Origin of the sequence: Pseudomonas sp. So3.2b, from assembly GCF_019464415.1 — a bacterium.
Taxonomy (GTDB): domain Bacteria; phylum Pseudomonadota; class Gammaproteobacteria; order Pseudomonadales; family Pseudomonadaceae; genus Aquipseudomonas; species Aquipseudomonas shahriarae.
This window is the reverse complement of the sequence record NZ_CP080494.1, coordinates 2,941,941-3,053,931: the sequence shown is the minus strand read 5'-3', so window position 1 is coordinate 3,053,931 and position 111,991 is coordinate 2,941,941. Positions and strand designations below refer to the sequence as shown.

114 protein-coding genes (2 of these 114 only partly in view) are annotated in these 111,991 nt (G+C 61.1%); 62 read left to right on the top strand and 52 right to left on the bottom strand.

Features of this window, described 5'->3' with window-relative positions; all coding sequences use genetic code 11:
* A protein-coding gene (gene pssA, locus K1X80_RS13650; protein ID WP_120732954.1) for a CDP-diacylglycerol--serine O-phosphatidyltransferase crosses the window boundary here: on the bottom strand, window positions 1–947 show its 5' portion. It extends 397 nt beyond the left edge of the window; only the first 947 of its 1,344 coding nucleotides appear in the window; the start codon lies at window positions 945–947; the stop codon falls past the left edge of the window.
* Between the two features lie 124 nt (window positions 948–1,071).
* Between pssA and K1X80_RS13645 the strand changes: the two genes are divergently transcribed.
* Entirely contained in the window at window positions 1,072–1,635 is a 564-nt protein-coding gene (locus K1X80_RS13645; RefSeq protein WP_057959740.1) for a TetR/AcrR family transcriptional regulator, read from the top strand.
* 44 nt (window positions 1,636–1,679) lie between these two features.
* A complete protein-coding gene (locus K1X80_RS13640) occupies window positions 1,680–2,159 on the top strand; it encodes a nuclear transport factor 2 family protein (protein WP_057440109.1) in 480 nt (159 codons plus the stop codon).
* A gap of 51 nt (window positions 2,160–2,210) precedes the next feature.
* Here the strand turns inward: K1X80_RS13640 and K1X80_RS13635 are convergent, their stop codons facing one another.
* Entirely contained in the window at window positions 2,211–3,368 is a 1,158-nt protein-coding gene (locus K1X80_RS13635) for a PQQ-dependent sugar dehydrogenase (protein WP_169990090.1), read from the bottom strand.
* Window positions 3,369–3,386: 18 nt separating this feature from the next.
* Window positions 3,387–3,704, bottom strand: coding sequence for a hypothetical protein (locus K1X80_RS13630; RefSeq protein WP_120732947.1), 318 nt, complete (start codon window positions 3,702–3,704; stop codon window positions 3,387–3,389).
* Between the two features lie 197 nt (window positions 3,705–3,901).
* Between K1X80_RS13630 and K1X80_RS13625 the strand changes: the two genes are divergently transcribed.
* Both K1X80_RS13625 and ligD read left to right on the top strand, forming a co-directional pair.
* Complete coding sequence (locus K1X80_RS13625; protein ID WP_128593703.1) at window positions 3,902–4,738, top strand: Ku protein; 837 nt, start codon at window positions 3,902–3,904, stop codon at window positions 4,736–4,738.
* A 24-nt stretch (window positions 4,739–4,762) separates the two neighbouring features.
* A complete protein-coding gene (gene ligD / locus K1X80_RS13620) occupies window positions 4,763–7,186 on the top strand; it encodes a DNA ligase D (RefSeq protein WP_169990089.1) in 2,424 nt (807 codons plus the stop codon).
* Between the two features lie 31 nt (window positions 7,187–7,217).
* Here ligD and lpxO read toward each other — a convergent pair whose 3' ends face one another.
* Together lpxO and K1X80_RS13610 are read right to left on the bottom strand one after the other, a co-directional pair.
* A complete protein-coding gene (gene lpxO, locus K1X80_RS13615) occupies window positions 7,218–8,117 on the bottom strand; it encodes a lipid A hydroxylase LpxO (RefSeq protein WP_169990088.1) in 900 nt (299 codons plus the stop codon).
* Window positions 8,118–8,401: 284 nt separating this feature from the next.
* Window positions 8,402–9,745 (bottom strand): LPS O-antigen chain length determinant protein WzzB, encoded by a 1,344-nt coding sequence (locus K1X80_RS13610; protein ID WP_169990087.1) that lies wholly within the window; start codon window positions 9,743–9,745, stop codon window positions 8,402–8,404.
* 402 nt (window positions 9,746–10,147) lie between these two features.
* On the opposite strand from K1X80_RS13610, the gene K1X80_RS13605 reads away from it, so the two are divergent.
* Entirely contained in the window at window positions 10,148–10,558 is a 411-nt protein-coding gene (locus tag K1X80_RS13605) for a TIGR03067 domain-containing protein (protein WP_169990086.1), read from the top strand.
* Window positions 10,559–10,685: 127 nt separating this feature from the next.
* On the opposite strand, the gene K1X80_RS13600 is transcribed toward K1X80_RS13605, so the two are convergent.
* Window positions 10,686–11,498 carry a bifunctional 2-polyprenyl-6-hydroxyphenol methylase/3-demethylubiquinol 3-O-methyltransferase UbiG gene (locus K1X80_RS13600; RefSeq protein WP_057959744.1) on the bottom strand — a complete coding sequence of 271 codons (813 nt, stop codon included), beginning with the start codon at window positions 11,496–11,498 and terminating at the stop codon, window positions 10,686–10,688.
* Between the two features lie 470 nt (window positions 11,499–11,968).
* On the opposite strand from K1X80_RS13600, the gene K1X80_RS13595 reads away from it, so the two are divergent.
* Together K1X80_RS13595 and K1X80_RS13590 are read left to right on the top strand one after the other, a co-directional pair.
* Window positions 11,969–13,555, top strand: a complete 1,587-nt coding sequence (locus K1X80_RS13595; RefSeq protein ID WP_071610063.1) for an ABC-F family ATPase — start codon at window positions 11,969–11,971, stop codon at window positions 13,553–13,555.
* Window positions 13,556–13,733: 178 nt separating this feature from the next.
* On the top strand, window positions 13,734–14,906 hold the full coding sequence (locus K1X80_RS13590) for an MFS transporter (protein WP_115128153.1): 1,173 nt from the start codon (window positions 13,734–13,736) through the stop codon (window positions 14,904–14,906).
* Here the strand turns inward: K1X80_RS13590 and K1X80_RS13585 are convergent.
* Together K1X80_RS13585 and K1X80_RS13580 are read right to left on the bottom strand one after the other, a co-directional pair.
* Window positions 14,900–15,937 carry a dienelactone hydrolase gene (locus K1X80_RS13585; protein ID WP_186625936.1) on the bottom strand — a complete coding sequence of 346 codons (1,038 nt, stop codon included), beginning with the start codon at window positions 15,935–15,937 and terminating at the stop codon, window positions 14,900–14,902. The genes K1X80_RS13590 and K1X80_RS13585 overlap by 7 nt on opposite strands.
* Window positions 15,938–16,121: 184 nt before the next feature.
* Window positions 16,122–16,733: an FMN-dependent NADH-azoreductase gene (locus K1X80_RS13580; protein WP_057440100.1), complete on the bottom strand. Its 612-nt coding sequence runs from the start codon at window positions 16,731–16,733 to the stop codon at window positions 16,122–16,124.
* Between the two features lie 125 nt (window positions 16,734–16,858).
* On the opposite strand from K1X80_RS13580, the gene K1X80_RS13575 reads away from it, so the two are divergent.
* On the top strand, window positions 16,859–17,767 hold the full coding sequence (locus K1X80_RS13575; protein WP_057440099.1) for a LysR substrate-binding domain-containing protein: 909 nt from the start codon (window positions 16,859–16,861) through the stop codon (window positions 17,765–17,767).
* Between the two features lie 11 nt (window positions 17,768–17,778).
* A complete protein-coding gene (locus tag K1X80_RS13570; RefSeq protein ID WP_057959745.1) occupies window positions 17,779–18,129 on the top strand; it encodes an MmcQ/YjbR family DNA-binding protein in 351 nt (116 codons plus the stop codon).
* An 88-nt stretch (window positions 18,130–18,217) separates the two neighbouring features.
* On the opposite strand, the gene K1X80_RS13565 is transcribed toward K1X80_RS13570, so the two are convergent.
* Both K1X80_RS13565 and K1X80_RS13560 read right to left on the bottom strand, forming a co-directional pair.
* A complete protein-coding gene (locus K1X80_RS13565; protein ID WP_057959746.1) occupies window positions 18,218–18,601 on the bottom strand; it encodes a DUF1294 domain-containing protein in 384 nt (127 codons plus the stop codon).
* Window positions 18,601–19,431 (bottom strand): undecaprenyl-diphosphate phosphatase, encoded by an 831-nt coding sequence (locus K1X80_RS13560; protein ID WP_057959747.1) that lies wholly within the window; start codon window positions 19,429–19,431, stop codon window positions 18,601–18,603. Before K1X80_RS13560 ends, K1X80_RS13565 begins: the two co-directional genes overlap by 1 nt.
* A gap of 249 nt (window positions 19,432–19,680) precedes the next feature.
* On the opposite strand from K1X80_RS13560, the gene K1X80_RS13555 reads away from it, so the two are divergent.
* From K1X80_RS13555 to K1X80_RS13545, 3 genes are all read left to right on the top strand, one after another.
* Window positions 19,681–21,315: a methyl-accepting chemotaxis protein gene (locus K1X80_RS13555; RefSeq protein WP_057959748.1), complete on the top strand. Its 1,635-nt coding sequence runs from the start codon at window positions 19,681–19,683 to the stop codon at window positions 21,313–21,315.
* 147 nt (window positions 21,316–21,462) lie between these two features.
* On the top strand, window positions 21,463–22,026 hold the full coding sequence (pnuC, locus tag K1X80_RS13550; protein ID WP_057440095.1) for a nicotinamide riboside transporter PnuC: 564 nt from the start codon (window positions 21,463–21,465) through the stop codon (window positions 22,024–22,026).
* Window positions 22,023–22,547 carry an AAA family ATPase gene (locus K1X80_RS13545; RefSeq protein WP_057959749.1) on the top strand — a complete coding sequence of 175 codons (525 nt, stop codon included), beginning with the start codon at window positions 22,023–22,025 and terminating at the stop codon, window positions 22,545–22,547. The genes pnuC and K1X80_RS13545 overlap by 4 nt, the downstream gene beginning before the upstream one ends.
* Window positions 22,548–22,552: 5 nt before the next feature.
* On the opposite strand, the gene K1X80_RS13540 is transcribed toward K1X80_RS13545, so the two are convergent.
* Window positions 22,553–24,841: an acylase gene (locus K1X80_RS13540; protein ID WP_220172940.1), complete on the bottom strand. Its 2,289-nt coding sequence runs from the start codon at window positions 24,839–24,841 to the stop codon at window positions 22,553–22,555.
* Between the two features lie 253 nt (window positions 24,842–25,094).
* On the opposite strand from K1X80_RS13540, the gene K1X80_RS13535 reads away from it, so the two are divergent.
* On the top strand, window positions 25,095–25,475 hold the full coding sequence (locus K1X80_RS13535; protein WP_120732930.1) for a fe2+ zn2+ uptake regulation protein: 381 nt from the start codon (window positions 25,095–25,097) through the stop codon (window positions 25,473–25,475).
* A 1-nt stretch (window position 25,476) separates the two neighbouring features.
* Here K1X80_RS13535 and K1X80_RS13530 read toward each other — a convergent pair whose 3' ends face one another.
* The 6 genes from K1X80_RS13530 to K1X80_RS13505 form a co-directional block, all read right to left on the bottom strand.
* The gene (locus K1X80_RS13530) at window positions 25,477–25,671 is read right to left on the bottom strand and encodes a hypothetical protein (RefSeq protein ID WP_057440092.1); all 195 of its coding nucleotides are present in this window, start codon (window positions 25,669–25,671) and stop codon (window positions 25,477–25,479) included.
* A 258-nt stretch (window positions 25,672–25,929) separates the two neighbouring features.
* Complete coding sequence (locus tag K1X80_RS13525) at window positions 25,930–26,703, bottom strand: enoyl-CoA hydratase (protein WP_057959752.1); 774 nt, start codon at window positions 26,701–26,703, stop codon at window positions 25,930–25,932.
* 14 nt (window positions 26,704–26,717) lie between these two features.
* The gene (locus K1X80_RS13520; protein WP_115128144.1) at window positions 26,718–27,845 is read right to left on the bottom strand and encodes an acyl-CoA dehydrogenase; all 1,128 of its coding nucleotides are present in this window, start codon (window positions 27,843–27,845) and stop codon (window positions 26,718–26,720) included.
* Window positions 27,846–27,854: 9 nt separating this feature from the next.
* Window positions 27,855–29,048: an acetyl-CoA C-acyltransferase gene (locus K1X80_RS13515; protein WP_057959754.1), complete on the bottom strand. Its 1,194-nt coding sequence runs from the start codon at window positions 29,046–29,048 to the stop codon at window positions 27,855–27,857.
* A 12-nt stretch (window positions 29,049–29,060) separates the two neighbouring features.
* Window positions 29,061–29,828: an SDR family NAD(P)-dependent oxidoreductase gene (locus K1X80_RS13510; protein WP_057959755.1), complete on the bottom strand. Its 768-nt coding sequence runs from the start codon at window positions 29,826–29,828 to the stop codon at window positions 29,061–29,063.
* Between the two features lie 21 nt (window positions 29,829–29,849).
* Window positions 29,850–31,502, bottom strand: coding sequence for an AMP-binding protein (locus K1X80_RS13505; protein WP_057959756.1), 1,653 nt, complete (start codon window positions 31,500–31,502; stop codon window positions 29,850–29,852).
* 254 nt (window positions 31,503–31,756) lie between these two features.
* Between K1X80_RS13505 and K1X80_RS13500 the strand changes: the two genes are divergently transcribed.
* The 4 genes from K1X80_RS13500 (at window position 31,757) to K1X80_RS13485 (ending at window position 37,096) form a co-directional block, all read left to right on the top strand.
* Window positions 31,757–32,650: a bestrophin family protein gene (locus K1X80_RS13500; RefSeq protein WP_120732926.1), complete on the top strand. Its 894-nt coding sequence runs from the start codon at window positions 31,757–31,759 to the stop codon at window positions 32,648–32,650.
* Between the two features lie 75 nt (window positions 32,651–32,725).
* Window positions 32,726–33,784 (top strand): HEAT repeat domain-containing protein, encoded by a 1,059-nt coding sequence (locus K1X80_RS13495; protein ID WP_120732924.1) that lies wholly within the window; start codon window positions 32,726–32,728, stop codon window positions 33,782–33,784.
* 142 nt (window positions 33,785–33,926) lie between these two features.
* Window positions 33,927–35,429, top strand: a complete 1,503-nt coding sequence (locus K1X80_RS13490) for an ATPase domain-containing protein (protein ID WP_057959759.1) — start codon at window positions 33,927–33,929, stop codon at window positions 35,427–35,429.
* Window positions 35,426–37,096 (top strand): response regulator, encoded by a 1,671-nt coding sequence (locus K1X80_RS13485; RefSeq protein ID WP_057959760.1) that lies wholly within the window; start codon window positions 35,426–35,428, stop codon window positions 37,094–37,096. The genes K1X80_RS13490 and K1X80_RS13485 overlap by 4 nt, the downstream gene beginning before the upstream one ends.
* Window positions 37,097–37,226: 130 nt before the next feature.
* Here the strand turns inward: K1X80_RS13485 and K1X80_RS13480 are convergent, their stop codons facing one another.
* The 5 genes from K1X80_RS13480 to K1X80_RS13460 form a co-directional block, all read right to left on the bottom strand.
* Entirely contained in the window at window positions 37,227–37,604 is a 378-nt protein-coding gene (locus K1X80_RS13480; RefSeq protein WP_057440084.1) for a response regulator, read from the bottom strand.
* Window positions 37,605–37,682: 78 nt separating this feature from the next.
* Window positions 37,683–38,876 carry a hybrid sensor histidine kinase/response regulator gene (locus tag K1X80_RS13475; protein WP_057959761.1) on the bottom strand — a complete coding sequence of 398 codons (1,194 nt, stop codon included), beginning with the start codon at window positions 38,874–38,876 and terminating at the stop codon, window positions 37,683–37,685.
* Window positions 38,870–39,475 (bottom strand): chemotaxis protein CheB, encoded by a 606-nt coding sequence (locus tag K1X80_RS13470; protein ID WP_057959762.1) that lies wholly within the window; start codon window positions 39,473–39,475, stop codon window positions 38,870–38,872. Before K1X80_RS13470 ends, K1X80_RS13475 begins: the two co-directional genes overlap by 7 nt.
* A complete protein-coding gene (locus tag K1X80_RS13465; RefSeq protein ID WP_057440081.1) occupies window positions 39,472–40,287 on the bottom strand; it encodes a protein-glutamate O-methyltransferase CheR in 816 nt (271 codons plus the stop codon). Before K1X80_RS13465 ends, K1X80_RS13470 begins: the two co-directional genes overlap by 4 nt.
* Before the next feature lie 15 nt (window positions 40,288–40,302).
* Window positions 40,303–43,803: a response regulator gene (locus tag K1X80_RS13460; RefSeq protein ID WP_057959763.1), complete on the bottom strand. Its 3,501-nt coding sequence runs from the start codon at window positions 43,801–43,803 to the stop codon at window positions 40,303–40,305.
* Between the two features lie 223 nt (window positions 43,804–44,026).
* Between K1X80_RS13460 and K1X80_RS13455 the strand changes: the two genes are divergently transcribed.
* Window positions 44,027–44,389 carry a response regulator gene (locus tag K1X80_RS13455; RefSeq protein WP_057959764.1) on the top strand — a complete coding sequence of 121 codons (363 nt, stop codon included), beginning with the start codon at window positions 44,027–44,029 and terminating at the stop codon, window positions 44,387–44,389.
* A 123-nt stretch (window positions 44,390–44,512) separates the two neighbouring features.
* On the opposite strand, the gene K1X80_RS13450 is transcribed toward K1X80_RS13455, so the two are convergent.
* From K1X80_RS13450 to K1X80_RS13440, 3 genes are all read right to left on the bottom strand, one after another.
* A complete protein-coding gene (locus K1X80_RS13450) occupies window positions 44,513–45,184 on the bottom strand; it encodes a DUF3313 domain-containing protein (RefSeq protein WP_057959765.1) in 672 nt (223 codons plus the stop codon).
* A 141-nt stretch (window positions 45,185–45,325) separates the two neighbouring features.
* Entirely contained in the window at window positions 45,326–45,820 is a 495-nt protein-coding gene (locus K1X80_RS13445; RefSeq protein ID WP_057440077.1) for a DUF934 domain-containing protein, read from the bottom strand.
* On the bottom strand, window positions 45,817–47,487 hold the full coding sequence (locus tag K1X80_RS13440; RefSeq protein ID WP_186625942.1) for a nitrite/sulfite reductase: 1,671 nt from the start codon (window positions 47,485–47,487) through the stop codon (window positions 45,817–45,819). The genes K1X80_RS13445 and K1X80_RS13440 overlap by 4 nt, the downstream gene beginning before the upstream one ends.
* A 239-nt stretch (window positions 47,488–47,726) precedes the next feature.
* Here K1X80_RS13440 and ccoN point away from each other — a divergent pair, with 239 nt between their 5' ends.
* Both ccoN and K1X80_RS13430 read left to right on the top strand, forming a co-directional pair.
* Window positions 47,727–49,154 (top strand): cytochrome-c oxidase, cbb3-type subunit I, encoded by a 1,428-nt coding sequence (gene ccoN, locus K1X80_RS13435; RefSeq protein WP_169961003.1) that lies wholly within the window; start codon window positions 47,727–47,729, stop codon window positions 49,152–49,154.
* Window positions 49,154–49,375 (top strand): cbb3-type cytochrome c oxidase subunit 3, encoded by a 222-nt coding sequence (locus K1X80_RS13430; RefSeq protein ID WP_120732912.1) that lies wholly within the window; start codon window positions 49,154–49,156, stop codon window positions 49,373–49,375. Before ccoN ends, K1X80_RS13430 begins: the two co-directional genes overlap by 1 nt.
* Window positions 49,376–50,235: 860 nt before the next feature.
* Here K1X80_RS13430 and K1X80_RS13425 read toward each other — a convergent pair.
* Both K1X80_RS13425 and K1X80_RS13420 read right to left on the bottom strand, forming a co-directional pair.
* Window positions 50,236–51,599, bottom strand: a protein-coding gene (locus K1X80_RS13425; RefSeq protein ID WP_090412738.1) for an IS3 family transposase whose coding sequence is annotated in 2 segments (ribosomal slippage) — window positions 50,236–51,134 and window positions 51,134–51,599 — 1,365 coding nt in all. Because the reading frame shifts where the segments join, the coding sequence is not laid out codon by codon here.
* 273 nt (window positions 51,600–51,872) lie between these two features.
* Window positions 51,873–52,367: a hypothetical protein gene (locus tag K1X80_RS13420; RefSeq protein ID WP_057440074.1), complete on the bottom strand. Its 495-nt coding sequence runs from the start codon at window positions 52,365–52,367 to the stop codon at window positions 51,873–51,875.
* Window positions 52,368–52,486: 119 nt separating this feature from the next.
* On the opposite strand from K1X80_RS13420, the gene K1X80_RS13415 reads away from it, so the two are divergent.
* Window positions 52,487–53,188, top strand: a complete 702-nt coding sequence (locus tag K1X80_RS13415; protein WP_128593739.1) for an aspartate/glutamate racemase family protein — start codon at window positions 52,487–52,489, stop codon at window positions 53,186–53,188.
* Here the strand turns inward: K1X80_RS13415 and K1X80_RS13410 are convergent.
* The 3 genes from K1X80_RS13410 to K1X80_RS13400 form a co-directional block, all read right to left on the bottom strand.
* The gene (locus K1X80_RS13410) at window positions 53,176–53,688 is read right to left on the bottom strand and encodes a GNAT family N-acetyltransferase (RefSeq protein ID WP_115128132.1); all 513 of its coding nucleotides are present in this window, start codon (window positions 53,686–53,688) and stop codon (window positions 53,176–53,178) included. The two genes, K1X80_RS13415 and K1X80_RS13410, sit on opposite strands and share 13 nt — an antisense overlap.
* A 60-nt stretch (window positions 53,689–53,748) precedes the next feature.
* Window positions 53,749–54,897, bottom strand: coding sequence for a glycerate kinase (locus K1X80_RS13405; RefSeq protein ID WP_169990273.1), 1,149 nt, complete (start codon window positions 54,895–54,897; stop codon window positions 53,749–53,751).
* A gap of 112 nt (window positions 54,898–55,009) precedes the next feature.
* A complete protein-coding gene (locus K1X80_RS13400) occupies window positions 55,010–56,110 on the bottom strand; it encodes a sugar diacid recognition domain-containing protein (protein ID WP_057959635.1) in 1,101 nt (366 codons plus the stop codon).
* Window positions 56,111–56,280: 170 nt separating this feature from the next.
* On the opposite strand from K1X80_RS13400, the gene K1X80_RS13395 reads away from it, so the two are divergent.
* Complete coding sequence (locus K1X80_RS13395) at window positions 56,281–57,591, top strand: MFS transporter (protein ID WP_128593741.1); 1,311 nt, start codon at window positions 56,281–56,283, stop codon at window positions 57,589–57,591.
* Between the two features lie 114 nt (window positions 57,592–57,705).
* Here K1X80_RS13395 and K1X80_RS13390 read toward each other — a convergent pair whose 3' ends face one another.
* Window positions 57,706–58,410 (bottom strand): SDR family oxidoreductase, encoded by a 705-nt coding sequence (locus K1X80_RS13390; RefSeq protein ID WP_186626288.1) that lies wholly within the window; start codon window positions 58,408–58,410, stop codon window positions 57,706–57,708.
* Between the two features lie 101 nt (window positions 58,411–58,511).
* On the opposite strand from K1X80_RS13390, the gene K1X80_RS13385 reads away from it, so the two are divergent.
* Window positions 58,512–59,414 (top strand): LysR family transcriptional regulator, encoded by a 903-nt coding sequence (locus K1X80_RS13385; protein ID WP_057959621.1) that lies wholly within the window; start codon window positions 58,512–58,514, stop codon window positions 59,412–59,414.
* A 128-nt stretch (window positions 59,415–59,542) separates the two neighbouring features.
* Window positions 59,543–60,553: an aldo/keto reductase gene (locus tag K1X80_RS13380; protein ID WP_115128127.1), complete on the top strand. Its 1,011-nt coding sequence runs from the start codon at window positions 59,543–59,545 to the stop codon at window positions 60,551–60,553.
* Window positions 60,554–60,586: 33 nt separating this feature from the next.
* On the opposite strand, the gene K1X80_RS13375 is transcribed toward K1X80_RS13380, so the two are convergent.
* Complete coding sequence (locus K1X80_RS13375) at window positions 60,587–61,063, bottom strand: Lrp/AsnC family transcriptional regulator (RefSeq protein ID WP_120732899.1); 477 nt, start codon at window positions 61,061–61,063, stop codon at window positions 60,587–60,589.
* Window positions 61,064–61,196: 133 nt separating this feature from the next.
* Here K1X80_RS13375 and rarD point away from each other — a divergent pair, with 133 nt between their 5' ends.
* Window positions 61,197–62,078 (top strand): EamA family transporter RarD, encoded by an 882-nt coding sequence (rarD, locus tag K1X80_RS13370; protein WP_170060418.1) that lies wholly within the window; start codon window positions 61,197–61,199, stop codon window positions 62,076–62,078.
* A gap of 49 nt (window positions 62,079–62,127) precedes the next feature.
* Here rarD and hppD read toward each other — a convergent pair whose 3' ends face one another.
* The 3 genes from hppD to K1X80_RS13355 form a co-directional block, all read right to left on the bottom strand.
* Window positions 62,128–63,204 carry a 4-hydroxyphenylpyruvate dioxygenase gene (hppD, locus tag K1X80_RS13365; protein WP_057440066.1) on the bottom strand — a complete coding sequence of 359 codons (1,077 nt, stop codon included), beginning with the start codon at window positions 63,202–63,204 and terminating at the stop codon, window positions 62,128–62,130.
* Window positions 63,205–63,499: 295 nt separating this feature from the next.
* Window positions 63,500–64,207 (bottom strand): molecular chaperone, encoded by a 708-nt coding sequence (locus tag K1X80_RS13360; protein ID WP_169990258.1) that lies wholly within the window; start codon window positions 64,205–64,207, stop codon window positions 63,500–63,502.
* A 27-nt stretch (window positions 64,208–64,234) separates the two neighbouring features.
* Window positions 64,235–64,798 carry a fimbrial protein gene (locus tag K1X80_RS13355; RefSeq protein ID WP_198817431.1) on the bottom strand — a complete coding sequence of 188 codons (564 nt, stop codon included), beginning with the start codon at window positions 64,796–64,798 and terminating at the stop codon, window positions 64,235–64,237.
* Window positions 64,799–65,151: 353 nt separating this feature from the next.
* Between K1X80_RS13355 and K1X80_RS13350 the strand changes: the two genes are divergently transcribed.
* Both K1X80_RS13350 and K1X80_RS13345 read left to right on the top strand, forming a co-directional pair.
* Entirely contained in the window at window positions 65,152–66,693 is a 1,542-nt protein-coding gene (locus tag K1X80_RS13350) for an EAL domain-containing protein (protein WP_220172939.1), read from the top strand.
* 197 nt (window positions 66,694–66,890) lie between these two features.
* Complete coding sequence (locus K1X80_RS13345; RefSeq protein WP_029294664.1) at window positions 66,891–67,256, top strand: histone-like nucleoid-structuring protein, MvaT/MvaU family; 366 nt, start codon at window positions 66,891–66,893, stop codon at window positions 67,254–67,256.
* Window positions 67,257–67,459: 203 nt separating this feature from the next.
* Here K1X80_RS13345 and K1X80_RS13340 read toward each other — a convergent pair whose 3' ends face one another.
* The gene (locus K1X80_RS13340) at window positions 67,460–67,996 is read right to left on the bottom strand and encodes a DUF4946 domain-containing protein (RefSeq protein WP_120732894.1); all 537 of its coding nucleotides are present in this window, start codon (window positions 67,994–67,996) and stop codon (window positions 67,460–67,462) included.
* Between the two features lie 192 nt (window positions 67,997–68,188).
* Between K1X80_RS13340 and gloA the strand changes: the two genes are divergently transcribed.
* On the top strand, window positions 68,189–68,710 hold the full coding sequence (gloA, locus tag K1X80_RS13335) for a lactoylglutathione lyase (protein ID WP_057440061.1): 522 nt from the start codon (window positions 68,189–68,191) through the stop codon (window positions 68,708–68,710).
* 138 nt (window positions 68,711–68,848) lie between these two features.
* Here gloA and ahpF read toward each other — a convergent pair whose 3' ends face one another.
* The 3 genes from ahpF to K1X80_RS13320 all read right to left on the bottom strand — a co-directional run bounded on the left by ahpF (window position 68,849) and on the right by K1X80_RS13320 (window position 72,157).
* Window positions 68,849–70,402, bottom strand: coding sequence for an alkyl hydroperoxide reductase subunit F (gene ahpF / locus K1X80_RS13330; RefSeq protein WP_057959615.1), 1,554 nt, complete (start codon window positions 70,400–70,402; stop codon window positions 68,849–68,851).
* Window positions 70,403–70,528: 126 nt separating this feature from the next.
* The gene (gene ahpC, locus K1X80_RS13325; RefSeq protein ID WP_010210361.1) at window positions 70,529–71,092 is read right to left on the bottom strand and encodes an alkyl hydroperoxide reductase subunit C; all 564 of its coding nucleotides are present in this window, start codon (window positions 71,090–71,092) and stop codon (window positions 70,529–70,531) included.
* Window positions 71,093–71,224: 132 nt separating this feature from the next.
* A complete protein-coding gene (locus K1X80_RS13320) occupies window positions 71,225–72,157 on the bottom strand; it encodes a site-specific integrase (protein WP_057959614.1) in 933 nt (310 codons plus the stop codon).
* Between the two features lie 181 nt (window positions 72,158–72,338).
* Between K1X80_RS13320 and K1X80_RS13315 the strand changes: the two genes are divergently transcribed.
* Window positions 72,339–73,346: a DNA-binding protein gene (locus K1X80_RS13315; protein WP_057959613.1), complete on the top strand. Its 1,008-nt coding sequence runs from the start codon at window positions 72,339–72,341 to the stop codon at window positions 73,344–73,346.
* On the opposite strand, the gene gorA is transcribed toward K1X80_RS13315, so the two are convergent.
* Together gorA and galU are read right to left on the bottom strand one after the other, a co-directional pair.
* Window positions 73,347–74,705 carry a glutathione-disulfide reductase gene (gene gorA, locus K1X80_RS13310; protein ID WP_057959612.1) on the bottom strand — a complete coding sequence of 453 codons (1,359 nt, stop codon included), beginning with the start codon at window positions 74,703–74,705 and terminating at the stop codon, window positions 73,347–73,349.
* Window positions 74,706–74,805: 100 nt separating this feature from the next.
* The gene (gene galU, locus K1X80_RS13305) at window positions 74,806–75,645 is read right to left on the bottom strand and encodes a UTP--glucose-1-phosphate uridylyltransferase GalU (protein WP_057440057.1); all 840 of its coding nucleotides are present in this window, start codon (window positions 75,643–75,645) and stop codon (window positions 74,806–74,808) included.
* A 309-nt stretch (window positions 75,646–75,954) separates the two neighbouring features.
* Between galU and K1X80_RS13300 the strand changes: the two genes are divergently transcribed.
* From K1X80_RS13300 to K1X80_RS13250, 11 genes are all read left to right on the top strand, one after another.
* Window positions 75,955–76,140, top strand: a complete 186-nt coding sequence (locus tag K1X80_RS13300) for a hypothetical protein (RefSeq protein ID WP_029294643.1) — start codon at window positions 75,955–75,957, stop codon at window positions 76,138–76,140.
* A 672-nt stretch (window positions 76,141–76,812) separates the two neighbouring features.
* Window positions 76,813–77,334 (top strand): fimbrial protein, encoded by a 522-nt coding sequence (locus tag K1X80_RS13295; protein WP_057959611.1) that lies wholly within the window; start codon window positions 76,813–76,815, stop codon window positions 77,332–77,334.
* A 50-nt stretch (window positions 77,335–77,384) separates the two neighbouring features.
* The gene (locus K1X80_RS13290) at window positions 77,385–77,945 is read left to right on the top strand and encodes a fimbrial protein (protein WP_057959610.1); all 561 of its coding nucleotides are present in this window, start codon (window positions 77,385–77,387) and stop codon (window positions 77,943–77,945) included.
* 21 nt (window positions 77,946–77,966) lie between these two features.
* Entirely contained in the window at window positions 77,967–80,576 is a 2,610-nt protein-coding gene (locus tag K1X80_RS13285; protein WP_152987941.1) for an outer membrane usher protein, read from the top strand.
* Entirely contained in the window at window positions 80,573–81,331 is a 759-nt protein-coding gene (locus K1X80_RS13280) for a fimbria/pilus periplasmic chaperone (RefSeq protein WP_169990253.1), read from the top strand. Before K1X80_RS13285 ends, K1X80_RS13280 begins: the two co-directional genes overlap by 4 nt.
* Window positions 81,332–81,356: 25 nt before the next feature.
* Window positions 81,357–81,938 (top strand): fimbrial protein, encoded by a 582-nt coding sequence (locus K1X80_RS13275; RefSeq protein ID WP_057959607.1) that lies wholly within the window; start codon window positions 81,357–81,359, stop codon window positions 81,936–81,938.
* Window positions 81,939–81,948: 10 nt separating this feature from the next.
* A complete protein-coding gene (locus K1X80_RS13270) occupies window positions 81,949–82,440 on the top strand; it encodes a fimbrial protein (RefSeq protein WP_186626199.1) in 492 nt (163 codons plus the stop codon).
* A 13-nt stretch (window positions 82,441–82,453) separates the two neighbouring features.
* Window positions 82,454–82,933, top strand: coding sequence for a fimbrial protein (locus tag K1X80_RS13265; protein WP_057959605.1), 480 nt, complete (start codon window positions 82,454–82,456; stop codon window positions 82,931–82,933).
* An 11-nt stretch (window positions 82,934–82,944) separates the two neighbouring features.
* Window positions 82,945–83,493 (top strand): fimbrial protein, encoded by a 549-nt coding sequence (locus K1X80_RS13260; RefSeq protein ID WP_057959604.1) that lies wholly within the window; start codon window positions 82,945–82,947, stop codon window positions 83,491–83,493.
* A gap of 112 nt (window positions 83,494–83,605) precedes the next feature.
* Window positions 83,606–84,559 carry a fimbrial protein gene (locus tag K1X80_RS13255; RefSeq protein ID WP_057959603.1) on the top strand — a complete coding sequence of 318 codons (954 nt, stop codon included), beginning with the start codon at window positions 83,606–83,608 and terminating at the stop codon, window positions 84,557–84,559.
* Between the two features lie 155 nt (window positions 84,560–84,714).
* Window positions 84,715–84,996: a hypothetical protein gene (locus K1X80_RS13250; protein WP_057440049.1), complete on the top strand. Its 282-nt coding sequence runs from the start codon at window positions 84,715–84,717 to the stop codon at window positions 84,994–84,996.
* 9 nt (window positions 84,997–85,005) lie between these two features.
* On the opposite strand, the gene K1X80_RS13245 is transcribed toward K1X80_RS13250, so the two are convergent.
* From K1X80_RS13245 to K1X80_RS13230, 4 genes are all read right to left on the bottom strand, one after another.
* Entirely contained in the window at window positions 85,006–85,236 is a 231-nt protein-coding gene (locus K1X80_RS13245; RefSeq protein WP_120732886.1) for a hypothetical protein, read from the bottom strand.
* Between the two features lie 73 nt (window positions 85,237–85,309).
* Window positions 85,310–86,233: a c-type cytochrome gene (locus K1X80_RS13240; RefSeq protein ID WP_057959602.1), complete on the bottom strand. Its 924-nt coding sequence runs from the start codon at window positions 86,231–86,233 to the stop codon at window positions 85,310–85,312.
* The gene (locus tag K1X80_RS13235) at window positions 86,230–86,880 is read right to left on the bottom strand and encodes a cytochrome c (RefSeq protein ID WP_169960849.1); all 651 of its coding nucleotides are present in this window, start codon (window positions 86,878–86,880) and stop codon (window positions 86,230–86,232) included. The genes K1X80_RS13240 and K1X80_RS13235 overlap by 4 nt, the downstream gene beginning before the upstream one ends.
* A gap of 182 nt (window positions 86,881–87,062) precedes the next feature.
* Complete coding sequence (locus K1X80_RS13230; protein WP_057440046.1) at window positions 87,063–87,413, bottom strand: hypothetical protein; 351 nt, start codon at window positions 87,411–87,413, stop codon at window positions 87,063–87,065.
* Between the two features lie 213 nt (window positions 87,414–87,626).
* Between K1X80_RS13230 and K1X80_RS13225 the strand changes: the two genes are divergently transcribed.
* The 11 genes from K1X80_RS13225 (at window position 87,627) to K1X80_RS13175 (ending at window position 97,436) form a co-directional block, all read left to right on the top strand.
* Complete coding sequence (locus K1X80_RS13225) at window positions 87,627–87,929, top strand: DUF1883 domain-containing protein (protein WP_003173824.1); 303 nt, start codon at window positions 87,627–87,629, stop codon at window positions 87,927–87,929.
* A 29-nt stretch (window positions 87,930–87,958) separates the two neighbouring features.
* Window positions 87,959–88,126, top strand: a complete 168-nt coding sequence (locus K1X80_RS13220) for a hypothetical protein (RefSeq protein WP_220172982.1) — start codon at window positions 87,959–87,961, stop codon at window positions 88,124–88,126.
* Between the two features lie 31 nt (window positions 88,127–88,157).
* A complete protein-coding gene (gene alkB, locus K1X80_RS13215) occupies window positions 88,158–88,826 on the top strand; it encodes a DNA oxidative demethylase AlkB (protein WP_057440045.1) in 669 nt (222 codons plus the stop codon).
* Between the two features lie 87 nt (window positions 88,827–88,913).
* On the top strand, window positions 88,914–89,990 hold the full coding sequence (ada, locus tag K1X80_RS13210) for a bifunctional DNA-binding transcriptional regulator/O6-methylguanine-DNA methyltransferase Ada (protein ID WP_057959599.1): 1,077 nt from the start codon (window positions 88,914–88,916) through the stop codon (window positions 89,988–89,990).
* An 83-nt stretch (window positions 89,991–90,073) separates the two neighbouring features.
* Window positions 90,074–91,138 carry a nitronate monooxygenase family protein gene (locus tag K1X80_RS13205; RefSeq protein WP_057959598.1) on the top strand — a complete coding sequence of 355 codons (1,065 nt, stop codon included), beginning with the start codon at window positions 90,074–90,076 and terminating at the stop codon, window positions 91,136–91,138.
* A 110-nt stretch (window positions 91,139–91,248) separates the two neighbouring features.
* On the top strand, window positions 91,249–92,001 hold the full coding sequence (gene modA, locus K1X80_RS13200; RefSeq protein WP_128593752.1) for a molybdate ABC transporter substrate-binding protein: 753 nt from the start codon (window positions 91,249–91,251) through the stop codon (window positions 91,999–92,001).
* Window positions 92,002–92,682, top strand: coding sequence for a molybdate ABC transporter permease subunit (gene modB, locus K1X80_RS13195; protein ID WP_057440041.1), 681 nt, complete (start codon window positions 92,002–92,004; stop codon window positions 92,680–92,682).
* Window positions 92,683–92,687: 5 nt separating this feature from the next.
* A complete protein-coding gene (gene modC, locus K1X80_RS13190; RefSeq protein WP_128593753.1) occupies window positions 92,688–93,767 on the top strand; it encodes a molybdenum ABC transporter ATP-binding protein in 1,080 nt (359 codons plus the stop codon).
* Window positions 93,768–93,833: 66 nt separating this feature from the next.
* Complete coding sequence (locus K1X80_RS13185) at window positions 93,834–94,871, top strand: DNA topoisomerase IB (protein ID WP_169990247.1); 1,038 nt, start codon at window positions 93,834–93,836, stop codon at window positions 94,869–94,871.
* 146 nt (window positions 94,872–95,017) lie between these two features.
* Complete coding sequence (locus tag K1X80_RS13180) at window positions 95,018–96,652, top strand: ABC-F family ATP-binding cassette domain-containing protein (RefSeq protein ID WP_220172938.1); 1,635 nt, start codon at window positions 95,018–95,020, stop codon at window positions 96,650–96,652.
* A gap of 79 nt (window positions 96,653–96,731) precedes the next feature.
* Window positions 96,732–97,436 carry a YoaK family protein gene (locus K1X80_RS13175; protein WP_057440038.1) on the top strand — a complete coding sequence of 235 codons (705 nt, stop codon included), beginning with the start codon at window positions 96,732–96,734 and terminating at the stop codon, window positions 97,434–97,436.
* 136 nt (window positions 97,437–97,572) lie between these two features.
* Here the strand turns inward: K1X80_RS13175 and K1X80_RS13170 are convergent, their stop codons facing one another.
* From K1X80_RS13170 to K1X80_RS13155, 4 genes are all read right to left on the bottom strand, one after another.
* Entirely contained in the window at window positions 97,573–97,926 is a 354-nt protein-coding gene (locus K1X80_RS13170; RefSeq protein WP_115128105.1) for a hypothetical protein, read from the bottom strand.
* 39 nt (window positions 97,927–97,965) lie between these two features.
* On the bottom strand, window positions 97,966–98,277 hold the full coding sequence (locus K1X80_RS13165) for an AzlD domain-containing protein (protein WP_057440036.1): 312 nt from the start codon (window positions 98,275–98,277) through the stop codon (window positions 97,966–97,968).
* Window positions 98,274–98,969, bottom strand: coding sequence for an AzlC family ABC transporter permease (locus tag K1X80_RS13160; protein WP_057440118.1), 696 nt, complete (start codon window positions 98,967–98,969; stop codon window positions 98,274–98,276). The genes K1X80_RS13165 and K1X80_RS13160 overlap by 4 nt, the downstream gene beginning before the upstream one ends.
* A gap of 91 nt (window positions 98,970–99,060) precedes the next feature.
* A complete protein-coding gene (locus K1X80_RS13155; RefSeq protein WP_003212603.1) occupies window positions 99,061–99,276 on the bottom strand; it encodes a hypothetical protein in 216 nt (71 codons plus the stop codon).
* A gap of 175 nt (window positions 99,277–99,451) precedes the next feature.
* On the opposite strand from K1X80_RS13155, the gene K1X80_RS13150 reads away from it, so the two are divergent.
* The 9 genes from K1X80_RS13150 (at window position 99,452) to K1X80_RS13110 (ending at window position 108,179) form a co-directional block, all read left to right on the top strand.
* Window positions 99,452–99,808 (top strand): metalloregulator ArsR/SmtB family transcription factor, encoded by a 357-nt coding sequence (locus K1X80_RS13150; protein ID WP_057444819.1) that lies wholly within the window; start codon window positions 99,452–99,454, stop codon window positions 99,806–99,808.
* A gap of 18 nt (window positions 99,809–99,826) precedes the next feature.
* A complete protein-coding gene (locus tag K1X80_RS13145) occupies window positions 99,827–101,110 on the top strand; it encodes an arsenic transporter (protein WP_057959593.1) in 1,284 nt (427 codons plus the stop codon).
* Window positions 101,111–101,122: 12 nt separating this feature from the next.
* Complete coding sequence (locus tag K1X80_RS13140; RefSeq protein WP_057440034.1) at window positions 101,123–101,593, top strand: arsenate reductase ArsC; 471 nt, start codon at window positions 101,123–101,125, stop codon at window positions 101,591–101,593.
* 12 nt (window positions 101,594–101,605) lie between these two features.
* Window positions 101,606–102,292, top strand: coding sequence for an arsenical resistance protein ArsH (gene arsH / locus K1X80_RS13135; RefSeq protein WP_198792546.1), 687 nt, complete (start codon window positions 101,606–101,608; stop codon window positions 102,290–102,292).
* 52 nt (window positions 102,293–102,344) lie between these two features.
* Complete coding sequence (locus K1X80_RS13130; RefSeq protein ID WP_057959591.1) at window positions 102,345–103,172, top strand: AraC family transcriptional regulator; 828 nt, start codon at window positions 102,345–102,347, stop codon at window positions 103,170–103,172.
* Between the two features lie 45 nt (window positions 103,173–103,217).
* Window positions 103,218–103,829, top strand: a complete 612-nt coding sequence (locus tag K1X80_RS13125; RefSeq protein ID WP_128593754.1) for a LysE family transporter — start codon at window positions 103,218–103,220, stop codon at window positions 103,827–103,829.
* 305 nt (window positions 103,830–104,134) lie between these two features.
* Window positions 104,135–104,419 carry a hypothetical protein gene (locus tag K1X80_RS13120; protein ID WP_081044239.1) on the top strand — a complete coding sequence of 95 codons (285 nt, stop codon included), beginning with the start codon at window positions 104,135–104,137 and terminating at the stop codon, window positions 104,417–104,419.
* A 209-nt stretch (window positions 104,420–104,628) separates the two neighbouring features.
* Entirely contained in the window at window positions 104,629–107,343 is a 2,715-nt protein-coding gene (gene mgtA / locus K1X80_RS13115) for a magnesium-translocating P-type ATPase (protein ID WP_186626204.1), read from the top strand.
* 107 nt (window positions 107,344–107,450) lie between these two features.
* Window positions 107,451–108,179: a hypothetical protein gene (locus K1X80_RS13110; RefSeq protein WP_128593755.1), complete on the top strand. Its 729-nt coding sequence runs from the start codon at window positions 107,451–107,453 to the stop codon at window positions 108,177–108,179.
* Between the two features lie 1,115 nt (window positions 108,180–109,294).
* On the opposite strand, the gene K1X80_RS13105 is transcribed toward K1X80_RS13110, so the two are convergent.
* Window positions 109,295–110,026 (bottom strand): tellurite resistance TerB family protein, encoded by a 732-nt coding sequence (locus K1X80_RS13105; RefSeq protein ID WP_057959587.1) that lies wholly within the window; start codon window positions 110,024–110,026, stop codon window positions 109,295–109,297.
* Window positions 110,027–110,321: 295 nt separating this feature from the next.
* On the opposite strand from K1X80_RS13105, the gene K1X80_RS13100 reads away from it, so the two are divergent.
* On the top strand, window positions 110,322–110,606 hold the full coding sequence (locus tag K1X80_RS13100; RefSeq protein WP_057440027.1) for a hypothetical protein: 285 nt from the start codon (window positions 110,322–110,324) through the stop codon (window positions 110,604–110,606).
* 37 nt (window positions 110,607–110,643) lie between these two features.
* Here K1X80_RS13100 and K1X80_RS13095 read toward each other — a convergent pair whose 3' ends face one another.
* On the bottom strand, window positions 110,644–110,826 hold the full coding sequence (locus tag K1X80_RS13095) for a hypothetical protein (RefSeq protein WP_057440026.1): 183 nt from the start codon (window positions 110,824–110,826) through the stop codon (window positions 110,644–110,646).
* Between the two features lie 226 nt (window positions 110,827–111,052).
* On the opposite strand from K1X80_RS13095, the gene K1X80_RS13090 reads away from it, so the two are divergent.
* Complete coding sequence (locus K1X80_RS13090; RefSeq protein ID WP_057959586.1) at window positions 111,053–111,655, top strand: glutathione S-transferase family protein; 603 nt, start codon at window positions 111,053–111,055, stop codon at window positions 111,653–111,655.
* Here the strand turns inward: K1X80_RS13090 and K1X80_RS13085 are convergent.
* On the bottom strand, window positions 111,645–111,991 hold the 3' portion of the coding sequence (locus K1X80_RS13085) for an MAPEG family protein (protein WP_057959585.1). The gene runs 85 nt beyond the window's last position; 347 of the gene's 432 nt are visible here — the last part of the coding sequence; the start codon falls outside the window, past its right edge — the gene reads right to left on this strand; it ends in the stop codon at window positions 111,645–111,647. The two genes, K1X80_RS13090 and K1X80_RS13085, sit on opposite strands and share 11 nt — an antisense overlap.

The window sequence follows — 111,991 nt, the reverse complement described above, 5'->3', positions numbered from 1 at the left end:
AGCGCGGCGATGATTTTGAAAGGCTCGCTGGGCGGGATGTAGAAGTCGTTGGCGGTCTTGTCGCCGACGATGATGTCGATCTTCACCCCACGGGCCAGGGCCCGGTTGATTTCCCGGGTCACCGGCAGCGGCAGGTTGAAATACGGGGTGCAGATGGTCAACTGCTGCTGGGCACTGGCGATCAGCTCGCAGATCACCCGGCTCAGCGGGTTGTTCTTGCCCACTCCCAACAACGGGCTGACCGACAACCCACCAATCCCAGCCTGGCCGGCCGTGGTGTCATAGGTCGCGTGCTTGAGCCGGCTGCGCAGGTCGCCGATGTCATTGCGCAGGCTGCGGGTGGTGGGCAGGTTGGGCAGGTCCAGGCGGTGTACCGCCTTGGCCGCCACCAGGCCGTGTTCCACCAGGTGCTGCATGGAGTCGGCCAATGGCTTGTTGTGGATCAGGTGATAGCGGTCGAAGCGGTATTTATCGAACTTGTGCAGATACACATTGTTCAGGCTGGCGCCGCTGTACAGCACGCTGTCGTCGACCACGAAGCCCTTCAGATGCAGCACGCCAAACAGCTCGCGGGTCTGCACCGCAACCCCATACACCGGCACATGTGTCGGATGTGACTGAGTCATTGCCTGGTACCAGGCGCTATTGCCCGGCTGCTTGCCCGCACCGATCAACCCGCGCTGGGCACGCAGCCAATCCACCATCACCACGATATCCAGTTCGGGCCGTGCGGCCTTGGCGGCGTGCAGCGCGTCAAACACCTCCTGGCCCGCTTCGTCCTGTTGCAGGTACAACGCGACGAGGTAGATGCGGTGTTGGGCCTGGGCGATTTGCTGCAGCAGGCAGCGGCGAAACTCGGCAGCGCCGGACAGCACCTCAATCGCGTCGGTGGCCAGGGGGAAACCGCGCAACTTGGGCAACAGGGAACGTTTGAATAACGACGGCATAGGGCTCGCAATGATCGAATCCGAAGAGCCCGAGAGCTTACACCATGGGGGTCCTCAGGTCTGCCCACTGGCCGCTGAAAATAATTGATTGACCAAGAAGAACGATCGTTCTACTGTTTGCAGCATGAACGATATGACCAGCAGTGAAACCCGCGACATTATTCTGGACGTCACCGAAAAGTTGATCTATCGGCACGGCATTGCGGCCACCGGTATGGATCTGTTGGTGAAAACCGCCGGCGTCTCCAGGAAAAGTATCTACCGCTACTTTGCCAATAAGGACGAACTGGTGATCGCCGCCCTGCAGCGGCGCGATGAACGTTGGTTGCAATGGCTGCGCAGCGAGGTCGAGCAATACGCCGGCAGCGGCGCCCGCTTGCTCGGCGTGTTCAGCGCTCTGAAGACCTGGTTCGACTCTGCGGACTTTCGCGGCTGCGCCTTTATCAACACCAGCGGCGAAACCGGTAACCCGCAAGACCCGGTACGTTTACTGGCCAAGGCACACAAACAGAAACTGTTCGAGTATTTGCTTGAACTGTGCGAGGCACATGGCACCCCGGCCCCGGAGCAGCAGGCCGCGCAACTGCTGATCCTGGTCGATGGCGCCATTACCATCGCCCTGATCATGGGCGATGTCACCGCCGCTGATAATGCGCAATGCATGGCGCAGAACTTATTGGCACTTTGAAAGTTGTACGGGTTTAACAACTAACGATCCAAAGGAGCAGTCAAATGACCGCCAATGCACACGTGCGTCCGCCCTTACCGCCCTTCACCGAGCAATCGGCCATTGAAAAGATCCGTCTCGCCGAAGACGGCTGGAACTCCCGTGACCCGCAACGCGTGTCGCTCGCCTACACCCTGGACACCCAGTGGCGTAACCGCGCCGAGTTCGCCCATAACCGCGAGCAGGCCAAGGACTTCCTGACGCGCAAATGGGCCAGGGAACTGGACTACCGCTTGATCAAGGAGTTGTGGGCGTTTACCGGCAACCGCATCGCGGTGCGTTATGCCTATGAATGGCACGACGATTCCGGCAACTGGTTCCGCTCCTACGGCAACGAGAACTGGGAGTTCGACCAGGACGGTCTGATGTCCAATCGGCATGCGTGCATCAATGACATGCCGATCAAGGAAAGCGAACGCAAGTTCCACTGGCCGCTGGGGCGGCGCCCGGATGATCATCCGGGGCTGTCCGAACTGGGGCTGTAACCTTGTAGGAGCCGGGGGGCGTCGAGTCCTTGCCGGCTCCTGCAATGCCCGTCAATCCTGCTTCAACCCCACCTGATACAACACGCCATCCTCCTCATCCGTGAGTATGTACAGGAAACCATCCGGGCCCTGGCGTACATCGCGGATACGCGCCTTCAGTTCGCCCAGCAGGCGCTCTTCGTGGACCACCTTGTCGCCCTCGAACTGCAGGCGAATCAGTTCCTGGCTGGCCAGGGCGCCGATAAACAGGTTGTGCTGCCAGGCTTTGAAGCGGTCAGCGTCGTAGAACGCCATGCCGCTGATGGCCGGTGACTTTTCCCACACATGATGGGGGCCGACCGTGCCTTCGGCTGTCTTGCCACGGGCCTCGGGAATCGGCAGCAAGGAATAGTTGATGCCGTGGGTCGCCAGGGGCCAGCCATAGTTCTTGCCACGTTCGATGATATTGATTTCATCGCCGCCACGCGGGCCGTGTTCGTTTTCCCAGAGGGTGCCAGTCCACGGGTTCAGCGCCGCGCCCTGTGGGTTGCGCTGGCCATAGGACCAAATCTCCGGCCGCGCTCCCGGCTGGCCGACAAACGGGTTGTCATCCGGCACGCGACCATCCGGGTAGATGCGCACCACCTTGCCTTGCAGCTTGTCCAGGTCCTGAGCCGTGGGCCGATCGTTGTTCTCGCCCAGGGTCACAAACAGGTAGCCGTCTCGGTCAAACACCAGGCGCGAGCCAAAGTGATTACCGGTAGAGAGCTTGGGCTCCTGGCGCAGGATCACCTGGAAGTCCTTGAGGCCGCTCAAGTCATCGCTCAAGCGACCACGGCCTACCGCCGTGCCGGCCGTACCGCCCTTGCCGCCACCTTCGGCGTAGGACAGGTAGACCAGGCGGTCTTCCTTGAAATCCGGTGACAACACCACATCCAGCAAACCGCCCTGCCCTTTGGCCCAGACCTGCGGCACGCCACTCAATGGCGCCGATAATTTGCCATCACTGCTCACATAGCGCAGCGCGCCTGGCCGCTCGGTGACCAGGAAACCTTGCTTGTCGGGCAAAAACGCCACCGCCCAGGGATGGTCCAGGCCTTTGACAATCGGGGTCGCGGTGAGGCTGCCTTGCTCGCTGGGGAACTGGCGGGTCTCGGCGGCCAACGCGGGCAGCGCGCTTGCCAGGGCGACAGCGCAGCAGGTCGCTAAAAGGGTTTTGCGTAGAAACATACGTGGGGTTCCTTGCGTTCAGGGCCGGCGATTGCCATTGGCATCTTGTGTCGGGGCTGAAGGTTGGGTGGCAGGGCGTGTGGGCACTGCATCACGTTGCGGATAGCGATTGCCGATACCGCCGTTTTCCAGGGTCGGCGGCCGCGGTACCGGCGCGGTGTAGGTACCGCGGGCGGCGGGCGTATTGGGCTGGGTGCCCTGCATGCTATTGGGATTGGCCCGCTTGATCGGGCTGTTATACGGGTTGTTGTTGCCGGGCAGGTTTTGCGCCTGCAACCCGCCACTCAAGGCAAGGCCCAGGGCCAGTACTGCAAGGCTGCGTGTACGGCTGTTCATGACAAAACCTCTATAGGGCGAGGAATACCTGCATTCGATAACACGCTACGCCCTGGGTTCGGATTTGGTAACTAAATACTTTCCAGGCAGGTGTAACACGGCTTTTCGAATGCCCCTGTGCCAACCGGCCGACAGCCGAAACTTTTGCCAGCGGCTACAGGTCACCTGAAGACCATTCCCCATCAGGAAGCACGGCCATGCCACGGGCAATATGGAAAGGCGCAATCAGCTTCGGCTTGGTACACATCCCCGTGTCGCTGGTCTCGGCCACCTCGGCCCAGGGCGTGGATTTCGACTGGCTGGACAAACGCAGCATGGACCCCGTGGGCTATAAGCGCATCAACAAGACCACCGGCAAGGAAGTCACCAAGGACAACATCGTCAAGGGCGTGGCCTATGAGAAAGGCCGCTACGTGGTGCTCAGCGAAGAAGAGATTCGCGCTGCCCATCCCAAGTCCACGCAAACCATAGAGATCATCGCGTTTATTGACCGCGACCAGATCCCTTTGCAGAACATCGACACCCCCTACTACCTGGCCCCGGACAAACGCGGCGGCAAGGTCTATGCGCTCTTGCGTGAAACCCTGGACACGACCGCCAAGGTCGCCCTGGCCAACGTGATACTGCATACCAAGCAACACCTCGCCGCACTGATGCCCCTGGATTCAGCGCTGGTGCTGGTGATGTTGCGCTGGCCCGCTGAAGTTCGCGGCCTCGACGAACTGGAGTTGGGCGAGGACGTGATCAAGCCGAGCCTGGCCAAAGGCGAACGGGACATGGCCAGGCGCCTGGTGGAAGGCATGAGTGCCGACTGGCAACCGGACGACTACCGCGACAGTTTCCAGGACAAGATCATGGCCCTGGTCAAGAAGAAGGCCAAGGCCGGCAAGATTGAAAACGTCGAGGCCCAGGACGGTGCGCAAGAGCGCAAGTCGGCTGACGTACTCGACCTCACGGAGCTGCTCAAGCGCAGCCTGGCCGGCAAATCGACGGCCAAGCCCGCTGCGCGTAAAAAAACCACCAAGGCCTCCTGAGCCGTTTGCCCAAAGGACGCCCCCATGCCCAAACCCCTGAGTGAGTATCAGCGCAAGCGCAACTTCAAGGTCACTTCAGAACCGTCGCCGTCAAGCCCCGCACGGCGCCCAGCGTCAGCTTTGACGTTTGTGGTGCAGAAACACGCGGCACGCAACCTGCACTACGACTTTCGCCTCGAACTCGACGGGGTGCTAAAAAGCTGGGCAGTGCCCAAGGGACCCAGCCTGGACCCGAGCCACAAACGCCTGGCGGTGCATGTCGAAGATCATCCGTTGAGCTATGGCGCCTTTGAAGGCAGCATCCCCGCCGGCCAGTATGGGGCGGGTGACGTGATTGTCTGGGACCGTGGCATCTGGCAACCCCACGACGACCCGCACAAGGCCTACGCCGCCGGCAAACTGAAGTTCACCCTGGTCGGCGAAAAGCTTGCGGGCGATTGGGCCTTGGTGCGCACTCGGCTCAAAGGCAGTGGCGACAAGGAGCAATGGCTGTTGATCAAGGAGAATGATCAACAGGCGCGCCCCATCAGCGATTACGACATCGTCCAGGCCCAGCCCACGAGTGTCTTGAGCAATGCGCGGGTAGGCCAGCCTAAGACCCGCCAGCCCACCCTGCCCGACCAAATGGCGCCGCAACTGGCGACCCTGGTAGACCGCGCCCCGGCTGGCGACTGGCATTACGAAATCAAATTCGACGGCTACCGGATCCTGGCGCGGGTACGCGATGGCCATGTGCACCTGTTTACCCGCAACGGCCATGACTGGAGCGATCGCCTGCCCCGCCAGGTCAAAGCCCTCGCGGCGCTGAAACTCAAGGACTGCTGGCTCGATGGCGAGGTGGTCAGCCTCAATCGCGACGGGCTGCCGGACTTCCAGGGATTGCAGCAGGCGTTCGATAGCGGTCGCAGCCAGGACCTGGTGTATTACCTGTTCGACGCGCCGTTCTTGCACGGCCAGGATCAGCGCAGTGTTGCCCTGCAAGAGCGCCGGGCAGCCCTCAAGGCGGCATTGGCGGGGAACCAGAGCCCATTGCTGCGCTTTTCCGAAGCCTTCGCGGCTGATCATCACGATATCTTGCACAGCGCCTGCAGCCTGGGCCTGGAAGGTGTGATCGGCAAGCGCGCCGGCAGCCCCTACAGTTCCACGCGCAGCGCCGATTGGATCAAGCTCAAATGCCGCCGGCGCCAGGAGTTCGTAATCGTCGGCTACACCCGCCCCCAGGGTTCACGCAGCGGGTTTGGCGCGCTGCTGCTGGCAGTCCACGCGGACCGTGCCCTGGTGTATGCCGGGCGCGTGGGGACCGGCTTCGATCAGGCAACCCTGCAAACGCTGTATAAAAAAATGCAGCCCCTGGCCCGGCAATCCTCGCCCTTGGCCAACCCCGTGACCGCCGCCCAGGCCCGTGGCGTGCACTGGATAAGGCCGCAGTTGGTGGCCGAAGTGCAATTTGCCGAATGGACCCGCGAAGGCCTGGTGCGCCAGGCTGCCTTTGTTGGCCTGCGCAGCGATAAACCACAGGAGCAGATTGTGCACGAGCCACCACTGGCGCAAAGCCGTGTTTCACAGATCCGCATTACCCACCCCGAGAGAATCATTGATCCCACCAGTGGCACACAAAAGGCGCAACTGGCCCGATTCTACGAAGATATCAGCGAGTGGCTCCTGCCCCACTTGCGCCATCGCCCGGTCGCACTCCTGCGGGCACCCGAAGGGGTCGACGGCGAGCAGTTTTTCCAGAAACACAGCGAGCGCCTGGCCATTCCCCTTATCACTCAATTGGATCAGGCCCTCGACCCCGGCCATGCGCGCCTGATGGAAATTCATAACCTCGCGGCATTGATCGGCGCCGTACAAATGGGCGCGATTGAGCTGCACACCTGGGGGGCCACGGTCGACAAAATCGACACCCCGGACCTGTTTGTACTCGATCTGGACCCGGACCCGGCGCTGCCCTGGAAGAGCATGTTGGAGGCAGCGCAACTGGTGTTGTCGGTGCTGGATGAACTGGGCCTGACTGCCTATATCAAGACCAGTGGCGGCAAGGGCTTGCACCTGATTGTGCCGTTGGCGCGCCGGGATGGCTGGGACACGGTGAAAGCCTTCGCCAAGGCCATTGCGCTGTTCATGACACAGCAACTGCCGGAGCGTTTTACCGCCACCAGCGGCCCCAAAAACCGCATCGGCAAGATCTTTATCGACTACCTGCGCAATGGCCGCGGTGCCAGCACCGTCGCCGCCTATTCGGTACGCGCCCGCCCGGGGCTGCCGGTTTCCGTGCCCATCAGCCGAGATGAACTCGACAGCCTGCGCAGCGCCCAGCAATGGAATGTGACGAATTTGCAGGCGCGCTTAAACAGCCTGAAAGCTGATCCCTGGGCGGGTTATGCCAACCGCCAACGGCTCAGCAAGAAGATGTGGCAGAAACTGGGGGCCCAGCCGCCAGAATAAAGCCCCCCGCCGATGGCAAGGGGGCTGATGCTCAGATCAGGATAAAAATCACTGCCAAACCGGCAAAGATCGCCCACTTTTCCAGGTAATAGCGGGTGCGGTTACGCTTTTTCAGCTCCTTGCCCCGCAAGCGGATCTTGTACAGGCGGGTGAAGGCGCGGTTCAAGCCACCGGTCTTGTCCCCGGCATCATTGGGTGAGCCGGCGGCCGCCATGACGTTGCGGCTGAACCAGCGATTGAATGCAGCCGCCCAACGATATTTCATCGGCCGCTCGATATCGCAGAACAGAATGATGCGGTTTTGCGCCGTGGTGTTTTCGGCGTAGTGGATGTAGGTCTCATCGAACATCACCGCCTCGCCGTCACGCCAGTAATAATTCTCACCGTCCACGTTGATGTAGCAGCCTGGATCGTTGGGCGTATCCAGCCCCAGGTGGTAGCGATAGGAGCCAGCATAAGGATCGCGGTGGCGGACCAGCCTGGAACCTGGCGGCAGTTCGGCAAACATCGCCGCTTTGATCGAGCCGATACTTTGCACCAGCTCGGTAGTGCGCGGGCACAGCTTCATGGCCGAGGGGTGACTGTCGCCGTACCACTTGAGGTAGAAACGCTTCCAGCCCGATTTGAAAAACGAGTTGAAGCCCACGTCGTTGTATTGGTCGGAGCGCTTGATCTCGCCGGCGCGCATCAGGTTCTGGCCTTCCTCGCGGATCTCCTGCCAATGCTCCTGGAGCGGGCTCAGGTCGGGGAAGTCACTGGGGGCAAGGTACGGCCGGCCGGGCAGCTTGGAGAACAGGTAAAGGAAGCAATTGACCGGGGCGAGGAAGGTGGAGTGGTCGCTTAATTGACGGCCCAGCTTATGTCGCACCCGGCCACGCAGATGGACATACGCAATGGACGTAACGTACAGAGCAACAATAATGAGTTTCACGAGAATTCGTCACATATCAGAAGAGTACAGGCTGCTCCGCCAGGCCCTACCGGGCTGGGGATGGAAAATGCAGCACCTGAAATCACAATTCATTAACAGACCCACGACCGTCTTGGAGACAATTCGGATAGTGGCCAATGGCAGTTATTTTAGCCATAGTTTGTAACCAAAGGTTAACTAAGAATTGTGAAAAGGTGTCTTCCGACTGTATAGCCGCGCCACCTCGAACGGGCGGTGGCGGGAGTCCCGGGCTGCGACGCAGCCCGGGAAAGGTCCGGTGTGACTCAGCCCAATGGCGGCTCATCCTTGCGTTCACGCCGGGTAAAACGGTCATCGTCCAGGCCTGAATAGGCCACAGTCTGGCGCCGCGTCAAGACCAGATGGCGAACCAGCGCAACGAACATCCCCAGCAGCAAGCCGACTGCCAGGCTCAATGCAACCACCAGGACTTTTTTCGGTTTGATCGGGCTCAGCGGCTCTTGCGCGCGCCGGTCAATCGTCACCAGTTTCAACGCACTCATATCAATATTCAGGCCACGCAGGCGTGCCACTTCAGCACGCAAGGGCTCGACGTCCTGCAGGAAAATATCTTCATTGCCCCGCCGCTTCAGGACTTCGACTTGGCGATTGACCTCCAGCAGTTGCAGCTCCTTGCCGATTTCCGCAACACGGCTACTGGTGAAGTCATCGCTGGTCCGCTGCTGCAAAGCCCTGCGCTCGGCTTCGAGGGCGTCGGTGCCGAGGAAGTACAGGGGAATCTGCTGATTATTGACCTCGGTACGCATCACCTGACTGGAGCCACTACGCCCGGCATCGGCCATAGACGAGGGTGTGGTCGGGCTCTTGATACCCATGGACTTGGCAATCGAGATCGCTTCGTTCAACTCTGCCAGGCGGTTGGAACGCTGCATTTTCATCTGTAGGCGCAGGGCACTGAGTTCATCTTCCAGCTGTGCGCGTTTGAGCTTGTCGCCCTCCAGCAGCTTGGCGATCTTCGATTCCTTGTCGGTTTCATAATTGGAGCGCGCTGCATCAATCTTGCCCTTGAGCTCGGTGAGGCGGTTGTTGACGATCACCTTGAGGTCGGCGCCCACCTGCTCACGCTCTTGCGCAATGGCGTAGTCGACAAAACCGTTGAGAATCGCCACCCCGTCAACGTCCGTGGGGTATTGCAGCTCAAGACGAATATAGCTGCTCAGGGAGTCGGATTTTTTCGGGTCGGGCAGGATCAGCTTGATCGAGTTACGGTTGAACGCTTCAAAACTCTGTTCAAGGCTGCGCCCTGGCTCCTGAAACGCCTGGAACAACGCCGGGTTGGCCTTGAAGAACCCCAGTCGCGCGTCATACGAGTCCAGTTGCGCGCCGACTTTGGCCAGTGCGTCCGCCGGCGGCAACTTATAGACTTCGGAGCGATTGAGGGCATCCAGCTCATTGATAGCCGCCGGGCGCAGCACGCTGCTGACCTGGTACTCACGGGGTGCCAGCAACGCGTAGCCAACGCCAATCAGGCCGGCAAACAGGGTACAGCCGATAACCAGTTTCTTTTGTCGCCAGATCGAGTGGAACAGATCAAATAAATCAATTTCATCGGACACCACGGGAGCTTGCACCTGGGGAGTTCTGTTCAAAATGGGGACACCCTTTTAGAAGTGGACGCTGGCTGCCCACTACACAATAGATCTGAATAACCAACTGAAAATACAGGGACAACGCCCTGGATATGGCCAGTACGACACGAGGCAACGGTCATCCGACCATTGCGTCACTGAAAAAATCCCTACCCCATTCAGATTGTTTTCCTTCAGAAAAAATAATGTCGTATAAGGCATTGATCAGCGTAGACGACATATCGGAAAACATCGGGATAACGACATGTCAGAACCGCTTTAAATAGCTGCTGGCAAAGGAAAAACCGACCGGGACAGACCTTGAGGAAGTTTTCTGCCATACCTTTGAACGGAATTTGCCAGGGCGCATTGCTGCTGTGGGCGGTCCCGCCATTTATGCCTCATTAAAAAAGGAATTTTTATATGCCCACGTCCCCTCCCCGCACCACGCCGTGCCCGACCGAACAGGACAAACAAGCCCTGCAAGGCACCTGGGAACAAATCGCCCTGGAAGACAGCGGCATCGCCAACCCACCGGATGAACACAGTGCGCCCGGTGCGCTGACCACAATCGAGGGGGATCAGTTTCGGGTCATGACCCAAGATGGCGAGGTATTACTGCAGGGCAGTTTTACCCTGGACGCCAGCACCACGCCCAAGAGCATCACCTGGATCGACGCCATCGGTGCCGACGCCGGAAAGCACCTGCCCGCCAGCTACACCCTGGATGATGAGCGCTTCGTGTTTATCGCGGCGGATGAAGGCATGCCCCGGCCGACGCGTTTCAGTACGACGCCAGGGCAGACAATGCGCACTTTCGTACGCCGGTCATGAACGGATGAGGGGCATTCGTTTTTGCGACAGGATTTTCACGAAGTATTCACGTTTGGCGCGCTAGGTTAGACCCAACTCCTCAGATGAATCCCTTGGCCCGCCGCCCCAGCGGGCCTTTTTTTTGCCTTCAGGCCGGGCGCTTGACGGCGGTCAGGGTGTAGCACATCGGCAGTTGCGCCGGCTGGTTCTCGTACTGGTCGTAGAGCTCTTCGCGATTGGAGTGCGGGTACTCCTGCAGGTGGCTGATCTGCAAGCCTGCCGCGATGGCCGCGCTGACAACCTCGCCTAAGGTGTGCACGAACCAGTAAGACGCCGCGACTGCGCTGTTACTCGGCCCCTCATAGACAATCGCCTCGTGCTGCACAAAAGGCTCGCGGCGAAAATATGAGGTGACCGGCAGCATCGGGTTCGGCGCTGCGGGGTCGAACACTTCCAGGATCGGATGAGTCTCGTAGATCACCAGCGTCCCGCCGTCTTTGAGGGTGCTGGCGACATGCCCCATGAATAGCCCGATATCCGGCATCCAACCCAACACCCCGATGGTGATCAGGGCGATATCAAAACGCCCCTGCAACCGCTCGGGCAAATGATGAATATCGGCTTCGATAAACTCGGGCGCATGGGGTGAGCGACTGGCCAGCTCCGCCGCCTGTGCCAGAAATGCATCGGACTGGTCGACCCCCACCACACTGCTGGCGCCCAGCCCATACAGCGACAGGCTTTCACGGCCGTTATTGCAACCCAGTTGCACGGCGTCCCGCCCCTTGACGCCCACCTGCATTAACAGGGTGGTCAGGGTGGGATCCAGGCAGGAGAAATCAGGCGCGCCGACATCCGCGAGCAGGCTTTGCCAGTGCTCGGTAGCTTTGTGGTGTTCGGCGGATTCGTTCCAGGCGGCCTTGTTGCTGGCGATTGCCTGTTGAGCAGACAGCGTGTCCATTGCGTCTCCAAACCATTGAACGTGCGCAACACGATGGCGATGAGCGTCGTCAAGAAAACAGAAGGGAGTCCGCCCCGCACCGACAGCCTCGCCATCCTTGAACCGGTAAAGAGCCATCACTGCAGGGCGAACGCTGGAAACTTAATCCACGGTCATTGCATGTTCAACTGTTAACAAACACAGATCGGACGGCCGATACAGTTTCGATACAACTCGATGCTTTTTGTAAGGATTTCCGCAAAAAAAAGACAAACCAGGCACTTCCAGCGGCCCGACACGCCTGCCTGTCATATAACTCACGCCGCACATATGCGACAATGCGCGCCAAATTCCAACATACACCCCATATTTTCTGCTCGGCGACTGGGCTTCACGCCTTGATGTCGCTGTTGACGCATGCCCGTTGGCCCGGGCTCCGAATGGGTCCCGGCCCAAATAAGCGCACCCCAAGCTATTGATAGGTAAAGTAATTGATCTCCACAGCTAACATCACCATGCAGTTCGGCGCCAAGCCGCTGTTTGAGAACGTCTCGGTCAAGTTCGGCGCCGGTAACCGTTATGGTTTGATCGGTGCCAACGGTTGCGGCAAGTCGACCTTCATGAAAATCCTCGGTGGCGATCTCGACCCGTCCGGCGGCCAGGTCATGCTGGAGCCGAACGTGCGCCTGGGTAAGCTGCGCCAGGATCAGTTCGCCTACGAAGAATTCAATGTCATCGACACCGTGATCATGGGTCACGAAGAGCTGTGGAAGGTCAAAGCCGAGCGCGATCGCATCTACTCGCTGCCGGAAATGAGCGAAGAAGACGGCATGGCCGTGGCCGAGCTGGAAACCGAGTTCGCCGAAATGGACGGCTACACCGCCGAATCCCGTGCCGGTGAACTGCTGCTGGGCCTGGGTATCGGCATCGAGCAACACTTCGGCCCGATGAGCGAAGTGTCTCCAGGCTGGAAGCTGCGCGTATTGCTGGCCCAGGCGCTGTTCTCGGATCCGGAAGTGCTGCTGCTCGACGAACCGACGAACCACCTGGACATCAACACCATTCGCTGGCTGGAAAACATCCTGACCCAGCGTAACAGCCTGATGATCATCATCTCTCACGACCGTCACTTCCTGAACAGCGTGTGCACCCACATGGCTGACCTGGACTACGGCGAGCTGCGCCTGTTCCCGGGCAACTACGACGAGTACATGACCGTGGCGACCCAGTCCCGCGAGCAGTTGCTGTCGGACAACGCCAAGAAGAAAGCGCAGATCTCCGAACTGCAATCGTTCGTCAGCCGCTTCTCGGCCAACGCCTCGAAAGCCAAGCAGGCCACTTCCCGCGCCAAGGCGATCGACAAGATCCAACTGGCCGAAGTCAAGCCTTCGAGCCGTGTGAGCCCGTTCATCCGTTTCGAACAGACCAAGAAACTGCACCGCCAGGCGGTCATCGTCGAGCGCATGGCCAAAGGCTTTGACGGCAAGACCCTGTTCAAGGACTTCAGCTTCCAGGTTGAAGCCGGCGAGCGCGTGGCGATCATCGGCCCGAACGGTATCGGCAAGACCACCCTGCTGCGCACCCTGGTCAACGAACTGACCCCGGACGCCGGTAGCGTGAAGTGGACCGATGCGGCCGAACTGGGCTACTACGCCCAGGACCACGCCCACGACTTCGAAGACGACGTCACCCTGTTCGACTGGATGGGCCAGTGGGCTCAGGGCGAACAAGTGATCCGCGGCACCCTGGGCCGCATGCTGTTCTCCAACGATGAGATCCTCAAGTCGGTCAAGGTCATCTCCGGTGGTGAGCAAGGTCGCATGCTGTTCGGCAAGCTGATCCTGCAAAAGCCCAACGTGCTGGTCATGGACGAACCGACCAACCACTTGGACATGGAATCCATCGAGGCGCTGAACCTGGCGCTGGAAAACTATCCGGGCACGCTGATCTTCGTCAGCCACGACCGTGAGTTCGTATCGTCCCTGGCCACCCGCATCATCGAGCTGAGCCCAAGCGGCGTGATCGACTTCAGCGGCACCTATGACGACTACCTGCGTAGCCAGGGCGTGGTGTTTTAAGGGCCGCCAATAGCGGTTAGCCACACGCTGCAAGTAAAAGCCCCGTCAGCAGTGACGGGGCTTTTTGCATTTCCAGGCTCGACCAACGGCGCGTCAGGGCCGATGATTGTTAGCCTGCTTCCTTTTCTTCCAAGCCCTTGCCATGATGCGTTCACCGCCCTGCCGCGAATGAGCCTCCATGCCAGCCGCCCCCAGCTCCCTGTCGATCACCCTGCAGATCGTCTCCATCGTCTTCTATACCTTTATCGCGTTTATCTGCATTGGCCTGCCGATTGCGGTGATCCCCGGCTACGTCCATGAACAACTGGGTTTCAGCGCCGTGGTGGCCGGCGTAACCATCGGTTCGCAGTACCTGGCCACCCTCCTCAGCCGCCCCATGGCCGGGCGCATGTCGGACAACGTCGGCACCAAGCGCGCGATCGTGCTGGGCTTGAGCGGTATTCTGCTCAGCGGTGTCTTGACGTTTTTTGCCACGCTGCTGCACAGCCTGCCCAGCCTGAGCCTGGGGATTCTGCTGGTCGGTCGCGTGTTGCTGGGCGTGGCCCAGGGCCTGATCGGTGTCGGCACCATCAGTTGGTGCATGGGCCAGGTCGGCGCCGAACACACCGCGCGCTCGATCTCCTGGAACGGCATCGCCTCCTATGGCGCCATCGCCATTGGCGCGCCGCTGGGCGTGGTGATGGTTGCGCAATACGGTTACAACAGCCTCGGTCCCGCGCTGGCCGTGCTGGCAGCCCTGGGCCTGGTGCTGATCCGCAAAAAACCCTCGGTGCCGGTGGTGCGCGGCGAGCGCCTGCCGTTCTGGGCGGTGTTCGGGCGGATCGCGCCGTTTGGTGCCAGCCTGTGCCTGGCGTCCATTGGCTACGGCACTCTGACCACCTTCATTGCCCTGTTCTACCTCAATCGCGGCTGGACCGGCGCCGCCTGGTGCCTGACGGTGTTTGGCATCTGCTTTATCCTCTCGCGCCTGCTGTTTATCTCGAGCATCAGCCGTTTTGGCGGGTTTCGCGCGGCGATTGCCTGCATGACCCTGGAAACCCTCGGCCTGACCCTGCTATGGCTCGCGCCCTCGCCCGCCATTGCCTTGATCGGCGCCGGCCTCACCGGGTTTGGCTTGTCGTTGGTGTACCCGGCACTGGGCGTCGAAGCCATCAAACAGGTGCCCAACAGCAGCCGGGGCGCCGGGCTGAGTGCCTATGCGGTGTTTTTTGACCTGGCGCTGGCGATTGCCGGACCGCTGATGGGTGCGGTGGCGTTGAACCTGGGCTACTCGTGGATTTTCTTTTGCGCGGCGCTACTGTCCGTCACGGGCCTGGGCCTGACCTGGCTGCTGATGCGCCGGGCCTATTGATCCGCAGTCTGCATCCCGGCCCGCGAGTGCTGGCCGAGGGTGCGACTGAAAAATCGTCCGGCCTCGGAGATCAGGTCGCGGTGAATACCCTCGCGGTCCACCCCATCGGCATCGGTACAAAGCACCGGCATCAGCGCCAGTTGCTCGTCATCGCAAGGGGCCATGAAAATAAAGTGCCCAGCTCCGGCCAACAGTTTGAAATCCGGCGGCTGCGGCAGCTTGCGCGCCAGGGCGGCGGCGTTTTTATCCACGGCTACCAGCTTGTCGCCATCGCCGCTGTACAGCAGCACCGGCACATGCACGTCGCCCAGGGTCTGACGACCGAACATCAGGCTGAGCGGCGCCATCAGCATCAACGCGTGGATCCGTGGGTCGGCCTGGGGTTGCAGGTCATCGCGGTCGACCACCAGCTCACCCTTAGAGGTACAGGCGTCGCGGTCTTCAGGACGCTCCTGGCAATAGCGGCGCAAACGCTCGAAATCCGGCTTGGCCCCGGCCAGGATCAGCGCCGTCTCGCCGCCCGCCGAATAGCCGATCACCCCTACCTGGCCCACGTTGACGAACGGCGACAGCATCGGGTCGCCCAGGGTCGCGGTAATCGCCGCAGAAATCTGGATCGGCCGGCCATACAGGTTACTCAAGGTACCCAGGCGGCTGTGGTCCTTATAGTTGTCGCCCGGGTGCAGCACGGCGACCACCACAAACCCCTTGCGCGCCAGCGACGTCGCCAGGTCGTGCAAAGCCAGGGGCGTGCCGGTGTTGCCATGGGACAGCATCAGCAACGGGAAGCGGCCGATGGCGACCTTGGCGTCCTCGGCGGCGGCGACGCGATACGCCCCCACCTGACTGAGATGTTCATCACCCGTGGACGGATAAAACGCGATGGCTTTCATCGGCTGCGAATCCAGCGGGTCAAGAAAGCTCATGCGGTGATAGCCCACGCTCCAATGGGGGTGCGGGGCGACAGCGGCGTGCACTGAAACGAGGCCGCCGAGCAGGGAAACCAGCAAGACTGCACAAAGACGCATCATGGGGATGTCCACCTGTGCTGGGTGACGCCTGCAGGCCGATGCAGCCTCGGGCGGTATGACCCGGTGTTGCATAAGCTGCGCCATATTCGCCGGTTCAAAACAAAAAACTCCGTATTCCGCCGGCATTGAAGCTAGCAGAATACAGAGTTTAGACAGCCCGAATCAGATTGAAAGGCGCTCGTGCTTACGCCGCGACGAACAACTGCTCGCTGATCAGCGCATTGGCATCGTTCAATGCCTTGCTGCGTGCTTCGTCACCATAGGCCAGGCCGTGGGCACGTACGAACTCGATATCGGTGATACCGAAGAAGCCCAGCAGCACTTTCAAGTAGTCCTCGTGCCCGACTCCGGTCGGTTGGCCAACGTGCAGGCCACCGGCGGTGGAGACCACGATGACTTTCTTGTTGCCGCACAGGCCTTGCGGGCCGGCTTCGGTGTAGCGGAACGTCTGGCCAGCGACGGCAATGCGGTCGATCCAGGCCTTGAGCTGGGTGGGAATGGTGAAGTTGTACATCGGCGCGGCGATAACCACCGCGTCGGCAGCCAGGAACTCGGCCAGGGTCGAGGCGCTCAGGTCGGCTTCGTGCTTCTGTACGGCATCACGCAACTCGGCGCTGGTGCCCAACGCGCCCAGGGTAATCCCGGAAAAATGGGTGATACCTTCGCTGGCCAGGTCACGGTAGGTCACTTCGACACCCGGCTCAGCCGCCTGCCAGGCCTTGACCACTTCGCCGCTCAACTGGCGGGATACCGAGTTGTCACCGAGGATGCTGGAATCAATATGCAAGAGTTTCATGTGGGATCTCCAAGTGAGGATCGCCACCGGCGATCTGATGGGGAGAATCCTACAGATCAATCCAATAGCCGATTAGCCGGTTAAAATGCGATAGTTCGTCCCACTGACAGGACAATAGGCCCAACATGCAAGACCTCAATGACCTCTACTATTTCGCCAAGGTGGTGGAAGCCGGTGGCTTCGCGGCGGCTGGCCGGCTGCTGGGCATCCCCAAGTCGCGGCTGTCGCGGCGCATTGCCGAACTGGAAGAACGCCTCGGCGCCCGCCTCTTACAGCGCACCACCCGGCAACTGACCCTGACGGCCGTCGGCGAACGCTACCTGGGGCACTGCCAGGCGATGCTGCTGGAAGCGGAAATGGCCGACGAAGCCGTGGTCAACATGTCCAGCGAACCCCGGGGCCGGCTGCGGGTCAGTTGCCCGGTGGGCCTGGCCCACGAAATCCTGCCGACGGTGGTGGCGCAATTCCTCGCGGCCCACCCGCTGGTGCAACTGGAGATGATGCTGATCAATCGCCGCGTCGACCTGGTGGCCGAGGGTGTAGACGTAGCCTTGCGTGTGCGCGAATTGGGGGACGAAGACCCACTGCTGGTGACCCGCCGCCTGCGTCAGGCGCAGACGGCCATGGTCGCCAGCCCCGAGTTTGTGCGCGACCGCCAGATCAACAGCCCGGCCGACCTCAAACACCTGCCGGTATTGGGCGCCCTGGAAGCCGACCGTATGGTCCACCTGCGCATGCTCGACCCTGCCGGCAATGCCACCGACCTGGCGATGGAGGCCCGCCTGGGCATCGACGACTTCCTGGTGCGCAAGGCCAGCGCCCTTGCCGGCCTGGGCTTCACCGTGCTGCCCATGATGTATTGCGAGCAGGAGCTGGAAAGTGGCCAACTGGTGCAACTGCTGCCCGAGTGGTCGCTGCCCGGTGGCTGGCTGCAAGCGGTGTACCCGCATCGACGCGGCGTATCCCCAGCGGTGCGCGCCTGGATCGACTTTCTGGCCCATGCCTTCAACAGTTGCGGAGATCGACTGCTATGAGTACCCGGAGCATGACCGAAGACGACGTCGCCCAGTTCTGCCTGGGCTTGCCCAGTGCACGGGAGGATTACAAGTGGGGCGGTGTGCGGGTGTTCTCGATTGCCGGCAACAAGATGTTCGCCCTGCAGAACCTGCGCGGCGACTCCCTGGCGTTCAAGGTCGACAAAGAACTGTTCCTCGGCCACGTCGACCGCCCCGGCATCCACCCGGCGCCGTACCTGGCGCGGGCGCAGTGGATCATCATGCAGGTGCCCTACCCACTGGGCGGCGAAGAGCTGCGCGGCTTGCTGCAGCGCTCCCACCAGTTGGTGGTGAGCAAACTGCCCAAACGCACGCAGATCGGCCTGAGGCTGGACGAGTAAGCCAGCCCAGGTCGTCTTGGACACACCTTGATCATCGAGACATGCACAGCCCCCTGTGGGCGCAGCTTCGCTCTCAAGCCCCGCGCGGCTAGAAGACTGCCAGCAGCGTGCCACCCAGAAACAACCGATCAATCCAGAACACCTGGTGCAGCAACACAATCAGCCAGAACACCACCTGATAAGACACCTTGCGCGTCTTGTGCCGGAACACCTGCTGCGCAACCAAGGCCCCCGGCCAACCACCAGCCAGCTCCATGGCATGCAGGATCTTCTCCGGGGTGCGCCAGCTATCGCTCTGGGCCTTGCGCTTGTCGCTCCAGTACAGGCAAAACGTCACCACGCTGACCAGGCCATAGGCCGCCAACGGGATCAGCGACACCCCGCGATACGCCAGCAGTGCCGCGCCAAACAACGGCACGGCACACAACAGTGCAAACACCACAGCCTTCAAGCGCAGATGCTGGACTGTCATCACGCCTTGGCCGCCGCCCAGTCAATCCAGCCGAACTGCCAGGTGGCCAGGATCAGCAAACCGAACGCAATGCGGTACCAGGCAAACACTGCATAGCTGTGGCTGGCGATGAACTTGAGCAAGCCACGCACTGCAATCATCGCGAAGATGAACGAGACCACAAAACCGACGGCAAACACCGGCAGATCCGCAGGCTGGAACAGGTCACGGTATTTATAGCCCGAGTACACCGCCGCCCCGACCATGGTCGGCATCGCCAGGAAGAACGAAAACTCGGTGGCCGTCTTGCGCGACAGGCCAAACAACAGGCCACCGATAATGGTCGAGCCGGAACGCGAAGTCCCTGGAATCATCGCCAGGCACTGGGCAAAGCCCACTTTCAAGGCGTCTTTCCAGGTGATGTCATCGACGGTTTCGGCATGGATGACATGCTCGCGACGCTCGGCCCACAACATGATCACCCCGCCGATCACCAGCGCAGTGGCCACCGTGATCGGGTTGAACAGGTATTCGTGGATCAGGTCGGCAAAAATCACCCCCAACACCACCGCCGGCAGGAAGGCGATCAGCAGATTGACGGTAAAGCGCTGGGCGTTGCGCTGGGTCGGCAGGCCGGTCACTACGTCGAGGATCTTGCGCCGGAATTCCCAGACCACCGCCAGGATGGCGCCCAGTTGAATGATGATGTTGAACGCCATGGCGCGCTCGCCACCGAAGTCGAGCAAGTCAGCGACGATAATCTGGTGCCCGGTACTGGAGATCGGCAAGAACTCTGTCAGCCCTTCGACAATGCCAAGTATCAATGCCTGAAAGGCAGTCCAAAGATCCATTATTCCCCCAAAGGTCATGCGACGGCATGCCTCGTTGATATTTTTTAGGTGTTCACTAACGATGAGCACGCGGCAAGGCCGCGCGCAGGATCAAGGCTGACCTGCAAAAATTCTGTGAAAAATCAGGCAGTACTCAGGTTTTTTGATTCCGGGCCGAAAGCCTATCAGACAAGCCCGAATTTCGCTTCGCGTTATCACTGGCCGATCAACGCAGCACCGAAAATTATAAGAACGCGGAGTGACAAGACTATGAACAGTTTGCGCAATATGTCGATCAGTCGGCGCCTCTGGATGATCCTGATAGTCGCCGTGTTGATGTTGATGACCCTGGGTTTGCTGATGCTCAAGCAGATCCACGACGACCTCTACCAGGCCAAGAGCCAGAAAACCCAGCATGTGGTGCAGACCGCCAGCGGGATTCTGAATTTTTATCACGGCCTTGAAACCACCGGGGTGCTGACCCGCGAAGCCGCGCAGAAACAAGCCCTGAGTGTGGTGCGCGGTCTGCGCTACGACCAGAACGAATACTTCTGGATCAATGACCTGACGCCGGTGATGATCATGCACCCGGCCAACCCCAAGCTCGACGGCCAGAACCTATCGGCCATCCGCGATCCGGACGGCTTTGCGATCTTCAATGAGTTCGTCACCCTGGCCAAGGCCAAGGGCGTCGGCATGGTCGATTACCGCTGGCCGAAACCCGGCGCGGCTGAGCCCGTGGCCAAGACCTCCTATATCCAGTTGTTCGAACCCTGGGGCTGGATCATAGGCTCCGGCGTCTATGTGGACGACGTACAGGCACAATTTCGCGGCCAGGTCTGGAAAGCCTCGCTGATCGGCCTGGGCATTGCCCTGATCATGGCCCTGCTGGTGGTGCTGATTGCCCGCAGCATCGTGCGCCCGTTGCAGGAAGCGGTACAGGCCATGGCCAACATCGCCAGTGGCGAAAGCGACCTGACCCGCAGCCTCGACACCCATGGCCAGGACGAAGTCACGCAACTGTCCCGACACTTCAACACCTTCACCGCCAAACTGCGCCAGGTGGTCAGCCAGTTGCAGGTGTGCGCCAATGCCCTGGCCCAGTCGTCCGCCGAGCTGGGCAACAACGCCAGCCAGGCCCATGACCGCAGCCAGCAACAATCCCAGCAAATGGAGCTGGTGGCCACCGCCATCAATGAAGTGACCTACGGCGTCCAGGACGTGGCCAAGAATGCCGAGCACGCCGCCAGCGAAATGCGTGACGCGCAGACCCAGGCCGAACAGGGCCAGGTCAATATCGACGGCAGCCTGCAACAGATCGACGCGCTGTCCGGCACCATCAGCCAGGCGGTGGAAGTGATCCGCACCCTGTCCACCGAAAGCACGCAGATTGGCGGGGTGCTGGAGGTGATTCGCTCGATTGCCGAGCAGACCAACCTGCTGGCTCTCAACGCCGCCATCGAAGCGGCCCGCGCCGGCGAACAAGGCCGTGGTTTTGCCGTGGTCGCCGACGAAGTGCGCCTGCTGGCCCAGCGCACGCAAAAATCCACTGCCGAAATCCAGAACATGATCGAGCGCCTGCAAGGGCATTCCGAAGCAGCGGTCAAGGTCATCAGCGACAGCCACCAGGCCTCGCAACTGACCATCGAACAAGCCGGTCAGGCGGGCGCCAGCCTGAATGCCATCGGCCAGGCCCTGCGCAACCTCAACGGCCTGAACGCCTCGATTGCCAGCGCGACCCTGCAACAGGCCCACGTGGTGGAAGACATCAATCAGAACGTGACCCAGGCCGCCGGCCTGTCCCACAGCACTGCGCTCGCGGCCCAGCAATCGAGCGAGGCCAGCGTGCATCTGAAGGACTTGAGCGAAGAACTCAACGGCCTGCTGCGCCAGTTCAAGGTCTAGCCCTCCTCCCGGCAGCAGCCCGCTCGCCACAGCGAGCGGGTTTGCCACAGCAATCCTTCTTCCCATAATTAGCCCCCGGCCTGGACAGGATTTTGCCCGGCCGGTTGGGTACAATCGCCCTCCTCTTCGACTCTTCCAAGGAATCCCATGTCCGGGCTTGAACTGTTTGCCGCCGCGCTGGGGGTGATTGCCGTCTGGTTGACGGTCAAGCAGAACCCGTGGTGCTGGCCGATCGGCCTGGTCATGGTGCTGCTGTACACCTGGGTGTTCTTCGAGGTGAAGCTGTATTCCGACATGCTGCTGCAAGTGGTGTATGCCGGCCTGCAGGTCTACGGTTGGTGGCAATGGACTCGCGCCGGCGAGGTCAAGCAAGGGCGCCAGGTCAGCAGTCTTGGCAGCCAGGCGATCCTCCTGAGCCTGACGGTTGGCGCAGTCGGCAGCCTGTTGCTGGGCGCCGCCATGGCACACTGGACCGATGCTGCACAACCCTGGCTGGACGCCGCCCTGACCGGCTTCAGCCTGGTGGCGCAGATGTGGATGGCGCAAAAACGCGTGCAATGCTGGGCACTGTGGATTGTGGTCGATGTGATTTTTGTCGGCCTGTTTGTCTACAAGGGGCTGTACCTGACGGCCGCGCTCTATGCCCTGTTCACAGTGATTGCCGTACAAGGCTGGCGCGAATGGCGCGCCGATCCGGCGTTGCGCACATGAAGGTGCTGGTGATGGCAGGCCCCGAGTCCAGCGGTAAAAGCTGGCTGGCCGAGCAGTTGCAGGCGCATTTCGGTGCGGTGCTGGTGGGCGAGTATGTGCGCTATTTCATCGACCACTACCAGCGTGATACGACCCTCGCCGACATCCCGGACATCGCCCGTGGCCAACTGGCCTGGGAAGATGCCGGCCGTGCCCGGCAGCCGCAACTGCTGATCCTCGATACTCACCTGCTGACCAACAAGCTGTGGAGCCTGACGCTGTTTGGCGATGCCCCCGCGTGGCTCGACGAGGCACTGCTGGCCCGCCATTACGACCTGCACCTGTTGCTGTCGCCCGAAGGCATTGGCTGGACCGCCGACGGTCAACGCTGCCAGCCGGACCTGGCCGACCGCCTGGCCTTCTTCCAGGCCAGCCGCGACTGGCTGGAGCAGCATCAGCAACCGTACAAGGTGATTGGCGGGGATTGGCAGGCACGCCATGACCAGGCGTTTGCCGCCGTGGCACACCTGCTCGACCAATAAAGCCCCTACTCGTGGATCAGTTGCCGTTGATACTGTGGGTCAGCCTTGATCTGCTGTTCGGTAAACGGCAACGGGCTGAGCTTTTTCGCGGAAAACGCCTGGGTCTGGTCCTTGAAGTACGGCGACGCCGGATCGCTGGACAGTGAGAACGCCAACACGCCTTCCGCTTTCGGCCCCTGGTCGTCGAAGGTGACGATCTGCAAGTAACTGCTGCCGCTGACCACCTCACGCTTGCCATCGGCCCTCGGCACGCTTTGCATGGCGTTGTAGATCCCCAGTTCCTGTGGGCCACCGTGCATCGGAGTGCTGCCCGAGACCTGGATATCGCCCCAACGAGTGCCTTCTTTCAACCCCGATTCACTCACCTGCGCCATTGACGCCAGCATTGCCTCACGCAACGCCTTGGCCACCTCCGGCTGCTCGATGAGCAACCCGCGCGGGGTGGTTTGTGGGTGGTCCGGGTCAAACGCAACGCGCCACACCTGCGGCACTTGCTGCAGGTGCTCCATGACCTGGAAGAAATGCACCAGGCCCAGGCCGCTGTCGAGGTTGGCCTTCTGGTCCCAGTCCTTGAGGCGGGTACACAGGGTTTTCAGGGCGGCATCCGTCTGTTGCGCGCAGAACTTGAGCAGATCCGGCATCACCTGCCCAGCCAGGTACACCTGGTTATCCAGCACCATGTGTTGCAAATCGGCGACGGTGATCGGCTGTGTGTCCAGGTCCTGCAAGCGCTGCAAGGCAAAACGCGAACGTGCGCCCAAGGCAATGTGATCCTGGCTGACCACCGGCGAAAAGCCGGCCAGCGGGGCCTTGGGGTTGGCCATCCAGGCCGAGTCGTTGGAGTGCTGCACGTAGTCCCGGCGCGCCAGCTGCGGCAGTTGATCAGCGGCAAAGATCCCCGGCTGGGCGGCGCGCGGGTCGATATCCCAGGCGCAGGCACTGTGGGCACCGTCAAGCACGATCATCTGCAGACCGGCACGCGGGTCGCTGCATTGTTCGAGTTTTTTTGCACTGACGTTCGGCACCACCGACAGGTTCATATACAGGCTCTGCCCCTGATCGTCCGCCGCCAGGGTGTTGACCCAGGGAATCCCTTGCAGACGCTGTACCGAGGCTTGCAAGTCCTTGAGGCTGCGGGCCTGGTTCATCGCGTACCACTGCTGCAACACGCGGTCATTGCCCAGGTTGGCGTCGCGCAGGCTGAAAGCGTATTGCCCGTTCCAGTCGAGCTTGCCCGGCCATTGCACCACCGGCCCGAACTGCGAACTGTAGACCGTTTGGGTGTGGACCTCGGCCCCCTTGACCTGTACCGTTACCTGGGTTTTCTGCAGGGGGATCGACTTGCCGTCGAGCAAATAGCGGGTCGGGTCCTTCGGGTCCAGGGTCAGGCGATACAGGGTGAAATGCTTGGATGTGTCCACCGTATGGGTCCAGGCCACATGCTGGTTGAAGCCGATATTGACCACCGGCAGGCCCGGCAAGGCAGCGCCCATTACGTCCAGCTGACCAGGAATGGTCAGGTGCATCTGATAAAAACGCATGCCGCCGATCCACGGGAAATGCGGGTTGACCAGTAACATGCCGCGCCCGTTGAACGAGCGCTCGCTGCCCACCGCCACCGCGTTGCTGCCGCGATCCAGGGCAAAGCGTTGCTGCTTCAAGGTGGCGACCTCAAACGCTCGCACATCGCTCTGCACCGCCACGCCTGGCTGGGGTGGTGTCGCCCCCGCCAAGGCCTCGGCGAATTGCCCCACGCCACCTTCCACCAGCAACCGCCGGGTCAGCTTGACCAGGTCATCGGTCGTGATCGGCCGCACCCAGGCGCCCTGGCACTGCATCGGTCGGTCCTTGGCCCCGCGCTCTTGCAGGTAGCGGTTGTAACCCGCCGCATAGCCGGCAAGACGCTGCTGCATCTGCGGGGTCTGTGCCTTCCAGAAAGCCGTCACTGCTTCGGGCGTATTGAGCCAGGTAAAGAACACATCACTGGTCAGGTTGTTGCGCTCTTCCAGGGTCGCCTGCTCGGCACCGAAGTAGCGGGCGCGCTGGCCATTGACCGTGACCACTTCGTTGGCCAGCAGGCACAGGTTGTCCTGCGCGTAGGCATAGCCAATGCCATAGCCCAGGCCGCGCTCATCGTTGGCGCGGATATGCGGGATACCAAACCCGGTGCGGCGGATATCGGCGCTCAGCGTACCCGCCTGCACGTCGCTCACCTGGCGGGCCGTCGCGCACAGGCTCACCCCCAGCAACACACCCGCCACGCAAACCCTGGACAACCCGTTGGAAATAATCACGCAGACCCCATCATCAAGCCAAATTGAACGCCCAAGGCGGGGCCGACTCGCCAACACCAGCCCATGGATAAAGACGTAGAAATCCGCAGAAATTTAGGCCGCGCACGCCTTATTTACCGGCGCCAGGAAGGTGACAGACGTAAGACCGAAAAAAATTATCCGGCTTGGACTTCATGATTTGCGTGGCTCATACGTCTTATTAACTAGAGAGCACCATCGTTTTCCTGATCAGGCTCTGATAAGGAGTTTTTGCATGCACAACCCGCAACTGCCCACGGACGGACATTTTATGGCACACGACGCCGCTTTCGGCGCAAGTAACCCAGCCTTCGGCAAGGCCCCCGAGCATCAAGGCAACCAACGCATCCGGCATCTGCTCAAGTGTTTTGGGTTGCGTACCAGCCTGATCCGGCTGAAAGTCATCGACGCCCTGCTCACCGCCGCCGACAACGGCCGCTCGCTGGGTGTACGGGGTGTGCACAGCCACTTGCTGGAACTGGGCATCCCGCTGTCGTTTCTCAGTGTGCGCGAGGTGCTCAAGCGCCTGTGCAGCGAGGGCGTGATCACCCTCAACAGCGACAAAAGCTACAGCCTCCATGAAGAGGCTGCCAAGGTCCTGGCGACCAGCGCCTGACTTACAGGTTGGGCTTGACCTTGCGGCGCATGATGCCGTTGATCACCACCACAATCACCGCCACGGCAATGGCGATGTACTGGAACGTCTTCTCACTGATGGCGCCGATGTTCTGCAAATAGGACAGGCCAAACATCGTGCCGAGGACGACCAGGGAAATCAGAATCGAGTAAATCAAGCGTTGCTTCTGGGTCATGACGGGTTCCTGAAACCTGAAAATTGTATCTGGGGCGTATCAGGGCCTCATGTTACAGGCGATAAAGCGCTTTGGCATGACCCTATTTGCCTTGCCAGCGCAACGGTTGTGGCGAGCGGGCTTGCCCGCGCTGGGCTGCGTAGCAGCCCCAATACACCCAGCGCATTGCTTCAGTTGAACACGCGGGGCCGGATTTTAGGGCTGCTACGCATCCCGGCGCGGGCTAGCCCGCTCGCCACGGGGCAGTTGGTCAGGGGCTTATTGGTCCTTGAACTGCGGCGCACGCTTGGCCACGAACGCGGCCATGCCTTCCTTCTGATCCTGGGTCGCGAAGGCGGCGTGGAACACCCGGCGCTCAAAGCGCACGCCTTCCGACAGGCTGACTTCAAAGGCGCGGTTCACGCTTTCCTTGACCATCATGCTGATCGGCACCGATTTGCTGGCGATCAGCGCCGCAACCTTGAGCGCCTCGTCCAGCAGTTCGTCCGCCGGCACAATCCGCGCCACGATGCCGCAACGCTCGGCCTCCACGGCGTCGATAAAACGCCCGGTCAGGCACATCTCCATGGCCTTGGCCTTGCCCACCGCACGGGTCAGGCGCTGGGTGCCACCCATGCCCGGCAGGACGCCGAGGTTGACTTCCGGCTGGCCGAACTTGGCCGTGTCACCGGCCAGGATAAAGTCGCACATCAACGCCAGCTCACAGCCGCCACCCAGGGCAAAACCATTGACCGCCGCGATGATCGGCTTGCGGCGGTTGGCCACACGGTCGCTGTCGCTGAACAGATCGTCGAGGTAGATCTGCGGGTAGGTCAGCTCGGCCATTTCCTTGATGTCGGCGCCAGCGGCAAAGGCTTTCTTCGAGCCGGTCAACACGATGCAACCGATGTCGGGATTGGCTTCCAGGCTGTCCAGGGCCTGGTTCACTTCGCTGACCAATTGCGCGTTCAAGGCATTCAGCGCCTGGGGGCGATTGAGGGTAATCAGCCCGACACGGCCTTGAACCTCGAGCAAAATGGTTTCATAACTCATTGATCCGTTCCTCTTCAAAGATTGCGCGAAATGACCATGCGCTGAATATCACTGGTGCCTTCATAAATCTGGCAGACCCGCACATCACGGTAGATCCGCTCCAACGGGAAGTCGCTCAGGTAACCGTATCCACCCAGGGTTTGCAAGGCGGCAGAACAGACTTTCTCGGCCATTTCCGAGGCAAACAGCTTGGCCATGGACGCCTCCACCAGCGCAGGCTTGCCGCTGTCGCGCAGGGCCGCCGCGTAGTGCACCATCTGCCGGGCCACGGCGATCTGGGTGGCCATGTCCGCCAGGCGAAACGCTACAGCCTGGTGCTCGATCAGCGGTTTGCCGAAGCTTTCCCGCTCACGGGCGTAATCCCGGGCAGCTTCGAACGCCGCACGGGCCATGCCCACCGATTGCGAGGCAATACCCACGCGACCGCCCTCCAGGTTGGCCAGGGCGATTTTGTAGCCTTCGCCCTCCTCGCCCAGGCGGTTGGCGACCGGCACCTTCACATCCTCAAACAGAATCTGACAGGTATCGGACGCATGCTGGCCCAGCTTGTCCTCGACCCGTGCGACGGTGTAGCCCGGCGAGTCGGTGGGCACGATAAACGCGCTGATCCCACGCTTGCCGGCCGCAGGATCGGTCACGGCAAACACAATCACCACCCCGGCGTTCTGCCCGGAGGTGATGAACTGCTTGCAGCCATTGAGCACGTAATGATCGCCTTCAAGACGCGCGCGGGTTTTCAGGCTGCTGGCATCGGACCCGGCCTGGGGCTCGGTCAAGGCAAACGCACCGAGCATTGCGCCGCTGGCCAGGGGTTTGAGGAATTGTTCTTTCTGCTGGTCATTGCCGAACTTGAGGATGGGCACGCAGCCCACCGAGTTGTGCACGCTCATGATGGTCGAGCAGGCGCCATCACCGGCAGCGACCTCTTCCAGGGCCATGGCATAGGCCAGGTAGCCGGTGTCGCAGCCGCCCCACTGTTCCGGCACGAGCATGCCGAAAAAACCCAGCTCGGCCATCTCAGCGATAGCCTCCCTGGGGAAGCGATGCTCGCGGTCCCACTCGGCAGCGAACGGTTTGAGCCGCTCCTGGGCGAATTGCCGGGCCGCGTCGCTGATTTGCAGTTGTTCGTCATTGGGCAACATAAAAATTCCTTAATCCAGGCATTCGACGGCCATGGCCGTGGCTTCACCGCCGCCGATGCAGATGGCTGCAACGCCGCGCTTGAGGCCCCGCTGGCGCAGCGCCGAAAGCAGGGTCACGAGGATCCGCGCGCCGGATGCGCCAATCGGATGCCCCAGGGCACACGCGCCACCGTGGACGTTGACCTTGTCGTGGGGGATTTCCAGCTTGCTCATGGTCACCAGGCTGACCACGGCAAAGGCTTCGTTGATCTCGAACAGGTCGACATCGCCCAGGTCCCAACCGGTCTTGCTCATCAGCTTGCGAATCGCCCCCACCGGCGCCACCGGGAACAGCCCCGGCTCATCGGCAAAGGCCGCATGGCCGTGGATCACTGCCAGGGGCTTGAGCCCACGCTTCTGCGCTTCGGACTGGCGCATCATCAGCAAGGCCGCCGCGCCGTCGGAGATCGAGCTGGAGTTGGCCGCCGTCACCGTACCGCCTTCGCGGAACGCCGGCTTCAAGGTGGCGATCTTGTCCAGGCGCGCCTTGGGCGGCTGCTCGTCGTCGGTGATGGTCTTTTGTTCCTTGCCCACGGTGACCTGCACCGGGACGATCTCGGCGCTGAAGCGCCCGGCACTGATCGCCTGCTGGGCGCGGGTCAGCGAGGCAATGGCAAAGGCATCCTGGGTTTCGCGAGTAAAGCCATTGGCCTCGGCGCAATCCTCGGCAAAGGTGCCCATCAGGCGGCCCTTGTCATAGGCGTCTTCGAGGCCGTCGAGGAACATATGGTCAAGCACCCGGCCATGGCCCATGCGGTAGCCGCTACGGGCTCGATCCAGCAGGTACGGGGCATTGGACATGCTTTCCATGCCGCCGGCGATCACCACCTGCACGCTGCCGGCCAGCAGCGAGTCATGGGCGAGAATCGCCGCCTCCATGCCCGAACCGCACATTTTGTTGAGGGTGGTGCAACGTGTCGACTTATCCAGGCCGGCACCCAGCGCGGCCTGGCGTGCCGGGGCCTGGCCGAGACCGGCGGGCAGCACGCAACCGAACAGCACTTCATCCACGGCGTCGTGGGCGATACCGGCGCGCTCGACAGCCGCACGAATCGCGGCGGCGCCCAGTTGCGGCGCGGTCAGGCCCTTGAGGTCGCCCTGGAAGCCGCCCATGGGCGTGCGTACGGCGCTGACAATAACAATCGGATCGTGAAGCTGAGTCATGACAAATCCTCCTTACTTGGCCGCCATGCGCAAGGCCCCGTCAAGACGGATCACCTCGCCATTGAGCATGCTGTTTTCAATGATATGCCGGGCCAGCGCGGCGTATTCGGCCGGTTTGCCCAGGCGTGGCGGGAACGGCACGCCGGCCGCCAGGGAGTCACGAACCTCCGGGGTCATGCCGGCCATCATCGGTGTTTCAAAGATGCCCGGGGCGATGGTCATCACGCGGATGCCGAAGCGCGCCAGTTCACGGGCGGCCGGCAGGGTCAGGCTGGCAATCGCGCCCTTGGACGCCGCGTAGGCGGCCTGGCCGATCTGCCCGTCGAAGGCCGCCACCGAAGCGGTGTTGATGATCACCCCGCGCTCACCGTCGGCATCCGCCGTGGTTTCGGCAATCGCCGCTGCGGCCAGGCGCAGCAGGTTGAAGCTGCCGACCAGGTTGACGTTGATCACCTGGGCAAAGCTGGCCAGGGCATGGGGCCCATTCTTGCCGAGGATTTTCTCGCCACGCACCACGCCCGCGCAGTTGACCAGGCCATGCAGGGCGCCAAACGCCGCCACCGTGGCCTGTACCGCGGCTTCGGCGGCCGCTTCCTGGCTGATATCCGCGACCACACTGCGCGCCTGCGCGCCCAGTTTTGCAGCCTGGGCCGCCACGGCGTCGGCATTCAGGTCCACCAGCATCACCTTGGCGCCTGCGGCCACCAGCATTTCGGCGGTAGCCGCGCCGAGGCCCGAAGCGCCGCCGCTGACCATAAATACCTTGTTTTCAATCTGCATCGTTGTTTCCTTAAAATGGGATCAAGCCGTGGTCGCTGCCTGGACCTTGGCGATTTCCTGGTTACGCAAAATAAACCGCTGCAGCTTGCCGCTCGGGGTCTTGGGCAAGTCGCTGACAAATTCGATTTCCCGCGGGTAGGCGTGGGCCGCCAGGCGCTTGCGCACATGCAGGCGCAGTTCCTCGGCCAACGCGGCGTCGGCGCGGTACTGGCTGTTGATCACCACAAAAGCCTTGACCAGTTCGGTGCGCTCGGCGTCCGGCTTGCCGACCACGGCGGCTTCGATCACCGCCGGGTGCTCGACCAAGGCGCTTTCCACATCAAACGGTCCTACCCGGTAGCCAGACGTCGTGATCACATCGTCGCTGCGCCCGACAAAACTGATGCTGCCATCGGGGTTCAATTCCACGGTGTCGCCGCTCAAGTAGTACTTGCCGACGAAGGCCTTGGTCTTGACCCCTTCATAGCCGGCGAACCAGCACATCGGTGACTGCTCGCGGTCGATCGCCAGGATGCCGGGCTGGCCGGCGGGCAGTTCGTGGTGGTTGTCGTCCAGTACCACGATGCGGTGCCCCGGCGAGGCAAAGCCGGCGGAGCCGACATGCACCGGGTGTTCCAGTCCGTGGTGGTTGCACAGGACCATGCCCAGTTCGGTCTGGCCGTAATGGTCGTGGATGGTCACGCCCAGGTTATCGGCGAACCAGCGGATCACTTCCGGGTTCAGCGGCTCGCCGGCGCTGCTGACAATACGCAACCGGCCCTTGATCGAGCGCGCGAACTGTTCGCCACCGGCGATCAGCAGGCGGTAGGCCGTGGGCGAACCGGTCAGGTTGGTGATCCCGTATTTGTTGATGACCCGGCAGGTGCTTTCCAGGGTGAACGGGCCATCGTAGAAGGTGATCGGATGGCCCATGGACAACGGCCCGGTCACACCGAAGTAGATGCCATAGGCCCAGCCCGGATCGGCGACGTTCCAGAACGCGTCTTCGGGGCGCAGGTCCACGGCGTCGCGGGTATAACTCTGGAACGCAACCAGGGCCTTGAGCGGCACGGCCAGGGCTTTCGACGGGCCGGTGGTGCCAGAGGTGAACATCAGCAGGAATGGATCATCGGCGCCCAGCAGTACCGGTTCGCACACATTCGAATAGTTGGGCAACTCGGCCCAGAAGCTGAAATCGCCGCGCACAATGCCTTCGCCCTTGGCGCCGGCCACGGTGACGATGGTCGGGCAGTCAGCGACTTCGGCAAGCTTGCTGCGGTTGACCGCATCGGTCACCACCAGCGCCGCGCCGGAGCTGTTCAGGCGATGCTCGATGGCCTTGGGGCCAAAGGCCGTGAACAGCGGTTGATAGACCGCGCCGATGCGCCAGGTGGCGAGCACCGTCACCAGCAATTCGGCAGTGCGTGGCAACAGGCCGGCGACCTTGTCGCCACGCTTGACGCCCTGGGCCAGGAGGAAGTTGGCCAAGCGCGCCGCCTGATCCTGCAATTCGCTGAAGGTCACGGTGGCGCTGCGGCCATCCTTACCCTCCCAAAACAACGCAATGCGCCCCGGCAACGCGTGCCGGTCGCAGCATTCGACGCAGGCGTTGAGCGCCTGCAGGTGGCCGGCCAGTGCGGCCTCGACGGTTTGCTGGTAGTTGAACTGGGTGGTAGCAGCCAAATAATCGCGCATCGTGGCAAATCCCTGTGTCTTTTGTTGTTTTGGGGGGCGTGCTTTTGCGGGGTTGAATCGGGGGAAATAGTGGCGCCAGAGCGGCGCAGGGACAATGGTCAAAGCTTTCAATATGGCTGACTGGTTTGGCCAATGGCGCCTTGGACCAAACCGTTGCGTCATAGAGGCCAACAATCAGCCGGTCAACGCAAGCGATTGGACGCCCCGCCCGCCGGCTTCTAATCTGAGGGCCTGCGCCACGAAGAAGCCCCTCGATGATTGTTCGCCCCAAACCCAACCTATTCGGCATCCTGTTCTCCCTCAAGGGTTCGATTGCCAAGCGTATTGCCCTGCGCAGCCTGCTGGTGACCCTGCTGGCCTCGGTGATCGTGCTGGTGGAAACGCTGCACCCGGCCTACTTCTCCAAGGTCAACGCCACGCCGTTCACCCTGCTCGGGCTGTCGCTGTCGATTTTCATGAGTTTTCGCAACAACGCCTGCTACGACCGCTGGTGGGAAGGCCGCAAGCAACTGGGGCAGATGGTCATTGAAATCCGCTCGCTGATCCGCGAAACCCAGGTTTTTACCCAGCCAGGCGAACGCGAGGGCCTGTTGCGCGGCCTGTGTGGTTTTGCCCATGGCCTGGTGGCGCGCCTGCGCCTGGAAGACGAGGCCCGTGCCACCCAGCCGTGGGTCAATGTCGAGCCCGGCCACCCGAACCTGCCGGACCGGATCCTGCAAACCCTCGGCGCCCACTGCTCGGATGCCGCGCAACAGGGGCGGATCAGCGACTGGCGCTACACCCAGCTGGAAACCCGCCTGGTGGGGCTCAGCCAAGTCCAGGCAGCCTGCGAACGGATCAAGAGCACACCGCTGCCCTTCCCCTACACCTTGCTGCTGCACCGTACCATCTATCTGTTCTGCATCCTGCTGCCCTTTGCCATGGCCGAGCCCCTGGGTTGGCTGACGCCGATTTTTACTGCCATCGTCAGCTACACCTTCTTTGGCCTGGATGAAATCGGCGATGACCTGGAGGACCCCTTCGGCTTCGACGAGAACGACCTGCCGTGCAATGCCATCGTGCGCACCCTGGAACGGGAGATCCTCGCCGCCCTGGGCGAAACTGCCCTGCCAGCGCCCCTGGAGCCCGTGGACTATGTGCTCACGTGACGCGGGTTTGACACTCGCCGGTGTCTGACCGAAGCTGAGCGCTTTGCACTAGCTGCCCAGCTTTCGGACGCCTGCATGTCAAAGTCACGCCGTTACGCGATCATCGGCCTGAGCGCCCTGTTATTGGTGGTACTGGTTTTTTGGTATTTCTCCCGCAGCCCGAGCGTGTCCGTGCCGCCGGCTGTTGCCCACGGTTACTCCAAAGCCCTGAAAAAGGCGCATAACGGCGAGCCCGGCGCCGCGCGCGTGCTCTATCAGCAACTGGCGCGACCAGACCTGTCCGACGTGCGCCGCGCCGCCCTGCACAGCGAATTGCACAACTACCCAAGCCCCCAGGCCTTGAAGCTGGCGGACAAGGACTTGAGCCACCCATCCCCCCTGGTGCGCCAGGCAGCCATTGCCAGCATTGTCGGCCTGGTGCCCAGCGGCCAGCGCACCCTGTTGCTAGGCCCGTTGCTCGAGGATGACCAGCAAAGCGTGCGATTTGCCGCCGCCAACGCCCTGCTGGGCCTGTCGCCCGACACCCTGGGCCTGTATTTCGGCCCCTTGCAGCTCGTGCTGGATGAGTATGTAAAGTACCTCAAGGCCCAACCCGAAAGCCCTGATGGCTGGATCCAGCTGGCGCGCCTGTACATCCACAGCGCCCTGTTGCCCGAGGCCCAACATGCCCTGGAGCAGGCGCTGCGCCTGGACCCGGACAACCTGCCGGCGGTGGTTTCACGCATCGAGTTGCTGGATAAACAGGGCAAGGTCGATGACTCGCGCCAGATCCTCGCCACCCAACTGCAAGCCCACCCCGAGTCAGCCTATCTGCAACACGCCCTGGGCATGTGGCTGCTGCACCATGGCGAACGGGAATACGCACTGCTGGGCCTGTCCAAGGCGGTGGAGCTGGAGCCCGACAATCAGGATTACCGCTACGACCTGGCCACCACCTTGCATGACCAGGAGGAACTGGAAGCCGCCCAGCGCCAGTTGGAAGAAATCGTCCAGCGCCATCCCGCCAACCGCAAGGCGCGGGTGCTGTTGATCAACTACTGGAAGGAAAGCGGCCAGTTGCAGAACGTGCAGGTACTGCTGGCCCAACTGGAGCAGCAAAACCCAGACGATCCCGCGCTGCAGCAGGGCCTTTGAAGCGCTGCAGGCATTGAAAACTGTGGATTGGCCTGCACAAAAACGAGAAAACGTTGAACCGCCCCACAGCCCCACGGTCAAGTGAATATGGCGCGCCTTAGCCGGCACGCCGCTCAACTTATACGTGACCCGAGGGCACTTCTTGTCTACATCCAAAGAGCTGTTCACAGCAAAGGCGGCCACCGGCATCGAAGGTCTTGATGACATTCTTTCCGGGGGGCTATCGCGTAGCCATCTGTTCCTGCTCGAAGGTGAGCCCGGCACCGGCAAGACCACCGTGGCCCTGCATTTTCTCCAGGCCGGGGCCAAGGCCGGGGAACGATCGCTGTATATCACCCTGTCGGAAACCGAGCGCGAGCTGCGCCAGGGCGCCCAGTCCCACGGTTGGGAGCTGGATGAACATATCCATATCTTTGAACTGACCCCACCCGAAAGCCTGCTCAATGCCGAGCATCAGCAAAGCCTGCTGTACTCCTCCGACCTGGAGCTGGGCGAGGCCACCCGGCAGATTTTCGAGGTGGTGGAACGGGTCAAGCCGACCCGCGTGGTGATCGACAGCCTCTCGGAAATCCGCCTGCTGGCGCAAAGCTCGTTGCGCTATCGCCGGCAGATCCTGGCGATCAAGCACTACTTCGTGCGCTACGACGCCACCGTGCTGCTGCTGGATGACCTGACCACCGAATCCCTGGATAAGACCGTGCACAGCGTGGCCCACGGGGTGATCCGCCTGGAAGAACTGACCCCCAACTACGGCGCGGAACGACGCCGGGTCCGGGTGGTGAAGTACCGGGGCCAGAAGTATCGCGGCGGCTTCCACGATTTCACCATTATGCAAGACGGTGTGCATGTGTTCCCGCGCCTGGTGGCCGCCGAGCACCGCGGTGGCTACAACCGGCAGACCCTGACCAGCAGCATTCGCGAGCTGGATGCGCTGCTGGGCGGCGGTATCGAGACCGGCTCCAGCACCCTGATCCTCGGCCCTGCCGGTACCGGCAAGTCGCTGATCTCGATGATCTTCGCCGCTGCCGCAGTGGCCCGTGGCGAAAAAGCCGCCCTGTTTATTTTCGATGAAGAGCTGGGCCTGTTGTTCGACCGCATGAACAACATAGGCATCGACCTGGCCGCCCTACAAGCCACCGGCAATCTGCTGATCGAGCAGGTGGACGCCGCCGAGCTGTCGCCCGGCGAATTTTCCCACCGGGTGCGGCGCTGCGTGGATGAGCGCCAGATCAAGACCGTGGTTATCGACAGCATCAACGGTTATCAGGCGGCCATGCCCGAGGAAAACGCCCTGGTGCTGCACATGCACGAGCTGTTGCTGTACCTCAACCGCCGGGGCGCAGCGACCTTCATGACCGTGGCCCAGCACGGGTTGGTCGGCGACATGCAAGCGCCGGTGGATATCACCTATCTGGCCGACACCGTGATCCTGCTGCGCTACTTCGAGGCCCTAGGCAAAGTGCGACGGGCCATTTCCATCATCAAGAAACGCACCGGCAGCCATGAGTCGACCATTCGCGAATACCGCATCGGCAGCCAGGGCATGACCATCGGCGAACCCCTGGAAGCCTTCCAGGGCGTGCTGCGCGGCGTCCCCACCTACATGGGTGCCGGCAACCCGCTGCTCAAGGATGAGCGCTTGTGAGCAGCCTGCCGGCCATTTCCGAGCGCGCGATCATTCTCGCGCCCTTGGGACGGGACAGCACGCTGGCGCTGATGATGCTCAACGAAGCAGGTTTCAGCGGTATTGCGACCCCCAACCTGTCATCGCTCTGCGATGAACTGGAACAAGGCGCGGGCCTGCTGATCATCGCCGCCGAAGCGTTGCATGGGGTCGGGCTGGAGCCGCTGCTGGAGTATCTGCAGCAGCAGCCAGCCTGGTCGGACCTGCCCATCGTACTGCTGACCCACCATGGTGGCACCGAACAGAACGCCTCATCGCACTTGAGTGCCAGGCTGGGCAACATCACCTTGCTGGAGCGGCCGTTTCACCCGGTGACCCTGATCAGTCTGGTGACCACCGCCCTGCGCGGGCGGCGACGACAGTACGAAGCCCGCGACCGCCTGATCGACCTGAGCCAGAGCGAACTGCGCCTGCAAAGCACCCTGGAAACCCTTGAACAACAAGTCGAAGAACGCACTGCGCAATTGCGCAGCAACGAAGAAGCCTTGCGCCAGTCACAAAAAATGGAAGCCGTCGGTCAATTGACCGGCGGCATCGCCCACGACTTCAATAACATGCTCACCGGAATTATCGGCAGCCTGGAGCTGCTGCGCCGGCGCCTGGCCAGGGGCCGCCTGGATGACCTCGACAGCCTGATCGACCTGGGTGTGACCTCGGCCAACCGCGCCGCCGGCCTGACCCACCGCCTGCTGGCGTTTTCCCGCCGCCAGTCGCTGGATTCCAAGCCGGTGGAGATCAACCAACTGGTGACCTCCATGGGCGAACTGCTGCAACGCAGCCTCAATGAAAGCATCGTGCTCGACATGCAGTTGAGCGGGCAGCTGTGGACCGCCGAAGCCGACCCCAATCAACTGGAGAGCGCCCTGCTCAACCTGGCCCTGAATGCCCGGGACGCGATGCCTGATGGTGGCCGGCTGGTGGTGGAAACCCGTAATCGCCACCTCGACAACGTGTTTACCGCCGCCTACGGCACTTTAACCCCCGGCGACTACGTGGAGCTGAGTGTCATTGACACCGGCTGCGGTATGCCGGAAAACGTGATCAGCCGAGCCTTCGACCCCTTCTTCACCACCAAGCCCATCGGCCAGGGCACCGGCCTGGGTTTGTCGATGATCTACGGCTTCGCCCGCCAGTCCCATGGCCATGTGATCCTCCACAGCGAGGTCGGCAAAGGCACCACGGTGAGCCTGTTCCTGCCGCGCTGTGTCGGTGAAGTTACCGTCGATGCCCCCCTGGACGCGACCCTGCCGCCATTCGCCAACGCCGGTGAAACCGTGCTGATCGTCGAGGATGACCCGGCGGTACGGGTGCTGGTGAGCCAGGTGCTGAGTGAGCTGGGCTATGCCTTTGTCGAAGCCGCGGATGCCGACAGTGCGCTACCGATTATCGAATCCAGCCAGCGCATTGATCTATTGGTCAGTGATGTAGGGTTGCCAGGGATGAACGGTCGCCAGTTGGCAGAGATCGGCAGGCAGATTCGCCCGGACTTGAAGGTGTTATTCATTACCGGGTATGCCGAGCATGCGGCGGTGCGCGGGGGGTTCCTGGATCCGGGCATGCAGTTGATCACCAAGCCCTTTACCTTTGACCTGCTGACGGCGAAGGTGCGGGAGATGATTGCGACGTGACACGGATGAGCACAGCGGGAGCCAGGCTCCCGCATCGCACAGCGATCAGGCAGCAGGTGCGCGTAGCACGCGGGCCTTGGTGAAGACGACTGCATGCTTATTATCGGCAAGCCAGTGCTGGTTTTTTACTTCACGCCAACAACCGTTGGATATGCTCCTGCAACGTATCCAGGTCAAACGGCTTGGCCAGGATCGGTGCATTGCGCGTAATCGGGCTATTGCAGTCGAGGATCTCCTGCGGATAACCACTGATAAAGATCACCTTCAGCTCCGGCCGCAGCTTGATCGCGGGCTCGGCAATCTGCACCCCGGAAATTCCGCCAGGCAGGCGATAGTCAGTCACCATCAAGTCCAGGTGGGGCTTGGAAGCGAGGATTTCAAAGGCCTGCTCGCCGTTGATGGCCTTCAGTACCCGGTACCCCAGGCCCGAAAGGTACTCGCCCAATACGAACATGATCGACTCGTCGTCCTCGACGATCAGTACAACATCTTGCGCATCTTCACTCATGGGAAGCCTTTGTCCGGTCAATTGCTGCTGATACGACCCTTGGGTCACGCAGAGGTTGCGTCTGGCTGACGATTGATTTCACGCCGCGCCCGCCAAAGGCAGGCACACACGGAACAATGCGCCCTCGCCTATCCGGCTCTCGACTTCAATCGTGCCGCCGTGGGCCGCAACGATCTGCTCAGAGATAAACAGCCCCAGGCCCAGCCCTGCCACCGCATGGTTGGCGGACACCCGCTCGAACTGCTGGAAAATCCGCTTCTGATTGTCTTCGCTGATACCGATCCCGCGATCCTGCACTTCCACCCTGGCCTCGCCATGTTCGGCGTACACCCGCACCGCCACCGGGCTCTTGGCGCCGTAGCGCAGGGCATTGGTCAGCAAGTTGGAGACTACCTGCTCAATACGAAACTCATCCCACTTGCCCTCCACCGGCTGCGGCGCATCCAGTTGCACCGACGACTCGGCCGCTGCCACTTGTGGAGCAAAGTTCTCCAGCAGGTTGCGCACCAACTGCGCCAGGTCGAAATGCCCCGGGCGGATCGACAGTTTACCGGTGCGGATCCGCGAGACGTCGAGCATGTCTTCGATCAAGCGGATCAGGCTCTGGATCTGCCGCTCATCGCGGTCGACCATGGCGTGCATCTTGTCCAAGGTAAAGGCGGCGGCGTTGTCCCGAGCCAGGTGCATCTTGCGCAGCTGGGTTTCCAGGATCAGGCCGTTGAGGGGCGTGCGCACCTCGTGGGCAACGATCGACATGAAGTCATCGCGCATGCGCACCGCCTGCTCCAGTTCCGCCTGGGTCGCCTGCAGGCGGTTGAGCAACAGTTCCTGCTCGCGGCGACTGTGCTCCAGGGCTTCGACCTGCAGCTTCATGGCCTTGCTCTGGCGATACAGGTCGACGAACACATTGACCTTGCTCTTGACCGCATGGATGTCCAGCGGCTTGTGCAGGAAGTCCACCGCACCGCTCTCATAGCCTTTGAAGGCGTAGTTGAGCTCACGACCGGCGGCGCTGACAAACACGATGGGAATGTTCTTGGTCTTTTCGGTGCCGCGCATCATTTCGGCCAGCTCGAAGCCATTCATGCCGGGCATCTGCACGTCGAGAATGGCCATGGCGAACTCGTGCTCCAACAGCAGCGACAAAGCTTCGTCGGCACTCAATGCCTTGTAGACATGACGGTCCTCGCGCTTGATCAGCGCTTCAAGGGCCAGCAGGTTTTCCGGCAGATCGTCGACGATCAGCAGTTTGGCCTGGATAGTACTTAGCATGGGGAGGGTTCCAGGGAAGCCAGCAAATCGCCAATGCGGCTCAAGGTGAGAATATGGTCAGGGGTATGCAGCGCCAGGGCCGCCATGGGCATTACGGCCACCCGGGCCTCCGCGGGGTCCTGGATGACGGTGGTACCGCCGCGCTGCTTGACCTGCGCCAAGCCGCGCGCGCCATCCTGGTTGGCGCCAGTCAGCAGGATCGCCAGCAGGTTCGGGCCATAGGCGTCGGCGGCCGACTCGAACAGATAATCAATGGCCGGGCGGGAGTGATGCACGCGCTCTTCCTGGCTCAAGGACAGGCTGTGGTCATGCTCCACCGACAGGTGGTAGCCGGGGCTGGCAAAATACAGGGTGCCGGGCTGGATCGTTTCCTTGTCCCGGGCTTCTACTACCGGTATTGCCAGACGCCGATCAAAGACTTCTGCCAACTGGCTGCGACGTTCATCCGGCAAGTGCAGCACGGCGATGATCGGTAGGTTGAACCCTGGCGCCAAGGCCCCGAAAACACTCAGCAACGCCTCGACCCCGCCAGCGGAAGCGCCAACGACAATGGCTTGGACACCCGACACCAAGGCCGGGCTGGCAGCTGCTTCATTCATGATTTGCGGTAGATCCGTTCTTGCTTGACCAGGGGTTCGAACTGTTTGCTGTAGGCGGAGAAGTCCAGGGTTTCCTTACTGCCCAGCACCAGGAAGCCACGATGACACAGCGACTCATGAAACAATCCAAAGGCCCTATCCTGCAACTTTTTATTGAAATAAATCAGCACGTTACGACATGAAATTAATTGTGTTTCTGAGAATACGCTATCCGTCGCCAGGCTGTGGTCGGCGAACGTTACGTTCTCGCGCAGAGTCTTGTCGAAGATTGCGTAATCGTAGGCCGCCGTGTAGTAATCGGCAAACGACCGCTGCCCGCCCGCCTGCTGGTAGTTGTGGGTATAGGCTCGCACACTCTCCAGGGAGAAGATCCCCTGCTTGGCCTTTTCCAGGGAGCTGGGGTTGATATCAGTGGCATAGATGATCGTGCGTTCAAGCAGCCCCTCCTCACGCAGCAGGATGGCCATGGAGTACACCTCCTCCCCCGTGCTGCAACCGGCGATCCAGATCTTGATCGACGGATAGGTCTTGAGCAGTGGCACCACTTCCTGGCGAATGGCCAGGAAGTGCGACGGATCACGAAACATCTCGCTGACCGGAATGGTCAGGAACTGCAGCAACTGCATAAAGGCCGTGGGATCGTGCAACACCCGCTCCTGCAAGGCCGAAATGGTCTTGCAGTCGAACTGGCGCAAGGCATGGGCCACACGGCGCTTGACCGAAGCCCCTGAGTAGTCGCGAAAGTCATAGCTGTACTTGAGGTAAATCGCCTCGATCAGCAAGCGCAGTTCAATATCAGTACTTCGATCCACTTAGTGTATTTCCACTTAAATGCGTTCCATCTTGGGCAACCACACCCGGATCAGCGAGAACAGGCGGTCCAGGTCAATGGGCTTGGCCAGGTAATCGTTGGAGCCCGCCGCGAGGCAGCGTTCCTGGTCGTCTTTCATCGCCTTGGCCGTCACCGCGATGATCGGCAGCTTGCGCCAGCGCGGATCCTGGCGGATCAGGGCGGTGGCTTCGTAGCCGTCCATCTCCGGCATCATCACGTCCATCAACACCAGGTCGATGTCCTCGACCTCATTGAGTCTCTCGATGGCCTCACGGCCGTTACGGCCAATGACCACAATCGCGCCCTTGTGCTCCAGGGCGCTGGTGAGGGCGAAGATGTTGCGTACATCGTCGTCCACCAGCAGCACCTTGCGCCCCTCGAAGACCTTGTCGCGACTGCGGGCGGTCTTGAGCATCTTCTGCCGCTCCTGGGACAGCTGGGATTCGACTTTGTGCAAAAAGAGTGTCACTTCATCCAGCAACCGTTCAGGTGAACGTGCGCCCTTGATGATGATCGAGCGCGAATACTTGCGCAGCTCCGCCTCTTCGTCCCGGGTCAGGTTGCGCCCGGTGTAGACGATCACCGGCGGGAACGAACAGATATCCTCGGTGGCCATGCGCTTGAGCAACTCGTTACCGAGCATGTCCGGCAGCTTGAGGTCGATGATCATGCAGTCGTAGACCGTGCTGCGCAGCAGGTCCAATGCTTCCTGGGCGAAGCCGACGGCGGTGATTTCAATGTCTTCATCGCCGATCAGGCGGGCGATGCTCTCGCGCTGCAAGTCGTCGTCTTCCACCAGCAGGATGCGTTTGACCTTCTGCGTCAGCTTGGCCTCCAGGCGTGCAAACACGTCCTTGAGCTCTTCGCGGGTGGTGGGCTTGACGGCATAGCCGATGGCGCCCATATGCATGGCGGCCTCCACGCGATCCTCCACGGAAATCACATGCACCGGGATGTGGCGGGTCTCGGCGTGCTCCTTGAGGCGTTGCAGCACGGTGAGCCCGGAGTGGTCCGGCAGGCGCATGTCCAGCAGGATCGCGTCGGGCAGGTACTGCTCGGCGAGGTTGTAGCCCTCGTCCGCACCATGGGCCACCAGGCAGTGGTAGCCCAGTTCATGGGCCAGGTCGAAGAGGATCCGTGCAAAGTTCGGCTCGTCCTCCACTACCAGGATGCAACGGGTGGCGAACGGTGCCAGCTCGCGGTCGTCGGCAAAACGCGGGATCAATGCTTCGTCTGCCACCGGCAGCGGCGAAATTTTCACTGGCGCCACGGGTGCCGGGGCAACCGTCACGGCCCGCGACTGCTCGATAGCCGGCGCGTCTTCGTCGCGCTCCACATACTGCTCCGGCAGCACCAGGGTGAAGATACTGCCCTGGCCCGGCTCACTGGTGACATTGATATAGCCGCCAAGCAAGGTGGCCAGGTCACGGGAAATCGACAGCCCCAGGCCCGTACCGCCATAACGACGGTTGGTGGTGCCATCAGCCTGGCGGAACGCCTCGAAGATGCTTTCCTGCTGGTCCAGGGCGATGCCGATCCCGGAGTCGCGCACGGTAAAGGCAATGCCCTCCCCCGGCTGGCGGGAAATGGTCAGGCTGACCTGGCCCTTCTCGGTGAACTTGACCGCATTGGACAGCAGGTTCTTGAGGATCTGCTCCAGGCGCTGGCGGTCAGTGAACAGCATCAGTGGCGCGCCGGCCTGGACCTCCACCTGGAAACCCAGCTTGCGGTCGCTGGCCAACGGCTCGAACATCCCGCGCAAGCCCTCGGCCAGGCGCGCCACGCTGGTGTTTTCGGGGCGCATATCGAGCTTGCCGGCCTCGACCTTGGCGATATCCAGGATGTCGTTGATCAGGTTGAGCAGGTCGTTACCCGCCGAGTAGATCGACTCGGCAAACTTGACCTGTTCGGCGCTGAGGTTTTCCTCGGAGTTCTCCGCCAGCAACTTGGCCAGGATCAGCGAGCTGTTGAGCGGCGTACGCAGCTCATGGGACATATTGGCCAGGAACTCGGACTTGTACTTGCTCGAGCGCTGCAACTCATCGGCGCGCTCCTCCAGCTCGACCTGTACGCGATTGAGCTCGACGTTCTTGCGGTCCATGGCGTCGCGCTGGTCGGCGAGGATCTGGGTCTGATCGGCCAACTGTTCGTTGGTCTGTTCCAGCTCGGCCTGCTGGGTTTCCAGGTGGGCCTGGGACTCCTTGAGGATGCGCGACTGCTCTTCCAGCTCCTCGTTGGCGGTCTTGAGCTCTTCCTGCTGCACTTGCAGCTCTTCATTGAGCTGCTGGGTCTCGGCCAGTACTTCCTGCAGGCGCTGGCGATAGCGCGCCGCCTCGATGGACGTGCCGATATTGCCGGCGATCAGCTCCAGCAGCTCCACATCGCGCTCGTCCAGTGCGCGCAGAAAGCCCAGCTCGATCACCCCGTTGACCCGATCATCATCGCTGGTCGGCACCACCAGCACGCTGCGCGGTGCGCCATCGCCCAGGCCGGAACTGACCTTGAAGTAGTCCACCGGCACATCATCCAGGCGAATCAAGCGATGCTGCTGGGCAGCCTGGCCGACGATGCCCTCGTCGCGGTAGATCGCCTGCTCCTGCTGCTCCTGCTCACGGGAGAAGCCATACGTCGCCACGCGCTTGAGGCCACCGTGCTCCTCGCGCACATACAGCGCGGCCACCACCGAGCCCATGTATTGGGCACAGAACTGCAGGATATTGCGCCCCAGCAGGTTCAGGGTCAGTTGGCCAAGCACCTGTTCGGCCAGCTCGGTCTGGCCGTTGCGCAGCCAGGCCTGCTGTTCCAGGCGCTTGGCAATCTTCATCTGCGAGGCCAGGTTGGCACTGTAACTGTCTGAAAGAGCTAATAGATTCTTCCTTCCGACATAGGCCAGGAAGCCGCTCAAGCCCAACACGAACAGCAAGTAAACCGCCACGCTGAATACCGTGGTGCGGGTCACGTCCTTATTACGCTCGAGCCGGAACTGCTGCTCCATGGCAATCGCTGCGTCGTATTCCTTGCGGATCTCGTCGGTCAGACGCTTACCCCGCCCGGCCTTCACCGCGCCACGGTAGTCGCCGTTTTGCCGTTGCATGTCGATCATCGTCTGGGCGTAGTTGTTCCACTCCAGCTGCAATGACTCCAGGCGCTTGAGACGATCCACTTGCTGGGGGTTATCCGCGACCAACGACTGCAAATTGCGCAGATCGGAAATGATCCGCGGCTTGGCCACCTCGTAGGGGTCGAGGAAATGCTCGTCGCCGGTAATCAGGAACCCGCGCATGCCGGTTTCCTGATCCACCGTCAGTTTTGCGGTCTCATTAAGGTTATTGATCACCCGGTCCGTGTGTTCCACCCACTGGATCACCGACAACAGATAGGTGATCAGGCACACGAAAAACACCGCGCTGAGCACGCCCACACCCAACGGCAAAGCCACGTTGCGGCTCAGGAGTTTGCGGAAGCTGTTTTCATCGACTGACGAAGCGGGAGTCATGGGCGTGCCTTGGCCAAGTGCGGAAAAACCGGAAGTTTGCCCCAAAATCGACCACAAGGGCTATGTTTCTGCCGTATTTCAACGACACAGCCAGGACATCAAGCCTGATTATCGGCACAATGCCCGCCCTGTTTCGGGAACTTGCCGGGATCGACGCAACTCACTAGAGGATGGTCTTTCAACTGCTCAAGACCTGTACCTCCACTATCTGGGAACCCTCACTATGTCCGCAGCCTCCACCATCCTTGTCGTCGAAGACGACGCCATCGTGCGCATGTTGATCGTCGATGTGCTCGAAGAACTGGAGTTCAAGGTGCTTGAGGCGGCAGACGCCGAAGCGGCGCTGGCGTTCTTGGAAGACAGCGCCCATGTGATCGACCTGATGATGACCGACTGGGGCCTGCCGGGCATGAATGGCAAGGAACTGGCGGATAAAACCTGCACATTGCGCCCAGCCCTGCCCATCCTGCTTGCCAGTGGCTATGCCGAAAACATTGAGTTGCCTGCCGGTGTGCAGATGATTGCCAAGCCGTTCTCCATTGAGCAACTGCGCGACAAAGTCAAAGGCATGCTGGTGGGCGGCTGATCGCACCCAGGTGTCCGTAGGCGGCCTTGTTGTGGCGAGGGGGCTTGCTCCCGCTGGGGCGCGAAGCGACCCTGAAACGAGACTGGGGCCAGCCCGCTCGCCACAAGCCACTGTTCGCGCTCGCTATTTGGCCTTGAACTTGGAGTAGGACTGGTGCAAATCAGCCGCCCAGCCGTCTATCACCCCCTTCACGTCAGCCGCTTTCATGACCTGGCTATCGTTCTCCAGCGGCTTGCCAGTGCCTTTGCGCACAACCTGGGCAAGCACCCGCCCACTGCCACCATCGAGAAACTGCGCCTCGGTGCCCAAGGTGGTTTCCTGGTCGCGAATCCCCGTGCCGGTACTCACCGCTGCTGCCACCAAGGCCACCGGAATGAACTCATAGGGCTTGAGGCCTTCAGTCTTGCGACTGACCGCCGTGATCGCCGCCCGTACCACGATCACCCCGGGGCCCGGAGCGCTGGCCAGTGGCAGTGACTTGACCAGCTCACGCTTTAGCGCCTGGTTGTAGTACTCGTTGATGCTGCGCAAGGTGTCTTCGGGGATTTGCGCCGTGGCTTGGGGCTTGGGGAAAAACTGGGTCGGTTCGATATACACCGAGGTGTAGCGCTTCAGATTCAGCTTGGGATCGACCCAGCGCATCACCTCTACGCCCGATGGCGACTTGGCTTCCTTCAACTGGCTGTAGTCCGAAAGAAACCCCGAATACTCGTCCGGCTGTGGGACTTTACTCGCGCAACCGGCCACCCCGAGTGAGGCAATACACAACGCACTGATCATCAGCCCTAGCTTCATGGCGCAACTCCTTGGCGTTTATCGCCGAAACGTGAAGTTACAGGTATAGCCAATTCTGCAGAAATAACCTGCCTCCAGCCCCCAAGTGCGGGTTATTTCGCAGCTTCGATTTGCCCCGCAGTTGGGCGCTCCTGCTTAACCTCAGCGCCGCCGAAACAGCGGCCGCGGCTCAATCACCGAGCGGCCATAGCTCACACTCATGCCCGCCAGGCCCTTGAGCGCGTCAGCGGCCGACTTGTCCTCGCGCACGGCGAACCCATCGAAGCCACACTGGCGCATATGGCTGAGCTGGTCGCGCAGCACATCCCCCACCGCCCGCAACTCACCCTGCCAGCCCAGGCGGGTGCGCAGCAGGTAGGCCTGGCTGTAGGCTCGGCCATCGCGAAAGCTGGGGAAGTCCAGGGCAATCAGCGGCAGCACATCCAGCCACGGCTGCAGGTGTTCCACTTCATCATCCGGGCCGAGCCACACCGCGTCCTGTGGCGGGTCTGGCGCAATGCGCCGGCTCAGCCACAGGGCCAGCGGCAGAATCAGCGCCCCCTCGGGCAGCGGTACTTGTGCATCGCGCACCAGGGTCCAGGGGTCATCGTGCTTGATACGCGCCACGCCCTGTTCCAGGCTCAACAGATTGTTCATGCCGGTTGCACCACGCTGCCATACACCCGCTCCTTGAACGGCTCCAGGCCGATGCGTTGCACGGTGTCGATAAAGGGCTCGTCACTCTCCCGGTAGCGGACGTAGGTGGCGATCAGGCGGGAGATCACATCCGGGATTTGTGCCGCACTGAACGCTGGGCCAATCACCTTGCCCAGCGCGCTGGCCTTGCCCTGGGCACCGCCCAGGGTGATCTGGTACCACTCGCTGCCATTTTTATCGACCCCCAGGATGCCGATATTGCCGATATGGTGATGCCCACAGGCATTGATGCAGCCGGAGATATTCAGGCTGATATCGCCCAGGTCATGCAGGTAGTCGAGGTTGTCGAAGCGCTGCTGGATCGCCTGGGCGATGGGGATCGACTTGGCGTTGGCCAGGGCACAGAAGTCGCCGCCCGGGCAGGCGATGATATCGGTCAGCAAGCCGACATTGGCGCTGCCCAGGCCCTGCTCGCAGGCCAGGGTCCACAAGGCATGCAACTGCGCCTTGGGCACATCCGGCAGCACGATGTTCTGTTCATGGGCGATGCGGATTTCACCGAAGCCGAACTGTTCGGCCCACTGCGCCACGGCGTCCATCTGCGCGGCACTCACGTCGCCCGGCGGCGCGGCGATCCCCGGCTTGGTGGACAGCACCACACTGCTATAGCCGGGTACTTTGTGGGGCTGCACATTGCGTGTCACCCAGCGCGCGAACGCCGGGCTGTCGGCCATGTGCGTGCCAAAGTCCAGGTCGGTATCGGGCAGGGCCTGATAGTCCGGTGGTACAAAGGCCGAGGCCACGCGCTGGTACTCATCCTCGGTCAATTGCGCCGGGCCATCGCGCAGGTGCTGCCACTCCTCCTCCACTTCCCGGGAAAACGCCTCGATACCCAGGGCCTTGACCAGGATCTTGATCCGCGCCTTGTATTTGTTATCCCGCCGGCCATGGCGGTTGTACACGCGCAGGACCGCTTCGACATACGACAGCAGATGCTGCCAGGGCAAGCCATCGCGAATCTGCAAGCCGAGGATCGGCGTGCGCCCGAGGCCACCGCCCACCAGCACGCGCAACAGCATCTGGCCGTCGGCGTCCTGATATAGATAAAGGCCGATGTCATGCATCATGATCGCCGCCCGGTCCTGGCGCGCCGAGCAGATGGCGATCTTGAACTTGCGCGGCAAAAACAGGAATTCGGGGTTGATGGTCGACCATTGCCGCAGGATCTCTGCGAGCGGGCGCGGGTCCAGCAGTTCGTCGGCGGCCACCCCGGCAAAGGCTTCGGTGGTGATGTTGCGCACGCAGTTGCCCGAGGTCTGGATCGCATGCATGTCGACTTCGGCCAGGCGCTGGAGGATGTCGGGCACCTGCTGCAACTCGATCCAGTTGAACTGCATGTTCTGGCGCGTGGTGAAGTGGCCGTAGCCGCGGTCGTAATCCCGGGCAATGCTCGCCAGGGTGCGCAGCTGCTGCGCACCGAGGGTGCCGTAGGGAATCGCCACCCGCAGCATATACGCATGCTTTTGCAGGTACAGGCCGTTTTGCAGGCGCAGCGGCAGGAATTCCTCTTCGCTCAAGTCGCCAGCGACAAACCGTTCGACCTGATCACGAAACTGCGCCACACGCTCGAAGACCAGGGCCCGGTCGTACTCATCGTACCGATACATCTCGCTACCTCATCATGGCTGACCGCGCTCGACGGCAGCGGTTTCTATGGGGGCGACTATGCACCTACAGCTCAAGACGTCACAGATTCAGCTAAAAACTAAAAAACCATATCAGCCACGGAATACCCCATGTTTTAAGGGATATATTCTGATCCGTATTAATGTAGTTTTTCTGAGCCTGTTTTGTTTTTCATGGATTTCCTACAGTGCCCGGGACTTGAAACCGTGGAAGACTGACCATGAGCACAGCATCAACCGGGCAGGCCTATAACTATAAGGTTGTCCGTCAATTCGTCATCGCCACCGTGGTTTGGGGCGTTATCGGCATGGCCATGGGCGTGTGGATCGCCTCGCAACTGGTATGGCCGGACATGAACCTGGACCTGCCCTGGACCACGTTTGGCCGGTTAAGGCCGCTGCACACCAGCCTGGTGATTTTCGGCTTTGCCGGCAGCGCGCAATTTGCCGCCAGCTACTACGCGGTCCAACGTACCTGCCAGGTGCGCCTGTACAGCGACTGGCTCGCCGCCTTTACGTTCTGGGGTTGGCAATCGGTGATCGTGATCATGCTGATCACCCTGCCCCTGGGCTACACCACCACCAAGGAATACGCCGAGATCGAATTCTCCGGCGCGGTGTGGATGACTGTGGTGTGGGTGGCCTACGCCATCGTGTTCTTCACCACCGTGGTGCAACGCAAGACCCAGCACATCTACGTCGGCAACTGGTTTTTCGGCGCGTTTATCGTGGTGATCGCCATGCTGCACGTGGTCAACCACCTTTCCATCCCGGTGGACTGGTTCAAGTCCTACCCGGTGTATTCCGGCGCCACCGACGCCATGGTGCAGTGGTGGTACGGGCATAACGCAGTAGGGTTCTTCCTGACCACCGGGTTCCTGGGGATGATGTATTACTTCGTGCCCAAGCAAGTCGGGCGGCCGGTGTATTCCTATCGCCTGTCCATCGTGCACTTCTGGGCGCTGATCACCCTGTACATCTGGGCCGGGCCTCACCACCTGCACTACACCGCGCTGCCAGACTGGGCTCAGTCGTTGGGCATGGCCATGTCACTGATCCTGCTGGCGCCCAGCTGGGGCGGGATGATCAACGGCATGATGACCCTGTCGGGTGCCTGGCATAAGTTGCGCACCGACCCGATCCTGCGGTTTCTGGTGTTGTCGTTGGCGTTCTACGGCATGTCGACCTTTGAGGGGCCGATGATGGCGATCAAGACGGTCAACGCCCTGTCCCACTACACCGACTGGACCATCGGCCACGTCCACGCGGGTGCCTTGGGCTGGGTGGCGATGATCACCTTTGGCTCGCTGTACCACATGATCCCGAAAATCTTCGGCCGCGAGCAGATGTACAGCGTGCCGCTGATCAACCTGCACTTCTGGCTGGCAAGCATCGGCACCGTGCTGTACATCGCCTCGATGTGGGTCAATGGCATCACCCAGGGCCTGATGTGGCGGGCGGTCAACGACGACGGCACCCTCACCTACTCGTTCGTCGAGGCCTTGCAGGCCAGCCACCCGGGGTTTGTGGTGCGGTTTGCCGGTGGGGTGTTCTTCCTGGGCGGCATGTTGCTGATGGCCTACAACACCTGGCGCACCGTACGGGTGGCTGACTTGAAGGTGGCGCACAGTGATGCGCAGATCGCCTGATGTGGGAGGTCATTTTCAACCTGGCGGCGGTGATCTGCCTGTATGGCGCCGTGGAGTACTGCCTGCGCGGGCAATCGGGAACCGAGCTGGATGAGGCGAGCCTGATACCGTTTGCCGACGACCCGGAAGTGGCGCGGCGGGTGGAGCTGGCGACGGGCAAGCAGGTCAAGGCGGTGGCGCCTGAAGAGGCCAGGCCGGGCTGGGGTAATGTAGAGCTCTAAAGCTCGGTGTTGGGCTTTTTGTGGGAGCGGGCTTGTGTGGGAGCGGGCTTGCCCGCGATGGCCATAGGTGTCTACACAACTCGCTCTTTTTGGTTATTGGGAATGAGTACATATCCGTTGCTGCGGTTACGGCCACTTAGGGTTCCGCCCTTACGGCGGCTCACTTTGGAAGAGCGCCAAAGTAAGCAAAGCGCTCTTGCCCCACCACTCGGTGCCTCGCTTAGGCTCGGCATGCCCGCAGTCAGGCATTGCTCCGTGGGCCCGCCGCGATCGGCCATCCCTGGCCGTGTCGCGGCTACCCCGGCATCCATGCCGGGGTGCCCACTGCGCAATACCTGCCTGCGGCCAGCGTGGTTTAACGGGGCGCCTAAGATCAAGATCAAAAGCCAGATCAAAAGCAGAGCAACAGCAATGCCAAAGCCGGGGCGCGAAGCTCCATTCCCCTGTGGGAGCTGTCTCGCCCTGCGAGGCTGCGATAGCGGTGTGTCAGACAACATAAAGGCTAGCAGTGCCGGCGCCATCGCAGCGATGCGGCGATCCGACAAGCCAGCTCCCACAGGTATATGCGCACGCTTCGACGATCAGGTCGGCTGTCAGGCCGCCTCGCTTTGCTTTTGATCTGAGGCGCCCCGTTAAACCACGCTGGCCGTCATCCGATATTGATTTGGGGGGTAACCCGGCAGGACGCCGGGTTAGCCGCGCTGGGCCATGGATGGCCCATCGCGGCGGCCCCCCAAATCAATGTCGGATGACGGGCACACCGAGCCTAGGCGAGGTGCCGAGTGGTGGGGCAAGAGCCCTTTTGGTTACTTTTGGCTGGGCCGGCACTTGAACTGCCCCCCGAATGTTGGACAGGGACGCTATTGATTCAGCGTCTGGATACGAAATTGTACCGGACTCAAGCCATTCAGTCTGAGGCTTATGCGGTCTTGGTTGTAGTAGGCAATGTAATCCTCTATGCCTGATGCCAGCTGCTCCACACTCTCAAATGATTCCAGATAGAAAAACTCGCTCTTGAGTGTGCCGAAAAAGCTTTCCATGGCGGCATTGTCCAAGCAATTACCCTTGCGCGACATGCTCTGCTCGATGCTCTTTTCGGCCAGCATATGTCGGTAGGTAGGCTGCCTGTACTGCCAACCCTGGTCAGAGTGCAGTATTGGTTTTTCATCTCGACTCAGTCGCCCGAAGGCTTTTTCCAGCATCATCGAGACCATCCTGAATTCGGGACGTCGGTTGATCTGGTAGGCCAGGATCTCGCCGTTGTACAAATCCATGAGAGGCGAGAGAAACAGCTTTTGCCCCTTCACCTTGAACTCCGTCACGTCGGTTACCCATTTCTGGTTAGGGGCTTCTGCCTTAAATTCGCGCTTTAGTAGATCAGGCGCAACAAGCCCTTCAGCACCTCGGTAAGAGCGATATTTCTTCACTTTGACCAGCGACTTGAGGCCCATTATCTGCATCAGCCGATGCACCTTTTTGTGATTGATCAACTCACCACTGTTTCCAAGGGTCGCAGTGATACGGCGGTAGCCGTAACGCCCCTTATTCCCGTGAAAGACGCTGCGGATGCGATCTTTAAGGTCGGCATGCTTGTCGGTTAGCAGTGTTTTGCTTTGGTAATAGAAGGTGCTGCGTGCAAGTCCCGCTGCACGTAGCAACAGAGCAAGTGGATGCTCATGCCTCAATCCTTGGACGGCCTGCGTTTTTTTGGCTGCGCAGTACGGGGATCCGCTTGGATTAAGGCATCGAGCTTTTTTAAATAGGCATTCTCCGCGCGCAGATAGGCCAGTTCTGCGAGCATTTGTTCAGGGGTCAGCTCTGCGTCCGCAGGAAGAGCAGGACTTGCTTTGGGTTGTCTGGAAGGTTTGCGGGGCATGCTGGACTCTTGAAGACGATGCGGTTGTAGCGCTTCTACGCCGCCCTCATCGTACAGCTTTTGCCACTGCCTGATACTGCTTGGGCCACGGATATCAAACTGTATACAGGCCTGTTGGGCCGACAGTCCGTCTTGTTCGATGCACTGCAAAACCTTCAATTTAAACTGGGCATCGTAATGGCTGTACTTAGCAATCAAGCCAGAGGAACCGTGCTTTTCAAAACCCTTGATCCAGCGCCGCAGTAGCGATGGACTCAAGCCATGCCTGAGGGCCACCTCATGAACGCTACTGGCAGACAGACACTCTTCAATCAGTGATTGCTTGAGCGCTAGGTTGTATTTCGTCATGGAACACCCTCCCGAGGGGTCAGGTGTCCAACATTCGGGGGGCAGTTCACACTCCGGGCTCTTTTCCAAAAGTGACCCGCCGTAAGGGCGGAACCAATAGCCGCCGTGACCGCAGCAACGGATATGTACACAAACCCAGAAAAGAGTGGTGTAGAGACTCACGCCGCGATGGCGGTATCTCAGGTTAGGAACACTTGCCTGACACACCGCTATCGCGGGCAAGCCCGCTCCCACACAAGCCCACAAAAGCCCGCTCCCACATTTGCCCGGGGATCAGCCCCGTTCGCGCGGAATCAGGCTCTGCAACTGCAAGGCCAGAAAATTGGCATCAAAGGTGAACGTGTCCGGGTCTTTCAAACCATTGGTTTTCTTCCACAGCCAATCATCATTCCCCGGCAACAACACCAGCGAAATACTGCCGTAGCGAGCAGCAGTCAGCCCCATGACCGACAACGAAATCAACCCACCCGCCCCCATCACATCCGGCACAAACTCCACCGGTTTGCCTGCGATATGAATGGTCAGTTTCTCGGTCTTGAAAGTCGACGTCTCCACCGGCACGCTTGGGCCAGACGCCACATAAGCCTCACGCTGCACCTCCAGCAAACCATCACGCTTGACCGGCGCCAACCACTGCTCGATCTCGCCGTACAGCTCAGTGATTTTCTGGGTCCAGCGGGCTGACTGCACCTCGAACTGCTGGCGCTTGTGCGCTTCGCTGTCGGCGTAGTGACGAAGCATCTCGCCCAATTGCTGTACATCGTCCATTGCGGTGTTCCTCGGGGACTGCAAACAACGATCATGGCAGATGCAGCAGCGCCGCGTATGACTAACGCTCACTGGTTGGGTAAGGTGTGGCTTTCGCCTATTCGCTTGAGGAGCTTTGCATGCGCACCATCGGCCTAATCGGCGGCATGAGCTGGGAGTCCAGCGCCGAGTATTACCGGATCATCAACCAGCAGGTACGCGACCGATTGGGGCCGCTGCGCTCGGCACAAATCCTGCTGTACAGCGTCGACTTCGGTCCGGTGGAACAGGCCCAGCACGCCGGGCGCTGGGATGACGCGGCGCTGATCCTGCAAGACGCCGCGCGCCGCCTGCAAGCCGGTGGCGCCGACTGCATCGTGCTGTGTACCAACACCATGCATCTGCTGGCGCCACAGATCGAAGCCGCCGTATCGCTGCCGTTTCTGCATATTGCCGATGCGGCCGGCGCGGCGGCGGTCAAGGCCGATACCCTGACCGTCGGCCTGCTGGGCACCGCGTTTACCATGGAACAGGATTTTCTCAAGGCGCGCCTGGCAGCCCAGGGCTTGAACGTGCTGGTGCCCGACGCAGCAGAACGCCACGCCGTGCACCGGATCATTTATGAAGAGCTGTGCGTCGGGGTGATTAGCGAGACCTCACGCCAGGTTTACCAGCAGGCCATTGCCAACCTCGCAGCCCGTGGTGCCCAGGCGATTATCCTGGGGTGTACCGAAATTGGCCTGCTGATCAAACCCGAGCACAGCCACCTGCCGTTGCTCGACACCACCGAGCTGCATGCACAGGCTGCGGTGGCGTTTGCCCTGGGGGATCAGGCGGTCTGACGCAGGCGGGCCATGCTCAGGGCGTCGACAAATACGCCGTCACGCACGGCGTAATCGCGCAGCCGGCCTTCAGTCTCGAAACCGAACTTGCGGTACAACGCCTGGGCCGGCTCGTTGTCGACATACACCGTCAGTTCCACCCGGTGCAGGTTCATCCAGTTGTCGGCCACCTCCAGCGCCGCGCCCAGCAGTTGGGTGCCCACGCCCTTGCCCTGCCAGGCCACGGCCACCCCCATGCCGATACTGCCGACATGGCTTTGCCGACTGCGCGCATATTGCTCCAGGGTGCAGTTACCAATGACCTCGCCCGCCTGCACCGCCACCAGCCTGAGCAGTCGCTCATTGGTATCGGCCAGGCGCTTGCGCCACACCTCCAGCGACTGGAACGGCATCTGCAGCACCTGACGGCACACGGCCGGGTCGTTGTAGAGCGCACGCATGCCTTCGAGATGGCTTTCGGCAAAGCGCTGGATCACGATCGTGGAATCAGGTGTAGGCATTGTGTTTCATCCTTTGAAAGACAAGTGGCCGAGCAGTGTAGGCGGCGACAGCAAGCGCTGTCATCCGCGGCTACGTTGCGCGCCCAAGCGCCACACCCGCGCAATATCCGCCGCCCGCTCACGCAGCAACCGCGGTGCTTCGCTACAGGCCTGCTCCAGGCTCATCGGCCCGCCAGGCAAAGCAAACGCGGCGTCGACGCCATGGGCGTACATCTGCTCGTAGCCCTCGCCCAGCGTGCCAGCGATCACGATCACCGGAACACCGTGCAGCTTGGCCACCCGCGCCACGCCAAACGGGGTTTTGCCGCGCAGGGTCTGTGCGTCGAAGCGGCCTTCGCCGGTGATCACCAGGTCGGCGCCGCGCACGGCGTGTTCCAGGCCCACCAGTTCGGCGACCACCTCCACACCCGGGCAAAACTGCGCGCCGAGGAAGGCCTTGGCGGCAAAGCCCAGACCACCGGCCGCGCCGCTGCCCGGCTCGTCGCGCACGTCTCGGGGCAGCACCTCGGCGCAGTGGTCGGCAAAGTGTCCGAGGGCCTGGTCCAGTTGCTCGACTTGGTGTGGGTTGGCGCCTTTTTGCGGGCCGAAAATCGCTGAGGCACCGTGGGGGCCGCACAGGGGGTTGTTGACGTCGGCGGCGATGTCGAAACGCACCTGGGCCAGGCGCGGGTCCAACTGCTCAAGTTTGATCCGCGCCAGCTGCGCCAGGGCCAGGCCGCCGCGCGCAAGGGGTGTGCCTTGGGCGTCGAGCAGTTGCACGCCCAGGGCCTGCATGGCTCCGGCGCCGCCGTCATTGGTGGCGCTGCCGCCGATCGCCAGGATGATCCGCTGGGCCCCGGCGTCCAGGGCGGCGCGGACCAGCTCACCCGTACCGAAGGTGCTGCTGGAGCAGGCATCACGCTGCCCCGGCGGGACCCGTTGCAGGCCGCTGGCTTCGGCCATTTCGATGATTGCCGTGGCACTTTCAGCCAACCAGCCCCAGTGCGCCTCAACGGTGCCGCCCAACGGGCCTTGCACGGTGCAACTGCGCAATTGCCCGTGGCAGGCCGCGAGCACCGACTCCACCGTGCCTTCACCACCGTCCGCCATCGGGCACTGGATCAGTTCGGCATCCGGCCAGACCTGGGCCAACCCTTGGGCAATGGCCTGGGCCACGCCTTCGGCACTCAGGCTGTCCTTGAACGAGTCGGGGGCGATGATGACTTTCATGGGCTTTCTCCGGTTTTTATGACGCCCATGCTGCCAGTTGGCACCGGCAATGACGCCTGTCCAATGCACAAGCGTGGCAGGGGTTTGTTGTTCATTTCTACAAAAGCGCCTCCTACAGGGTTTGCGGCAGCAGTTGCACCCCCAGGTACAGCGCGAGCATGCCATCCAAGGTCAGGGGATCGACACCGCTCAATTCGGCAATGCGCTCCATGCGGTAGCGCAGGCTGTTGCGGTGGATGCCCAGGGCGTCGGCGCACGCTTGGCTTTGCCCGTCGTGTTCGCACCAGCTGCGCAGCGTTGCCTGCAGTTGGCCGTTGGCGTCCTTGGCCAGGACCTTGCGTAACGGGTTGAGCAGTTCGTCGAGGGCGTCGTCGTTGCGATGGCGCCAGAGCATCACCGGCAACCGATAGCGGTTGAGGGTCAGCAGGCGTGACTGGGGCAGTACGTCGCGGCCATAGGCGAGCAAGTCCGCCACCCGCCGATAACAGCGGCGCAAGCCGGCCAACCCATCGGCCTGGCCACCCACGGCGACCCGCAGGATGTTCCAGCCCGAGGCCTCGAGTTTTTCCAGCAGGCGCGGGTTGTCCATCGGCACCGCCGCCGGGCGGCACCACAGCAACGAAAACTCTGCGGAGCTGACGCACCAACTGTCCGGGTATCGGGAGGCCAGCCAGGCTGCCAGGGCTTCGGCGGTCTGCCCCGGGCCCAGTTCAAACAGATAGGGGGTGCGCGGCAACTGCGGCTTGAGCCCCAGTTGCTGGGCCTCATCCACCAGGCGCGGCGATTCGCCGCTGTCGGCCAGCAGCAACGCCAGCAGATCATCACAACGTTGACGTCGCCATTGCTGCTCCGCCTGTTGATGGCGCTGGCTGACCAGCATCTCGGCGGTCATGCGCACCAGTTCGGCATAGGTGCGCAGCAACTGCGGTTCACCACTGATGCCCAGCACGCCGATCAGGCGCTGATCATGCAGCAGCGGCAGGTTGATCCCCGGCGCCACACCCTTGAGGTGCTTGGCGGTCTGGCTGTCGATTTCCACCACGCGACCGTTGGCCAGGACCAATTGCGCGCCTTCATGGCGGGTGTTGATGCGCTCCGGCTCGCCGCTGCCGAGGATCAGGCCCTGGCTGTCCATGACGTTGACGTTATAGGGCAAAATGGCCATCGTGCGATTGACGATATCCTGCGCCAAGTCATGATCGAGTTCGAACATGGGGCTAAATTCCTTGAAAGCGCTGCATTACGCGATTGTTCAAAGGCACAGCGCAATGGATGGATCGCTGTGCGGGGGCACAAAGACATGGCACCGTCCCGTGACCGAGACTCTTGGGGCGATCAACGTTACCCGCGCATCGCGAAAAATCATAATAAAGAGAGAACGCCATGTCACAGAGCGCCGCCGCTACCCTGGCCAACGATGACGACAAAAACGCCGTCTACAAGCGCATCACCCTGCGCTTGATCCCCTTCATTTTCATCTGCTACCTGTTCAACTACCTGGACCGCGTCAACGTCGGCTTCGCCAAGTTGCAGATGCTCGACGCCTTGAAGTTCAGCGAGACCGTGTATGGCCTCGGGGCCGGGATCTTCTTTATCGGCTACGTGCTGTGCGGCGTGCCGAGCAACCTGGCGTTGACCAAGTTCGGTCCACGGCGCTGGATTGCGCTGATGATGATCACCTGGGGCACCCTGTCCACCTGCCTGCTGTTTGTGACCACGCCGACGCACTTCTACACCTTGCGCCTGTTTACCGGTGCCGCTGAAGCGGGCTTTTTCCCGGGCGTAGTGCTGTACCTCTCGCAGTGGTTCCCGACCTTCCGCCGTGGGCGGATCATGGCCCTGTTCATGTCGGCAATCCCGGTGTCCGGCCTGCTCGGCAGCCCATTCTCCGGCTGGATCCTCAACCACTTCGCGGCGGGCCAGGGTGGCCTCGCGGGCTGGCAGTGGATGTTCCTGCTGCAAGGTGTTCCAACGGTCATCCTCGGCGCCCTCGCCTACTTCCTGCTCAGCGACAGCTTCGCCAACGCCAAATGGCTGACCGCCCATGAGCGCGCAGTGCTCGAGGCCGACCAGGCCACCGACCTGGCCAACAAGCCCAAGACCACCACTGATTCGCTGCTGGAAGTGTTCAAGAACCCGGCGATCTGGGCGTTCGGCCTGATCTACTTCTGCATCCAGAGTGGGGTGTACGCCATCAACTTCTGGCTGCCGTCGATCATCAAGAACATGGGGTTCAGCGATAACCTGGTGATCGGCTGGCTGAGTGCAATCCCCTATCTGCTGGCGGCGGTGTTCATGCTGGTGGTGGGCCGCTCCGCCGACCTGCGCAAAGAGCGCCGCTGGCACCTGGTGGTGCCGATGCTGATGGGCGCTGTGGGCCTGATCATCGCGGTGAACTTCGCCACCACCCCAGCCATTGCGATCCTCGGCCTGACCATCGCCACCATGGGCGCCCTCACCGGCCTGCCGATGTTCTGGCCGGTGCCCACCGCCATGCTCAGCGCTGGCGCGGCCGCGGGCGGCCTGGCCTTGATCAACTCCATGGGCCAGATGGCGGGCTTCTTGAGCCCGTATGTGGTGGGTTTTGTGAAAGACGCCACCGGGTCCACCGACCTGGCGCTGTACCTGCTGGCTGCGGTGATCGTCGCGGGTAGCGTGCTGGCGCTGCGCATGACCCGGACCCTGAAGGCCTGACACGGCACAAAAAATGTGGGAGCGGGCTTGCCCGCGATAGCGGTGGATCAGTCCTATATATTGACTGACACGCCGCCATCGCGGGCAAGCCCGCTCCCACATTGGGTTCGGTGTTTACAGCAAACCGCCGCCGTCGATGTCGATCACGCTGCCGGTCATAAAACCATTTTCCATGGCCATCAAATAACCCGCCGCCACCTCCTCCGCCTGCCCCACACGCCCTACCGGCAACGCCCCACCCGCCTTGGCGAACATGCCCTGACGCTGCTCCTCAGGCATCCCCGCGTATGCCGGCGTGTCGATCACCCCAGGGCTGACCACGTTGACCCGCCGTGGCGCCAGTTCCTTGGCCAACTGCTTGCCCAACGCTTCGGTCGCGGCATTGATGCCGACCTTGATAAATTGCCCCGGCACCCGCTTGCGTCCCAGTTGCCCCGAGGTGAGGACGATGCTGCCGCGCTCGTCGAGAAATGGCAGCGCCTGCTGGATTGCGCGCAAGGCGCCCCAGAGCTTCACATTGAAGTTGTCCTGGGCCAGTTGCAGGTCGGTGTCCTGCAGGTGTTTGGCCTGGACCGCCGGACCCGAGGTGAACACCAGGTGATCAAAACGCCCCACCGCTTCGAACAGGCGCTGCAGGGCGGCGCTGTCGGTGACGTCCACCGGCTCGCTGCGCACGCCATTGTCGACCGTCGACGACAGGCGTCGCCCGGCCAGTACCACGTGCGCGCCACGGGATGCCGCCTGTCGGGCGACTTCGGCACCAATGCCGCTGCTACCGCCAATCACCACCACGGTTTGGCCCTTGAGGGGAGATGTCATGGGAACTGCCTCGTCCTGAAAAAATGAGCGTTCATCTTCCCAGCTTGGCAATCGTGGAAAAATCCCGGTAAAACGACAGGATCTTTAAAGGATTTTTATAAATGAGCTCAATCCTTGACCTGGAAGTGTTTGTGCGCACCGCCGACAGTGGCAGCCTCTCGGCGGCCGCCCGCAGCCTTAGCCTGACCCCGGCCGCCGCCAGCATTGCCCTCAAACGCTTGGAAACCCGCCTGGGCATGCGCTTGCTGGCCCGCTCCACCCGCAGCATGCGCCTCACCGAAGAAGGCCGGCGTTACCTGGACAGCGTGCGGGTGGCCCTGGAAGCCCTGGCGGAAGGCGAACAGGCGATCAAGCAACACGGCCAGAGCCTCAGCGGCTTGCTGCAACTGTCCGCGCCCTCGGATTTCGGACGCAATGTACTGCTCGGTTGGCTGGACCAGTTCAAGCGCGAACACCCGAATATCCGCCTGCAATTGCTGCTTAACGACAGCAACGCCGACCTGTTCCGCGAAACCGTGGACATCGCCCTGCGCTTTGGCGTGCCAAGGGATTCCAGCCTGGTGGCGCTGCCGGTGGTCGCCGATCACCGCCGTATCGCCTGCGCCAGCCCGGCGTACCTGGCACGCCACGGCACACCCCAGGTGCCGGCCGAGCTGACGCAGCACAGCACCCTGCGCTACATGCGCCAGGGCCGGGCCAACAGCACCTGGTATTTTCGCCAGGGCACGTTGCTGGAAGAGGTCGAAGTGGGCGGCGACTACCTCAGTGATGACGGGGAAATTGTGCGGCGCTGGGCCCTGGCCGGCCACGGTATTGCCTACAAGGCCAACCTGGATGTAGCCGGCGATATCAAGGCCGGGCGCCTGGTGCCGTTGTTCGGCGAATGGCAAGGCGAGCCCACGCCCTTCAACCTGATGTGCCCCCATCGCCTGCAGGTGTCGGAGCGTGTCAGAGTCCTGCATCGCTTCTTGCAGGCGCGCGCTGGCGAACTGCTCGCCGAATAAGCGCAACACAGCGCAAAAACGCTGTGGCCAACGCGGTGGTAGGCACCGAGCCAGCGACGTCGGGCTTGTTCTAGAGCCTTGCTCTCTGGTATTGCATAGCAACTGTCTGCGCTTTTGAGGAGTCCTCCATGATTTACCGCACACTGGGCCAGTCCGGGCTCAAGGTCAGCGCCTTGACCCTGGGCACCATGATGTTTGGCGAACAGACCAACACCGAAGATTCGCTGCGTATCATCGACAAGGCCTGGGATCAGGGCATCAACTTTATCGACAGCGCCGACGTCTACACCGGCGGGCGCTCCGAGGAAATCGTCGGTGAAGCCATCAGCCGCCATCGCGCCGATTGGGTCGTTGCTTCCAAAGTCGGCTTCGGCCCGCCGGATGGCCTGCCCAACCGCAGCGGCCTGAACCGCAAGCGCATTTTCAACGCGCTGGAAGCCAGCCTCACCCGGCTCGACACCGACTACCTGGACATCTACTACCTGCACCGCGAAGACCACGACACCCCACTGGACGTCACGATTTCGGCGATCGGCGACCTGATCCGCCAGGGCAAGGTCCGTTACTGGGGGCTGTCCAACTACCGCGGCTGGCGCATCGCCGAAGTGGTGCGCGTGGCCGAACGCCTGGGGGTCGACCGGCCGATCATCAGCCAGCCGCTGTACAACATCGTCAACCGCCAGGCCGAGGTGGAGCAGATCACCGCCGCAGCCGCCTATGGCCTGGGCGTGGTGCCCTACAGCCCGCTGGCCCGCGGGGTGCTCAGTGGCAAGTACGCGCCGGATATCAGCCCCGAAGCCGGCAGCCGCGCTGCGCGCCAGGACAAACGCATCCTGGAAACCGAATGGCGCGTGGAATCGCTGCGCATTGCCCAGCAGATCCAGCAATACACCGCAGGACGCGGTGTGGGCATCGTTGAATTTGCGATTGCCTGGGTGCTGAACAACCAGGCCGTCAGCTCGGCGATTGTCGGGCCGCGCACCGAGGCGCAGTGGGATGCCTACACCGGGGCGCTCGATGTGAAGATCAGTGCCGAGGATGAGGCGTTTATTGACTCACTGGTGACGCCGGGGCATGCGTCGACACCGGGGTTCAATGATGTGGGGCACTTTGTTTCCGGGCGCATCCACCGCCCCTGAGCCCCTGTGGGAGCTGGCTTGCCTGCTCCCACATCAGCCCAGCGGCACATCCAGGCTGACCTTGACCCGGTCCATCACCACGATGCTGCGAAACCATTTGATATTGCGGTTCTCGTAGAACAGCGTGCGGGCCAGGGTTTCGTAGGCCTTCATGGTCTCCACCACAATCACCAGCATAAAGTCCGCATCGCCGGTGACGTAATAGCACTGCTGCACCTCGGGGATCGACATCTGCACCTTGAGCACATCGAGGTCCTCGATGTGGGTGCGTTCGGCGTGCACCTCCACCAGGATCGTGATCGGCTTGCCCACTGCATCCTGATTGACCACCGCCGTATTCGCGCTGATCGCCCCGCTCTGCTCCATGCGCTTGATGCGCCGCTGCACGGCGGCGGTCGACAGGTTGACCTGTTCGCCAATTACCCGCAGCGCGGTGGTGTTGTCGCGTTGCAGGTGCTTGAGAATCGCGCGGTCGAAATCATCCAGGGGCGGCTGGGGGCTGACGGGCATGCTGGCGAACCTTGGAGGTGAGAAAATTTCCCATAAGATGCCGTAAAACAGAGCAAACGTCTCACCTCAAAAGCAATATATTCCCACCTGAAATTCCCCCCTCTTTTGTTTGAATCGGTTTGGCGAGGACTGTGTGTCTAAAGGTGTTGTTTTATCGGTAGCGGCCTCGGTGTTGTTTGCCGTGATGTATTACTTCACATCACTGCTTGCGCCCTTGAGTGGCCTGGAAATTTTCGGCTGGCGCATGCTGCTGACCGTGCCGTGCATGACGGTATTTATGGTGGTCAGCGGCGAGTGGCGTCAGGTGTGGCAATTGCTGCGATTGCTTGCGGGCAAGCCACGGCTGATCGGTGGGATTGTGCTGTCGTCGGTGCTGCTGGGGGTGCAACTGTGGCTGTTTATGTGGGCGCCGCTCAATGGCCGCAGCCTGGATGTGTCCCTGGGCTACTTCCTGCTGCCGCTGACCATGGTCCTGACCGGGCGCCTGGTGTATGGCGAAAAACTCTCGCGATTGCAGCTGATCGCAGTGGTGTTTGCGGCGATTGGCGTGCTTAACGAGTTGTACCAGGTGGGTGGTTTTTCCTGGGCGACGCTGCTGGTGATCATCGGTTACCCGATCTACTTCGTGCTGCGCAAACGCCTGGGCACCGATCAGCTGGGCGGCCTGTGGCTGGATATGGCGCTGATGCTGCCGGTGGCCTTGTGGTTTGTCCAAAGTGGCGAACAGGGCTTCGCCGTGCTGGATGAACACAAAGGGCTGTATGGATTGATCCCGATGCTCGGGCTGATCAGTGCTTCGGCGCTGGTGTGCTACATCATCGCCAGCCGCCTGTTGGCGTTCAGCCTGTTCGGCCTGCTCAGCTATGTGGAACCGGTGCTGTTGCTGGGGGTGGCGTTGCTGCTAGGGGAAAGCATCGGGCCGGGTGAATGGCTGACCTATATCCCGATCTGGCTGGCGGTGATGGTGCTGGTGTTCGAAGGGTTCAAGCATCTGGTGCGTCAGCGCCGGGCTTGAACGGGAAAGGTGTAGGAGCCGACAAGCCGGCTCCTACAGGGGGCTAGGATCAGTCGGTGGTCAACACACCACGACGAACCTGGTCACGCTCGATCGACTCGAACAGGGCCTTGAAGTTGCCTTCGCCGAAACCGTCATCACCCTTGCGCTGGATGAATTCGAAGAACACCGGGCCCATCAGGGTTTCCGAGAAGATCTGCAACAGCAGGCGCTTGTCGCCGGCCACGGACGAACCGTCCAGCAAGATACCCCGCGACTGCAACTGCTCCACCGGTTCGCCGTGGTTTGGCAGGCGGCCTTCGAGCATCTCGTAGTAGGTGTCCGGCGGCGCGGTCATGAAGCGCATGCCGATCTTCTTCAACGCGTCCCAGGTCTTGATCAGGTCGTCGGTGAGGAAGGCTACGTGCTGGATGCCCTCGCCGTTGAACTGCATCAGGAACTCTTCGATCTGGCCGGCGCCTTTGGACGACTCTTCGTTCAACGGGATGCGGATCATGCCATCCGGGGCGCTCATGGCCTTGGAGGTCAGGCCGGTGTATTCGCCCTTGATGTCGAAGTAGCGCGCTTCGCGGAAGTTGAACAGCTTCTCGTAGAAGTTGGCCCAGTAGACCATACGCCCGCGATAGACGTTGTGGGTCAGGTGGTCGATGACCTTCAGGCCGGCGCCCACTGGGTTGCGGTCCACGCCTTCGATAAACACGAAGTCGATATCGTAGATCGAGTTGCCTTCACCGAAACGATCGATCAGGTACAGCGGCGAGCCGCCGATGCCCTTGATGGCCGGCAGGTTCAGTTCCATCGGGCCGGTTTCGATATGGATCGGCTGGGCACCCAGCTCCAGGGCACGGGTATAGGCCTGTTGCGAATCCTTGACGCGGAACGCCATGCCGCACACCGACGGACCGTGCTCGGCGGCAAAGTACGAAGCGATGCTGTGGGGTTCGTTGTTGAGGATCAGGTTGATCGCGCCCTGACGGTACAGGTGCACGTTTTTCGAGCGGTGGGTTGCCACCTTGGTGAAGCCCATGATCTCGAAGATCGGCTCCAGGGTGCCCGGGGTCGGCGATGCGAATTCGATAAATTCAAAGCCCATCAGGCCCATTGGGTTTTCGTATAGATCTGCCATGATTTGGCGCCTCATCATCTTTTTTAGAATTAAGTAAATTAATTGCCAGCAAGGATGAGGTGAGCAGGTGGCGCACAGGAAATGCCCCGCACGCTGCGGGCGAGGAAGTCACCGTAGATGAGTTGGAACCCGAGTAGCTTCATGGTTGAGTCATTCTCTTACGGGCGTCTCTGACGGACGAGGCCTGCATGGAAACAGGCGCTTATTCTTGTATGCGTAAACCGATTCTACACAGCGTAAACAGCTTTGTCCGTATTCCTTATCAAATCCCTATGCCCAGGCGGGCGCAAGGGGTTTATTGCCCAGATAGATGCCCGGCAGGATCAACGGGCGCGGGTTGCATCAGGGGTGGCAGGGCAAGATCCAGGCTGGCGTGGGGGGCAACCATGCCCTGCTGATCGCTGGGGACCACCTGCCCGCCCACGACCAACGCGACGTCATGGAACGTCACATGGAAAGGCGACGGGTTGAAGACACGCAGGACCGCCGGTTTGCCGGTGTGCAGCGTCCAGATCAGTTGCCCCGGCGCATCCAGGGGGCTACCCGACAAGCCCTGGGGCCGGAAAAACACCTTGGTGCGAATGCGAAAGGCGAAACGCAACTGGTTCTGGCGCTCTGCAGCCGCGAATGCTTCCGGCTGGCGGGTCGCGGGCGGCACCTCCAGCACGTTGAGCCAGAACAGCGATTCCCTGTCCCTGGGCAGCGGTTCCTGGGTATACGCCAGGCGTATGGCCTGGCTCTTGCCCGGATCCAGGCGAAACACCGGCGGGCTGAGGGTGAACGGCACCTCACTGTGCTCGGCAGTCAGCCGTGCATCACCGCCATCCAGCCACACTTGCACCAGGCGCGCGGCATGCGCATCATCGTTGCTCACCTGCACGGTGATTTCCCTGCGCGGCTCAGGGTAAATCTGCCGGGTGCCACTGATGATCACCCCGGCCTGTGCCTGCCCGAAGACCAGGCACAGGCAGAGCGCTACCTGCAGGCGTGCTACGCAACCCATGGCCCGGGCCCTCGGTCTATCGGGCGATCAGGGAAAGATCCCCGAGTACTGCACCGCCGTAGTCACCAGCCCTACCCCCGCCGCCCCGCCCGTGGCGATGTAACGTGCCGCAAAGGGCAAGGTTGCCAGGCAGCCGGTGACCGTGGCCGTGCTCGAAGCATGGCCGGTACGCAAGTCCATCGGCTTCTGGGTGGCGCCGTCGAGAATTTGCACCTCTACTTTGGCGGCAGCGGTTTTGGGGGCCATGTTGCGCAAGTTGCCGGTGGCCGGATTGATCGCCGGGCTGGTGCTTTCATACAACACAGCCACCTTGGTCGCATCCGCACAACTGGCGCCGCCGCCCACATAAATAAAGAATGGCTTGGCGCTGGCGGTTGCCCCCTCCGTCGACAGGGCGCTGGCTTGCACTTTGTCCAGGACCACCGGAAAGTTCGCACCGGAGCCCGCGACACCACCGGTCCCGCCACTGATCGTGCAGGTGGTGCCGGTGATTTCGCCGGTCAGGGTGATGGTGCCATCGGCGGCAGTGGCCAACGGTACGGCAAGCCCGCAAGCAAGCAGCAAGGCAATCGCCAGGACATGGTTTTTCATACACGTGTTCCTAAGGGTTAAGGCGAGCCCCGGTCAGACGACGCGCAGGCACAAGCCCGCCCGCCGAGTTCGAGCTCAATGCAGCAAAACTGTTGGTTCTTGAATGGCAGCCTCTTCACGAGACTGAAGTTTTTTCTGACAGGCACTGATCCAAGCAACAACGCAATAGACCAAACAATTTTTTCTCGTCAAAATATGTTGCAAAGTTTGGCAAGATTAAAAAACACGCACAACTAGCCAAGTCGTTAGGTCTACGCTTTGCTAATGCCATAGACCAACTATCATTGTTACTTCAGACGTACTGCCTGTAGCCGCTACCAGGCCCTTCCCTCACTTTGCTACAGGCTGCGTAAATGCCACTTACCCTCAAAGGTCCGCGCAAGCGCGCCGCCCGCTCCTTGATCACGGTCCTGTGCGGCCTGCTGCCGATTCTGCTGGGAGTGGCCATCCTGCACCTCCAGGCCAAACGCACCCTGGAGCACAGCACTTCGCAGACGGCGACCGAGGCCGTGCGCCAATTCGACCTGATGCTCGACAACACCGCCCGTGCCGCCCAGGATCTGCTGCCGCTGGCGGGCAAGGACTGTGACAACGCGGTGCAACTGGCGCTGCGCGAGCAAGTCACACGTCGCCCCTTTGTACGCGCAACCACCTTGTCGTGGAAAAAGTCCATGTATTGCACCTCGCTGTTTGGTGACACCCACGTGTCTGCGGTCAATCCTGGCGACTACGTCGAGGGTCGCCTGTGGCTGATGAATGGCAATCCGGTCACCCCCGATACCGCCCTGTTGGTGTACCGGCTGGTGGAGGGCGACAAGGCTGCGTTTGCTTCGATTGACGGTTACCACCTGACCAATGCCCTGCGCCTGATCAGCCGCTACGCGGACCTGGTGTTGCAGGTCGGCCCCAATTGGTTGGGCAGCGACGGAAAAGTCAAAAACAGTGCGCCGCCGGAGTTTCCCGTGGCCCACCAGCACCTCGCCTCCCAGCGCTACGCGTACAGCGTGGAAGCCGGCATGCCCGAAGGGGAAGTCTGGCGGTATATGGAAGCCCGCTACCCGGCGCTGTTCAGCCTGCTGGTGTTTTTCGGCGTGCTGGCCGGCGTGCTGGCGCACTGGGTGCAAAAACGCTCCTCCGCCCCCACCCACGAACTGCAGCGGGCGCTGGGCGCCAATGAGTTCGTGCCGTATTACCAACCGGTGGTTCGTGGCGATAACCTTCAATGGGCCGGCTGTGAAGTCCTGATGCGCTGGCAGCACCCCAAGGAAGGCCTGGTGCGCCCCGACCTGTTTATCCCCCTGGCCGAGCACTCCGGGCTGATCGTGCCCATGACCCGCGCCTTGATGCGCCAGGTCGCCACACAACTGGCGCCCCATGCCGATCGCCTGGGCAGCAATTTCCATGTGGGGATCAATATCACCGCCCGGCATTGCCAGGATCTGGTTTTGGTGCAGGACTGCCGGGAGTTCCTCGCCGCCTTCAAGCCGGGCCAGGTACTGTTGACGCTGGAGTTGACCGAGCGCGAACTGATCGAACCCACCGAGGTCACCCGCCAGCTGTTCCAGGCCCTGCACGAACTGGGCGTGATGATCGCCATTGATGACTTCGGCACCGGCCACTCCAGCTTGGGTTATTTGCGTAACTTCAATGTTGACTACTTGAAGATTGATCAAAGCTTTGTGGCCATGATCGGAGCCGATGCGTTATCGCGGCATATACTCGACAGCATCATTGAGTTATCCGGCAAGCTTGATTTGGGCATCGTCGCCGAAGGCGTGGAAACCCAAGAGCAATGTGACTATCTGGCCGCGCAAGGTGTGGACTTCTTGCAGGGCTACCTGTTTGGTCGCCCGGAGCCTTTTGACGCATTCATTAAATCTTTGCGGCGCGATTGAATATCCATCTAGCATCAGATGAAAAATTGTTATTTATACAAAAGACGTGATTTACTCGTGGCGCATTAACTACTACAATTTTTCCTGCCTGCGCCGAATCGGCAGGAGAACCACTTTTACCGAGTCATGCTGAGGCTCTTGGCTTATAGCTTTGTTTGCAGTGGGTATCAGCCAAATACACTATTGGAGTAAATATTTTGTCCAGACTCGCCGAATTTCGTGCCGCAGAAAAAGCCCTTCAAGAACAGCTCGCCCAGCTGGAATCCCTGAAGAACGACGCTGGCCTGAAGAAAGAAATCGAATTTGAAGAAAAGCTTCAAGGGCTGATGAAAACCTACGGCAAGAGCCTGCGCGACATCATCTCCATCCTTGATCCAAACCCAGGCAAGTCGGGGATCCAAGTGGCAGCCGCCCCCAAAACCCGCCGCGCACGCGTGGTCAAGGTGTATCACAACCCGCACACGGGTGAACTGATTGAAACCAAGGGCGGCAACCACCGCGGCTTGAAGGCCTGGAAAGAACAGTATGGCGCTGCCACTGTAGATTCCTGGCTGCGCGGCTAATACAGGCGCACTAATAAAAAGCCCCGCTGATGCGGGGCTTTTTTTGTTTTTGCGCCTCGATTTCAAACGCTGCCGCGTGCGAAAGTGAACTTTGAAATACACTCCACTTCGAACCCAATCGCCGAACAGCCGCTTTACACCGCAGCCCTGTAGTTATGGGTTTTTCTGTCAATGTGCCATGTCAGGCATCTAGCCATCGCCGATCAAAGTTTCAGGCTTGCACGTACCGAGCTGACTTCTTCCTTGCTCGACTCATAGGCAGCGGCTTGCCCGGCATATGAAAAAACATAGGCCTTATTCGTATCGACAGCACCCACCAGTGTTTGCGAGAGCACATGCCGACCGTTCTCGGTAATCACGCAGGTAGTTTCCAGCGCCTCAAGATGACTTAAGGTGCTTGAGTGAATCTTGTTGCAGACACTTTGATAACCACTGCGGGCAAAGTCCTTCTGGATGGACTTGCGCATCTCCAGCAACACCCCTTGCAGATTGACCACATGCCCGGGCTCGATCGGCGTACCCGTCAACTCCATGACCATCAGCGTCTCGCCGTTCTCATCGTTCTTGATCGCGCGCTGGCGCGACACCGGTGACGGCGTGGCTGGCGCATCGGCATCCGCCACCACCTCCTCCACCTGCCAGCCGCTGGGCCAATGAATCTCCGGGTCTGCCGCCAGTGCAACGGTGCTACCCAAGACAAGCCACAAGGCGGCCAACAATGGTTTGTTCAATCGGCTCATTGCAAAAAACACTCGAAGTTCAAGCCGCAAAGTTTGAGCCCGCCGAGGGGATGGCCGCAAGGCCCGGGTGCGTTTTTCATTTGGCGCGGCCGGTGCAGCTTGCGTATCATGATCCGGCTACACGGATCTGCCGCACGCCAAGGGACCGCTCAAATCACGAGCTGCGTCTGCCCCATTTTTTCTGGAGGGCCCATGAGCCTGCACGAATTGAACACCTTCCCGGGCGTCACCGCCCAACCCGACACCGCCACTTCGAACTTCGTGTTCAACCACACCATGCTGCGGGTCAAGGACATCACTAAGTCCCTGGACTTCTATACCCGCGTCCTGGGTTTTTCCCTGGTTGAAAAACGCGACTTCCCGGAAGCCGAATTCAGCCTGTACTTCCTCGCCCTGGTCGACAAGGCGCAGATTCCGGCCGATGCCGCCGCGCGCACCCAGTGGATGAAGTCGATCCCGGGCATCCTGGAACTGACCCACAACCACGGCACCGAAAACGATGCCGACTTCGCCTACCACAATGGCAACACCGACCCGCGCGGGTTTGGCCATATCTGCATTTCGGTGCCGGATATCGTCGCGGCCTGCGAGCGCTTTGAAGCCTTGGGCTGTGATTTCCAGAAGCGCCTGACCGATGGGCGGATGAAAAGCCTGGCGTTTATCAAGGATCCGGATGCGTACTGGGTTGAGATCATTCAGCCAGCGCCGCTGTAAACCGGTTTGTTGCCCCTGTAGGAGCGTATCACCGTGGTGTAACGGTCACGCCGAGTCGCCTGTCTCGCAGACCAGCTCCCACAAAAGCAACACCCACAAAAAACCCATGATCACTCATGGGTTTTTTAGTATCGGGCCTTACGCTCGGATCAGGTAATCAAAAGCACTCAGGGAAGCCTTGGCGCCCTCGCCCACCGCAATCACGATCTGCTTGTACGGCACGGTGGTGACGTCACCGGCGGCAAACACGCCGGGCAGTGAGGTCTCGCCACGGGCATCGACAATGATCTCGCCACGGGGCGACAGCTCCACGGTGCCCTTGAGCCAATCGGTGTTAGGCAACAGGCCGATCTGTACAAAGATACCTTCCAGGTCGACGGTCTTGAACTCGCCGGTATCACGGTCTTTGTACGCCAGGCCAGTAACCTTCTGGCCATCACCTTTGACTTCACTGGTCAGCGCACTGGTGATCACGTCAACGTTCGGCAGGCTGTAGAGCTTGCGCTGCAATACGGCGTCGGCGCGCAACTTGCTGTCGAACTCCAGCAAGGTCACGTGGCTGACAATACCGGCCAGGTCGATGGCTGCTTCAACGCCGGAGTTACCGCCACCGATCACCGCCACGCGCTTGCCCTTGAACAGCGGACCATCGCAGTGCGGGCAGAAGCACACACCCTTGGCCTTGTATTCCTGCTCGCCCGGCACCCCCATTTCGCGCCAGCGGGCACCGGTGGCCAGGATCACCGTCTTGGACTTGAGGGTCGCACCGCTTTCAAAGCGAATTTCATGCAACTCACCGGGATTTTTCGCCGGGATCAGGCTGCTGGCGCGCTGCAGGTTCATGATGTCCACGTCGTACTGACGCACGTGGGCTTCCAGGGCGCTGGCGAGTTTCGGGCCTTCGGTTTCCTGCACCGAGATAAAGTTCTCGATGGACATGGTGTCCAGTACTTGCCCACCAAAACGTTCGGCGGCCACACCGGTACGAATACCTTTACGCGCGGCGTAGATCGCGGCGGCAGAACCGGCCGGGCCACCACCGACGACCAGCACATCGAACGCGTCCTTGGCGCTGATTTTCTCGGCGGCCTTTTCGATACCGCTGGTGTCGAGCTTGGCGAGGATTTCTTCCAGCCCCATGCGGCCCTGGCCGAAGTTCACACCGTTGAGGTAGACGCTGGGCACCGCCATGACCTGGCGCTCGTCGACTTCCGCCTGAAACAGTGCGCCATCAATGGCCACGTGGCGGATGTTGGGGTTGAGCACGGCCATCAGGTTCAGCGCCTGGACCACGTCCGGGCAGTTCTGGCAGGACAGCGAGAAGTAAGTCTCGAAGTTGAACTCACCTTTAAGGCTGCGAATCTGTTCAATCACTTCGACACTGGCCTTCGACGGGTGGCCACCGACTTGCAGCAGGGCCAGCACCAACGAAGTGAATTCATGGCCCATGGGGATGCCGGCAAAACGCAGGCTGATATCGGCACCCGGGCGGTTGATGGAGAACGACGGCTTGCGCCCATCATTGCCATCGGTTTTCAGGGTAATCAGCGTGGTGAGGCTGGTTACGTCCTGCAAAAGAGCAAGCATTTCCTGGGATTTCGCACCGTCGTCGAGGGAGGCAACGATCTCGATCGGCTGGGTGACCCGCTCCAGGTATGACTTCAACTGAGCTTTAAGATTGGCGTCCAACATACGGGCGATTTCCTATTTCAAATCAATTCGGTAAAAAAAAACGCCCGAGCGAATCTCGCCCGGGCGTTTTTGAGGGCGGTGCGGCTTACTTAAGGTGCGGCAATCCGCCCTTGATACTTCACAGACTTAGATCTTGCCGACCAGGTCCAGGGACGGAGCCAGGGTAGCCTCACCTTCTTTCCACTTGGCTGGGCACACTTCGCCTGGGTGGGCAGCGACGTACTGGGCGGCCTTGATTTTGCGCAGCAGCTCGGAAGCGTCACGGCCAACACCGCCGTCGTTCAGTTCAACGATCTTGATCTGGCCTTCAGGGTTGATCACGAAGGTGCCACGGTCTGCCAGGCCAGCTTCTTCGATCAGCACGTCGAAGTTGCGGGAGATGGTCAGGGTTGGGTCGCCGATCATGGTGTACTGGATTTTGCCGATGGCTGGCGAAGTGTTGTGCCAGGCAGCGTGGGCAAAGTGGGTGTCGGTGGACACGCTGTAGATCTCGACGCCCAGCTTCTGGAATTCGGCGTAGTTGTCAGCCAGGTCTTCCAGTTCGGTTGGGCAGACGAAGGTGAAGTCGGCTGGGTAGAAGAACACGACAGACCACTTGCCTTTCAGGTCAGCGTCCGACACGTCTACGAAGTTGCCGTTTTTGTAAGCGGTGGCTTTGAACGGTTTTACTTGGCTGTTGATGATAGGCATCGTTGACTCTCCGTCAGGGGTTAGTAAGTTGATGGGTGAATCCTACCCAGTCTCATCGCCGATGGCTCATTGCCAAACCTGATGCCGCCGATTGGTTTTGGCTATCAACCAGCTGTATTAATAGAAGAAATCTTAAAGCAGCGGATCGCGGGCCTGAGTCATGCCAAGAAAGGGCGTCGCTTCAACATAGCGCATGGCGGACTTCATGTCCTTCCAGCCGACGTAACTCATCAACGACTTCAAATCCCAACCGCTGCGATGGGCCCAGGTGGCGAAGCCCCGGCGCAAGGAGTGGCTGGTGTACTGCTCGGCAGCAATGCCCGCGCGCCCGAGGGCCTGGCGCAGCAGCGGGATCACGCTATTGGCGTGCAACCCCTCCTCGCCCAGGTTGCCCCAGCGATCGATCCCGCGAAACACCGGGCCGCGCACCAGGGCCGAGGCACTCAGCCATTCGGTATAGGCCTGCACCGGGCACAAGCGCAGCAGTGCCGGGGTTTGATAGGTCTGGCCGAGGTTCTCGCGGTCACTCTTGCTGCGCGGCAAGTACAGGGTGATGCCCGCCCCTGGTACCGCCTGCACATGCTCGATCTGCAGCCGACACAGCTCATCACTGCGAAAACCACGCCAGAAGCCCAGCAGGATCAAGGCCGCGTCGCGCTTGGCGCGCAGCCAGCGCGGCCGATCGCCCTCTGTCCGCGCCTGCTCAGCTTCGCGCTCAAGCCAATTGACCACCTGCTCCAGGTGCTGGAGCTGCAAGGGCTCGGCCTGTTTTTCCTGGGCTGGGTGCACGGCGCGGATGCCCTTGAGCACCTTGCGCACCACCGGCGCTTTGGTCGGGTCCGGGAAACCCTGGCTGGAATGCCATTGCGCCAGCGCCGACAAGCGCAATTTCAGGGTATTGACCGACAACACCCCGGCGTAAGCCACCAGATAACGGGCCACGCTGTCGCTGGTGGCGGGCAGGAAGCCACCCCAACCCACTTCAAAGTGCTCGATGGCGGCGCGATAGCTGCGTCGGGTGTTATCGCGGGTGGCGGCGTTCAGGTAACGATCAAGTTCACTCATAGCGCTATCGCCAAGGGGTTGGTGTACGGGCATAGGGGATGAATCTGCGTCAAATGGGTCATCACACGGGATAATACGCCAATATCCCATCTGTAAAATCATCAATTTAAAGGCAATTTTATTCGTGATACAGTATGTATATACATAATACATACCACAGTACTAAATCGACGGAGACCCCATGGCTCGCGGCGGCATCAATAAAGCAGTAGTTCAAACGGCACGCCTGGCAATCCTCGCCCGCGGCGAAAACCCCAGCATTGATGCGGTACGCATCGAAATGGGCAATACCGGCTCGAAAACCACCATCCACCGCTATTTAAAGGAGCTGGACGAGAGCGAAACCCGCCTCGCCATTACCGAGGCGCCCATCGACGATGAGCTTGGCGAGCTGGTCGCACGCCTGGCCCAGCGCTTGAAAGAGAAGGCTCAGGAACCCATCGACCAGGCCCTGGCGCAGTTCGAGCAGCAGAAAACCGCCCTGCTCACCCAGGCAGAGGCACTGACCGCAGCCCACAACCAGCTCCAGCAGCAATTTGATATTCAGGCCGCCGCCCTGGCGGAAGAAAGCGCAGCCCTGCAGACCGCCAGCACCAGCCTGCAAACCGAGCAAACCCGTAACGCCGGACTCAGCCAGGCGTGCAGCGACTACGAGCTACGACTCGCGGACAAGGACGAACAGATTCGCTCGCTGGAAGACAAACACCTGCACGCCCGCGACGCCCTTGAGCACTACCGCACTGCGATCAAAGACCAACGCGAACAGGAACAACGCCGCCACGAAGGCCAACTGCAGCAACTGCAGGCCGAACTGCGTCAGGCCCAGCAGAGCGCCATGGTGCGCCAGGACGAAATCACCCAGTTGCACCGTGACAATGAACGGCTATTGATTGAGCACCGGGTCACGGCGAAGGAGTTGGCGACTCTGCAAGAGCAAAACCGCAAGGATCAGGCCCAGCAACTCAAGCTGAGCGAACAGGTAAGCCTGATTGATAGCGAGCGCACCCTGCTCCAGGAGCGTCTGCGGGTTGCCGTGCTGGACAACCAAGCACGGCAGGAGGCCCTGGCCGAGCAGCAGCACAGCCGCAAAACCCTGGAACTGGAGCTGCTCAAGGCCCAGGCCACCATTGAGGCGCTGCGCCTGGCCGCCGTCGTTGCAACGGCGCCAGAGGCAACAGGGAATACCTGATCAGCCAGCGACAGGCGTGCGCATGGTGACAAACTCTTCCGCCGCCGTCGGGTGCACGCCGATGGTCTCGTCGAAATGCTGCTTGGTCGCCCCCGCCTTGAGGGCGATCGCCAGGCCCTGGACAATCTCGCCCGCATCCGGCCCGACCATGTGGCAACCCAGCACCTTGTCGGTATCGGCATCGACCACCAGCTTCATCAGCGTGCGCTCCTGGCACTCCGTCAGGGTCAGTTTCATCGGCCGGAAGCGGCTTTCGAAAACCTGCACGTTATGCCCATCGGCCCGCGCCTGCTCTTCGCTCAGGCCCACGGTACCGATATTCGGCAAGCTGAACACTGCCGTGGGGATCATCGCGTAATCCACCGGGCGGTACTGCTCAGGCTTGAATAGACGCCGCGCCACCGCCATGCCTTCAGCCAATGCCACGGGCGTCAGTTGCACGCGACCAATCACGTCGCCAATGGCCAGGATCGACGACTCGGCGGTCTGGTACAGATCGTCAACTTCGACAAAGCCACGCTTGTCCAGCTTGACCCCGGTGTGCTCCAGGCCCAGGTTATCCAGCATCGGGCGCCGGCCCGTGGCGTAGAACACGCAATCGGCTTCCAATACACGACCGTCTTTCAGGGTGGCCTTGAGGCTGCCATCGGCCTGCTTGTCGATACGTGCGATATCAGCGTTGAATTGCAGGTCCAGGCCACGCTTGGTCAGCTCTTCCTGCAAGTGCTTGCGCACCGCGCCATCGAAGCCACGCAGGAACAGATCGCCGCGATACAGCAACGACGTCTGCGCGCCCAGACCATGGAAAATCCCGGCAAATTCCACCGCGATATAACCACCACCCACTACCAGTACGCGCTTGGGCAGTTGCTTCAGGAAGAACGCCTCATTGGAACCAATGGCATGCTCATGCCCCGGAATCTCGGGGATCTGCGGCCAGCCGCCCGTGGCGATCAAGATGTGCTTGGCCGTGAAGCGCTCGCCGTTGATCTCGACCTCGTGGGGGCCGGTCAGACGCGCATGGCCTTCGTGCAGGGTCACCCCGCTGTTCACCAGCAAGTTACGGTAAATACCGTTGAGGCGATTGATCTCGCGATCCTTGTTGGCGATCAATGTCGCCCAATCAAAGTTCGCCTCGCCCAAGGACCAGCCAAAGCCGCTGGCTTGTTCGAAGTCTTCGGCAAAGTGCGCGCCATACACCAACAGTTTTTTCGGCACGCAGCCAACGTTGACACAGGTACCGCCCAGGTAGCGGCTTTCCGCCACGGCCACCTTCGCGCCAAAACCTGCGGCGAACCGCGCCGCCCGTACACCACCGGAACCGGCGCCAATCACATAAAGATCAAAATCGTAGGCCATTTCACTCTCCTCGGCAGGGCATCAGGATACCCGCTTACGCCCAAAAAACCAGAAAGCCACCCGTAGGTGGCTTTCTTGAGACTCAACAGGCGATGCTTAATCAGTAAGCCTTGCCAGTCTTGTAGAAGTGCTCGTAGCAGAAGTTGGTCGCCTCGATGTAGCCTTCAGCGCCACCGCAGTCAAAACGACGGCCCTTGAACTTGTAGGCAATCACGCAACCGTCTTTGGCCTGTTTCAGCAAAGCGTCGGTAATCTGGATTTCGCCGCCCTTGCCTGGCTCGGTTTCTTCGATCAGCTTGAAGATATCCGGGGTCAGAATGTAGCGACCAATGATTGCCAGGTTCGACGGGGCATCTTCCGGCGCCGGCTTCTCGACCATGTCGCGAACGCGGATCAGGCCATCACCGATGTCATCACCGGCGATCACCCCGTACTTGTTGGTTTCCGCAGGGTCGACTTCCTGCACCGCAACGATGGTGCAGCGGTACTTCTGGTAGAGCTTGACCATCTGGGTCAAGACGCCGTCGCCTTCCAGGTTGACGCACAGGTCGTCCGCCAGGACCACGGCAAACGGTTCGTCACCGATCAGTGGGCGACCGGTAAGGATGGCGTGGCCAAGGCCTTTCATCTGGGTTTGACGGGTGTAGGAGAACGAGCACTCGTCGAGCAGCTTGCGGATACCGACCAGGTATTTTTCCTTGTCAGTGCCCTTGATCTGGTTTTCCAGCTCGTAGCTGATATCGAAGTGGTCTTCCAGTGCGCGCTTGCCACGGCCGGTGACGATGGAGATTTCGTTGAGGCCGGCATCCAGTGCCTCTTCGACGCCGTACTGGATCAGTGGCTTGTTTACCACCGGCAGCATTTCTTTAGGCATGGCCTTGGTCGCTGGCAGGAAGCGAGTACCGTAACCGGCTGCTGGGAACAAGCATTTCTTGATCATAAAAGTCCTTAATAAGGGCTGTGCATACGAAATTCGGCGCAGTCTAATCAGGCCGCAGCCACCTTACAATGGGCGCTGCTGGCGTTGCGATGTCAACATAGAGAAAAAATGTCGGCGTTAGTTCCACCGATCATGCAATTGGCCCTACCAACGGCATGCCCAAACAAACCGTACCCCTCTACTTGAAAGGGCTTCGGTTGTTTTAGCACGCTTTTGGGCGCAGAGCACTGACCTGCAACAACTTGCGCTTGCCCTGCGCGTTTGGCGTTATCATAGCCCGCTTGAACCAGACCACGAGATTGTTAATCGATGTCAGAACCCAAAGGCGTAAACGGCTACCTGATCACTAAGCGAGCAGACGGCTGGCACCTGATCAATTTTCACGGAGACAGCGTCGCCGGGGCATTCGCCACCGAGAGCCAGGCTATTGCAGTAGCCGAAGTGTTTGTGGACGAAGCCGGTCACGCATCGAGCAAAAGGCCAAAGGGGAAATAAGCCCCTACGATTGCACATAAAAAGCCCCGATGATCGGGGCTTTTTTGTTTGCCCATTGCATTGCCTGTATCTGCGCCCTGGGAGAGCCGGCGCACTCACTCGCGAGAGAGGAAATTAGTTGGCCCTCATCAATAAACACTATTGCCTCCAAACACTAGCCAACCTATTTTTATAGCAACTCGCCTCTTCATCACACCAAATGTAGTCCAAGTCTTACGGTCATTTCTCGATTCTTGGAAAACAGCCATAACTTTCCTATATGCCCCACCACCAAAAGACTACGCAAGCAAGGGAACCGGACGACTTCCTTACTAAAACTAGTAGCTTAATAATTGCCCCGCCTCGAATGTTCTCCCGAAGTGCAATACAAATAGTTGGAAAATCAGGACTTCGCTGAACACCAACTCAACCGCACTCGGGCTGAGTTTTCTGCGCGCCTCCGCTGAGGCAAAGAACCGACTGGTCGGCCCGTTCCGGCTTGTCGTACGACCCTGGACTGCGCCTAAAAAGCGGCGAACTCAATCGCAAGCTTTTGATACCTCAAGAAGAGGAGAAATCCAAAGTACTGAGACCTGGACACTTAGCTGCACTCTCCATAACCGCTTTTTAATAGGTCCTACGCACAGTTGCGGCCGGACTTCTCAATAACACTTACTCTGTAGGTATCTGCAAATGAAAAATAATTTTAAAACTGCACTGCTAACTATCGGACTATTTGCTGGCGCGATCTCTGCCGCTCATGCGGCAGATGGGACAGTTACATTCGAGGGATCGGTCCACTCGGGTGCTTGTTCCATTAAGCCTGACTCCGTAGATCAAACCGTTCATCTTGGCGCGATCGCCAAACATCAATTGCAGACAGGGGGGAAATCCGAAGCCAGGCGCGTTCTGATTGAACTTGAAGGCTGCGACCTGGCAGGCCTGACTGATAATACGGTGACGACTACATTCACGGGCGCGCCCTCAAGCGTTGTCCCGGGCGGGTTGGGCACAGTGGGTAGCGCGGGCGGTATCGGCATCATGATGACCCATGGCAGCCAGCCCATTGAGCTGGGTGTCGCAACGACCCCGCAAGCCATTGCCGTCGGTAACAACACCCTGGAGTTTGGTGCCTATGTACAAGGTGCCGCCACCGGCACGGTCGTGCCTGGTGATTTCAGTGCGGTGACCAATTTCACCCTGGCCTATCAGTAAGTACGGCCCCCGCCACTTCGGGTGGCGGGGGACTCTGACGGGAGATACAGGTGAAAACATTCCTGAGTTTCGCCATTGCCTCTTCATTGACGGTGCTCATCAGCCCCTGCGTTTTCGCGAGTGCGGCGGCGCAAGGTGAGGGGTTAGTCACCTTGGGAGGAGAAGTCATTGACTCCGCTTGCGGGCTGGAACTGGTCAGTGCCGATCAAACCATCGAGATGCCTCCCGAGCCCATAGGCCGGCTGCTGCGCAGTGCGATAGGAGAACCTCACCCCTTCCAGTTGCGCCTGGTCAATTGCTCCTTGACCCGCCCTGACCCGTCACGCCCGGATGTGAACCTGCCGGATTGGCAGCACCTGCAAGTGACCTTTGACGGTGCCCGCGATAGAGACGGTCGCTCCTTTGCTGCCTTTGGTGGTTCACAGGGGGTCGCCCTGCACATTTGGGATGCGGCCGGCCAGGAGAGCATTCCGGGTGAACCGATGCCGTTGCTGCCGTTGGCAGAAGGCGACATGACACTGCACTACACGCTTCGCCTGGTCGGCAACGGGCTGCCGCTGATGCCTGGCGCTCACGGTGCCGCCGTGCGGTTCAAGCTGGAATATTTTTGAACATTGATGAGTCGTTTTTTCATGTTGAATACGTCGAAGGTCAAATATTCGCTGCGTCCAGGCCTATTTAGCGGGTTGATGTCACTGGCTGGAACTGCAATGGCCAGCGGGGATATCGAGTTCAATACGGATGTTCTTGATCTGAATGATCGCACCAATATTGACTTGTCCCGATTTGCGCGCAGCGGGTTTATTCTGCCCGGCACCTACTCAATGGTGGTGCAGGTCAATGCCCAGCCTATTGCTGAGCAGTCGGTGGTGTTCTATCCCCCCGATAATGATCCCAAGGGCAGCCAGGCCTGTTTGTCCCCAGATCTCGTCGAGCAGCTTGGCCTCAAGGCGTCCGGCGCGGCAAAACTCACCTGGTGGAATAACGGGCAGTGCCTGGATATCCAAGGGCTGCCGGGCATGGAAGTGAGTGGGGATCTGGCCACCTCGACGCTGACTATCAACCTCCCCCAGGCTTATCTCGAATACAGCGACATCAATTGGGACCCGCCCTCGCGCTGGGATGAAGGTGTGCCGGGGCTGTTGGCGGATTACAGCGTCACCGCGCAGTCCAACTATCAAAACAATCGCGGCAACCGCAACAACCTGAGTGGGAACGGAACGCTCGGCGCGAACGCCGGGGCCTGGCGCCTCAGGGCAGACTGGCAGGGGCGTTTCGAGAGACGCCGTGAGGGCGAAGCCAAGGACCAGAAACTGGACTGGACGCGCTACTACGCCTATCGCGCAATTCCTGCGCTGAAGTCGCGCCTCGTGGTGGGAGAGAACTACCTGTATTCGGACCTGTTCGACAGTTTCCGCTTTACCGGCGCCGCACTCAGTTCGGATGAAAACCAACTGCCCCCCAACTTGCGTGGCTACGCTCCGGAAGTCGTCGGAGTGGCGAAAACCAATGCAAAAGTCGTCGTCAGCCAGCAAGGCCGTGTGCTGTATGAAACCCTGGTCGCGGCAGGCCCCTTTCGCATTCAGGATCTTAACGATGCCGTGTCCGGCTCGCTGGATGTGCGGGTGGAAGAACAGGACGGCTCGGTCCACAGCTTCCAGCTAGATACGGCGGGTGTTCCCTACCTGACACGCCCCGGCCAGGTTCGCTACAAGCTGGCAACGGGACGACCGTCCAACCTCCAGTACAACGGTGACGGTGATTTTTTCGGGACCGGCGAGTTCTCCTGGGGGGTCAGCAATGGCTGGTCGCTGTTTGGCGGCGGGATCACGGATAACAATTACCATGCGCTGTCCGTCGGCGCTGGGCGTGACCTGCTCGCGTTCGGGGCCCTGTCGCTGGATGTCACCCAGTCCCAGGCAACCGTCTGGAATGAGCGGCTCGCGGGTAAATCCTACCGCCTCCAATACTCCAAGCACTTTGAGCAGTACGACAGCCAGATAACCTTCGCCGGCTACCGGTTTTCCGAGAAGGGCTTCCTGAGCATGAGTGAATACCTCAACGCTCGGCATTACGGTTTGAATGGCGAACTCGGCGGGCGCGGGGGGTACAACGAGGACGGTGAACGCATTGATGACTGGAAGCCTATCGGCGGGAGCAAGGCCCTTTATACGGCCACGGTGAATAAGCAGTTTCGCGACCTTGGGGCCACGGTCTACGCCAGTTACAACAAACAAACCTATTGGGACCGGCCACACACGCAGCGCTGGAACATGTCCGTGTCACGTTATTTCAATGTGGGCACCGTGAAAAACATGAGCCTGTCCCTGAACATCTATCGCACCCTGGAATACAGCTACAAGGATAACGGTGCGGCGCTAACGGTCAGCCTGCCGCTGGGGCGCACCGGCACGCTGTCGCTGGATGCCTACCGGGCCGCGGGCGATAACAGTTTTTCGTCGCGCTTCAGTGATCGCCTTGATGCGCGCAATAGCTACCAACTCCGTGCAAGCGATAGCTCTGCCAGCGGCTATCTGACCCACATGGGCGATCAGGCCGATATCGACCTCAGCGCCAGCCAACAATCCGGTAACAGCAGCCTCGGCGTGTCTGCGCGCGGCGGTGGCACGCTTACGTCTCACGGCGCTGCGCTGCACCGGACCAACAGCACGGGCGGAACCCGCCTGATGGTCGACACCGGCGGCGTACCTGATGTGCCTGTGCGGGGTTACGGCAGCCCAAGCCGCAGCAATGCCTTTGGCAAGGCGGTTATCTCGGATATCAGCAGCTATCAGCGTACGGCGGCCAGCGTCGACCTGGAGAGCCTGCCGAACAATGTCGAAGCCACTCAATCGGTGACGCAACTGACACTGACCGAAGGGGCTATCGGCTACCGCTCACTGGACGTGATTGCCGGCGAGAAAGCCATGGCGGTTCTTCGCCTGGAGGATGGCAACTCACCGCCGTTCGGCGCGCAGGTCAAGAACATGAAACAGCAGGATACCGGGATTGTGAATGACGACGGCCATGTCTATCTGAGCGGCATACAGGCCGGCGGGCAGATGGCCGTCAGTTGGGGAGGTGCCGAGCAGTGCATCCTCACGCTCCCTGTCGTTTTGCCTGCTGATGGCTTGACCGATGCCCTGCAATTGAGCTGCCGCAAGACCGCTACTGATCAATCCTTGCCCGTGCCGCCGGTACTGAGCGGGCAGCCTACCGATACGGAGAACACATCCTCATGACGCTCAAGACGCGCCTCCCTCTTCCGGCCTTCGCCCTGCTGGCACTGGGCTTGAGCCCGAGTGTAAATGCCGCGATCGGCCTGGACCGCACCCGAGTGATTTTCGATGGTGGCAAACAGGCCACCAGCGTGAACATCACCAATAACAACACCCAATTGCCGTATTTGGCCCAAGGCTGGATCGAGGATGAAGCGGGCACGAAAATCACCACTCCCCTGATCGTGTTACCCCCGGTTCAGCGCTTGGAGCCGGGGAAACAGAGCCAGGTGAAAGTCCAGGCATTGCCGGCGGCAAAAATGCTGCCGCAGGATCGCGAGACGGTCTACTACTTCAATTTGAGGGAGATCCCGCCGCGCAGTGATAAATCCAATACCCTGCAAATCGCCCTGCAGACCCGAATCAAACTGTTCTACCGGCCGCAGGCCATTGCGCCGAGCCAGCAAGACCTATCCACCCCCTGGCAGGAAAAGCTGACCCTGACCCGCATAGGCGCCAGTTATCAGGTGAATAACCCAACGCCTTACTACGTGACCCTGGTGGATGCGCGCAGCAGCAGGGACGGCAAAACCGTACCGGGCTTCGAGCCGGTGATGGTACCGCCCAAAGGCGCGCTGACGCTGGGGCCATCGGCCGACACACTCGGTACTACACCCTACTTCTCCTACGTCAACGACTACGGTGGTCGCCCACTGCTGGCTTTCACCTGCAGTGGTGAAACCTGCAAGGTCAGCTCACAAACCCCACCGCCCAAATGAGTAGCGCCTGCCGCGGGAGAACATCATGAAGTCGCACAATGGGAAGGTCTTGGGCGGCCTGTTGCTGGCCTTTGCCTTGGTGGGGGGCGCACACGCCGAGGATGATATCGAGGGCATGAATGGGCTGCTGAACATTAACGGGGCCATGCATGAGACACCTTGCAGCCTGGAGATGACGTCACTGCACCAGACGATTGACCTGGGCGCCGTGTCCACCAGCCAATTGCAGCGGCCGGGCGACCAGGCAACAGCTGTGGCATTCCAGCTGCATTTTACCGACTGCCAGCGCACCGCCGGCAGCATCCGTAGCGAACGTACGGGGAACCTGGCGTGGAGTGCCTTTCAACCGGTGCTGTCGGTGACGTTTGTCGCCCCTGCCGATGACGATGATCCGCGGCTGGTCAAAGTACAAGGCATCACCGGGATGGGCCTGCGGCTGACCGATGACGTGGGGCGGGATGTACGGCTGGGCTCCAGGGGCGAACCACTGTTTCTGGCATTGGGCAGCAGTACCCGGACCTGGAATGTTCAGCCTACGCGCACCTCTGCGCCACTGACCAGCGGGGCATTTCGCGCCGTAGTGGATTTCAGGCTCAATTATGACTAAGGGCAAAACAATGGCTAAGTCAATCGGCGCGCAGGCCGTTCTTACCGGCGCCCTGGTGTGGGCGGCAGGCCAAGCAGTGTCGGCCGATACCAATCTGATCATCCGGGCACAAATCATCGCCCCGCCGCCGTGTGTCATCAACAGCGGGAGCACGCTCGATGTGCCGTTTGGCAATAACCTCCTGACATCACGGGTTGACGGGGTCAATTATCGTCGAAGCGTGCCTTACACCGTGACATGCGACTCGCCCTTTAGCAACGCGATGACCCTGGAACTCAAGGGCACCGGAGCGGCGTTTGACAGTCGCGTGCTCGGCACCCGCAAGGCCGACCTTGGGGTAAAGCTGTTCGTGAATGACGCCGACTGGCCGCTGAATACGGCTGTGAGGTTTACCTATCCAAACTTTCCGATCGTGCAGGCCGTGCCTGTCAAACGCACGGGCAGCAGTCTGACAGGAGGGGTGTTTGATGCCGCCGCCACCCTTGTCATCGAGTACCAATGAAAAGGAGCGATCAATGACCCGTTGCCAGCAGCGAGCATTGCTCGCCTTGTGTTCCATCGGCCTTTGCAGCAATGCGCTGGCCAACCTGACATTCAGCGGCACGCTGAACGAGCCGCCGCCCTGCACGATCAACGCAGGCAATAGCATTGAAGTCGATTTTGGGGATGTCGGGGTCAAGCGGGTCGACGGAGTGAAGTACCGTCGCGGGCTCGGCTACACCATCAATTGTGCCCCCGCCACGCTGCCGTGGGAGCTTAAGTTGAGTATCAGGGGCACGGCGACAGGGTTTGACGGCGCCGCATTGCAAACCAATGTGCCTGCACTGGGGATCCGGATTTTCCAGAATGACCAGCCGTTTCCACTCAACACACCGCTGGACATCAGCCTGTCGTCACCGCCGGCATTGGAGGTTGTTCCCGTCAAACAGCCAGGCACCACGCTGTCCCCTGCACAGTTTACGGCGGTGGCAACGTTGCTGGCCGAATACGAGTAGGAGATCCGTCCATGGGACACGAAACGATTTATAAGGGCTGGCCAAGTGCGGGGCTGGCCTTACTGCTGACCACCGGCCTGCCCCCCGAGGGGCAAGCGGCGGACAACCTGCGCTTGAAGGGCAACCTGGTGGAAGAGGCCTGCACTATCCGTCCAGGCGACGAGGCCATCACATTGGAGCTCTGGGACCTGACCAGCAAGCATCTCTACATCAACACCCGCTCCCAGGGTCGGGGTTTCAAGCTGCACCTGGAAGATTGCAACACCACAATCAGCAACACGGTCACCATCACGTTCGGCGGCAGGGAAAACCCGGCGCTGCCCGGATTGCTCGCGCTGGACGCAGGGAGCGGTGCCTCAGGCATTGGCGTCGGTATCGAGACACCGAGCCAAAAGCCATTGCCGCTGAATACAGTCAGCGACGAACAGGTGTTGCGTAATGGCAGCAACGTTATTGAGCTCAAAGCCTATGTCCAGGGTGAGCCGAATGCCATCAGGGACCAGAGCATTGGCCATGGCGCCTACACCGCGACCTCTACTTTTACCCTGGACTACCCGTAATTCGTAGGCTCAAAAAACCGATTGATACCCATAGGCTTTCAGGCCAACCAGGTTTACAGCGACTGATTGTTCGCTGGACAGCGCCTGCGTAGAGAAGCAACGAGAGATCAAGATGAAACGACTATATGAAGCCATGGTGCTTCTCCTGCTGATTAGCGTTAGTTCGGCCGCGCTGGCTGTCGATTGTCGGATCAATGGTGGGGAGTGGGCGCGGGTGACCCACCTGACCGTTCCCGTAGACGTACGGCTCGATACAGATCGCGTGAGGATTCTGATGGAGGGCGCCCGGCTCGAATGTCGGTTTACCGCCGGCGCAGGCCCCGTTTGGGGAGAGGATTACTGGGCAACCGGGAATGCCTCGGGAACGCCCTGGACGTCCGGCCCCAAATTCACCCGGGAAAGGAGCGGTTTGCGCATCAATGGCAGCTTCCTCGATACGCCGGTTCCGGCGGGTATCCGCGTGGCCACCATGCCCAACAACGGGATCGGCTACCCGATCAATATCACCCCCTATATTCTGGTGCGTAACGATCCCTCCAATCCGATTGATGTGCGCACAGGAGACACCCTCGGCCTGTTGCGCCTCACCAGCTCGAACAATTTCGACGGCACCCGACCGCAACTCACGGTCACTTATACCGCCGCCAACGACTTCACCATTTCCCCGTCAACCTGCACGATCAACAATAACAACCCGATCGAGATCGACTTCGGCGATGTACACCAAAGGGCAATCGGCACCGACCCGCTGACAACCACCGTTCGCCGTGACCGCCGACTCACCTACGCGTGCCCGGACCCGGGGATCACCACGCCGATCACCATTACCTACAAAGGTACGCCGTCATCGTTCGACTCCAGGCTACTGCTGATGAGCAACCCGGATGTCGGCACGGCACTCGTAAGGAGCGCAACGGCCGTCCAGGTCGGCGGCGCCTTCCTGTCCAGTATTACCAATAGCGTGGGAGGCGACGATGTGACGTTTACCCTCGTCCGGCGAGCCGGCTCCCTGCCCACCCCAGGCCCCGTCAGCGGCAGCGGTGTACTCGTGATGGGTGTGCCATGACACACGCAAAAGGCCAGGGCCGGACACATCGCGGGGGCGCAGTCGCAGACTTTGTTTCTGAGACTGCGCATTAAGTGGCAGTTCGCTATACTCTCGCGCCAACGCCCCACGACAGTGTCAGCGCCCCTCCAACACCCTCGACGACGACCCAACTCATGAACAAAATCCTGGCACTGATCTCGGTACTGGCGCTTGCCGGCTGCACTACCACATCTGATATCTATCTGAAAAATGGCGAACAAGGCCTGACCATCGACTGCTCGGGCGAGGCCAACTCTTGGGCCAGTTGCTATGAAAAAGCCGATGCATCCTGCGCAGGCACCGGTTACCGCATCGTCGGTACCGAAGGCACGCCGGCCTTGCAGGACAGCGACAAGACCCTGGGCGTGGACGTGGGCAATTTCAAGGGCCGCAGTGTGGTGGTGGTCTGCAAGTAACCGGGGCGGTTACATGTGAATCTCGGCGAACTTGATGCCCAGGCTACGAATGGTGTCGATCAGGTCATCCAGTTTCTCAAAGGATTCGACCTCGTCCTGGTCATCCACCAGGAAAAAGCTGCGCCCGCCGCTTTTCTTGAAAAATACAATCCACTCCCCCGAATTGGCCGGATTTTGAATCACATGGGTCGCAGAGATGTGACCCTCTGCATGCCGCTCTCTGACGCGTTCACGTTTCATAATTGCTTTCCAGAATGACAATGCCGCTCAAACCCCGGGGTTTGAGCGGCATTTTTTGTGGTCGGCCGATAGTTTAACGGATGCCTTGGCCAATCAGTACGCCATCAACCGTTTGCCCGTACAGATTCACGCCATCATTGGCGTGGAACTTGACGCGGGTCTTCTCCACCGAGCCGTCCACCAGGCGCGGATCCTGGGGGCGCTCATGGCGGTTGACGTAGGCCGCCACGTCCCAGGCCTGCTGGTCGCTCAAGCTACCGCCCTTGCCCAGCGGCATGTTGTGCTTGATAAAGGAGGCCGCCGTGTTGATCCGGTGCATACCGGCGCCCCAGTTGTAGGAGTCCTTGCCCCACAACGGTGGCATCACGTAGCTATCACCGACCTTCTGCCCCTGCCCCTCGCCGCCATGGCACACCGCACACTGTGCCTTGTACACCTCGGCCCCTTGCGCCAGGTTGTAGCCTTTGGCCGGTTGTGGCACATCAGGGTAACCACGCCCAGGCAACTCCACGCCCAGCGGCGCTTTGCTCGCCAGCCAGTAAGCGTAGGTCGACAGCGCGGCAATCTCAGGGCTGTCGGCTGCCGGTGGCGTGCCGCCGTCCATGCTGAACTGGAAGCAACCCTGCAAGCGTTCGGCGAAGGAGTTGACCTTGTCATTCTTTTTTCGATAGGCCGGGTACATCGGGTAAGCCCCCCACAGCGGCGAGGAGTTGGCCAGGCGCCCCTGATCCAGGTGGCAGTTGCTGCAATTGAGACCGTTGCCGACAAACTGCGGCGCCAGGCGCTTGGTGTCGACGAACAACGCATAACCCTGCATCACCAACTTGCCGTAGGCATTGTCGGGCAACTCGCTTGTCTGAGGTGGCTGGAACGCCGTGGTGGCAGGCACCGCAGCCGGCACCTGCAGTTGCGACTGATCTTCCATGGCTATCGGTGCGGCCAACGCCGGCACACTGATCAACGCGACCAGCACGGGTGCAAATGACAGGTTCTTCATGGCTTGACCTCCTGGCCAGGCAAGGAGGCGAAATAACCGGCAATCCCCTGCACTTCGTCATCCGTGAGGGATTTGGCCACATGGCCCATCAGGTCATTGGGATCATTGTGCCGGGTGCCACTGCGCCAGGCATTGAGCTGGGCGGCCAGGTAGGCGGCAGATTGCCCGGACAGCGGCGGGAACGCCTCGCCAACGCCGACACCTGCAGGGCCATGGCAACTGACACACGCAGGAATCTGCCGCTCCCAGGCCCCCTGCAGTGCCAGTTTTTCGGTGGGATTGGTCGGGGCCATGCTGCGATGGCCGGTTTGCACGGCCGGCGCCGGCATCGCCGCCAGCGTCTGGGTCACTGCGGCGATTTCTTCATCGGTAAGCGCCTTGGCCAGCGACGTCATCACCGGGTTGCTGCGCGCACCACTCTGGAAGTCATGCAGTTGTTTGCTCAGGTAAGCCGCCGGCAACCCCGCCAGCCGTGGAAACCCCGCAGCCGCCAGCCCCAGGCCATCGGCGCCATGGCACGCCATGCAAGCCGCCGCGCCAGGCTGCGCGCCACCTTCATTGAACACCTTTTTGCCCTCCAGCGCCTGCGCGCTGCCGAGCATGAGCAGCAGGGCGCCACCCATCAACACTCTCTCCACAGACATCATCACGACTCCATTTTTATAGTTATATGCTTAGACCTACAATGCATAAGCCTACAAATGGTAGGGTAATGGGCTGACAGTCACAACCGCTGGGTAAGAAATTTCAGGCAATAAAAAGCCCGGCACTGCAAGCGCAGGCCAGGCTTCTTGATCGGAGTTGATCGCGTATGAGCGGTGAGGTGGACTCAGCCGGAAATGCAGTCTTCCGCAGCTTTCTTCACATCACCCGGACGAATCGGCACATTGGACATGCTCTCGTAGAGCTTGATGCTGCTACCGCTGGAGCGGTCTTCAATCTCGAAAATGGCCGACGGGTCAGCCGAAAATTTCTGCGGCACAATTACCCGCACACCTTCCTTGAGCGGCTCGATCTGCGACGGGCGACGGGTCGCCGACAGTTTCTGCACCACACACGCCGCGTATTCCTGCGGCTTTTTCCCGGAGATAACCGCCAGGGTTGGCGGTGTCTGCTTGATGTCTGAAACCGAAGCACATCCACCTATTGCCAGGGCCAGAACCAATACACTCCACTTCATACAAAACCTCCGATAAAGACCCTACGACAGCGAAGATGGTATTTTTCTCCCGCCCACGTAGGATTTATCCCTGATATATCGGTAAATAACTGTTTTAAATTGTCGAAGACGCCGACGACGACCCGATAATAAACGTGCTGGGGCTGATAAACTCCATCTTAACCCACGTATCGTTCTGATTTTTCAGAAAAAGCCCTTCTGGAGACACCCCCCATGAAATTCATCCACCAGCGCGAACACTTGAACGAAGGGGACATTGTCGTCATTGAATGCTCGCAGACCTGCAATATCCGCCTGATGAGCGATGCGAATTTCCGCAGCTTCAAAAATGGTGGTCGCCACACGTATCACGGTGGCGCGTTCGACAAATTCCCGGCCAAGATCACCGCGCCAAGCACCGGGTTCTGGAACATCACCCTGGATGTGGTGACACGCCGTGCCATCAGCGTTACCCGCAAGCCGGCCTTGTCCCATAAAATCCGCATTGTTCGCCGCACCAGCACCAAACTCAGCTGATTGCGCTGCCTTACACCACAGGAATGCCCGTGAACCAGACCACCAAATTCGTCATCAAGTACAAGCTCAACGGCGAACGCCGTTTTGAATTTGCCCAACTGCAGTCGGCCAGCACCGAAGAAGCCCAGGCGGCCTTGGCGAAAATCCACGATGCCAGTGACGAAATCACTGAGATCACCGTGAGCAAGGCCCTGTAAACCATCACCAGCAGCGGAGTGATTGTGCAACATGGACCCTCATTCCACCGGCGACCTGTTCAGCGACGAGGCCTTGCAGCAACCGGCCCGTCGCGAGCAAATCGGCGAACAATCCTACGTCCTCAGGGGCTATGCCCTGCCCTGGCTTGAACGTGTCTTGCCCGAGCTGCGTGCCGTCCTGGTCCAGTCCCCGTTCCGGCATATGGTCACCCCCGGTGGTTTTACCATGTCGGCGGCCCTGAGCAGTTGCGGCGCACTGGGCTGGACCACCAGCCCCCAGGGCTATCGCTACAGCCCCCTCGACCCCGAGCGCCAGCAGCCCTGGCCGAGCATGCCGGCGGTGTTGCGCGAACTGGCGATCAACGCGGCCAGCGCAGCGGGCTTCGACGGTTTTGCGCCGGACGCCTGCCTGATCAACCGCTATGTGCCGGGTGCGCGGATGTCCCTGCACCAGGACAAGAACGAGCGCGACTACAACGCGCCGGTGGTCTCGCTGTCCCTGGGCCTGCCGGCGGTGTTTCTGTTTGGCGGCCATCAACGCAGTGACAAGACGCAGAAGATCTCACTGTTCCATGGCGACGTGGCGGTCTGGGGCGGCGTTGACCGCCTGCGTTTTCATGGGGTACTGCCGATCAAGGAAGGCGCGCACCCGCGCATGGGGCCACAACGGATCAACCTGACGTTTCGCACGGCCGGCTGAGCCCGGTGAATTCAACCGCAAGCAACGGAGTGTGCGGCCCCTCCCCGGTGATTATCCTGGCCACTGATCCATTGCCGAGCTATTGCCATGAGCACTGAAGATGATCTGCGCTGGGCGGCCATTGTTGCCCGTGACGCTACGGCCGACCTGACCTTCGTCTATGGGGTCAAGACTACCGGGGTGTATTGCCGTCCCAGCAGCAGCGCACGCCAGCCGCTGCGCAAGAACGTCGAGTTCTTCGACACCCCGCAGCAAGCCGAAGCCGCCGGGTACCGCCCCAATAAACGCACCTCGGCCGATCAGACCCAGGTCGCGCAACGCCATGCGCACCTGGTCGCCGCCGCTTGCCGCCATATCGAACAGGCCGAGACCCTGCCGGCCCTGGAAGACCTGGCCAACGGCGCCGGCCTGAGCCCCTTCCACTTCCACCGGGTATTCAAGACCCTGACCGGGCTGACGCCACGGGGCTATGCGCGGGCCCATCGTTCACGCAAGGTCAGGGCTCACCTGCAGGACAACCAGTCGGTGACCGACGCGCTGTACGACGCAGGCTTCAACTCCAACAGCCGCTTCTATGCGTCTGCCGACCAGTTGCTCGGCATGACACCCAGCGACTACAAGGCCGGCGGCATCCATAACGATATCCACTTTGCCATCGGCGAGTGCTCCCTGGGGGCGATTCTGGTGGCGCAAAGCAATCGCGGGGTCTGCGCGATCCTCCTGGGCGACGACCCGGACCAACTGGCGCGCGACCTGCAGGACCAATTCCCGCAGGCCAATCTAATCGGCGCCGACCCCGGTTTTGAACAGTTGATCGCCCAGGTGGTGGGTTTTATCGAAGCACCTGCCCTGGGCCTGAACCTGCCCCTGGACCTGCGCGGCACCGCGTTCCAGGAGCGTGTCTGGCAGGCCCTGCGCGACATTCCGTTAGGCAGCACGGCCAGCTATGCCGAGATTGCCCAACGCATCGGCGCGCCCAGCGCCTTTCGCGCCGTGGCCCAGGCGTGCGGCGCCAATCGCCTGGCCGTGGCGATTCCCTGTCACCGCGTGGTACGCAGCGATGGTCATCTTTCGGGCTACCGCTGGGGGGTGGAGCGCAAGCAGCAATTGCTCCAGCGCGAACGCCGCACCGTGCATGAACAGGCGCCTGCGTCCAGTGAATAATACAGACTGGCCTTGCCCTGGCCGCCCCTGTTAAAAATGCCGGGCAGCCCTCCCCGGGCGTTCCACCACTGGAGAAGCGAACCATGAGCACCTGGCCAGATACGCGGATTATTGACCTCTTGGGCATTGACCTGCCGATCATCCAGGCCCCCATGGCCGGCAGCACCAGCCCGCAGATGGTGATTGCCGCAAGCCAGGCCGGCGCCCTCGGCTCAATGCCGGCGGCCACCTTGAGTCTCGAGCAACTGCGCCAGGCGCTGAGCACCATTCGCCAGGCCAGTGCCCGACCGTTGAACGTGAATTTCTTCTGCCATCAGCCACCAGCCCCTGCCCCCGAACGTGACCGCCAGTGGAAGGCGATGCTGGAGCCCTACTACCGTGAACTGGGGGCCGATTTTGACGCACCGACCCCGGTCTCCAACCGCGCTCCGTTCGACACTGCCAGTTGCGAAGTGGTGGAAGAGTTCCGCCCCGAGGTAGTCAGTTTCCACTTCGGCCTGCCGGAAAAAGCCCTGCTGGACCGGGTCAAGGCCACCGGGGCAAAAGTGCTGTCATCGGCCACCACCGTCGAAGAAGCGATCTGGCTGGAGCGGCACGGTTGCGATGCAATCATTGCCATGGGCTATGAAGCCGGTGGGCATCGCGGGATGTTTCTCAGCGATCGCCTCACCAGCCAGATTGGCACAATGGCCCTGGTGCCGCAGATCGTCGATGCGGTCAGTGTGCCGGTGATCGCTGCCGGTGGGATTGGCGATGCACGGGGCATGGTTGCCGCGTTCGCCCTCGGCGCCTCGGCGGTGCAGATCGGCACGGCCTATCTGTTCACGCCCGAAGCCACTATCACCCCCGCCCACCATCAGGCATTGCACAGCGCCCAGGCCAGCGAAACGGCCCTGACCAACCTGTTCACCGGGCGCCCGGCGCGCGGGATCGTCAATCGGGTGATGCGCGAACTGGGGCCGATCAACCCAGCGGCGCCGGCGTTTCCATTGGCCGGCGGTGCCTTGATGCCTTTGCGCGCCCTGGATGAAGCCGACTTCAGTAGCCTGTGGGCCGGCCAGGCGCTGCGCCTGGGGCAGGACCTGTCGACCCGCGAGCTGACGCTGAACCTGGCCCGGCAGGCCCTGGCGCAACTTAATAAGCGCTGAGCCCCTGAGACAACTTTGCACTGTACCGACGATGGCGAAGCGCTATATATTCCCATACATAGCGATTACCTATGACAAGCCGCCACGTCGGCACCCCAAGGAGCTGCTGCATGATGATTCGCGCCTCAGGCCTGGCCACCCTGTTTGCCCTCTTCACCCTGGGCTCGGCCCACGCCGATGAAGTCCAGGTAGCCGTCGCCGCCAACTTCACTGCCCCTATACAGGCCATCGCCGCCGACTTCAAACAAGACACCGGGCACACCCTGGTCGCCGCCTACGGGGCTACCGGGCAGTTCTACGCCCAGATCAAGAACGGCGCGCCGTTTGAAGTATTTCTCAGTGCCGACGACAGCACCCCGCAAAAGCTCGAGAGCGAAGGCGACACCGTCAAGGGCTCGCGCTTCACCTATGCCGTCGGCACCCTGGCGCTGTGGTCGGCCAAGGAAGGTTATGTGGATGCCAAGGGCGATGTGCTGCAGAAAAACCAATACCAGCACCTGTCCATCGCCAACCCGAAAGCCGCCCCCTACGGCCTCGCAGCCACCCAGGTGCTGGCCAAGCTGGGCCTGACCGACCAGGTCAAGAGCAAGCTGGTCGAAGGCCAGAACATCACCCAGGCCTATCAGTTTGTGTCCACCGGCAATGCCGAGTTGGGCTTTGTCGCCTTGTCGCAGATCTATAAAGACGGCAAAGTCAGCAGCGGCTCGGCGTGGATCGTTCCTGGCCAGATGCATGACCCGATCAAACAGGACGCGGTGATCCTCAATAAAGGCAAGGACAACCCGGCCGCCAAGGCGCTGGTTGACTACCTCAAGGGGCCAAAAGCTGCCGCGATTATCAAATCCTACGGTTATCAACTGTAAATGCCCCTATCGAGTGCCGATTTTTCTGCGATCTGGTTGACCCTGAAACTGGCGTCGCTGACCACCGTGATTCTGCTGGTCATCGGCACTCCGATTGCCCTGTGGCTATCGCGCACCCGCTCCTGGTGGCGCGGCCCCATCGGCGCGATCGTGGCCCTGCCGCTGGTGCTGCCGCCCACGGTGATTGGCTTCTACCTGCTGCTGACCATGGGCCCCCATGGCTACCTCGGGCAGTTCACCCAATGGCTGGGCCTGGGCACCCTGACCTTCAGCTTCGCCGGCCTGGTGATTGGCTCGGTGATCTATTCCATGCCGTTTGTGGTGCAACCGTTGCAGAACGCGTTCTCGGCCATCGGCAGTCGCCCCCTGGAAGTCGCCGCCACCTTGCGGGCCAACCCCTGGGATACATTTTTCACGGTGATCCTGCCCCTGGCCCGGCCCGGTTTTATCACCGCGTCAATCCTCGGTTTTGCCCATACCGTGGGTGAGTTTGGCGTGGTGCTGATGATCGGCGGCAATATTCCCGACAAGACCCGGGTGGTCTCGGTGCAGATCTACGATCACGTCGAAGCCATGGAATACGCCCAAGCCCACTGGCTGGCCGGGGCCATGGTGGTGTTTTCTTTCCTGGTGTTGCTGGCGCTCTACTCCAGCCGTAAAACCAAAGCGGGCTGGAGCTGATGTCGATGATCGAAGTGCGCCTGCAACTGCAGTATTCCGGGTTTGCCCTGGACGTGGACCTGAAGCTGCCGGGGCGGGGCGTCACCGCACTCTACGGGCACTCCGGCTCGGGCAAGACCACCTGCCTGCGCTGCATTGCCGGGTTGGAGCGGGCCGGTGATGGGTTTGTGCAAATCAACGAGCAGGTCTGGCAAGACAGCCGTAACGGGGTGTTTGTACCGCCGCACAAACGTGCCCTCGGTTATGTATTCCAGGAGGCCAGCCTGTTTCCCCACCTGTCGGTGCTGGCCAACCTGGAGTTCGGCCTCAAGCGTATCCCCAAGGCCCAACGCCGTGTGGACATGGCCCAGGCCACGCAACTGCTGGGCATTGGCCACCTGCTGGATCGCCATCCCGAGCATTTGTCCGGCGGTGAGCGCCAGCGCGTCGGCATCGCCCGCGCCCTGCTCACCAGCCCGCAATTGCTACTGATGGACGAACCCCTGGCCGCCCTCGACAGCCAGCGCAAAGGCGAGATCCTGCCCTATCTGGAGCGCCTGCACGACCAACTGGAAATCCCGGTGCTGTACGTCAGCCATGCCCAGGATGAGGTGGCGCGCCTGGCCGATCACATTGTCCTGCTCAGCGAGGGCAAGGCCCTGGCCAGCGGCCCGATTGGCGAAACCCTGGCGCGGCTCGACCTGCCGCTGGCCCTGGGCGACGATGCCGGCGTGGTGATCAACGGCACGGTCAGCAGCCACGACGCCCACTACCAGTTGCTGACCCTGCAATTGCCCGACAGCCCATTGCAAATGCGCGTGGCCCATACACCGCTGGCGCCGGGCAAACACTTGCGGTTCAAGGTTCGCGCCCGGGATGTCAGCCTCAGCCTGCAACCCGGGGAGCACAGCAGTATTCTCAACTGCTTGCCCGTGACCGTGATCCAGGAGATCCCTGCCGATAACAGTGCCCATGTGCTGGTGCGGCTGGATGCTGCGGGCACGCCGTTGCTGGCGCGGATCACCCGTTACTCGCGGGACCAGTTGCACGTGCATCCAGGGCAGGCACTGTGGGCACAGATCAAGGCGGTCGCGGTACTGGCTTGAACGGACGGCGCAACGCTGCGGTCAATCAGCCATACCGGCCTGATTTATTGCCAAGGACTTTGCCCCATGCCCGACTCCACCGTGCCTGCCGACCTGCCCCGTGACCTGCACTACGTTGATGACAGCCAACCGGGCCTGAGCCGCCGCAAACTGCGGGGCAGGTTCCAGTATTTCGACAGCCACGGCCAACGCCTGACCGACGCCGACGAAATCCAGCGGATCAACGCCCTCGCCATCCCGCCGGCCTATACCGACGTGTGGATCTGCGCCGACCCCAAGGGCCATCTGCAGGCCACCGGGCGCGATGCGCGCGGCCGCAAGCAATACCGTTATCACCCACGCTGGCGCGAGGTGCGCGACAGTGACAAGTATTCGCGCCTGCAGCAGTTCGGCAATGCGCTGCCCAAATTGCGCAAGCAACTGCAAGCGCAGGTCGACGCACCAGGCTTCAATCGGGAGAAAGTCCTGGCCACCGTGGTGTTGTTGCTCGATGCCACGCTGATCCGCGTCGGCAACAGCCAATACGCCCGCGATAACCGCTCCTATGGCCTGACCACCCTGCGCACCCGCCACGTGGATATCAAGGGCAGCGAAATCCAGTTCCAGTTCCGTGGCAAGAGCGGTGTCGAGCATCAGGTCAGCATCAAGGACCGGCGCCTGGCCACCGTGCTCAAGCGCTGCCTGGAGTTGCCGGGGCAGAACCTGTTCCAGTACCTGGACGAAAACGGCGAGCGGCGTACCGTCAGCTCCACCGACGTCAACGCCTACCTGCACAGCCTCACCGGCGCCGACTTTACCGCCAAGGACTATCGCACCTGGGCCGGCAGCGCCCTGGCCCTGGCGGTGTTGCGGGAGCTGGCGTGGCAACCGGAGTCGGATGCCAAAAGGCATGTGGTGGAGATGGTCAAGAACGTCGCCCGGCAACTGGGCAACACCCCGGCGGTGTGCCGCAAGTGCTACATCCACCCGGCGGTGCTGGAGCACTTCAGCCAGGGCGGGCTGGCGAAACTGCCCAGGCCCAGGGTGCGCAAGGGCTTGAAAGCCGAAGAGGTGGGGCTGGCGATGTTTCTTGAGCAACTGCAGACGGCGGCATCACCGATGTAGGAAAAATGACGCAACTGCGCTAGGCTACCGGTCCTTTCCGACCGCAGGACGACCGCCGACGTGAACAACTAAGCCTTCCAACATGTAAACGCAACGAGCCGCCTGGCGCGCTTGTTGGCTTGTGCCACATTGTTCTGGAGGTGCTGATGACTGACGTCAACCGGCTGCCTGTACTTGTTTCCTTGCATCACGTGGGTTTTCAGTTCGCCAATGGCGAGATTCTGCTGGAAGACCTCAACCTGTCTATTGATTGCACCCCTACCGGGATTGTCGGCCGTAATGGCATGGGCAAGAGCGTATTGGCGCGCCTGCTGGCCGGCGTGCTTGTTCCGTCCTGTGGCGTGATCAAATTATCGGCCCGTATCGCCTATGTCCCACAGACCATTGAGCTGTTACCGGGACAGACCGTGGCCCAGGCCAGCGGTTGCGCACAAACCCTGGCCGCCCTTGAACGCATGGCCCGGGGTCAAGCGCAGGCTGACGACCTGGAACTGATTGATGATCGCTGGGACCTGGCCGAACGCCTGCGCCAGGCACTGGACGCCGCTGGCCTGGCCGAGATCAGCCCCGACCAGCCCGCCGAACAGCTCAGTGGCGGCCAACTGGCCAGGGTCGCGCTGATAGGTGCTTTACTTCGCGCCCCGCAATTGCTGATTCTCGACGAGCCCACCAACCACCTCGACAGCGCCGGTCGCGACTGGCTGCTGGCGACTCTCAACGCCTGGCGCGGCGCCCTGGTGGTGGTCAGTCATGACCGGCGCCTGCTCAACACCCTGGGGCGAATCATCGAGCTGTCGCCCCTCGGGGCCCGGCTCTACGGCGGCAACTACGACGACTACCGGGCGCAGCGCGATGCCCAGCAGCACGCCGCCCAGGCCACCCTGGAACATGCCCGCCTGGATCGGCGCCGCGAGCGCCAGCGCCTGAAAAAAGACCTCGACAGCTTCCAGCGCCACGCCGCGAGCGCCCGTAAACATGCCGAGACCGCCAACGTCGATGCCTTCACCAAATCCCGCTGGAAAGGCGCCGCCAACGAAATCGTCAGCAACGTGCGCAGCGCCCACGTGCAACACAAACAGGTGTTGAACGAACGCGTGCGCTCGGCCCACGAACGGGTGGTGGACGAAACACCGACCTTCCTCGCCTTGCCCGGCACCCTCCTGCCTGCTGGCCGCCAGGTGCTAACCCTGACCGACTGCCAACTGCCCTGGCTCGCTCCCCACGCGCCGAGCACCTTTATCAACGCAAGCCTGTGTGGGCCGATACGGGTCGCAGTCCACGGTCCCAATGGTTGCGGCAAGTCCACCCTGCTCAAGCTGCTGGCCGGCCAATGGCAACCGGTCAGCGGCGCCTGCACGGTGCACGTACCCTGTGCCTATCTCGATCAACAGTTGACGCTGCTCGATGACCGGCAGTCGATCGTCGAACAACTCAAACTGATGGACACGCCCCTGGCCGAAGCCGAGCTGCGCACCCGCCTGGCCCTGTTGCAACTGGACGCATTGCGCGTAACCCAACCCATCGGCCAGCTCAGTGGCGGCGAGCGGTTGAAGGCCGCCATGGCGATTGCCTTATGGCGCAAGACCCCGGCGCAATTGCTGCTGCTGGACGAGCCCACCAACCATTTGGACCTGGAGTCGGTAATGGCCTTCGAACAGGCTTTGCAAGGGTTTAGCGGCGCGCTGATTGCGGCCTCCCATGACGCGGCATTTCTGCAGGCACTCAAGCCGACTCACGTCCTGACCTGGGACGCCATGGGCTGGCGCTTGGAGGTGAACTGAAGATGTTCCAAGTCATTGCAGTTCAGAGGAAAGCGTCCTACGGTAGTGGCCGGATAATCTCATTGAGGAACCTCTCGCCGTGCTGCCCTCCTCCCCGAAACCCTTGGTCAATACCGTCCTGCAGCACCAGCACAAATGGCGCGGGCGCATTGGCCTGGCGCTGGTGGCCAGCCTCTCGGTACTGGCCGGCATGACTGACGCCATTGGCTTTATGGCCAGTGGCGATTTTGTCTCGTTCATGAGCGGCAACACCACGCGGCTGGCGGTGGCGATCAGTGAAGGCGACCTGGGGCTGACCGGACGTCTGACGCTGCTGGTGGCGACGTTTATTCTGGGGAACGCCCTGGGTGTGATCATCAGCCGGATCAGCAAGCGCCACGCGTTACCGCTGTTGCTGTGTATTGCCACGCTGTTGTGCGGGGCAGCAGCGTGGCCGCTGGCCGAACAACTGCCCGCCGTGCTGGCTGCGATCATTGCCATGGGCATGCTCAATGCGGCGGTGGAACAGGTCAATGGCCTGCCTGTGGGGCTGACTTACGTGACGGGCGCGCTGTCGCGGTTCGGTCGGGGGCTGGGGCGCTGGATGCTGGGGGAGCGTCGCGATGGCTGGCGCGTACAGTTGATTCCCTGGGCCGGGATGTTTGTCGGCGCGGTGATCGGCGCCTTGCTGGAGCATCAGATGGGCATTCGCGCCCTGCTGGTCAGCGGCCTGCTGTCGGCGCTACTGGGCCTGCTGTCGCTGAAGATTCCACGGCGTTGGCACTTGGGTTATATGCCACGCTGAAAAGGTGCCCGCCCAACACAAGGCCTCGACGTCCATGTACTGGTAAAGAGCCATGATGTTGGGCGAGCGCGAGAATATTAAGGCAAAGCCGGCGGTGTGTCCGCCGGGCATTTCTGAAGAAATCTAAGGAAACAAACTACAGACAGGTCGCCAAGGCCGCCAGGCGACGCTTGGCAGCGAAATTATCTTCGGCTGCGTAGTAACTGACGGTGGTGTTGGCGCCGGCACTGCGCACATCGACAAAGTAGTCACCGCCCGTGGTGTAGACCGTATGACCACCGCCTTGCGCCGGCTCCATAAAGCCTCCGGCGTCGACGCCGAACACCGCTTCGTCCTGCCAACCGAACTGGATGCACTGGGCAACGACCAGCGCGGCCTTGTCAGAGGCCAGGGTTTTATAGGGCGCGCCTGCGCGTGCGTCTTTCATCTTCGAACCTGCGCAACCGGCCAGCGCCGCCAGGACCAACGCACCTATCACCACCTTCCGCATGCCATCGCTTCCTTGAAAAAAACGCGACTGTACCACTGCCTACAACAACCAGCGAAACAGATAGAACAGCGCCATGCTCGACAGCACCGTGGTCAAGACGCTGCGCGTCCAGAACATCAAGGCCACCGCGCAGATACCGGCCAGCAGGTAGGGATTGGTGGGGCTCAGGTTGAGCTTGTGCTCGGCCAGGAAAATGATCGGCCCGCAGATCGCCGTCAACATGCCGGGCACCGCAAAACCGAGAAACTCCCGGGCGCCGCGATTCAGGCGAACCGGCAAGCGCGGCTCAAGAAACAGATAACGGTTGAAAAACACCGCCAGGCCCATGCCGATAATCATCACAAAAATCATCGCTGCCCCACTCCCAAGCGCTTGCAGGCATAGCCTGCACTCATGCCCAACAACCCCGAGACCACCACCGCCGACTCCCAGTGCCAGTAGCTGAGCAGTACCGAAAACAGCAGGGCCACCGCCACACACACCACCGTCGGCACATCACGCACCACCGGGGTGATCAAGGCGATAAAGGTCGCGGCGATGGAGAACTCCAGGCCCAGTTGATCGAGGTTGGGGATGCTCTTGCCGAGCACGATGCCGGCCAGGGTGAACAGGTTCCAGGCCACGTAGAACGTCAGGCCCACGCCCAGGGCATACCAGCGGTTGAAGGTCTGGCGGTCGTATTGGCTGACCAGGGCAAAGAACTCGTCGGTCAGCAAAAAGCCCAGGCTCATGCGCCACCGCGCCGGCAAGGGCGACAGGGTGCTGCGCATATGCATGCCATACAGCAGATGCTGAGAGGTCAGCAGCAAGGTGGTGAGCAAAATGGCGATCAGGCTCGCGCCGCTCTTGACCATGCCAATCGCCACCAACTGCGCCGCACCGGCAAACACAATGGCCGACAGGCCCTGGCTTTCCAACGGGGTGAACTGGGCGTCAATCGCCAGGGAACCGGCCAACAGGCCCCATGGGGCACAGGCCAGCGACAGGGGAATAATCGCAATCGCGCCACGGGCGAAAGCGTAATGCGGTAAGGCAGTAGGCATGGACAACAGGCTCATCGGCAAACAGCCCGTAAGCATGCCTGCCAGCGCAGCGATTGTCTTGAACGATCTTGCGCGCGGCTAAGCCGCCGATTCAGGCCAGCTTGACCGACACCCGCTCCACCGCATCCCTGGCCTCACGCAGTTCGTGGGCATCCTGGTTGAGCCGGTGGATGGTGTTGAGCAGGCGCTGGCGCAGCACTTCATCGCTGAGTTTTTCGACAGCACGCATCAAATCGAAGGCCGCGGTTTCGTTGTTGTCCGCGACGGAATCGAGGGTCTTGCGCAGGTTGCGAGTGGCACGGGTCACACGGTTACTTCCTTTTTCATCAATGGCGGGCACTTTAGGACAGTTGTGTTTCATTTTAATTTCAGTCACTTGCCGGCAATCCCCAGACCCTTGACCTGGATCAACGGGATATTCGTTGCACACTACATATGGATATCCGTATATTCGCATCCTCATATGTTTAGTGGCGCCGATCATGAGCGATCCGTTCTCCCCCCCAGACGTTTTTAAATGCCTGGCCGATGCGACACGCATCAGGCTGATCTTGTTGATCCTGCGCGAAGGCGAGCTGTGCGTCTGCGAGCTGATCCATGCCCTGGATGACAGCCAGCCAAAAATTTCCCGTCACCTGGCACAACTGCGCAGTTGCGCGCTGCTGGTAGACCGTCGCCAGGGCCAGTGGATTTACTACCGCCTAAATCCCCAGTTGCCGCAATGGGTGAGCACGGTGCTGGAGACCACCTTGCAAGCCAATCAAGCCTGGCTGCAAAGCGACGCACAGCGCCTGGCGGCAATGGGTGACCGACCGCAACGCGCCAGCACCTGCTGCTGACCCCTGGAGAACACTTTTATGCTGATCGCCTTCGCGATATTTCTCGTCACCATTGTCTTGGTCATCTGGCAACCCAAAGGCCTGGGGGTTGGCTGGAGCGCATCCATAGGCGCGATCCTGGCCCTGGCTTGCGGCGTCATCAGCCTGGCGGATATCCCCGTGGTGTGGCAGATCATCTGGAATGCCACCGGCACCTTCGTCGCCCTGATCATCATCAGCCTGATCCTCGACGAGGCCGGCTTCTTCGCCTGGGCCGCGCTGCATGTCGCGCGCTGGGGGCGCGGCCGTGGCCGCCGGCTGTTCGCCTATATGGTGCTGCTGGGGGCGCTGGTCTCGGCACTGTTCGCCAATGACGGTGCGGCCCTGATCCTGACGCCGATTGTCATGTCGATGCTTCTGGCCCTGCGCTTCTCACCCGCCGCCACCCTGGCCTTCGTGATGGGTGCAGGGTTTATCGCCGACACCGCCAGCCTGCCGCTGGTGGTCTCCAACCTGGTGAATATCGTCTCGGCGGACTACTTCAACATCGGCTTCAACCAGTACGCGGCAGTGATGGTGCCAGTCAACCTGGTCAGCGTCGCCGCTACCCTGGCCGTGCTGCTGTGGTTCTTCCGTCGTGACATCCCGCACAGTTATGACCCCGCCGACCTGCCTGAACCGGCCAGTGCCATTCATGACCCGGCAACTTTCCACGCGGCCTGGTGGGTGCTGGGCATCCTGCTGGTCGGCTGCTTTGCCCTCGAACCCCTGGGTATTCCCATCAGCGCCATCTCGGCCGCCTGCGCCCTGCTCCTGCTGGTGATCGCCGCCAAAGGCCACAAGATTTCCACACGCAAGGTGCTCAAGGAAGCGCCCTGGCAGATCGTGATTTTCTCCCTAGGCATGTACCTGGTGGTCTACGGCCTGCGTAACGCCGGACTGACCACCTACCTCGCCACCTGGCTCAACACCTTCGCCGATTACGGCGTGTGGGGCGCGGCCCTGGGCACCGGGTTGCTGACGGCGCTGCTGTCTTCGGTGATGAACAACCTGCCGACGGTGCTGATCGGCGCGCTGTCCATCGAGGCCAGCCATACCGTGGGCGTGGTCAAGGAGGCGATGATCTACGCCAACGTGATCGGCAGCGACCTGGGCCCGAAAATCACCCCTATCGGCAGCCTGGCGACGTTGCTCTGGCTACATATCCTGGCGCGCAAGGGCATCCGTATTACGTGGGGGTACTACTTCAAGGTCGGCATCGTCCTGACCTTGCCGGTGCTATTGCTTACCCTGGCGGCGCTGGCCCTGCGCCTGAGTGTTTAACGGAGAATTGTCATGAAAGTCCTGTTCATCTGCACCGCCAACAGCTGCCGCAGTATCCTCAGCGAAGCCCTGTTCAACCACCTGGCCCCGCCAGGGTTCCATGCCATCAGCGCCGGGAGCTTTCCCAAGGGCCAGGTCCTGCCACGCAGCCTGAGTACATTGCAGGCCGCGGGCATCAGCACCGACGGTTTGTACAGCAAGGGCAATGAGGCCTTTGCAGACAGCCCACCCGACATTGTGATCAGCGTGTGCGACAAAGCCGCCCAGGAAGCCTGCCCGGTGTACTTTGGCCCGGCAATCAAGGCCCATTGGGGGCTTGAGGACCCGTCGGACCTACACGGCGACGAGGCGCAGATTGACGCCGCCTTCCAGGCCACCCTGCAGATCATCGAAACCCGCTGCCGGGCGCTGTTCGACCTCCCGTTCAACCGCCTCGATGCGGCACAGATCAAGGCTGAGCTGGATCGTATTGGCTTGTTATAAGCGGAGAATGTCATGACCACCCTACCCAACCTCGACCTCACATTGAGCACCCCACTCCACGCTGACACCGCACAACGGCCACGGATTCTCCTGCTCTATGGTTCCAACCGTACGCGCTCTTTCAGCCGACTCCTGGTGGAAGAAGCGGCGCGCGTGCTTCAGCATCTAGGCGCCGAGACACGGATCTTCAACCCCGCCGGCCTGCCAATGCCGGACGATGCTCCGAACGATCACCCCAAGGTCCAGGAACTACTGGCCTTGATGCAATGGTCCGAAGGCCAGGTGTGGTGCTCACCGGAACGGCACGGCTCGATGTCAGCAGTGTTCAAGGCGCAAATCGACTGGGTACCCCTGGCACTGGGTGCCATCCGCCCAACCCAGGGCAAGACCCTGGCGGTGATGCAAGTCTGCGGCGGCTCGCAGTCTTTCAACACTGTCAACCAACTGCGCGTCCTGGGGCGCTGGATGCGTATGCTGACCATCCCCAACCAGTCATCTGTGCCCAAGGCCTTCATGGAGTTCGACGATCAGGACCGGATGAAACCTTCAGCCCTCTATGATCGCGTGGTGGATGTCATGGAAGAGTTGGTCAAGTTCACCCTGCTGGTGCGTGAGCATCCGGAACTGGTGCAGCGCTATTCTGAGCGCAAGGAAGATGCTCAATCGCTCTCTGACCGGGTCAATCAACGGTCGATCTGAACGCAGGTAAACGCGTATGCTTTGCTGCACCCGATGCCACTGAGCCCACCCCATGAGTTCCCTGCACCACGCCTGGCTGGGCCCTTACGAAATCAGCAGCACCACCTGCACCGGCCTGACCTTTGCCCGGCATAGCCACGACGAGTGCGTGATTGGCGTCAACCTGGTCGGCGCCGAGCAGGTGTGGCTGGACCGGCGCACCTTCGAGGCCGGGCCGGGCAGTATCACCCTGTACAACCCCGGCCAGATCCAGGGCGGCGGCGCGGCCGAGGGGGCACCCTGGCACTTTGTCAGCCTGTACGCCGGGGCCGATCGCCTGGCCACCGACCTTGGGCTGGCGCACCTGGAGTTCGATCGTGCGCTGTGCTTTGCCCCGGAACTGGCGGCGCAACTGGCCCAGGCCGCCAAGGGCGCATTAAGCGCCGACCCACTGGTTTGCGGGCTGAGTGAAGACGCCCTGGTGTTGCTGCTGGGCGAAGTGGTCAGGCTCAGTGGTGTGCGCCTGCCCAGTAGCGCCAGCGCCGGGTCGGGGATGGTGGCCCAGGCTCAGGAACTACTCGCTGCGCAGTTACATCAAGGCGTGGCGCTGGATACCCTGGGCGACGAGTTGGGCCTGTCGAAATTCCACGTCCTGCGCACCTTTCAGAAAGAAACCGGCCTGAGCCCCCGGCAGTGGGCCATGCAGTTGCGTACCCGCCGAGCAAAAGGCCTGCTGCGCAGCGGCCTGAGCGCCGCTGAAGTCGCCCATGAAGTGGGCTTTGCCGACCAGAGCCACCTCAACCGGCACTTCCGTGCGGCGTATGGTATTACCCCTGGCCGTTATCAGAGCGCAATCCGGTCCAAGACAACTCAGCGCCCGCAGCCGCAAACTGACCTGTAGCAGCCGACGTGTCGGCGAAGGTGCGTGATTGATTTTGGGGGGGTGATGCTGACAATCTTTTTTTCCGCGCTGGTCTTCGGCTTTGTATTTTGCCTGTCCCCTGGCGCAGTGCTGGCAGAAACCCTGCGCCGCGGCCTGCTGCATGGGTTCGCCCCGGCATTGCTGGTGCAGGTCGGGTCGCTGGTGGGCGATGCGACCTGGGCGGTGATCGGCCTGACCGGCATGGCCCTGCTGATCCAGCACGACGCGGTACGCGTGCCCCTGACCGCCGTTTGCGCGCTGTACCTGGCCTGGCTCGGTCTGCGCAGCCTGCTGGATGCCTGGCACCTGCCGCAACCCGACAGCGCCCCGGCCAGCACCGGGCGCAACGCGCTGATGGTCGGCGCAACCCTCTCCTTGGCCAACCCGAAGAACATTGTGTACTGGGGCGCCCTGGGCAGTGCCCTGGCAGGCATCGTCGGCACCACCCCGAGTCACGGTCAGACCCTGATGTTTTTCGCCGGTTTTATGCTGGCGTCGATCCTGTCGTGTTTTCTGATTGCGGGCTTGGTGAATGTCTTGCGAAAGAACGCCTCGCCAACTTGGCAGCGAATCAGCCATGGCGCCTGCGGCCTGGTATTGATGTATCTGGCGTTATTGGCCGCCTACAGTGTATGAACTTATATATAACGCCAATCTGAATGAAGTCTGAACAAGCGCCCAAACAAGTTCATTATTGATTGACATCCCCTACCTGCCTGAGTAGATTGCCCGTGCCTGCAACTCGGGCCTTATTTCAACCTCACAAAAGAAGCCAATGGACACAGTATCTAGTCGCTGTCCGCTCCCCGTGAATACAGGGGGCGGACGCCAAACCCAGAGTAAAGACGGGACTCGCCTTCCAGGCCGGGTTAGCTGCGCTAGAGCTTGATGCTCCAACGTAACTGCCTTGAGCCGGCGCCAGTCCGGTCCCGAGGTGTGTTATGAATTTCCAGACCCTTGTTCTACCTGATGTACGCACGCTGGCTTCAGCCCTGCGTGCCACGCCGTGCCGTGTTTCCCGGGGCATTGCCCCCGCGCGCACGGCCCTCGCCTGCCCCTCCCCGCGTATCAGCCCGGTGCACCTGCGTGCTCACTGGCGCCTGTGCCCCACCACCGGCCACCTGGTCCAGCAATGGGACCATGCCGACCCTCAAGATCCACAGAGACGGAACGTTTCCAGCCTGCCTGTTCACGTGCGCCTGTTGTTGAGCGCGCACGCGGCATAAGCCGACTGGAAACAGCAACTTCCTGATAGTTGGTCAATTAATTAACTGGCGTTCTTTGCGAACTAAGCCAGCGGCAGTTTTCTGCGCGCCCGTTAATTAACTCACCTCTTTAAAGTTATTAGAACTGATCGCAAAAAATTGCGACTCGGCATGTTCGTGCTCGCCTGCCCACCAGGCAAGTAATGAGTATGTCGACAGGAGTACACACTATGAGCGCCGTAAAAACCACGCAACTGCCCAACAAGCACCGCGCCACCCATGACAGCAAACTGTCGATGCGTGCCGCCCGCGAAGCGCAAAACGGCCTGGCGGCCACCCTGGCCAACGTCCGGGCGACCAAGGACGGCCTGACCGAACTGGATGCCAGCGCCCGCCTGCAACGCGAAGGCTATAACGAAGTGGCCCACGACAAGCCGCCACACGCTGTCGTGCAATTCCTCCAGGCCCTGAACAACCCTTTTATCTATGTGCTGCTGACCCTGGCGGTGATCAGTTTTGTCACCGACTACTGGCTGCCGCTGCGCGCCGGTGAGGACGTCGACCTGACCAAGGTCATTATCATCATGACCATGGTCGCCCTGAGCAGCCTGCTGCGCTTCTGGCAGGAGCATCGCTCGGCCAAATCCGCCGAGGCGCTGAAGGCCATGGTGCGCACCACCGCCACGGTGCTGCGCCGCGAGCAGGTCGGCGCCCAACCCATCCTGCGCGAAGTGCCGATGCGTGAACTGGTGGCCGGCGATATCGTGCAGTTGTCGGCCGGCGACATGATCCCGGCCGATATCCGCCTGATCGAGTCCCGCGACCTGTTTATCAGCCAGGCCGTGCTGACCGGCGAAGCCTTGCCCGTGGAAAAATACGACACCCTGGGCGACGTCACGCAAAAATCCGCCACCCTCAGCGCCGCCGACCAGAGCAACCTGCTGGATCTGCCCAACATCTGCTTCATGGGCACCAACGTGGTCAGCGGCCGCGCCCAGGCAGTGGTGGTGGCGACCGGGCCACGCACCTATTTCGGCTCGCTGGCCAAGGCCATCGTCGGCTCCCGGGTGCAGACCGCCTTTGACCGTGGGGTGAACAGCGTCAGTTGGCTGCTGATCCGCTTTATGCTGGTGATGGTGCCCATCGTGTTTTTCCTCAATGGCTTTTCCAAGGGCGACTGGGGCGACGCGTTCCTGTTTGCCCTGGCGGTGGCCGTGGGCCTGACCCCGGAAATGCTGCCGATGATCGTCAGCGCCAACCTGGCCAAGGGCGCGAATGCCATGGCCAAGCGCAAAGTGGTGGTCAAGCGCCTCAACGCGATCCAGAACTTCGGTTCGATGGACGTGCTGTGCACCGACAAGACCGGCACCCTGACCCAGGACAAAATCATCCTCGAGCACCACGTCAACGCCTTCGGCCAGCGGGACGACCAGGTGCTGTCCCTGGCCTGGCTTAACAGCCATCATCAAAGCGGCATGAAGAACCTGATGGACCAGGCGGTGCTCGCGTTTTCCCAGCACAACCCCAAGTTCCAGGTGCCGTTTGCCTACAGCAAGGTCGATGAACTGCCCTTCGACTTTGTTCGTCGGCGCCTGTCGATTGTGGTCAAGGACAGCCACGGCGATCACCTGCTGGTGTGCAAGGGTGCCGTGGAAGAAATGCTCGCTATCGCCACCCATGTGATGGAAGGCGCGAGCGCCGTGGCTCTGGACGAGCGTCGTCGCCAGGAACTGCTGAACACCGCCAACGAGTTCAACGAGGACGGCTTCCGCGTGCTGGTGGTGGCCACCCGCAACATTCCCAAGGCCCTGGCGCGCCAGCAATACACCCCCACCGATGAACGCAACCTGGTGATCCACGGCTTCCTGACTTTCCTCGATCCACCGAAGGAAACCGCCGGCCCGGCGATTGCTGCGCTGCAAGAGATCGGAGTCGCGGTCAAAGTGCTGACCGGCGATAACGCCGTGGTCACCCGCACCATCTGCCGCCAGGTTGGCCTGGAGCCTGGCGAGCCGCTGCTCGGCGTGGATATCGAAGCCATGGACGATGCGACCCTCCAGCAGGAGGTTGAGCAACGCACGGTGTTCGCCAAGCTGACGCCGCTGCAAAAATCCCGGGTGCTCAAGGCTTTGCAGGCCAATGGTCACACCGTGGGTTTCCTCGGCGACGGCATCAACGATGCACCAGCCCTGCGCGATGCCGACGTCGGCATCTCGGTGGACAGCGCGACTGATATTGCCAAGGAATCGGCCGACATCATCCTCCTGGAAAAGAGCCTGATGGTGCTCGAAGAAGGTGTGCTTAAAGGGCGCGAGACCTTCGGCAATATCATGAAGTACCTGAACATGACGGCCAGTTCCAACTTCGGCAACGTGTTCTCGGTGCTGGTGGCCAGTGCGTTCATCCCTTTCATGCCGATGCTGGCGATCCACTTGCTGCTGCAGAACCTGATGTATGACATCTCCCAACTGGCCCTGCCGTGGGACAAGATGGACAAGGAGTACCTGGCCAAGCCCCGCAAGTGGGACGCGCAGAACATCGGGCGCTTTATGATCTGGATCGGGCCGACCTCGTCGATCTTCGACATCACCACCTTTGCCCTGATGTGGTACGTGTTTGCGGCCAATAGTGTGGAAATGCAGACCCTGTTCCAGTCCGGCTGGTTCGTCGAAGGGCTGCTCTCCCAGACCCTGGTGGTGCATATGTTGCGCACCCGCAAGATCCCATTCTTCCAGAGCACCGCCGCCTGGCCGGTGTTGATGATGACCAGCCTGGTCATCGCCCTGGGGATCTATGTGCCCTTCTCGCCCCTGGGCACGATCGTGGGCCTGCAACCCTTGCCTTGGGCCTACTTCCCTTGGCTGGTCGGCACCTTGCTCGCCTACTGCTGTGTGGCACAGCTGATGAAGACGATCTACATCCGCCGCTTCAAGCAGTGGTACTGAGTTTGCTGTTGTGACCGGGCTGGGTGTGGCAGACAGGTTTGCCACACCCAGCCCACTCCAACAGCACCATCGCTACAGATAATTCTGTTCATTTGGAGCATGACCCCATGCACAAACACACCTTCCTTGCTGCCTTTGACTGGCTACCGGCATCGCGGCAACGGGCGCTGCGGCGCAACCTGATTTTTATCGGCGCCTTCCTGGTGCTCGGCCTGCTGTCCAAGGCCTTCGCCGCCGGTGGTTCCTATGTGGTGGACGATGGCGCCATCAACGCCCCCGGCGAATGCAATATCGACGGAGGCTACACCCGCTCGACATCGCACACCACCCTCTCCGCCGCCTGCACATCCCGCGCAATGCCCAACCTGCAATGGGGCGCCGCCCTCGAGGATGACCCTGAGCAGACCCAGCTCAGCCCGCAGTTCAAGGGCTCATTGTGGGCCTGGCAGGATGCCGGCGTGGAGATCGCCTGGGCGGCGGCAGCGCATATCGCGGTGGATCGCCGGCACCCATTCGACGGCGCAGACCTGAGCCTGCCGCTGACCTGGCAAGCGTCTCAGACGCTACGCTTGAACCTCAACGCCGGCTGGGCCCATGCCTATGACGATGGCGAACAAAACCACCGACTGACCTGGGGCACAGGCCTGGAATACCGCTTGGCGAACTCGTTGACGCTATTGGCAGAACGCTATGGCCAACAAGGCGGCGACCAGGCCTGGCAAGCCGGGCCGCGGGTGCATTTGGGTCAGCAAGTCGATGTGGACCTGGTGGTCGGACGCAACCTGACCGGGGATCGCGACCGCTGGCTGACGACCGGGGCTACCCTACGGTTCTGAAACACTGGAGGGAGATCAATGTGGGAGCTGTCGAGCCCCAGCGAGGCTGCGATGGCGGCGGTACTGCTGGCATTGATGCTGGCTGAGCCACCGCTTTCGCAGCCTCGCTGGGGCTCGACAGCTCCCACAGGGTTTATCGGGGTTTGCGGGATCTGTGTTCTCGAACGCGGGCGCCCTACAGCGAACACGTTATGCCAGCTGGCACAAAATAATGTGGGAGCTGTCGAGCCCCGGCGAGGCTGCGATGGCGGCGGTATGGCTGGCATTGATGTTGACTGACCCACCGCTTTCGCAGCCTCGCTGAAGCTCGACAGCTCCCACAGGGTTTATCGGGGTTTGCGGGATCTGTGTTCTCGAACGCGGGCGCCCTACAGCGAACACGTTATGCCAACTGGCCACAAAATAATGTGGGAGCTGTCGAGCCCCGGCGAGGCTGCGATGGCGGCGGTATGGCTGGCATGGATGTTGGCTGAGCCACCGCTTTCGCAGCCTCGCTGAAGCTCGACAGCTCCCACAGGGTTTATCGGGGTTTGCGGGATCTGTGTTCTCGAACGCGGGCGCCCTACAGCGAACACGTTATGCCAGCTGGCACAAAATAATGTGGGAGCTGTCGAGCCCCGGCGAGGCTGCGATGGCGGCGGTATGGCTGGCATTGATGTTGGCTGACCCACCGCTTTCGCAGCCTCGCTGAAGCTCGACAGCTCCCACAGGGTTTATCGGGGTTTGCGGGATCTGTGTTCTCGAACGCGGGCGCCCTGCAGCGAACACGCTATGCCAGCTGGCACAAAATAATGTGGGAGCTGTCGAGCCCCGGCGAGGCTGCGATGGCGGCGGTACTGCTGGCATTGATGTTGGCTGACCCACCGCTTTCGCAGCCTCGCCGGGGCTCGACAGCTCCCACAGGGTTCGTCGGTGTTTGCCGGGACTGCGGACCTTACCGCGGGCGCCCTACAGCGAACACGTTATGCCAGCTGGCACAAAATAATGTGGGAGCTGTCGAGCCCCGGCGAGGCTGCGATGGCGGCGGTATGGCTGGCATTGATGTTGGCTGAGCCACCACTATCGCAGCCGCACTAGGGCTCTGCAGCAAGCACACGCTTCAAGTTGCCTCGGTATCAGGCCGGTTTGGCTTGCTGCTCAAGGTGCAGTTGCAGCTCCGGCTCGATGCCCAGCGCACCTGCCAACTCGTCCAGGTAGTTTCGCTCGGCGTCCTGTTGGTCATCCACCAACATGACGCTGGCCAGGTAGACCTCGGCAGCCACCGCCGGGTCATTGGCATATTCGGCAAAGTCGGTTGCATCCAGGGGCTTGGCGACTTGAGCGTCGAGCCATTGCTGCAAGTCCGGATCGTCGGTGTGGCGCCCAATCTCCTGGGAGATCAAGGCCTTTTCTTTCTCATCAATCCGCCCATCCGCCTTGGCCGCCGCGATCAATGCACGCAGTACCGCATGGCTATGGGCCTCGACGTCGGCGCCAGACAACTGGTCAACCGTCTGCAGCGTCTGTTGCGGCGCCGAGGCCTGTTGCCGTTGCCAGGCCTGATACGCCTGGAACGCCATCATCCCCAGTGACGCCAGGGCCGCGTAGTTGGCACCGCCAGTGCGCGCGCGGGTCGATCCGCTCGCCTGGGTCCCGCCCAACATGCCACCCAGGCCACCCAGCAGATCGCCGAGGCCGCCACCGCCCGACGCCGTTGCGGAGCCGCCGCCGCGCAGCAACCCACCGAGCAGGCCGCCCAAGCCACCGAGCCCTCCCGCGCCACCCTGGGGTGCCGCCGAGCCGCCTTGCTGCGCCATCGAGGCTTGGCCTGCACGGAGCAGTTGTTCCAGTAGAGCACTGGTGTTCATGGTATCGCCCTCCTTTGGGCTGTGCGCCAGACAATCAACAATAGTCCCTGGAACCGGTAACGCCAAGGCCGCCCAGCAGGCACGGAGTTGGCGACCTGAACGCGCCCCAGCAAACCCGGCGCAGGCCTTTAGCCACCGTGAGAATTCTTCAGATTCGGCACACCAAGACGGGTGGTGAACGTCAGCGCGCGCGTGGGGTCGGAAATATAAGGGCTCGGCCTCAATCGGCCTGGCCTTGAGCGCGAGCATCAACAGATTAGCGGTGCCGCGTACCCTCACAGAAGGAGACGCTGACATGGTCACTCACTTCAAGGTCGCGGGGCACCTCGCTTGCGGCCATCACGGCAATAACCTGACGTCCACGGTGGAACTGAACCGGGTTAAATGCCGCACCTGCCGCAACACCGATGCCTACAAGGAAGCCCGCCGTAACCAGCGCAACGCATCGCGCCGCGCGGCACGCAGAGCCCGCTCCGGTAGCCCCCACAATGACTGGCGCAGCGCCTGGACCCAACGCCTGACCGAGCTGCCCGGCCTGCAGCGCCTACCACGCGGGTTCAGCGGCCAGCCCTTCGTCTGACCCGGTGCGGGGGCCGCAAATCCGGCCCCCTCCAAGGTTATGGGGTCGGCCGTGGCCGGGCCTTGTAGCCCGGCAAGGTCGCGGCATAGGCCAGCGCCTGTTCGCGGGAGCTGAATGAAGCCAGTCGATCATCCTTGGTGCAGACGCGCCATGGGCCGCTATTGACCCGGACAATTTCATAGCCATTGAGCTGCATCTTGTTCAACAGGGGAACGCTCATAGTCACCTCTCCTCTTCCAGAGATAATCCACGGGTTGCCCGGTCCACCATACTCCCGATCCCGGCCCTGCGGCCTACCGAACGTCGCTGACTGCCGTTCGCGCTCAACATGATCCCGCCAAGGGTCCACAGACGATCGGGCTGAGTTTCAACCAGGCATTTATGGTAAAAAACAGCGGCATCAAGTCAACGCACAAACCCTTCCCCTTGATAGCAATGGAGGCTTCATGAAACTGGTTGGCATGCTGGACTCGCCGTATGTACGCCGCGTGGCGATTGCCCTGGATCTGTATGGGGTGGACTTTGAGCAGCAATCCCTCTCGGTGTTCAGCACCTTCGACGAATTCGCCAGGATCAACCCGGTGGTCAAGGCCCCGACCCTGGTGCTGGACGACGGGACGGTGCTGATGGACTCCAGCCTGATCCTGGATTATTTCGAAACCTTGGCACCAGCCGATAAAAAACTCTTGCCCCAAACCGCTGCGGCCCGTGCACGGGACCTGCAAGTGATCGGCCTGGCATTGGCCGCCTGTGACAAGAGCGTGCAGATTTACTACGAGCACAACCTGCGGCCCGCAGAGAAGCTGCATGCACCATGGCTCGATCGAGTAACCGGGCAACTGCTGGCGGCCTATTCGGGCCTGGAAAAACTCTTGGCCAACGCTCCAGGCGAGCCCTTGACCCAGGCGTCGTTGAGCGTCGCGGTGGCGTGGTCCTTTAGCCAGTACGCGGTGCCCTCGGTGGTCAAGGCCGATGACTTTCCCAACCTGCAACGCCACGCCCAGTTGGCCGAGCAACACCCGGCATTCGGCAAATACCCTATCGAATAGGCAGCAGCGCCGCGCCGATCAACCCCGCCAACCCCAGCAGGCACGCCAGGCCAACGCCATAGGCCAGGGTGCGCCAGGGTTGGCGGCGACCCAGGTACATCAAGGTATGTAGCACCCGCGCGACGGTGAACAGGGCAAACAGCCAGGCCGTCGCCACCCCATGGGTGCCCAACGCCACGCACAACCCGCCCAGCGCGAAGAACAGCGGAATATTCTCCAGGTCATTGGCCCAGGCCCTGCTTGCCCGGCTGACGGCGGACAGTTCGTGCACCAGGGCATCGCGCTTGAAAAAACCGGCATCCTCGGGGTTGGTGAACGCCCGGTGCCTGAGGCGGA

Bases quoted from the DNA above. Each gene is read 5' to 3' on its own strand.
- modB (WP_057440041.1), top strand. From the start codon at position 92,002: ATGCCCCTATCGAGTGCCGATTTTTCTGCGATCTGGTTGACCCTGAAA.
- K1X80_RS13420 (WP_057440074.1), bottom strand. From the start codon at position 52,367: ATGGACGATGTACAGCAATTGGGCGAGATGCTTCGTCACTACGCCGAC.
- K1X80_RS13515 (WP_057959754.1), bottom strand. From the start codon at position 29,048: ATGACTCAGCTTCACGATCCGATTGTTATTGTCAGCGCCGTACGCACG.
- K1X80_RS13125 (WP_128593754.1), top strand. From the start codon at position 103,218: ATGCTGACAATCTTTTTTTCCGCGCTGGTCTTCGGCTTTGTATTTTGC.
- K1X80_RS13440 (WP_186625942.1), bottom strand. From the start codon at position 47,487: ATGTATCGGTACGATGAGTACGACCGGGCCCTGGTCTTCGAGCGTGTG.
- K1X80_RS13510 (WP_057959755.1), bottom strand. From the start codon at position 29,828: ATGCAGATTGAAAACAAGGTATTTATGGTCAGCGGCGGCGCTTCGGGC.
- K1X80_RS13090 (WP_057959586.1), top strand. From the start codon at position 111,053: ATGAAACTGGTTGGCATGCTGGACTCGCCGTATGTACGCCGCGTGGCG.
- K1X80_RS13340 (WP_120732894.1), bottom strand. From the start codon at position 67,996: ATGAGCCGATTGAACAAACCATTGTTGGCCGCCTTGTGGCTTGTCTTG.
- K1X80_RS13240 (WP_057959602.1), bottom strand. From the start codon at position 86,233: ATGAAGAACCTGTCATTTGCACCCGTGCTGGTCGCGTTGATCAGTGTG.
- K1X80_RS13360 (WP_169990258.1), bottom strand. From the start codon at position 64,207: ATGGGTTGCGTAGCACGCCTGCAGGTAGCGCTCTGCCTGTGCCTGGTC.
- K1X80_RS13575 (WP_057440099.1), top strand. From the start codon at position 16,859: ATGCAAGACCTCAATGACCTCTACTATTTCGCCAAGGTGGTGGAAGCC.
- K1X80_RS13250 (WP_057440049.1), top strand. From the start codon at position 84,715: ATGAACAAAATCCTGGCACTGATCTCGGTACTGGCGCTTGCCGGCTGC.
- K1X80_RS13285 (WP_152987941.1), top strand. From the start codon at position 77,967: ATGTTGAATACGTCGAAGGTCAAATATTCGCTGCGTCCAGGCCTATTT.
- K1X80_RS13260 (WP_057959604.1), top strand. From the start codon at position 82,945: ATGGGACACGAAACGATTTATAAGGGCTGGCCAAGTGCGGGGCTGGCC.
- mgtA (WP_186626204.1), top strand. From the start codon at position 104,629: ATGAGCGCCGTAAAAACCACGCAACTGCCCAACAAGCACCGCGCCACC.
- K1X80_RS13355 (WP_198817431.1), bottom strand. From the start codon at position 64,798: ATGAAAAACCATGTCCTGGCGATTGCCTTGCTGCTTGCTTGCGGGCTT.
- K1X80_RS13105 (WP_057959587.1), bottom strand. From the start codon at position 110,026: ATGAACACCAGTGCTCTACTGGAACAACTGCTCCGTGCAGGCCAAGCC.
- K1X80_RS13555 (WP_057959748.1), top strand. From the start codon at position 19,681: ATGAACAGTTTGCGCAATATGTCGATCAGTCGGCGCCTCTGGATGATC.
- gorA (WP_057959612.1), bottom strand. From the start codon at position 74,705: ATGGCCTACGATTTTGATCTTTATGTGATTGGCGCCGGTTCCGGTGGT.
- K1X80_RS13585 (WP_186625936.1), bottom strand. From the start codon at position 15,937: ATGATGCGTCTTTGTGCAGTCTTGCTGGTTTCCCTGCTCGGCGGCCTC.
- K1X80_RS13470 (WP_057959762.1), bottom strand. From the start codon at position 39,475: ATGAATGAAGCAGCTGCCAGCCCGGCCTTGGTGTCGGGTGTCCAAGCC.
- arsH (WP_198792546.1), top strand. From the start codon at position 101,606: ATGACCACCCTACCCAACCTCGACCTCACATTGAGCACCCCACTCCAC.
- galU (WP_057440057.1), bottom strand. From the start codon at position 75,645: ATGATCAAGAAATGCTTGTTCCCAGCAGCCGGTTACGGTACTCGCTTC.
- K1X80_RS13120 (WP_081044239.1), top strand. From the start codon at position 104,135: ATGAATTTCCAGACCCTTGTTCTACCTGATGTACGCACGCTGGCTTCA.
- gloA (WP_057440061.1), top strand. From the start codon at position 68,189: ATGAGCCTGCACGAATTGAACACCTTCCCGGGCGTCACCGCCCAACCC.
- K1X80_RS13535 (WP_120732930.1), top strand. From the start codon at position 25,095: ATGCACAACCCGCAACTGCCCACGGACGGACATTTTATGGCACACGAC.
- K1X80_RS13450 (WP_057959765.1), bottom strand. From the start codon at position 45,184: ATGAAGCTAGGGCTGATGATCAGTGCGTTGTGTATTGCCTCACTCGGG.
- K1X80_RS13560 (WP_057959747.1), bottom strand. From the start codon at position 19,431: ATGGATCTTTGGACTGCCTTTCAGGCATTGATACTTGGCATTGTCGAA.
- K1X80_RS13380 (WP_115128127.1), top strand. From the start codon at position 59,543: ATGATTTACCGCACACTGGGCCAGTCCGGGCTCAAGGTCAGCGCCTTG.
- K1X80_RS13385 (WP_057959621.1), top strand. From the start codon at position 58,512: ATGAGCTCAATCCTTGACCTGGAAGTGTTTGTGCGCACCGCCGACAGT.
- K1X80_RS13565 (WP_057959746.1), bottom strand. From the start codon at position 18,601: ATGACAGTCCAGCATCTGCGCTTGAAGGCTGTGGTGTTTGCACTGTTG.
- K1X80_RS13350 (WP_220172939.1), top strand. From the start codon at position 65,152: ATGCCACTTACCCTCAAAGGTCCGCGCAAGCGCGCCGCCCGCTCCTTG.
- K1X80_RS13530 (WP_057440092.1), bottom strand. From the start codon at position 25,671: ATGACCCAGAAGCAACGCTTGATTTACTCGATTCTGATTTCCCTGGTC.
- K1X80_RS13625 (WP_128593703.1), top strand. From the start codon at position 3,902: ATGCCACGGGCAATATGGAAAGGCGCAATCAGCTTCGGCTTGGTACAC.
- K1X80_RS13275 (WP_057959607.1), top strand. From the start codon at position 81,357: ATGAAGTCGCACAATGGGAAGGTCTTGGGCGGCCTGTTGCTGGCCTTT.
- K1X80_RS13300 (WP_029294643.1), top strand. From the start codon at position 75,955: ATGTCAGAACCCAAAGGCGTAAACGGCTACCTGATCACTAAGCGAGCA.
- K1X80_RS13635 (WP_169990090.1), bottom strand. From the start codon at position 3,368: ATGTTTCTACGCAAAACCCTTTTAGCGACCTGCTGCGCTGTCGCCCTG.
- K1X80_RS13230 (WP_057440046.1), bottom strand. From the start codon at position 87,413: ATGAAGTGGAGTGTATTGGTTCTGGCCCTGGCAATAGGTGGATGTGCT.
- pnuC (WP_057440095.1), top strand. From the start codon at position 21,463: ATGTCCGGGCTTGAACTGTTTGCCGCCGCGCTGGGGGTGATTGCCGTC.
- K1X80_RS13205 (WP_057959598.1), top strand. From the start codon at position 90,074: ATGAGCACCTGGCCAGATACGCGGATTATTGACCTCTTGGGCATTGAC.
- K1X80_RS13100 (WP_057440027.1), top strand. From the start codon at position 110,322: ATGGTCACTCACTTCAAGGTCGCGGGGCACCTCGCTTGCGGCCATCAC.
- K1X80_RS13405 (WP_169990273.1), bottom strand. From the start codon at position 54,897: ATGAAAGTCATCATCGCCCCCGACTCGTTCAAGGACAGCCTGAGTGCC.
- K1X80_RS13410 (WP_115128132.1), bottom strand. From the start codon at position 53,688: ATGCCTACACCTGATTCCACGATCGTGATCCAGCGCTTTGCCGAAAGC.
- K1X80_RS13150 (WP_057444819.1), top strand. From the start codon at position 99,452: ATGAGCGATCCGTTCTCCCCCCCAGACGTTTTTAAATGCCTGGCCGAT.
- K1X80_RS13375 (WP_120732899.1), bottom strand. From the start codon at position 61,063: ATGCCCGTCAGCCCCCAGCCGCCCCTGGATGATTTCGACCGCGCGATT.
- K1X80_RS13415 (WP_128593739.1), top strand. From the start codon at position 52,487: ATGCGCACCATCGGCCTAATCGGCGGCATGAGCTGGGAGTCCAGCGCC.
- ccoN (WP_169961003.1), top strand. From the start codon at position 47,727: ATGAGCACAGCATCAACCGGGCAGGCCTATAACTATAAGGTTGTCCGT.
- K1X80_RS13280 (WP_169990253.1), top strand. From the start codon at position 80,573: ATGACGCTCAAGACGCGCCTCCCTCTTCCGGCCTTCGCCCTGCTGGCA.
- K1X80_RS13455 (WP_057959764.1), top strand. From the start codon at position 44,027: ATGTCCGCAGCCTCCACCATCCTTGTCGTCGAAGACGACGCCATCGTG.
- K1X80_RS13580 (WP_057440100.1), bottom strand. From the start codon at position 16,733: ATGAAACTCTTGCATATTGATTCCAGCATCCTCGGTGACAACTCGGTA.
- K1X80_RS13255 (WP_057959603.1), top strand. From the start codon at position 83,606: ATGAAACGACTATATGAAGCCATGGTGCTTCTCCTGCTGATTAGCGTT.
- ligD (WP_169990089.1), top strand. From the start codon at position 4,763: ATGCCCAAACCCCTGAGTGAGTATCAGCGCAAGCGCAACTTCAAGGTC.
- K1X80_RS13145 (WP_057959593.1), top strand. From the start codon at position 99,827: ATGCTGATCGCCTTCGCGATATTTCTCGTCACCATTGTCTTGGTCATC.
- K1X80_RS13315 (WP_057959613.1), top strand. From the start codon at position 72,339: ATGGCTCGCGGCGGCATCAATAAAGCAGTAGTTCAAACGGCACGCCTG.
- K1X80_RS13640 (WP_057440109.1), top strand. From the start codon at position 1,680: ATGACCGCCAATGCACACGTGCGTCCGCCCTTACCGCCCTTCACCGAG.
- K1X80_RS13445 (WP_057440077.1), bottom strand. From the start codon at position 45,820: ATGAACAATCTGTTGAGCCTGGAACAGGGCGTGGCGCGTATCAAGCAC.
- K1X80_RS13545 (WP_057959749.1), top strand. From the start codon at position 22,023: ATGAAGGTGCTGGTGATGGCAGGCCCCGAGTCCAGCGGTAAAAGCTGG.
- K1X80_RS13600 (WP_057959744.1), bottom strand. From the start codon at position 11,498: ATGGACACGCTGTCTGCTCAACAGGCAATCGCCAGCAACAAGGCCGCC.
- modC (WP_128593753.1), top strand. From the start codon at position 92,688: ATGATCGAAGTGCGCCTGCAACTGCAGTATTCCGGGTTTGCCCTGGAC.
- K1X80_RS13160 (WP_057440118.1), bottom strand. From the start codon at position 98,969: ATGCCTACTGCCTTACCGCATTACGCTTTCGCCCGTGGCGCGATTGCG.
- K1X80_RS13390 (WP_186626288.1), bottom strand. From the start codon at position 58,410: ATGACATCTCCCCTCAAGGGCCAAACCGTGGTGGTGATTGGCGGTAGC.
- K1X80_RS13265 (WP_057959605.1), top strand. From the start codon at position 82,454: ATGACCCGTTGCCAGCAGCGAGCATTGCTCGCCTTGTGTTCCATCGGC.
- K1X80_RS13095 (WP_057440026.1), bottom strand. From the start codon at position 110,826: ATGAGCGTTCCCCTGTTGAACAAGATGCAGCTCAATGGCTATGAAATT.
- K1X80_RS13525 (WP_057959752.1), bottom strand. From the start codon at position 26,703: ATGAGTTATGAAACCATTTTGCTCGAGGTTCAAGGCCGTGTCGGGCTG.
- K1X80_RS13590 (WP_115128153.1), top strand. From the start codon at position 13,734: ATGCCAGCCGCCCCCAGCTCCCTGTCGATCACCCTGCAGATCGTCTCC.
- ahpF (WP_057959615.1), bottom strand. From the start codon at position 70,402: ATGTTGGACGCCAATCTTAAAGCTCAGTTGAAGTCATACCTGGAGCGG.
- K1X80_RS13520 (WP_115128144.1), bottom strand. From the start codon at position 27,845: ATGTTGCCCAATGACGAACAACTGCAAATCAGCGACGCGGCCCGGCAA.
- K1X80_RS13185 (WP_169990247.1), top strand. From the start codon at position 93,834: ATGCCCGACTCCACCGTGCCTGCCGACCTGCCCCGTGACCTGCACTAC.
- K1X80_RS13495 (WP_120732924.1), top strand. From the start codon at position 32,726: ATGTCAAAGTCACGCCGTTACGCGATCATCGGCCTGAGCGCCCTGTTA.
- K1X80_RS13395 (WP_128593741.1), top strand. From the start codon at position 56,281: ATGTCACAGAGCGCCGCCGCTACCCTGGCCAACGATGACGACAAAAAC.
- K1X80_RS13245 (WP_120732886.1), bottom strand. From the start codon at position 85,236: ATGAAACGTGAACGCGTCAGAGAGCGGCATGCAGAGGGTCACATCTCT.
- K1X80_RS13225 (WP_003173824.1), top strand. From the start codon at position 87,627: ATGAAATTCATCCACCAGCGCGAACACTTGAACGAAGGGGACATTGTC.
- K1X80_RS13165 (WP_057440036.1), bottom strand. From the start codon at position 98,277: ATGATTTTTGTGATGATTATCGGCATGGGCCTGGCGGTGTTTTTCAAC.
- K1X80_RS13140 (WP_057440034.1), top strand. From the start codon at position 101,123: ATGAAAGTCCTGTTCATCTGCACCGCCAACAGCTGCCGCAGTATCCTC.
- ada (WP_057959599.1), top strand. From the start codon at position 88,914: ATGAGCACTGAAGATGATCTGCGCTGGGCGGCCATTGTTGCCCGTGAC.
- K1X80_RS13480 (WP_057440084.1), bottom strand. From the start codon at position 37,604: ATGAGTGAAGATGCGCAAGATGTTGTACTGATCGTCGAGGACGACGAG.
- K1X80_RS13605 (WP_169990086.1), top strand. From the start codon at position 10,148: ATGCCCACGTCCCCTCCCCGCACCACGCCGTGCCCGACCGAACAGGAC.
- K1X80_RS13130 (WP_057959591.1), top strand. From the start codon at position 102,345: ATGAGTTCCCTGCACCACGCCTGGCTGGGCCCTTACGAAATCAGCAGC.
- ahpC (WP_010210361.1), bottom strand. From the start codon at position 71,092: ATGCCTATCATCAACAGCCAAGTAAAACCGTTCAAAGCCACCGCTTAC.
- alkB (WP_057440045.1), top strand. From the start codon at position 88,158: ATGGACCCTCATTCCACCGGCGACCTGTTCAGCGACGAGGCCTTGCAG.
- K1X80_RS13295 (WP_057959611.1), top strand. From the start codon at position 76,813: ATGAAAAATAATTTTAAAACTGCACTGCTAACTATCGGACTATTTGCT.
- K1X80_RS13505 (WP_057959756.1), bottom strand. From the start codon at position 31,502: ATGCGCGATTATTTGGCTGCTACCACCCAGTTCAACTACCAGCAAACC.
- K1X80_RS13460 (WP_057959763.1), bottom strand. From the start codon at position 43,803: ATGACTCCCGCTTCGTCAGTCGATGAAAACAGCTTCCGCAAACTCCTG.
- K1X80_RS13500 (WP_120732926.1), top strand. From the start codon at position 31,757: ATGATTGTTCGCCCCAAACCCAACCTATTCGGCATCCTGTTCTCCCTC.
- K1X80_RS13180 (WP_220172938.1), top strand. From the start codon at position 95,018: ATGACTGACGTCAACCGGCTGCCTGTACTTGTTTCCTTGCATCACGTG.
- modA (WP_128593752.1), top strand. From the start codon at position 91,249: ATGATGATTCGCGCCTCAGGCCTGGCCACCCTGTTTGCCCTCTTCACC.
- K1X80_RS13270 (WP_186626199.1), top strand. From the start codon at position 81,949: ATGGCTAAGTCAATCGGCGCGCAGGCCGTTCTTACCGGCGCCCTGGTG.
- K1X80_RS13400 (WP_057959635.1), bottom strand. From the start codon at position 56,110: ATGTTCGAACTCGATCATGACTTGGCGCAGGATATCGTCAATCGCACG.
- K1X80_RS13430 (WP_120732912.1), top strand. From the start codon at position 49,154: ATGTGGGAGGTCATTTTCAACCTGGCGGCGGTGATCTGCCTGTATGGC.
- K1X80_RS13570 (WP_057959745.1), top strand. From the start codon at position 17,779: ATGACCGAAGACGACGTCGCCCAGTTCTGCCTGGGCTTGCCCAGTGCA.
- K1X80_RS13110 (WP_128593755.1), top strand. From the start codon at position 107,451: ATGCACAAACACACCTTCCTTGCTGCCTTTGACTGGCTACCGGCATCG.
- K1X80_RS13235 (WP_169960849.1), bottom strand. From the start codon at position 86,880: ATGATGTCTGTGGAGAGAGTGTTGATGGGTGGCGCCCTGCTGCTCATG.
- K1X80_RS13645 (WP_057959740.1), top strand. From the start codon at position 1,072: ATGAACGATATGACCAGCAGTGAAACCCGCGACATTATTCTGGACGTC.
- K1X80_RS13320 (WP_057959614.1), bottom strand. From the start codon at position 72,157: ATGAGTGAACTTGATCGTTACCTGAACGCCGCCACCCGCGATAACACC.
- hppD (WP_057440066.1), bottom strand. From the start codon at position 63,204: ATGGCAGATCTATACGAAAACCCAATGGGCCTGATGGGCTTTGAATTT.
- K1X80_RS13630 (WP_120732947.1), bottom strand. From the start codon at position 3,704: ATGAACAGCCGTACACGCAGCCTTGCAGTACTGGCCCTGGGCCTTGCC.
- K1X80_RS13475 (WP_057959761.1), bottom strand. From the start codon at position 38,876: ATGCTAAGTACTATCCAGGCCAAACTGCTGATCGTCGACGATCTGCCG.
- K1X80_RS13170 (WP_115128105.1), bottom strand. From the start codon at position 97,926: ATGCGGAAGGTGGTGATAGGTGCGTTGGTCCTGGCGGCGCTGGCCGGT.